The 115,343-nt window shown below is 38.8% G+C and carries 123 protein-coding genes, 3 tRNA genes and 2 pseudogenes (2 of these 128 running past the window's edge); 27 read left to right on the top strand and 101 right to left on the bottom strand.

Features of this window, described 5'->3' with window-relative positions:
* From VEB00_07910 to VEB00_07855, 12 genes are all read left to right on the top strand, one after another.
* Nucleotides 1-800: the 3' portion of a potassium/proton antiporter gene (locus VEB00_07910; protein ID HYF82935.1), read on the top strand. It extends 625 nt beyond the left edge of the window; the window shows 800 of its 1,425 coding nt (coding positions 626-1,425); the start codon falls outside the window, past its left edge; it ends in the stop codon at nucleotides 798-800.
* A 153-nt stretch (nucleotides 801-953) separates the two neighbouring features.
* Nucleotides 954-1,421, top strand: a complete 468-nt coding sequence (locus VEB00_07905; protein ID HYF82934.1) for a hydrogenase maturation protease — start codon at nucleotides 954-956, stop codon at nucleotides 1,419-1,421.
* A gap of 238 nt (nucleotides 1,422-1,659) precedes the next feature.
* On the top strand, nucleotides 1,660-1,983 hold the full coding sequence (locus tag VEB00_07900) for a metalloregulator ArsR/SmtB family transcription factor (GenBank protein ID HYF82933.1): 324 nt from the start codon (nucleotides 1,660-1,662) through the stop codon (nucleotides 1,981-1,983).
* Between the two features lie 13 nt (nucleotides 1,984-1,996).
* Nucleotides 1,997-2,362, top strand: coding sequence for an arsenite efflux transporter metallochaperone ArsD (gene arsD, locus VEB00_07895; protein ID HYF82932.1), 366 nt, complete (start codon nucleotides 1,997-1,999; stop codon nucleotides 2,360-2,362).
* Between the two features lie 24 nt (nucleotides 2,363-2,386).
* Nucleotides 2,387-4,132: an arsenical pump-driving ATPase gene (gene arsA, locus VEB00_07890; GenBank protein ID HYF82931.1), complete on the top strand. Its 1,746-nt coding sequence runs from the start codon at nucleotides 2,387-2,389 to the stop codon at nucleotides 4,130-4,132.
* A gap of 91 nt (nucleotides 4,133-4,223) precedes the next feature.
* Entirely contained in the window at nucleotides 4,224-4,634 is a 411-nt protein-coding gene (locus VEB00_07885; GenBank protein ID HYF82930.1) for a rhodanese-like domain-containing protein, read from the top strand.
* A 68-nt stretch (nucleotides 4,635-4,702) separates the two neighbouring features.
* Nucleotides 4,703-5,770, top strand: a complete 1,068-nt coding sequence (gene arsB, locus VEB00_07880) for an ACR3 family arsenite efflux transporter (GenBank protein HYF82929.1) — start codon at nucleotides 4,703-4,705, stop codon at nucleotides 5,768-5,770.
* A 17-nt stretch (nucleotides 5,771-5,787) separates the two neighbouring features.
* Nucleotides 5,788-6,501, top strand: a complete 714-nt coding sequence (locus tag VEB00_07875) for a metallophosphoesterase family protein (protein HYF82928.1) — start codon at nucleotides 5,788-5,790, stop codon at nucleotides 6,499-6,501.
* Nucleotides 6,502-6,623: 122 nt separating this feature from the next.
* The gene (locus tag VEB00_07870; protein ID HYF82927.1) at nucleotides 6,624-6,809 is read left to right on the top strand and encodes a hypothetical protein; all 186 of its coding nucleotides are present in this window, start codon (nucleotides 6,624-6,626) and stop codon (nucleotides 6,807-6,809) included.
* Between the two features lie 163 nt (nucleotides 6,810-6,972).
* A complete protein-coding gene (locus VEB00_07865; protein ID HYF82926.1) occupies nucleotides 6,973-7,356 on the top strand; it encodes a MarR family transcriptional regulator in 384 nt (127 codons plus the stop codon).
* Nucleotides 7,357-7,370: 14 nt separating this feature from the next.
* Nucleotides 7,371-8,189: an arsenite methyltransferase gene (gene arsM / locus VEB00_07860; GenBank protein ID HYF82925.1), complete on the top strand. Its 819-nt coding sequence runs from the start codon at nucleotides 7,371-7,373 to the stop codon at nucleotides 8,187-8,189.
* A 249-nt stretch (nucleotides 8,190-8,438) separates the two neighbouring features.
* Complete coding sequence (locus VEB00_07855; GenBank protein HYF82924.1) at nucleotides 8,439-10,097, top strand: ribonuclease J; 1,659 nt, start codon at nucleotides 8,439-8,441, stop codon at nucleotides 10,095-10,097.
* A gap of 18 nt (nucleotides 10,098-10,115) precedes the next feature.
* Here the strand turns inward: VEB00_07855 and VEB00_07850 are convergent, their stop codons facing one another.
* The gene (locus VEB00_07850) at nucleotides 10,116-10,376 is read right to left on the bottom strand and encodes a hypothetical protein (protein ID HYF82923.1); all 261 of its coding nucleotides are present in this window, start codon (nucleotides 10,374-10,376) and stop codon (nucleotides 10,116-10,118) included.
* Nucleotides 10,377-10,627: 251 nt separating this feature from the next.
* Here VEB00_07850 and VEB00_07845 point away from each other — a divergent pair, with 251 nt between their 5' ends.
* The 6 genes and pseudogenes from VEB00_07845 (at nucleotide 10,628) to VEB00_07820 (ending at nucleotide 14,852) form a co-directional block, all read left to right on the top strand.
* Nucleotides 10,628-10,957 (top strand): PadR family transcriptional regulator, encoded by a 330-nt coding sequence (locus tag VEB00_07845; protein HYF82922.1) that lies wholly within the window; start codon nucleotides 10,628-10,630, stop codon nucleotides 10,955-10,957.
* 19 nt (nucleotides 10,958-10,976) lie between these two features.
* A pseudogene (locus VEB00_07840) lies at nucleotides 10,977-11,725 on the top strand (pentapeptide repeat-containing protein).
* 303 nt (nucleotides 11,726-12,028) lie between these two features.
* Nucleotides 12,029-12,523: a helix-turn-helix transcriptional regulator gene (locus tag VEB00_07835; GenBank protein HYF82921.1), complete on the top strand. Its 495-nt coding sequence runs from the start codon at nucleotides 12,029-12,031 to the stop codon at nucleotides 12,521-12,523.
* 14 nt (nucleotides 12,524-12,537) lie between these two features.
* Nucleotides 12,538-12,783, top strand: coding sequence for a hypothetical protein (locus VEB00_07830; protein ID HYF82920.1), 246 nt, complete (start codon nucleotides 12,538-12,540; stop codon nucleotides 12,781-12,783).
* Between the two features lie 2 nt (nucleotides 12,784-12,785).
* Nucleotides 12,786-13,415, top strand: a pseudogene (locus VEB00_07825) (ABC transporter permease).
* Between the two features lie 486 nt (nucleotides 13,416-13,901).
* Nucleotides 13,902-14,852, top strand: coding sequence for a tyrosine recombinase XerC (locus tag VEB00_07820; GenBank protein ID HYF82919.1), 951 nt, complete (start codon nucleotides 13,902-13,904; stop codon nucleotides 14,850-14,852).
* A gap of 32 nt (nucleotides 14,853-14,884) precedes the next feature.
* Here VEB00_07820 and VEB00_07815 read toward each other — a convergent pair whose 3' ends face one another.
* Nucleotides 14,885-15,184, bottom strand: coding sequence for a hypothetical protein (locus VEB00_07815; GenBank protein ID HYF82918.1), 300 nt, complete (start codon nucleotides 15,182-15,184; stop codon nucleotides 14,885-14,887).
* Nucleotides 15,185-15,375: 191 nt separating this feature from the next.
* Between VEB00_07815 and VEB00_07810 the strand changes: the two genes are divergently transcribed.
* On the top strand, nucleotides 15,376-16,566 hold the full coding sequence (locus VEB00_07810; GenBank protein ID HYF82917.1) for a hypothetical protein: 1,191 nt from the start codon (nucleotides 15,376-15,378) through the stop codon (nucleotides 16,564-16,566).
* A 51-nt stretch (nucleotides 16,567-16,617) separates the two neighbouring features.
* On the opposite strand, the gene VEB00_07805 is transcribed toward VEB00_07810, so the two are convergent.
* On the bottom strand, nucleotides 16,618-16,908 hold the full coding sequence (locus VEB00_07805) for a LysM peptidoglycan-binding domain-containing protein (protein HYF82916.1): 291 nt from the start codon (nucleotides 16,906-16,908) through the stop codon (nucleotides 16,618-16,620).
* 273 nt (nucleotides 16,909-17,181) lie between these two features.
* Here VEB00_07805 and lexA point away from each other — a divergent pair, with 273 nt between their 5' ends.
* The gene (lexA, locus tag VEB00_07800) at nucleotides 17,182-17,802 is read left to right on the top strand and encodes a transcriptional repressor LexA (protein HYF82915.1); all 621 of its coding nucleotides are present in this window, start codon (nucleotides 17,182-17,184) and stop codon (nucleotides 17,800-17,802) included.
* 43 nt (nucleotides 17,803-17,845) lie between these two features.
* On the opposite strand, the gene VEB00_07795 is transcribed toward lexA, so the two are convergent.
* From VEB00_07795 to VEB00_07710, 18 genes are all read right to left on the bottom strand, one after another.
* Nucleotides 17,846-19,072, bottom strand: coding sequence for an efflux RND transporter periplasmic adaptor subunit (locus tag VEB00_07795; GenBank protein HYF82914.1), 1,227 nt, complete (start codon nucleotides 19,070-19,072; stop codon nucleotides 17,846-17,848).
* Between the two features lie 12 nt (nucleotides 19,073-19,084).
* Complete coding sequence (locus tag VEB00_07790; protein ID HYF82913.1) at nucleotides 19,085-21,436, bottom strand: FtsX-like permease family protein; 2,352 nt, start codon at nucleotides 21,434-21,436, stop codon at nucleotides 19,085-19,087.
* A complete protein-coding gene (locus VEB00_07785; GenBank protein HYF82912.1) occupies nucleotides 21,436-22,146 on the bottom strand; it encodes an ABC transporter ATP-binding protein in 711 nt (236 codons plus the stop codon). The genes VEB00_07790 and VEB00_07785 overlap by 1 nt, the downstream gene beginning before the upstream one ends.
* The gene (locus tag VEB00_07780) at nucleotides 22,118-22,759 is read right to left on the bottom strand and encodes a TetR/AcrR family transcriptional regulator (GenBank protein ID HYF82911.1); all 642 of its coding nucleotides are present in this window, start codon (nucleotides 22,757-22,759) and stop codon (nucleotides 22,118-22,120) included. The genes VEB00_07785 and VEB00_07780 overlap by 29 nt, the downstream gene beginning before the upstream one ends.
* 128 nt (nucleotides 22,760-22,887) lie before the next feature.
* Nucleotides 22,888-24,798, bottom strand: coding sequence for a glutamine synthetase (locus VEB00_07775; protein HYF82910.1), 1,911 nt, complete (start codon nucleotides 24,796-24,798; stop codon nucleotides 22,888-22,890).
* Between the two features lie 161 nt (nucleotides 24,799-24,959).
* Nucleotides 24,960-26,252, bottom strand: coding sequence for a methionine gamma-lyase family protein (locus VEB00_07770; protein HYF82909.1), 1,293 nt, complete (start codon nucleotides 26,250-26,252; stop codon nucleotides 24,960-24,962).
* Between the two features lie 113 nt (nucleotides 26,253-26,365).
* Nucleotides 26,366-26,623, bottom strand: coding sequence for an RNA chaperone Hfq (hfq, locus tag VEB00_07765; protein ID HYF82908.1), 258 nt, complete (start codon nucleotides 26,621-26,623; stop codon nucleotides 26,366-26,368).
* Nucleotides 26,624-26,704: 81 nt separating this feature from the next.
* Complete coding sequence (gene miaA, locus VEB00_07760) at nucleotides 26,705-27,646, bottom strand: tRNA (adenosine(37)-N6)-dimethylallyltransferase MiaA (protein ID HYF82907.1); 942 nt, start codon at nucleotides 27,644-27,646, stop codon at nucleotides 26,705-26,707.
* A 43-nt stretch (nucleotides 27,647-27,689) separates the two neighbouring features.
* Nucleotides 27,690-29,510 (bottom strand): DNA mismatch repair endonuclease MutL, encoded by a 1,821-nt coding sequence (mutL, locus tag VEB00_07755; GenBank protein HYF82906.1) that lies wholly within the window; start codon nucleotides 29,508-29,510, stop codon nucleotides 27,690-27,692.
* Between the two features lie 21 nt (nucleotides 29,511-29,531).
* Nucleotides 29,532-32,129, bottom strand: a complete 2,598-nt coding sequence (gene mutS / locus VEB00_07750) for a DNA mismatch repair protein MutS (GenBank protein ID HYF82905.1) — start codon at nucleotides 32,127-32,129, stop codon at nucleotides 29,532-29,534.
* 2 nt (nucleotides 32,130-32,131) lie between these two features.
* The gene (miaB, locus tag VEB00_07745) at nucleotides 32,132-33,574 is read right to left on the bottom strand and encodes a tRNA (N6-isopentenyl adenosine(37)-C2)-methylthiotransferase MiaB (GenBank protein ID HYF82904.1); all 1,443 of its coding nucleotides are present in this window, start codon (nucleotides 33,572-33,574) and stop codon (nucleotides 32,132-32,134) included.
* Nucleotides 33,575-33,811: 237 nt separating this feature from the next.
* On the bottom strand, nucleotides 33,812-34,519 hold the full coding sequence (locus tag VEB00_07740) for an ABC transporter ATP-binding protein (protein HYF82903.1): 708 nt from the start codon (nucleotides 34,517-34,519) through the stop codon (nucleotides 33,812-33,814).
* 2 nt (nucleotides 34,520-34,521) lie between these two features.
* On the bottom strand, nucleotides 34,522-35,286 hold the full coding sequence (locus VEB00_07735; GenBank protein HYF82902.1) for an ABC transporter ATP-binding protein: 765 nt from the start codon (nucleotides 35,284-35,286) through the stop codon (nucleotides 34,522-34,524).
* A 1-nt stretch (nucleotide 35,287) separates the two neighbouring features.
* The gene (locus VEB00_07730) at nucleotides 35,288-36,184 is read right to left on the bottom strand and encodes a branched-chain amino acid ABC transporter permease (GenBank protein ID HYF82901.1); all 897 of its coding nucleotides are present in this window, start codon (nucleotides 36,182-36,184) and stop codon (nucleotides 35,288-35,290) included.
* Nucleotides 36,185-36,196: 12 nt separating this feature from the next.
* Complete coding sequence (locus VEB00_07725; protein ID HYF82900.1) at nucleotides 36,197-37,081, bottom strand: branched-chain amino acid ABC transporter permease; 885 nt, start codon at nucleotides 37,079-37,081, stop codon at nucleotides 36,197-36,199.
* 92 nt (nucleotides 37,082-37,173) lie between these two features.
* Nucleotides 37,174-38,343, bottom strand: coding sequence for an ABC transporter substrate-binding protein (locus VEB00_07720; GenBank protein HYF82899.1), 1,170 nt, complete (start codon nucleotides 38,341-38,343; stop codon nucleotides 37,174-37,176).
* A 316-nt stretch (nucleotides 38,344-38,659) separates the two neighbouring features.
* Complete coding sequence (locus VEB00_07715; GenBank protein ID HYF82898.1) at nucleotides 38,660-39,250, bottom strand: hypothetical protein; 591 nt, start codon at nucleotides 39,248-39,250, stop codon at nucleotides 38,660-38,662.
* A 56-nt stretch (nucleotides 39,251-39,306) separates the two neighbouring features.
* Nucleotides 39,307-40,920 carry an MBL fold metallo-hydrolase gene (locus tag VEB00_07710; protein HYF82897.1) on the bottom strand — a complete coding sequence of 538 codons (1,614 nt, stop codon included), beginning with the start codon at nucleotides 40,918-40,920 and terminating at the stop codon, nucleotides 39,307-39,309.
* 151 nt (nucleotides 40,921-41,071) lie between these two features.
* Here VEB00_07710 and VEB00_07705 point away from each other — a divergent pair.
* Nucleotides 41,072-41,148 (top strand) — tRNA-Pro (locus tag VEB00_07705).
* 50 nt (nucleotides 41,149-41,198) lie between these two features.
* Here the strand turns inward: VEB00_07705 and VEB00_07700 are convergent.
* Nucleotides 41,199-42,287: a CotS family spore coat protein gene (locus VEB00_07700; protein ID HYF82896.1), complete on the bottom strand. Its 1,089-nt coding sequence runs from the start codon at nucleotides 42,285-42,287 to the stop codon at nucleotides 41,199-41,201.
* A gap of 308 nt (nucleotides 42,288-42,595) precedes the next feature.
* On the opposite strand from VEB00_07700, the gene VEB00_07695 reads away from it, so the two are divergent.
* Both VEB00_07695 and VEB00_07690 read left to right on the top strand, forming a co-directional pair.
* Nucleotides 42,596-42,672, top strand: a tRNA-Ile gene (locus VEB00_07695).
* A gap of 4 nt (nucleotides 42,673-42,676) precedes the next feature.
* Nucleotides 42,677-42,752: transfer RNA gene (locus VEB00_07690), tRNA-Phe, on the top strand.
* A 229-nt stretch (nucleotides 42,753-42,981) separates the two neighbouring features.
* Here VEB00_07690 and VEB00_07685 read toward each other — a convergent pair.
* The 12 genes from VEB00_07685 to VEB00_07630 all read right to left on the bottom strand — a co-directional run bounded on the left by VEB00_07685 (nucleotide 42,982) and on the right by VEB00_07630 (nucleotide 53,637).
* Complete coding sequence (locus tag VEB00_07685) at nucleotides 42,982-43,764, bottom strand: protein-glutamate O-methyltransferase CheR (GenBank protein ID HYF82895.1); 783 nt, start codon at nucleotides 43,762-43,764, stop codon at nucleotides 42,982-42,984.
* Nucleotides 43,765-44,073: 309 nt separating this feature from the next.
* A complete protein-coding gene (locus tag VEB00_07680; GenBank protein ID HYF82894.1) occupies nucleotides 44,074-46,041 on the bottom strand; it encodes a bifunctional 4-hydroxy-3-methylbut-2-enyl diphosphate reductase/30S ribosomal protein S1 in 1,968 nt (655 codons plus the stop codon).
* Entirely contained in the window at nucleotides 46,025-46,624 is a 600-nt protein-coding gene (locus tag VEB00_07675; GenBank protein ID HYF82893.1) for a lysophospholipid acyltransferase family protein, read from the bottom strand. Before VEB00_07675 ends, VEB00_07680 begins: the two co-directional genes overlap by 17 nt.
* Nucleotides 46,614-47,291: a (d)CMP kinase gene (cmk, locus tag VEB00_07670; GenBank protein HYF82892.1), complete on the bottom strand. Its 678-nt coding sequence runs from the start codon at nucleotides 47,289-47,291 to the stop codon at nucleotides 46,614-46,616. Before cmk ends, VEB00_07675 begins: the two co-directional genes overlap by 11 nt.
* A 100-nt stretch (nucleotides 47,292-47,391) precedes the next feature.
* Nucleotides 47,392-47,862: a hypothetical protein gene (locus tag VEB00_07665; GenBank protein HYF82891.1), complete on the bottom strand. Its 471-nt coding sequence runs from the start codon at nucleotides 47,860-47,862 to the stop codon at nucleotides 47,392-47,394.
* 196 nt (nucleotides 47,863-48,058) lie between these two features.
* A complete protein-coding gene (locus VEB00_07660) occupies nucleotides 48,059-49,291 on the bottom strand; it encodes an NAD(P)/FAD-dependent oxidoreductase (protein HYF82890.1) in 1,233 nt (410 codons plus the stop codon).
* Between the two features lie 27 nt (nucleotides 49,292-49,318).
* On the bottom strand, nucleotides 49,319-49,939 hold the full coding sequence (locus tag VEB00_07655; protein ID HYF82889.1) for a histidine phosphatase family protein: 621 nt from the start codon (nucleotides 49,937-49,939) through the stop codon (nucleotides 49,319-49,321).
* A gap of 91 nt (nucleotides 49,940-50,030) precedes the next feature.
* A complete protein-coding gene (locus VEB00_07650) occupies nucleotides 50,031-50,900 on the bottom strand; it encodes a MurR/RpiR family transcriptional regulator (GenBank protein ID HYF82888.1) in 870 nt (289 codons plus the stop codon).
* Nucleotides 50,901-50,915: 15 nt separating this feature from the next.
* Nucleotides 50,916-51,455, bottom strand: a complete 540-nt coding sequence (locus VEB00_07645) for a 2-oxoacid:acceptor oxidoreductase family protein (GenBank protein HYF82887.1) — start codon at nucleotides 51,453-51,455, stop codon at nucleotides 50,916-50,918.
* Nucleotides 51,456-51,457: 2 nt separating this feature from the next.
* The gene (locus VEB00_07640; protein HYF82886.1) at nucleotides 51,458-52,279 is read right to left on the bottom strand and encodes a 2-oxoacid:ferredoxin oxidoreductase subunit beta; all 822 of its coding nucleotides are present in this window, start codon (nucleotides 52,277-52,279) and stop codon (nucleotides 51,458-51,460) included.
* 1 nt (nucleotide 52,280) lies between these two features.
* A complete protein-coding gene (locus VEB00_07635; protein ID HYF82885.1) occupies nucleotides 52,281-53,414 on the bottom strand; it encodes a 2-oxoacid:acceptor oxidoreductase subunit alpha in 1,134 nt (377 codons plus the stop codon).
* Nucleotides 53,398-53,637 (bottom strand): 4Fe-4S binding protein, encoded by a 240-nt coding sequence (locus VEB00_07630; GenBank protein HYF82884.1) that lies wholly within the window; start codon nucleotides 53,635-53,637, stop codon nucleotides 53,398-53,400. The genes VEB00_07635 and VEB00_07630 overlap by 17 nt, the downstream gene beginning before the upstream one ends.
* Nucleotides 53,638-53,915: 278 nt before the next feature.
* Here VEB00_07630 and VEB00_07625 point away from each other — a divergent pair, with 278 nt between their 5' ends.
* Nucleotides 53,916-54,347 carry a hypothetical protein gene (locus VEB00_07625; protein HYF82883.1) on the top strand — a complete coding sequence of 144 codons (432 nt, stop codon included), beginning with the start codon at nucleotides 53,916-53,918 and terminating at the stop codon, nucleotides 54,345-54,347.
* On the opposite strand, the gene surE is transcribed toward VEB00_07625, so the two are convergent.
* Nucleotides 54,340-55,101: a 5'/3'-nucleotidase SurE gene (gene surE / locus VEB00_07620; GenBank protein HYF82882.1), complete on the bottom strand. Its 762-nt coding sequence runs from the start codon at nucleotides 55,099-55,101 to the stop codon at nucleotides 54,340-54,342. The genes VEB00_07625 and surE overlap by 8 nt on opposite strands.
* A 195-nt stretch (nucleotides 55,102-55,296) precedes the next feature.
* Between surE and VEB00_07615 the strand changes: the two genes are divergently transcribed.
* Both VEB00_07615 and VEB00_07610 read left to right on the top strand, forming a co-directional pair.
* Nucleotides 55,297-55,935 carry a hypothetical protein gene (locus VEB00_07615; GenBank protein ID HYF82881.1) on the top strand — a complete coding sequence of 213 codons (639 nt, stop codon included), beginning with the start codon at nucleotides 55,297-55,299 and terminating at the stop codon, nucleotides 55,933-55,935.
* Nucleotides 55,936-56,355: 420 nt separating this feature from the next.
* On the top strand, nucleotides 56,356-56,880 hold the full coding sequence (locus VEB00_07610; protein ID HYF82880.1) for a hypothetical protein: 525 nt from the start codon (nucleotides 56,356-56,358) through the stop codon (nucleotides 56,878-56,880).
* Nucleotides 56,881-57,467: 587 nt separating this feature from the next.
* On the opposite strand, the gene VEB00_07605 is transcribed toward VEB00_07610, so the two are convergent.
* The 20 genes from VEB00_07605 to VEB00_07510 form a co-directional block, all read right to left on the bottom strand.
* On the bottom strand, nucleotides 57,468-58,865 hold the full coding sequence (locus VEB00_07605; protein HYF82879.1) for an oxaloacetate decarboxylase subunit alpha: 1,398 nt from the start codon (nucleotides 58,863-58,865) through the stop codon (nucleotides 57,468-57,470).
* A 123-nt stretch (nucleotides 58,866-58,988) separates the two neighbouring features.
* On the bottom strand, nucleotides 58,989-59,432 hold the full coding sequence (locus VEB00_07600) for a GNAT family N-acetyltransferase (protein HYF82878.1): 444 nt from the start codon (nucleotides 59,430-59,432) through the stop codon (nucleotides 58,989-58,991).
* On the bottom strand, nucleotides 59,419-60,153 hold the full coding sequence (locus VEB00_07595; GenBank protein ID HYF82877.1) for a pseudouridine synthase: 735 nt from the start codon (nucleotides 60,151-60,153) through the stop codon (nucleotides 59,419-59,421). The genes VEB00_07600 and VEB00_07595 overlap by 14 nt, the downstream gene beginning before the upstream one ends.
* A gap of 123 nt (nucleotides 60,154-60,276) precedes the next feature.
* Nucleotides 60,277-61,407, bottom strand: coding sequence for a D-alanyl-D-alanine carboxypeptidase family protein (locus VEB00_07590; protein HYF82876.1), 1,131 nt, complete (start codon nucleotides 61,405-61,407; stop codon nucleotides 60,277-60,279).
* A gap of 114 nt (nucleotides 61,408-61,521) precedes the next feature.
* A complete protein-coding gene (locus VEB00_07585; protein HYF82875.1) occupies nucleotides 61,522-61,920 on the bottom strand; it encodes a hypothetical protein in 399 nt (132 codons plus the stop codon).
* 104 nt (nucleotides 61,921-62,024) lie between these two features.
* The gene (gene ytfJ, locus VEB00_07580; protein HYF82874.1) at nucleotides 62,025-62,435 is read right to left on the bottom strand and encodes a GerW family sporulation protein; all 411 of its coding nucleotides are present in this window, start codon (nucleotides 62,433-62,435) and stop codon (nucleotides 62,025-62,027) included.
* A gap of 36 nt (nucleotides 62,436-62,471) precedes the next feature.
* The gene (locus tag VEB00_07575) at nucleotides 62,472-63,101 is read right to left on the bottom strand and encodes a DUF2953 domain-containing protein (GenBank protein HYF82873.1); all 630 of its coding nucleotides are present in this window, start codon (nucleotides 63,099-63,101) and stop codon (nucleotides 62,472-62,474) included.
* A gap of 119 nt (nucleotides 63,102-63,220) precedes the next feature.
* On the bottom strand, nucleotides 63,221-63,751 hold the full coding sequence (scpB, locus tag VEB00_07570; protein ID HYF82872.1) for an SMC-Scp complex subunit ScpB: 531 nt from the start codon (nucleotides 63,749-63,751) through the stop codon (nucleotides 63,221-63,223).
* 16 nt (nucleotides 63,752-63,767) lie between these two features.
* Entirely contained in the window at nucleotides 63,768-64,499 is a 732-nt protein-coding gene (locus VEB00_07565) for a segregation/condensation protein A (protein HYF82871.1), read from the bottom strand.
* A gap of 4 nt (nucleotides 64,500-64,503) precedes the next feature.
* The gene (trpS, locus tag VEB00_07560; GenBank protein ID HYF82870.1) at nucleotides 64,504-65,496 is read right to left on the bottom strand and encodes a tryptophan--tRNA ligase; all 993 of its coding nucleotides are present in this window, start codon (nucleotides 65,494-65,496) and stop codon (nucleotides 64,504-64,506) included.
* Between the two features lie 25 nt (nucleotides 65,497-65,521).
* Complete coding sequence (locus VEB00_07555; GenBank protein HYF82869.1) at nucleotides 65,522-66,175, bottom strand: site-2 protease family protein; 654 nt, start codon at nucleotides 66,173-66,175, stop codon at nucleotides 65,522-65,524.
* Nucleotides 66,176-66,453: 278 nt separating this feature from the next.
* Nucleotides 66,454-67,653: a D-alanyl-D-alanine carboxypeptidase family protein gene (locus tag VEB00_07550; GenBank protein ID HYF82868.1), complete on the bottom strand. Its 1,200-nt coding sequence runs from the start codon at nucleotides 67,651-67,653 to the stop codon at nucleotides 66,454-66,456.
* 117 nt (nucleotides 67,654-67,770) lie between these two features.
* On the bottom strand, nucleotides 67,771-69,099 hold the full coding sequence (locus VEB00_07545; GenBank protein HYF82867.1) for a pyrimidine-nucleoside phosphorylase: 1,329 nt from the start codon (nucleotides 69,097-69,099) through the stop codon (nucleotides 67,771-67,773).
* Nucleotides 69,100-69,104: 5 nt separating this feature from the next.
* Nucleotides 69,105-69,923: a purine-nucleoside phosphorylase gene (locus VEB00_07540; GenBank protein HYF82866.1), complete on the bottom strand. Its 819-nt coding sequence runs from the start codon at nucleotides 69,921-69,923 to the stop codon at nucleotides 69,105-69,107.
* A gap of 25 nt (nucleotides 69,924-69,948) precedes the next feature.
* Nucleotides 69,949-70,773, bottom strand: coding sequence for a purine-nucleoside phosphorylase (locus tag VEB00_07535; protein ID HYF82865.1), 825 nt, complete (start codon nucleotides 70,771-70,773; stop codon nucleotides 69,949-69,951).
* Between the two features lie 15 nt (nucleotides 70,774-70,788).
* Nucleotides 70,789-71,961: a phosphopentomutase gene (locus VEB00_07530; protein HYF82864.1), complete on the bottom strand. Its 1,173-nt coding sequence runs from the start codon at nucleotides 71,959-71,961 to the stop codon at nucleotides 70,789-70,791.
* Between the two features lie 170 nt (nucleotides 71,962-72,131).
* Nucleotides 72,132-73,013, bottom strand: coding sequence for a site-specific tyrosine recombinase XerD (xerD, locus tag VEB00_07525; protein ID HYF82863.1), 882 nt, complete (start codon nucleotides 73,011-73,013; stop codon nucleotides 72,132-72,134).
* 78 nt (nucleotides 73,014-73,091) lie between these two features.
* On the bottom strand, nucleotides 73,092-73,322 hold the full coding sequence (locus VEB00_07520; GenBank protein HYF82862.1) for a hypothetical protein: 231 nt from the start codon (nucleotides 73,320-73,322) through the stop codon (nucleotides 73,092-73,094).
* Between the two features lie 26 nt (nucleotides 73,323-73,348).
* Entirely contained in the window at nucleotides 73,349-73,981 is a 633-nt protein-coding gene (spoIIM, locus tag VEB00_07515; protein HYF82861.1) for a stage II sporulation protein M, read from the bottom strand.
* 97 nt (nucleotides 73,982-74,078) lie between these two features.
* Nucleotides 74,079-74,636 carry an NUDIX hydrolase gene (locus VEB00_07510; GenBank protein HYF82860.1) on the bottom strand — a complete coding sequence of 186 codons (558 nt, stop codon included), beginning with the start codon at nucleotides 74,634-74,636 and terminating at the stop codon, nucleotides 74,079-74,081.
* A 109-nt stretch (nucleotides 74,637-74,745) separates the two neighbouring features.
* On the opposite strand from VEB00_07510, the gene VEB00_07505 reads away from it, so the two are divergent.
* Nucleotides 74,746-74,883 carry a hypothetical protein gene (locus VEB00_07505; GenBank protein HYF82859.1) on the top strand — a complete coding sequence of 46 codons (138 nt, stop codon included), beginning with the start codon at nucleotides 74,746-74,748 and terminating at the stop codon, nucleotides 74,881-74,883.
* On the opposite strand, the gene VEB00_07500 is transcribed toward VEB00_07505, so the two are convergent.
* From VEB00_07500 to sigK, 46 genes are all read right to left on the bottom strand, one after another.
* Nucleotides 74,880-75,941, bottom strand: coding sequence for a DUF3866 family protein (locus tag VEB00_07500; protein HYF82858.1), 1,062 nt, complete (start codon nucleotides 75,939-75,941; stop codon nucleotides 74,880-74,882). The two genes, VEB00_07505 and VEB00_07500, sit on opposite strands and share 4 nt — an antisense overlap.
* Nucleotides 75,938-76,783, bottom strand: a complete 846-nt coding sequence (locus VEB00_07495) for a UDP-N-acetylmuramyl pentapeptide phosphotransferase (protein ID HYF82857.1) — start codon at nucleotides 76,781-76,783, stop codon at nucleotides 75,938-75,940. Before VEB00_07495 ends, VEB00_07500 begins: the two co-directional genes overlap by 4 nt.
* 22 nt (nucleotides 76,784-76,805) lie before the next feature.
* Nucleotides 76,806-77,477 carry a glycosyltransferase family 2 protein gene (locus tag VEB00_07490; GenBank protein ID HYF82856.1) on the bottom strand — a complete coding sequence of 224 codons (672 nt, stop codon included), beginning with the start codon at nucleotides 77,475-77,477 and terminating at the stop codon, nucleotides 76,806-76,808.
* Nucleotides 77,462-78,481 carry a putative cytokinetic ring protein SteA gene (steA, locus tag VEB00_07485; protein ID HYF82855.1) on the bottom strand — a complete coding sequence of 340 codons (1,020 nt, stop codon included), beginning with the start codon at nucleotides 78,479-78,481 and terminating at the stop codon, nucleotides 77,462-77,464. The genes VEB00_07490 and steA overlap by 16 nt, the downstream gene beginning before the upstream one ends.
* 77 nt (nucleotides 78,482-78,558) lie before the next feature.
* Nucleotides 78,559-80,826, bottom strand: a complete 2,268-nt coding sequence (locus VEB00_07480) for an MASE3 domain-containing protein (protein ID HYF82854.1) — start codon at nucleotides 80,824-80,826, stop codon at nucleotides 78,559-78,561.
* 191 nt (nucleotides 80,827-81,017) lie between these two features.
* The gene (gene spo0A / locus VEB00_07475; GenBank protein ID HYF82853.1) at nucleotides 81,018-81,824 is read right to left on the bottom strand and encodes a sporulation transcription factor Spo0A; all 807 of its coding nucleotides are present in this window, start codon (nucleotides 81,822-81,824) and stop codon (nucleotides 81,018-81,020) included.
* A 174-nt stretch (nucleotides 81,825-81,998) separates the two neighbouring features.
* The gene (gene spoIVB / locus VEB00_07470; protein ID HYF82852.1) at nucleotides 81,999-83,303 is read right to left on the bottom strand and encodes a SpoIVB peptidase; all 1,305 of its coding nucleotides are present in this window, start codon (nucleotides 83,301-83,303) and stop codon (nucleotides 81,999-82,001) included.
* A gap of 162 nt (nucleotides 83,304-83,465) precedes the next feature.
* A complete protein-coding gene (recN, locus tag VEB00_07465) occupies nucleotides 83,466-85,148 on the bottom strand; it encodes a DNA repair protein RecN (GenBank protein ID HYF82851.1) in 1,683 nt (560 codons plus the stop codon).
* An 11-nt stretch (nucleotides 85,149-85,159) separates the two neighbouring features.
* Nucleotides 85,160-85,609, bottom strand: coding sequence for an arginine repressor (locus tag VEB00_07460; protein HYF82850.1), 450 nt, complete (start codon nucleotides 85,607-85,609; stop codon nucleotides 85,160-85,162).
* Between the two features lie 27 nt (nucleotides 85,610-85,636).
* A complete protein-coding gene (locus VEB00_07455; protein HYF82849.1) occupies nucleotides 85,637-86,485 on the bottom strand; it encodes an NAD(+)/NADH kinase in 849 nt (282 codons plus the stop codon).
* Nucleotides 86,486-86,698: 213 nt separating this feature from the next.
* Entirely contained in the window at nucleotides 86,699-87,508 is an 810-nt protein-coding gene (locus VEB00_07450; GenBank protein ID HYF82848.1) for a TlyA family RNA methyltransferase, read from the bottom strand.
* Nucleotides 87,509-87,514: 6 nt separating this feature from the next.
* A complete protein-coding gene (gene dxs, locus VEB00_07445; protein HYF82847.1) occupies nucleotides 87,515-89,365 on the bottom strand; it encodes a 1-deoxy-D-xylulose-5-phosphate synthase in 1,851 nt (616 codons plus the stop codon).
* Between the two features lie 95 nt (nucleotides 89,366-89,460).
* The gene (locus VEB00_07440; GenBank protein HYF82846.1) at nucleotides 89,461-89,904 is read right to left on the bottom strand and encodes a divergent PAP2 family protein; all 444 of its coding nucleotides are present in this window, start codon (nucleotides 89,902-89,904) and stop codon (nucleotides 89,461-89,463) included.
* 54 nt (nucleotides 89,905-89,958) lie between these two features.
* Nucleotides 89,959-90,840, bottom strand: a complete 882-nt coding sequence (locus tag VEB00_07435; protein ID HYF82845.1) for a farnesyl diphosphate synthase — start codon at nucleotides 90,838-90,840, stop codon at nucleotides 89,959-89,961.
* Between the two features lie 2 nt (nucleotides 90,841-90,842).
* Entirely contained in the window at nucleotides 90,843-91,079 is a 237-nt protein-coding gene (gene xseB / locus VEB00_07430) for an exodeoxyribonuclease VII small subunit (protein HYF82844.1), read from the bottom strand.
* A 54-nt stretch (nucleotides 91,080-91,133) separates the two neighbouring features.
* Nucleotides 91,134-92,348, bottom strand: coding sequence for an exodeoxyribonuclease VII large subunit (gene xseA / locus VEB00_07425; protein HYF82843.1), 1,215 nt, complete (start codon nucleotides 92,346-92,348; stop codon nucleotides 91,134-91,136).
* 218 nt (nucleotides 92,349-92,566) lie between these two features.
* On the bottom strand, nucleotides 92,567-93,013 hold the full coding sequence (nusB, locus tag VEB00_07420) for a transcription antitermination factor NusB (GenBank protein ID HYF82842.1): 447 nt from the start codon (nucleotides 93,011-93,013) through the stop codon (nucleotides 92,567-92,569).
* Between the two features lie 170 nt (nucleotides 93,014-93,183).
* On the bottom strand, nucleotides 93,184-93,579 hold the full coding sequence (locus tag VEB00_07415) for an Asp23/Gls24 family envelope stress response protein (protein HYF82841.1): 396 nt from the start codon (nucleotides 93,577-93,579) through the stop codon (nucleotides 93,184-93,186).
* Nucleotides 93,580-93,762: 183 nt separating this feature from the next.
* Complete coding sequence (locus VEB00_07410) at nucleotides 93,763-94,368, bottom strand: SpoIIIAH-like family protein (GenBank protein HYF82840.1); 606 nt, start codon at nucleotides 94,366-94,368, stop codon at nucleotides 93,763-93,765.
* A 30-nt stretch (nucleotides 94,369-94,398) separates the two neighbouring features.
* On the bottom strand, nucleotides 94,399-95,022 hold the full coding sequence (gene spoIIIAG, locus VEB00_07405; protein ID HYF82839.1) for a stage III sporulation protein AG: 624 nt from the start codon (nucleotides 95,020-95,022) through the stop codon (nucleotides 94,399-94,401).
* A gap of 17 nt (nucleotides 95,023-95,039) precedes the next feature.
* Complete coding sequence (spoIIIAF, locus tag VEB00_07400) at nucleotides 95,040-95,678, bottom strand: stage III sporulation protein AF (GenBank protein HYF82838.1); 639 nt, start codon at nucleotides 95,676-95,678, stop codon at nucleotides 95,040-95,042.
* Between the two features lie 8 nt (nucleotides 95,679-95,686).
* Entirely contained in the window at nucleotides 95,687-96,847 is a 1,161-nt protein-coding gene (gene spoIIIAE, locus VEB00_07395; GenBank protein ID HYF82837.1) for a stage III sporulation protein AE, read from the bottom strand.
* A 238-nt stretch (nucleotides 96,848-97,085) separates the two neighbouring features.
* Nucleotides 97,086-97,472 (bottom strand): stage III sporulation protein AD, encoded by a 387-nt coding sequence (spoIIIAD, locus tag VEB00_07390; GenBank protein HYF82836.1) that lies wholly within the window; start codon nucleotides 97,470-97,472, stop codon nucleotides 97,086-97,088.
* A 9-nt stretch (nucleotides 97,473-97,481) separates the two neighbouring features.
* Complete coding sequence (gene spoIIIAC, locus VEB00_07385; protein ID HYF82835.1) at nucleotides 97,482-97,676, bottom strand: stage III sporulation protein AC; 195 nt, start codon at nucleotides 97,674-97,676, stop codon at nucleotides 97,482-97,484.
* Between the two features lie 109 nt (nucleotides 97,677-97,785).
* Complete coding sequence (locus VEB00_07380) at nucleotides 97,786-98,307, bottom strand: hypothetical protein (GenBank protein HYF82834.1); 522 nt, start codon at nucleotides 98,305-98,307, stop codon at nucleotides 97,786-97,788.
* A 1-nt stretch (nucleotide 98,308) separates the two neighbouring features.
* Nucleotides 98,309-99,292 carry a stage III sporulation protein AA gene (gene spoIIIAA, locus VEB00_07375; GenBank protein HYF82833.1) on the bottom strand — a complete coding sequence of 328 codons (984 nt, stop codon included), beginning with the start codon at nucleotides 99,290-99,292 and terminating at the stop codon, nucleotides 98,309-98,311.
* Nucleotides 99,293-99,537: 245 nt separating this feature from the next.
* Entirely contained in the window at nucleotides 99,538-99,960 is a 423-nt protein-coding gene (locus VEB00_07370; GenBank protein ID HYF82832.1) for a hypothetical protein, read from the bottom strand.
* Nucleotides 99,961-100,062: 102 nt separating this feature from the next.
* Entirely contained in the window at nucleotides 100,063-100,620 is a 558-nt protein-coding gene (gene efp, locus VEB00_07365; protein ID HYF82831.1) for an elongation factor P, read from the bottom strand.
* 293 nt (nucleotides 100,621-100,913) lie between these two features.
* Nucleotides 100,914-101,981, bottom strand: coding sequence for a Xaa-Pro peptidase family protein (locus VEB00_07360; GenBank protein ID HYF82830.1), 1,068 nt, complete (start codon nucleotides 101,979-101,981; stop codon nucleotides 100,914-100,916).
* 3 nt (nucleotides 101,982-101,984) lie between these two features.
* Nucleotides 101,985-102,425 (bottom strand): type II 3-dehydroquinate dehydratase, encoded by a 441-nt coding sequence (gene aroQ / locus VEB00_07355; GenBank protein ID HYF82829.1) that lies wholly within the window; start codon nucleotides 102,423-102,425, stop codon nucleotides 101,985-101,987.
* Between the two features lie 62 nt (nucleotides 102,426-102,487).
* A complete protein-coding gene (locus tag VEB00_07350; protein HYF82828.1) occupies nucleotides 102,488-103,366 on the bottom strand; it encodes a TIM barrel protein in 879 nt (292 codons plus the stop codon).
* Nucleotides 103,367-103,390: 24 nt separating this feature from the next.
* The gene (locus VEB00_07345) at nucleotides 103,391-105,181 is read right to left on the bottom strand and encodes a X2-like carbohydrate binding domain-containing protein (GenBank protein HYF82827.1); all 1,791 of its coding nucleotides are present in this window, start codon (nucleotides 105,179-105,181) and stop codon (nucleotides 103,391-103,393) included.
* A gap of 18 nt (nucleotides 105,182-105,199) precedes the next feature.
* On the bottom strand, nucleotides 105,200-105,586 hold the full coding sequence (locus VEB00_07340) for a hypothetical protein (GenBank protein HYF82826.1): 387 nt from the start codon (nucleotides 105,584-105,586) through the stop codon (nucleotides 105,200-105,202).
* Nucleotides 105,587-105,608: 22 nt separating this feature from the next.
* Entirely contained in the window at nucleotides 105,609-106,052 is a 444-nt protein-coding gene (locus VEB00_07335; protein HYF82825.1) for a hypothetical protein, read from the bottom strand.
* A 19-nt stretch (nucleotides 106,053-106,071) separates the two neighbouring features.
* Nucleotides 106,072-106,347, bottom strand: a complete 276-nt coding sequence (locus VEB00_07330) for a late competence development ComFB family protein (GenBank protein ID HYF82824.1) — start codon at nucleotides 106,345-106,347, stop codon at nucleotides 106,072-106,074.
* 22 nt (nucleotides 106,348-106,369) lie between these two features.
* A complete protein-coding gene (locus VEB00_07325; protein HYF82823.1) occupies nucleotides 106,370-107,020 on the bottom strand; it encodes an A24 family peptidase in 651 nt (216 codons plus the stop codon).
* 2 nt (nucleotides 107,021-107,022) lie between these two features.
* Nucleotides 107,023-107,787 (bottom strand): type 4a pilus biogenesis protein PilO, encoded by a 765-nt coding sequence (pilO, locus tag VEB00_07320; protein HYF82822.1) that lies wholly within the window; start codon nucleotides 107,785-107,787, stop codon nucleotides 107,023-107,025.
* Complete coding sequence (locus VEB00_07315; GenBank protein ID HYF82821.1) at nucleotides 107,777-108,322, bottom strand: PilN domain-containing protein; 546 nt, start codon at nucleotides 108,320-108,322, stop codon at nucleotides 107,777-107,779. The genes pilO and VEB00_07315 overlap by 11 nt, the downstream gene beginning before the upstream one ends.
* Nucleotides 108,319-109,353 carry a pilus assembly protein PilM gene (gene pilM / locus VEB00_07310; GenBank protein ID HYF82820.1) on the bottom strand — a complete coding sequence of 345 codons (1,035 nt, stop codon included), beginning with the start codon at nucleotides 109,351-109,353 and terminating at the stop codon, nucleotides 108,319-108,321. Before pilM ends, VEB00_07315 begins: the two co-directional genes overlap by 4 nt.
* Nucleotides 109,346-109,750: a prepilin peptidase gene (locus VEB00_07305; protein ID HYF82819.1), complete on the bottom strand. Its 405-nt coding sequence runs from the start codon at nucleotides 109,748-109,750 to the stop codon at nucleotides 109,346-109,348. Before VEB00_07305 ends, pilM begins: the two co-directional genes overlap by 8 nt.
* A 157-nt stretch (nucleotides 109,751-109,907) precedes the next feature.
* A complete protein-coding gene (locus tag VEB00_07300; protein HYF82818.1) occupies nucleotides 109,908-111,119 on the bottom strand; it encodes a type II secretion system F family protein in 1,212 nt (403 codons plus the stop codon).
* Between the two features lie 17 nt (nucleotides 111,120-111,136).
* Nucleotides 111,137-112,186, bottom strand: coding sequence for a type IV pilus twitching motility protein PilT (locus tag VEB00_07295; protein ID HYF82817.1), 1,050 nt, complete (start codon nucleotides 112,184-112,186; stop codon nucleotides 111,137-111,139).
* A 15-nt stretch (nucleotides 112,187-112,201) separates the two neighbouring features.
* Nucleotides 112,202-113,896, bottom strand: coding sequence for a GspE/PulE family protein (locus tag VEB00_07290; protein HYF82816.1), 1,695 nt, complete (start codon nucleotides 113,894-113,896; stop codon nucleotides 112,202-112,204).
* Between the two features lie 79 nt (nucleotides 113,897-113,975).
* Complete coding sequence (locus VEB00_07285; protein ID HYF82815.1) at nucleotides 113,976-114,476, bottom strand: type II secretion system protein; 501 nt, start codon at nucleotides 114,474-114,476, stop codon at nucleotides 113,976-113,978.
* Nucleotides 114,477-114,560: 84 nt separating this feature from the next.
* On the bottom strand, nucleotides 114,561-115,070 hold the full coding sequence (locus VEB00_07280; protein ID HYF82814.1) for a YqeG family HAD IIIA-type phosphatase: 510 nt from the start codon (nucleotides 115,068-115,070) through the stop codon (nucleotides 114,561-114,563).
* Nucleotides 115,071-115,141: 71 nt separating this feature from the next.
* Nucleotides 115,142-115,343 carry the 3' portion of an RNA polymerase sporulation sigma factor SigK gene (gene sigK, locus VEB00_07275; protein HYF82813.1) on the bottom strand. The gene runs 506 nt beyond the window's last position, so 202 of the gene's 708 nt are visible here — the last part of the coding sequence; its start codon lies off the right edge, out of view; the stop codon is at nucleotides 115,142-115,144.

Here is a 115,343-nt window from a genome sequence, read left to right as displayed (position 1 = left end):
ATATCCGTTTGGAAATAGACGGCTTATACCCTATCTTTGTCACCGGCATAATATTATTGGGATACTCTTTGAACGAATGGCTTGGTGGCAACGGTTTCCTAGCGGTTTACATAATTGGAATTGTGATGGGTAATAGTAAAATCCTTCATAAAAAGAGCTTGGTTCATTTCTTTGATGGAATGTCTTGGCTTATGCAAATTATTTTGTTTTTTACCTTGGGACTGTTGGTTTTTCCCTCACAGCTTCCTGCGGTTTCTTTAAGTGCAATTATAATTGCATTATTCTTAATATTTGTTGCACGTCCGGTTGCAATATTTAGCATATTGAGCTGGTTCAAAACCCCGCTAAAGCAGCAGCTGTTGGTATCCTGGGTCGGCCTTAGGGGTGCAGCTTCTATAGTATTTGCAACCTATGCACTTACAAATCAAATTTCAGTTGCAAACCAAATATTCAACACAGTTTTCTTCATTGCACTGCTTTCAGTTCTTGTACAGGGAACAATGCTTCCGAAGGTAGCAAAGCTTCTGGATGTAGTAGAGAAAGAAGAAACTGTTTATAAAACCTTTAGTGATTATCAGGATGAAACACATACAAAGCTAATTGAGTGCCCTATCAGAAAAAGTAATCCCTGGGCAGGCAAATCAATAATGGAGGCTAATATTCCTGAAGAGATATTAGTAGTTATGATAAAAAGAAAAGGTGAAGTCATTACACCAAAAGGCTCAACTGTTATCAATGCCGGAGATACTTTAGTTCTAATAGGAAATAAGTTCGATGGGATTAGATCTGGTAAAGAGTAAAATATCTATAAACCTAAGGCTCCTGATTTGACAGTTTAACTGTCAAATCAGGAGCCTTTTCAGATATTGGCATATATATTTTCTATACAGCATAATGTGTATTACGTCTACATTATTGCAATATATTACAAATAAAACAATAGAGGTGATACCATGAAAAAGATACTCGTTATAGGAATAGGCAGCCGGATTATGATGGATGATGCAATCGGCATTTATATTGTTGAGGACTTGAGACAGCTTGGTACAAACCCTAATATAACATATATACTCGGAGAGACTGATGTGGATTATTGTATTGAAGATGTTCTTGATTTTGATTTTGTTATTATTATTGATGCATTTTTATCAGGGAAGCAGCCAGGTGAGATTACAATATTGCCATTAAACGAGTTAAATGAGGAAAGCGAAGACAGTCTCTATTCTGCGCATGGAGTACATTTGTTAAACATGCTGCGATGTGCTAAACGCCTTCCAGATGGCATTATTGTTGGGATTGAGCCACATGAGATTATTTATGGTTTTTCACTGAGCGACAGACTTCAAAACTGCTTCGATCGTATTTTAAACGAAGTCCACAGATATATTGGAAGCTATACTGTACAGTATGGTGGAAAGTAAGCAGGATATTGAAAACATTACCGCTGAAAAACCCGGCAAGGGGTGGACTAGCTGTGGATTCACATATATCCCGGGTATTGATATTTAAGTGACGCATTTGAGCAGTAAAAGCATATACTATATAGAGCTTAATATATGTAATCGTTAATTCCATGTTAACTATCAACATGTATATTGACGTTGTTTTAATCTTGTTGTATATTATATATAGATGCATATCTATGTACGAGGTGATTTAATGATTCAGAACTATGATGATAATGCAAAAATTATTAAAGCCTTTTCAGATCCCAACAGGCTTAAAATAATAGACATCTTATCCTGTGGGGAAAGATGTGCCTGTAATATATTAGAGCATTTCGATTTTACGCAGCCAACACTTTCGCATCATATGAAGGTGTTAATGGACTGTGGTATTGTGGAATGCAGAAAAGAAGGCCTCTGGAGTTATTATTCTCTAGATAGTTCCAACTGCAATAAACTTATTCTATTTCTTATGAATCTTATAACAGATACGGATGAATGTATTTGTAAAGATAAATCTAAATGTGAGTGTAAGTAAAGGAGGTGTAAATATGAAAAGAATGGTAATATTCGAACCAGCAATGTGCTGTTCTACTGGTGTATGCGGACCATCCGTGGACCCTGAGTTGTTGAGAATTTCAACAGTGATAAACAACCTTAAGAACAACGGTATACTAGTTGAAAGGTATAACCTATCTAGTAATCCACAAATTTTTATTGATAGCAAAGAAATAAATAGAATGCTAATTAATAATGGAATAGAAGTACTTCCAGTCTCAATGGTTGATGGTACTGTGGTTAAAACCAAAGCTTATCCAACTAATGAAGAGATTTGCAAGTTTTTAGGAGTTACTGAAAAATACTTAAAGGGTACTGTTGCAAGAACAGCTAAGGGATGTGGCAGCAGTTGTGGCTGAAAATAAGAAATGAGGGATCAAGGATTGATCAAAGATTATAATATATCAGAGTTTAACTTAACAAAGTATTTGTTTTTTACAGGGAAGGGAGGAGTCGGCAAGACCTCTGCAGCATGTGCTACGGCAGTAGCCTTAGCTGACAAAGGCAAGAAGATAATGCTGATCAGCACCGATCCCGCGTCCAACCTTCAGGATGTTTTTAACACCTCCCTGGATAACAAGGGAGTTCCCATAAAAGGAGTTCCTAATTTAACAGTTGCAAACTTTGATCCGGTGGAGGCTGCTGCTGAGTATAGGGAAGGTGTAATAGCACCCTATCGCGGCAAACTGCCGGATGCAGTATTGAAAAACATGGAGGAACAGCTCTCTGGTTCATGCACAGTTGAGATAGCTGCATTTAATGAATTCTCAAACTTCATAACGGATGAGAAAGCAGCAACGGAGTATAACCATATTATATTTGATACTGCACCAACAGGGCATACCTTGAGAATGCTGCAGCTTCCTTCAGCCTGGAGCAATTTTATAAGTGAAAACACACACGGCGCGTCATGCCTTGGGCAGCTTTCAGGACTTGAAAGCAAAAGGGAAGTGTATAAAAACGCAGTCGACAATTTAGCTGACGAAGAGAAAACAACCCTTATACTTGTTTCACGTCCTGAGCCATCACCGCTGAAAGAAGCCGAAAGAGCATCTAAAGAGCTTCAGGATATAGGAGTAAATAATCAAGTTTTAATTATTAACGGTGTGCTTGAGATACATGATGACTTTCTTTCAGATGCTATTTACGAAAAACAGCAGAATGCATTGAATGATATGCCTGAAGCACTCAAATTAATTGAAACCTATAAAATACCTCTAAGACCATATAATATAACAGGCTTGGAAAATATAAGAGCCTTTTTAAAGGATAACAACGTAAAATATAACAATGAAACACTAAATACAGAGAATATACCTAAACTAAAAACTGTAATTGACGATTTATATAATAGCGGTAAGAAAGTAATATTCACAATGGGTAAGGGTGGTGTTGGCAAAACTACGATAGCTGCTGCCATTGCTCTAGGTTTAGCTGAGAAGGGAAAAAAAGTGCATTTGACAACGACTGACCCGGCAGCGCATTTAAAGTTTGTACTAGATGAAAGTTATGGTGTAACTTTGAGCAGTATTGATGAAAAAGAAGAGCTTGAGAGGTATAAGGAAGAAGTATTAAGCAAAGCAAGAGAAACAATGAGCGGTGATGATCTGGCTTATGTTGAAGAAGATTTAAGATCTCCTTGCACCCAAGAAATTGCAGTATTTAGAGCTTTTGCGGAAATAGTGGATAGCTCAGATAATGAAGTTGTAGTTATTGATACTGCGCCGACTGGACATACATTGCTGCTCTTGGATTCTACTCAAAGGTATCATAAAGAAATTCAGCGTTCTCAGGGAGATATTCCAGAGTCAGTTAAGAAGCTTTTACCTAAATTAAAGAACGAAGAGGAAGCAGAAGTAATTATTGTAACACTTGCAGAAACTACTCCGGTCTATGAAGCTTTGAGATTGCAAAGTGACCTGAATAGAGCAGGCATCCACAGTAAGTGGTGGGTCATTAATTCAAGCTTCTACGCAGCTAATACAACCAATGCTATTCTAAAAGTAAAGGCAAGTAATGAAGTGCAGTGGATTAACAAAGTGAATGAAATATCAAAGGGTAATTTTGCAGTGATAGAGTGGATGCCCGAAGAGGTAAAGGGCGAGAAGCTCATCGAATTGATAAGATAAAGTCTGATTCCACTACAAAGAACTAGAGACGCTTTGTAGTGGAATTTCCAATATAACAATAATTTAATTAATGAAGGTAGAGGTCATGATTATGAATCCTCAAATAGTTTCATTTACTCCACGAGAAGTATTTGAATACATAAATGCCGGTGCCATTATTGTAGATATTCGTCCTGCGTATGAAACTGATTTACGCGTATTTGATGTTCCCAGAGTAATTTATCTCTCTGGCGACTCTAATAACGAGATAATAGATAATTTACCTAGGAATAATTTATTAATAGTTGCAGATAGTGTTGGTAATCAAAGCAAAGAATTTGCCCTATCCCTTGTGGAACATGGTTATTCAGAGGTTGCATGTCTTGCTGGAGGGGTCGTGGCATGGGACCATGCTGGATTGCCACTTGCCAAGGACTTAGATTATGAGATGATAGGGGGTTGTGCCTGCAGACTTCAGCCTCAAAAAATACGAATGGAGGGCTCATCAGTCTCACCAAAATAGAATAAAAAAATTAATTTAATAAAAAATGAAGCTATACTATATTTTAATAATAATAAGGGGAGTAATTAATGCGCAATACTAAAGATAACAAAAATAGTGATAATAACGCACTAGGTTTCTTTGCAAAGTACCTTACGGTATGGGTGGCAATATGTATAGCAGCCGGGGTTATTCTAGGCCAGATGCTTCCCAAAGTACCGCAAACGCTTAGTAAATTTGAATATGCCAATGTATCAATACCTGTAGCAATACTCATATGGCTGATGATTTATCCTATGATGCTTAAGATAGACTTTTCAAGCATAGTAAATGCAACTAAAAAGCCCAAAGGCTTAATAGTTACTTGTGTTACCAATTGGCTTATTAAACCATTCACAATGTATGCAATTGCCTCTTTTTTCTTCTATGTGGTATTCAAGAATCTGATCCCTGCTGATTTAGCCAAGGAATATCTGGCTGGAGCAGTATTATTGGGCGCAGCTCCTTGTACCGCTATGGTGTTTGTATGGAGTCATCTTACAAATGGAGACCCGGCTTACACCTTGGTGCAAGTAGCAGTCAACGACTTAATAATACTAGTTGCATTTACGCCTATAGTTGCATTCCTTCTGGGAGTGAGCAAGGTAGTAGTACCTTATGATACATTGATTATAGCAACGATTCTGTTCGTTGTTATTCCACTTGCAGGGGGATACTTTACCAGGAAATATGTAATAAAGGGCAAGGGCTTGGATTATTTCAACAATGTGTTTTTAAAGAAGTTTGATAATATCACAGTAATAGGCCTACTGCTCACATTGGTTATAGTTTTTTCTTTTCAAGGGAAAATTATCTTGAACAATCCGCTTCACATAGCTCTCATAGCTGTACCGCTGACAATACAGACATTCTTTATATTCTTCCTGTCCTACGGGTGGGCAAGGGCGTGGAAGCTTAAGCATGATATAGCAGCTCCAGCTGGAATGATAGGTGCCAGCAATTTTTTTGAACTTGCGGTGGCAGTCGCCATTTCGCTTTTCGGGCTTGAATCAGGTGCAGCATTAGCTACCGTTGTGGGTGTTCTTGTTGAAGTTCCAGTTATGTTAGCACTGGTAAGGATAGCAAATAATACTAAACATTGGTTTACTGAGAATTAATAACAAAGGAGAAACCTATGAGAATAGCAGTAATCGCGGACATACACAGCAATATATTTGCCCTTAACGAAGTGCTCTTGGATATAGACAATAAAAATGTGGATTTAATTTTATGTTTGGGTGACCTGGTGGGCTATGCAACATATCCAAATGAGGTTATAGACACTATCCGTGAAAACAGAATATTGACAATTAAGGGAAACTACGATGAAGCAGTTGGAGAAGAGCTTATGGTCTGCGGCTGTGATTATCCTGATCAAAAGGATGCAGAAAACGCAGGGTTATCATTAAATTGGACTATAGACGAAACGAGAGAAGATAACAAAGAGTTTTTGAGAAACTTACCAATGGAAGTGGATATGAGTTTTGAAGTCAAGACAATAAAGTTCGTTCATGGCAGTCCAAGAAAGATAAATGAATATCTCAAAGAGAATTCAACTGAAGCCGAAGAGGTAATGAGTGCTTTTGAAGCCGATATACTGGTCTGCGGACATACACATAAGCCATATTACAAAATGTACGGTGATAAGATGCTTGTGAATGCTGGCAGTGCAGGCAAGCCAAAGACAGGGACTCCAAAGGCCAACTATGTGGTACTTGATTTATTTGGAGAGAACGCAAAGGTTGAAATATATGAAGTGGATTACGAATACGAAAATACTGCAAAAGCGATAGAAGAAATGGGACTGCCGCATGAGTTTGCAAACATTATAAGAACCGGAAAGGCTTAATCCTTATATAAGGGGGCATAAGTATGCGAAAAGCCTCAGTATCTCCTTGGCTTTATGACTATGTGAAGCAAAGGGGAGCCGCTATGAATGTAACCATAAGAATCACTATACATGGCTGATGAGTGGCTTATGAAGCACCATCTGGATTGATGGGCATACCTGAAAGCACCGAGTGCTTTGAAGCATTTTCCATAAACGATATTACTTTTTATATTGCAAAAGACGTTTTGGAAAGTGAATTAAAAGAAAATTTTCTTGATTTTTATGTGGAAGGTTATGGCAAATTCAGACTTGAGGTTTTAGAATAGAATAAATAATAGACTAGTAATATAAATATTAGTCTATTATTAAAAACTATTAGTTGCATATTGCAAGTATTGTATGTTACAATTATAAAAGAGGTGGTTAACATTGGATAAAAAAGATTATATTAGTGAACTACGAGAGCTTGCAAGACAGCTGATCAGAAATATGAGTTTCCTTGATAAAGCTGAAGCTTCCTGCTGTGGGACTACGATAGGACAATGCTATGCAATAACTGAGATTGCTAGAGCACAAGAGATTTCACTTAATGAACTGGCTGAATTATTGAATTTAGATAATAGCACTATGAGCAGAACCATTAATAATTTAGTTGAGCAGCAGCTTGTCCTGAGAGAAATCGATACAGAAGACAGACGTTATGTGAAATTGAAGCTGACTGAAAAGGGGCTGCGTATTTACAAAGCTATTGAAAAGAATATGGATATGTACTATATGTCATTGTTGAAGGATATTCCGGAAGAGAAGCATACTCAGGTAGTTGAGAGTCTTACGTTATTGCTTGATGCAATGAAAAATAATAAGTGTTGTTAGAAAGGAGTAAGACAATGAATTCTGATGTGAAGCAAAAAGTGAAGTCATACTATGGAGGAATTGCAAAAAAGGTTAATAGGGAATCAAAGAGCAGCTGTTGTGGAGGTTCATCCTGCTGCAACAGCATTAGTGACGATTCAATCATTTATAAAGGTGAAAATCTTGAGAATTTACCGATAGAAGCTGTAAATGCATCTTTAGGTTGCGCAAATCCGCTGCTTCTTGCACAGTTAAAAGAGGGAGAGACTGTACTGGACCTTGGAAGCGGCGGGGGGATAGATGTTCTATTGGCAACCAGATATGTAGGCAGCACGGGTAAGATATATGGCCTGGATATGACTGATGAAATGCTGGAATTAGCCAATAAGAATAAAAAGAGAATGGGAGTGGAAAATGTTGAGTTCATCAAGGGCTATATTGAAGATATTCCACTGGATGAATATACAGTAGATGCAGTAATCTCCAATTGTGTAATAAACCTGTCTGATGACAAGGAGAAAGCTTTGTCTGAGGCTTATAGAGTTATAAAGAAAGGCGGAAGACTAGCAATTTCTGATATTATAGTCCTAAAGGATGTTCCGAAGGATATCAAAAATATGGCTGAACTCTGGGTAGGCTGTATAGCGGGTGCTTTAAGTACCGATGAGTACAAAACTATACTTGAAAAGGTTGGCTTTAAACACATTGAGATAAAACCTGTTCATGTATATACAAAGGAAGTTATATTAGAAATTTTGCAGCAGAAAAATTATTTGCTTGAAATTGAGGTTGGAGATGTCTTGGAATTACTAGATGGTGCATATGCGGGAGCATATATTAAAGCTGAAAAATAAGTTTATACAATGCAATGACGAAGGCTGTGGATGTAGAAATTCGAAAAGTACGTTAGTTTTCCTAAATAGAAGACTATCGTACTTATTTCATATAAAATTATATTAAACTTGACTAGGATGGAAATAATAATATAGAATTGTAGTATTGATAATATAAGTTCGAAGATATGTGTGTTCACAACTGGCATGGTGCAATGCCTATGCTGTAGAAGATAAAAAGATTAATTAAGTAAAGAGATGAGGTATTGAATGTCAACTAAAAGAAAGAAACTAAAAATAATCCCGCTCGGTGGATTGGGAGAAGTCGGAAAAAACATCACTGCATTTGAATACGATAATGATATTGTTATTGTAGATTGTGGAATAGCATTTCCGGAAGACGAAATGCTGGGTATCGATTTGGTTATGCCAGATATAACTTATTTGAAAAAGAACAAAGAAAAGATTCGTGGAATTGTAATAACTCATGGTCACGAGGACCATATCGGTGCACTACCTTATGTATTGAAAGAGGTGAATGTTCCGGTTGTCGGGCCAAAGCTGGCATTAGGCATATTGGAAATCAAGCTGGAAGAGCATCGAATGCTTTCAGAAACCACGCTGCAAACGGTTGAGCCGGGGCAAGTCGTTAAGCTTGGGGTATTCAAAATTGAGTTTATAAACTCCTGTCATAGTATTGCGGACGCTTTAGCTTTGGCAATACATACACCAGTTGGTATAGTAGTTCATACATCGGATTTTAAGATTGACTACACTCCTATACAAGGTAGCCTTATCGATTTAGCGCGTTTTGCCGAATTGGGGAAGCAGGGAGTTCTGCTTTTAATGAGTGACAGCACAAATGCTGAGCGTGAGGGATATACCATGTCTGAAAAGACAGTGGGAGAAGCTTTCGAAAAGATATTTACAAATGTGAACAGCAGGATTATAGTAGCTACATTTGCATCAAATACACACCGAGTACAACAGTTAATCAATGCAGCTGTAAGATTGGGGCGGAAAGTAGCACTTAGCGGTAGAAGTATGGTAAACGTAGTGAATGTTGCACTAAAGCTGGGATACTTAACTATGCCTGAAGGTACACTGATTGAAATTGCCGATCTAAATCGATATAGACCCGAGAGCGTAATGATCATTACAACAGGAAGCCAAGGTGAGCCGATGTCTGCATTGACAAGAATGGCGTTATCAACACATAGGCAGGTAGAAATTGCTCCCGGTGATTTGGTAGTGGTATCGGCAACTCCTATACCGGGCAATGAAAAATCGGTTTCGAAAGTTATCAATCAACTGGTCAGAAAAGGTGCCAAAGTCATATATAAGTCAATTGACGATATACATGTCTCTGGGCATGCTTGCCAGGAAGAATTAAAGCTAATGTACAGCCTGGTGAGGCCAAAATATTTCATGCCGGTTCACGGTGAATTCAAGCATTTGAAGCAACATGCTCTTGTAATCTCTACACTAGGTATGCCGAATGAAAATACTTTTATTATGGATATAGGCAATGTATTGGAATTGGATGGCGAAGATGCTAGGATTGTCGGCAGCGTACCCTCTGGAAAAGTATTCATTGATGGTTTAGGCATCGGAGATGTAGGAAATATAGTATTGCGGGATAGGAAGCTTTTGTCACAGGATGGTATGGTTATTGTCATAGTAAGTATCGACAAAGAAACGGGTACGATAATAGCTGAACCTGATATTATCTCAAGAGGTTTTGTATATGTCAGAGAATCAGAAGAAATAATTGAACAAATGCGAAAGATGACATATGATGTTCTTTTACAAAGCGGCAAAAAAGACTGGAGCGTAATGAAAAGCCTTGTTAAGGATACGATAAAGGAACATCTGTATAGTCAATTAAAAAGAAGTCCAATGATTTTACCCATTATTATAGAAGTTTAACATAGTGACTAAAGGCTCCTATATTATAAATGATATAGGAGCCTTTGTTTTTATTTGAACTTGCGTTTTCGGCTTTTCAAATATAAAAAGTATATCATCAGAAAGACTTATCATGAGTTCCTTGCTTGAGCGGTCACTATGCTTGTCGTCTGGTAGATATATGGTATATGGAAATGTATTTGATTCACCTAATGCCAATTGATAAGATTTCAGGAAGTTTTGCGGAATTTCCTCTAAGGAATTTATTAAACGTGGCCAAATATGAACGCTGCTTGCCATAGGAATTCCCCCATTTCAAAATTAAGTAAGCTTCAAAATAAGGCTTCTACCCAAGCAACAGGTAGAAGCCTTATTTTTTCTTCTTCATATATTGTTAATTTAATTATATCAGACTGCCAAGAACTGTCAATAATAAAAGCAATCTATGTACTCCAACGCTTTAGCAAAGATTCAATAACGATACAACGATGATAGATATACCTTGACAGTCGTGGTAGTGTGATGTATATTATTTCTATGGAGGTGATACAATGGTCGACAATAAAATCTCCTCAGATTTACTCAGAGGACATACAGATACGATTATTTTAAGGTTATTGCTGGACGGTGATAAATATGGGTATCAAATAACAAAATTGATATATTCAAACTCCAGTGGTGAGTATGAACTTAAGGAATCTACTATGTTTTCGAGCCTAAAGAGGTTAGAGAGCGAGGGTGGTGTTACCTCATATTGGGGTGATGAAAGCCAGGGCGGAAGAAGGAAGTACTATAGGATTACTGAAAGAGGAAAAAGTATATATTCCGAAAACAAAATGAATTGGGATAACGCTAAGCGTATTCTTGATCAATTATTATAAAAGGAAGGTGTTAATAAAAATGAATGAGAAATTAGTGAGATATTTAGATGGAGTATTTTCACCCTACGAAGGTACACATTCGATAAATGAATTGAAAGAAGAATTATTGAATGATTTACAGGAGAAGTTGAGCGATTATAAGAATCAGGGTTATGATGACGAAACAGCTTTTGAGATGACCATCGACGGCATCGGAGATATTGAGCAAACGGTGCAGGAGGTCGCCAACCTTTCCCGCTCGTTAGAACGACAGGTGCTGACAAACTTTAGCGCGACAACCTGCCAAAGAGCGATTTCGCGGGTGTTACCGCGCATAAAGGAAAATTTAAGTCCGTCATTGACCTTACGGGTGCGAGCTTCAACAAAACCATTCTTGTACGCACCGAATTCAGCAAGTCAGAGCTGACCCGGGCAAAATTCACCGATGTAAAACTGACCGACGTAATGCTGACCATGACCGACCTGAGAAAAACAGTTTTTGAGAATTGCATTTTCAACGGCGTGGACTTTGAGTATTCCGATTTGCGGGGGCTATGCCTTGACGGGCAGACCTTTATTGGCGTCAAGTTTGGCAAGGCGGCGCTAAATGAAGTTACGTTTAAGGGCGCGACACTTAAAAATGTGTCCTTTACACCGCCGTTTTCCCTGACCAAGAAATACTACAATGCCATCAAGAGCATTAGGTTTGACGGCGCGATGATGGATAAGCTGAGCTACAACGCCCTCAAGGGCATTGGGGCCGATTTATCAAAGGTTACTATTATATAAGGAGGAGAAGAATATGCCAAACAATTCAATTCAAGACAACGATTGTCAAAATCCTTACCACGTTTTAGGAGACCTGCATTATGGCTCTGTATGGAAAAGGACAGGGTCATTTATTATTCATTATTGCAATTAATTTTTGATTATGTAGCAATAACAACTAAAAGTAGATTATAAATCAACTCATAGATGATATAATTCAACGATTACTCTATTCAATCTGTACCTATTTGATGCAATAATATGTACAGAGTTAAGTATAGTTAACATTTATTTCAACTTCATAATGAAAGGCAGGTATCAAAAATGGCTAATACATTAGGTTCAAGGATTGGAGAATTCAGAAAGAAAAAGGGTATTACTCAGGACCAACTTGCAGAGTACAGCGGCATCTCGTCTCAAGCAGTAAGTAAGTGGGAGAATGACTTGTCATGCCCAGATATTACTTTACTTCCTCAACTCGCAGATTATTTTAATGTCACAGTAGATGAACTTCTAAGGGGTGAAAAATCTCAAGTTGTTCAAGTCGTTTCAGAAGGAGAACGCAAAGATTTTAACAAGATGCTTTTAAAGGTATTTGTTCACAGTGAACAGGGCGATATTGTAAAAGTGAATTTACCACTTGGATTGGTAAAAGTTGCTTTGGAAATCGGAATGCAATTACCACAGATTTCATGCAATGATGCTTTGAAAAACATTGATTTTCAAGCGATATTACTAATGGCGGAAAGCGGAGTGATAGGTAAGATAGTGGAGGTTAAGAGTGCTAATGGCGATAACGTTGAAATTGTAATTGAGTGATTCGGAGGACTATTATGAAGATTAGAATTGAGGCAAATGGACATCGCTTTATCATTCCCTTACCCATTAAAGGGGCGTTAAATGGTGTTACCATCCGAATAATAGCAAGTTGTATTAAAAAGTATTCTAATGTTCCCTTAAAAGAAGAACATTTAAAAGTCTTGAGAAAAGAGCTGATAGATGCGAAAAGGTCATTCAGAAAACTTGTTCTTATTGATGTATCAAGCAGTGATGGTTTTAAGCTTAAAATTACACTTTAAATGTGTTCGGCGGCGCGATTCAAACCGGCACGGATAACTATGTGAATTACCTGTTGCCCGGCATCCTGCTGATTGCAATTGCAAGCGGCATCGCCTATACGGCTTACCGTCTGTTTATGGATATGCAAAGCGGCATCTTCGAACGGTTCCACTCCATGCCGATTGCGCGTTCGGCCGCGCTGTGGGGGCATGTGCTGACCTCACTGGTATCCAATGCAATTTCGGTTGTCGTAATCATTCTCGTAGCGCTCATAATGGGCTTCCGCTCGTCGGCAGGAGTATTGTCATGGCTTGCCGTGGCCGGTATACTCGCGCTGTTTACGCTGGCCTTGACATGGATCGCGGCGATTGCCGGACTGTCCGCAAAATCGGTGGACGGTGCAGGTGCCTTTTCCTACCCACTTATCTTCCTTCCGTTTATCAGCTCGGCGTTTGTGCCAACCGAATCGATGCCATCGGTTGTTCGCGCCTTTGCCGAAAACCAGCCAGTGACCTCAATAGTGGAAGCCGCCCGTGCGTTATTGTCTAGTCAACCGGTTGGTAATGATATATGGGTTGCTCTTGCATGGTGCGTCGGAATTATGCTTGTAGCATATATCTTCGCGATGAGGGCGTATAAAAAGCGGGTGTAAAAATTTCAACATTTTTTATTGTATCTCCGAGCACAGATGCAAATCTTTAATTTGTTGTTATGAGAAACCCGCAAAGTGTTTGTATCGCTAGGTTGACAAAACCGTCAAAATAAATGACGCGTTTAAATCGCTTTAGAGCGATTTTTTTTGTTGAGGTAATATAAAGTTACTATGGGGATTTGTGCATATGAAGAGGATATAGGAAGTAGGGATAAAAAATACTGATTTGTATGCGATAAATCAAAAGATTAATTCAAGAGAGGTAAATTTGAGAGAGTCAATAAACAAGTATCCAATTATAGACGATAAATGATTAAGAGAAAGAATTTTGTGAGAAGAGTGCGTGAAAATAATAATTTTAGTAACAAACATAGAAATTTTGCCATGTTAGAAGGATTTTACCTCTTCTGTATCGAATATGTAACTGCGCGAAATGTTTATTTCGCGCAATATTGATAAATTTTAACTCAAATGGAGGTCTGTAATATGATTAAACTGCCATCTGTTGCTGTTGAATTCCTTGAGTACATGGAAACCATTCGTGGCAAGTCCAAAAATACAATTACTGCTTATGGTTATGACCTTGCACTTTTCTTTAAATTCATAAAAATCAAACGTGGTTATGTCGCTGTTGATATGAATATCGATGAGATCCCGATTGATGATATTGATTTGTACATAATTAATAATATAAGCCTTGCAGACTTTTACTCCTTCCTCTCCTTCGCGGCCAACCAGAGAGACAATAAGAATTATGCGAGGGCAAGAAAGGTAGCTTGTTTAAGATCCTTCTTTAAGTATTTGCACATGACGAAAATGATTAAGGAGAACCCTTGTGTTGATCTAGAATCACCCAAAATAAATTCCAGGCATCCTGCCTACCTTACCCTGGATGAAAGCAAGCTGCTTTTGTCTTCCATTGACGGTGAGAACAAAGAAAGGGATTATGCAATTATAACTCTATTCTTAAACTGCGGACTTCGTCTATCCGAGCTTATAGGCATAGATATTAACAAAATAAGCGGGGATATTCTCACTGTAATCGGCAAGGGCAATAAAGAACGGACTGTATATCTCAACAATGCATGTATTTTGGCGATAAACAGATATCTCAAGGTTCGCCCTGCCGATGAGGTAAAAGATAAGAATGCATTATTCCTAAGTGAAAGAAAACGCAGGATTAGTAAAAGATCGGTACAATATCTTGTAAAAAAATATATAGGTATTTCCAATCTTGATATTGAGAAATACTCCCCTCATAAACTGAGACACACTGCAGCAACTCTAATGTACAAATATGGAAAAGTTGACATTAGATCGCTTCAGCAGATTCTTGGTCATGAAAACATATCAACTACCCAGATATATACCCACCTTGATGATGAAACACTAAGAAATGCAGTAAAATCCAATCCTCTCTCCAATGAGGAAGAGTAAAATTCAGGATAATTAACATAATTAATATTATGTTAATTATCGCTGGTTTTTATATTTCTATTTGCCGGTCTGGTTTCTTTTGATGAATCTTCATCACTATAATCTACTATGTAATCCTCTTTATACTTCCAGTCCTCCAAATCATCCAATTCCCTTACCATACTATCATCTTCTATTATCTCATCTATTTCAATACTATTGAAATCCGCATCTTTATCTATGCAAACGCAGCAATTATCGCATATTTTATTCGGGTTAAGATCACATATATCACATTCCCCGCAATCATCACATTCCCTGTCATTAAGTACACATTCCTTCTTAAAAACCATTTTATACCTCCGATTATAATTTATATCAATTCTACTTGGGTTGTAAATATATCACTCATTATATTATAATAAAATTATTCCTATATTTACAATGCCTAAACAGCAGAAAGTAAATATTGTTAAGAAAAAAGTCATATATACCGATATAATATAATGTAAACGCAATAATTATCTTAGAAGGTGGTGTTATATTGTTTAGTGTAGCTACAAATCTATTTATATTCGCAGCATATTTCGTAATTCTCATTATTGAGCTCATTTTCATGAAGATATTCGATTTTGATTATAGTACCCCTTGGCTTGTTACTACCCTTTTATACATAATGGTTATTGCCTATCAGGTATTGGCAAGAACTAATGAGTACCTTGAAAAGGGCAAGGTCAGAGAAATACTATATAGAATATTAGATACAGTAAATGGAATACCTCTATTAAATAAGGAAGATAAGATAATCATCCAATGGGATGTAATCTTTAAGAAGCTTATAGATAAGAAGGAATACTTCCTGTATGACAATATAATAAAGACAAAGACAAAAACTATAGACCGATTTGTGAATCAATACCCCTCCCTCCTTTTTGACAGCTCCATGGATATGATTGAAAGAAATAATAGAATAGATACAAACTCTTTTATATCAGGAAGAGGCGACAAATCTAAAGAGGAAATTAAGGATATTGAGATAACTGATGAAATCAAGAATAAACTTTTTATTAAGTATTTAAGTTCTGATAAAGTCACCTTAGCAAATTTTGACTCATCTATTTACATTGATATGTTGATGAGTGATGAATATGAACCGCAAGATTATGAAAAGTTCGGTGTTAAACCAGACAGCCGATATGATGGCTTCTCAATATTAGCATTTCATAAAGATCAAAAGTATGTTGTTGTTCCGAGGACAATGGTGTTTAATAAAAGAATTGATAAGGAAAAATGGCTGTACCGCAATATAGCTAAAATAATGCAGTGTGCTGAAAGTATAGCATCAGGTACGCAAAGTTACGGAATAGTTATTGATGAACTTAGTCTACAAGATGTATTATATGATTATGTTGAAATCGAGAAAGGAAGAATACCGGAATTTCACTTTGAGTGCATAGAGGACAATCTTTTGATATTCAGCGGCATAGAATATGGCAAAGAGCTTGCAAGGGCATCTTGTTCCTTAGTGACAAGCCACAATGGTTTTGAGATAAAGTTAATAAGATATGAGCTTATTATCGATGGTGTGAGTGAACTTGTAGAGGATGAAAAAACTGTTGTTATAGGCAATGCTTATCAACCGCTTGTTACTATAATGGAGAAGATGCCGATTATTACTAATAATATTAGAATGGCGATATCAAAGAAGGATATTGAAGATCTTGTTATAAAATAAAGTCAACCAGCTGCCGGAGGGTGCGTATAATTATATTATTATATGCACCTTTTATTTATAGCTTGGAAAATACAGAAGCTCTCCAGGCATTATGTTTGCGCTGTGCAAGTCATTTATATCCATCACTCTTGAAATATAATTCCTTATATCCATTTTTCCTGCATAATTTTCAGACAGGTTCCATAATGTATCTCCGGCTTCAACATATTCAGGTACTAATGTAACCTCATTATTGCCTTTTGCGCTTACAACCAATGTAAATAGCGACGATACTGCAATAATCATAATCAGACTTACCGAAACCAAAAACCTTGTTTTGCTCTTAATTCTATATCTCTTCATATTATTACCTCCAATACGAACATGTGTTCCATACCTCTATATTATACGAACATATGTACTGTGTCAAGATTTATTTTAAATTTTTCCATTACGTGAATAATGTAGTAATTTCAATCCCTTAAGCTATATTTCTTGTCTTAAACGGGTAAAAACATGCAAAATTACGAACATATGTTTGAAATTATATAATCAATATGTTATAATTACCATGAGCTGTAGTGGCTTTGTAAATATTGCTTAGGCAATCCATATAATAGAAAATGGAGTGTTAATATGAATATTGATGATTTAAGCAAAAAGCAGTTGGAAGTCTTGCGTTTTATTAAAAAAGAAATAAATAAAAAGGGATATCCCCCTTCTGTTAGAGAAATCTGCGATGCAGTAGAGTTGAAATCCACTTCTACTGTGCATGGACATTTGGAAAGGCTTGAGAGAAAAGGTTACATACGAAGAGATCCAACTAAGCCTCGTGCTATAGAAGTTCTTGATGGCAGCGGCTTAATTACATCCAAAAAAGAAATGGTTGATTTGCCGATTGTAGGCAAGGTGACTGCTGGTCTTCCAATACTTGCACAAGAGAATATTGAGGACTCCTTCCCCGTTCCTGTTGATTTCATTGGGAATAGTGACGCTTTTATGCTTGTAGTAAAGGGTGACAGCATGATAAATGCCGGTATATTCGATGGTGACTATGTTATAGTCAGGCAGCAGTCAGTAGCAAGTAATGGTGATATAGTTGTTGCACTGCTTAACGATGAAGCTACTGTAAAGACCTTCTATAAAGAAAAGGATTATTTCAGACTTCAGCCGGAGAATCCATATCTTATGCCTATAATAGTCAAGGATCTTTCAATACTGGGCAAGGTTATAGGAGTATTCAGGAGTATAAGATAGTGTTCTAAACCTATACAAACCAAAAGAGGCTTTTTAAGCCTCTTTATTGTTTTATTCTAGCTCCTTCTTCCAAGCTCTCATCAGGCGACAGAAGGACTTCCTCTCCCTCGTTCAAGCCTTTGAGCACCTCAACCTGCTCGTTGCTCTCAAGTCCCTTTTCAATGGCTCTGAGTTTTGCCAAGCCTTTTTCATTAATAAACACATGATCTTTTCCTTGGTAATTAAAGATTGCCTTCTCCGCTATCAGCAGTGTGTCTTTCTTACTTTGAGTAATGATTTTTACAGTCATGTCATAACCCGGTCTCAGCTCTTCAACTGCGCCATTCAAAGCAATCTCTACCTTGACTCTTTTTTGCTCAATGCCAAGCTCTGACATCTTATTAAAGGCTTTTGGATATATTTTTCTAATAGTCCCCTTCATTTCCTCTATTCCTAAATCTTCATTTTCTATTATTACAGGTGAACCCAGCTTAACCCTTGCTATGTCTTCAATCAAAATTTCACTTTCCAGGAACAATCCTTCTGAACCGCCAATTTCGTATAATTTCGAACCCATCTGAACTATATTGCCTTCCTCTACTTCGCAAGCCATAACCAAACCGTCTATAGGTGATCTGACAACCATATCCTCAGATTTTTTCTCCAGCTGCTCTATTTTCGCTTGTATTTCAGAAAGCTGGGCTTCATATTGCTTTCTAACATTCTCCGATGCACCTTTTTGAGCTGCTGCAAGGTTGCTTTTAGCTGTCTCCAAGTTTGCTTCTGCTGCTGCCAGCTTTGTAATAAAACTCTTCAGGGTGTCCAGACTTATAGCTCCTGCCTCAAATAATACCTTATTGTTTTCAGCTGCACTTTTTGATTCCTCGTATGTAGCTTCTGCAGCACGTACCTGTGCACTTAGTCTTCTTATCTCCTCGTCCTCCGCCGAGCTTTTGATTTCGTCATACTTAGCTGAAATTGACAGCTTCTGAGCATTCAGTGCTTTTATCTGAAGCAGCAAATCATTATCTATCTCCACAAGTGTTTCTCCTGCTTTTACTGCTTCACCCACATTTTTCGCCACTTTGGTTACTCTTCCTGCTGCTGTAGAATATACTTCAGTTTCAGTCTCAAGCATAAGATCCCCTGTTTCTTCAACATATTCAACAATGTCGCCCTTGGAGACCTTCGCCAATTCAACTGACACTGCCTGACCCCCTGATTTGATTTTATAAACAACTATACTTGCCAATACTAGGATTACAACTATCCAGATAATTTTTTTCTTCATTTTCAATCCCCCTTAAGATATGCGGCTCTTTAATGCTTCTATAAAGTTTAGATTATATATCTTCCTCAGCGTAGCCAGCTGTGCGATTATCGTAAATATGACCGAGGCCGCGGCTGCCTGCGCAAAAATTGTTGGCGTTAATATGACAGGAAGCGTTATCATTTCTGAACTAAAGGATTCGGCCATGCCAGTAATCATCCCCGAGCCCAAAGGAATTCCGACCAATATTGCAACTCCAGCCATTATAGCGTTTTCCTTGCCAATCATCCCGTAGATATCCTTTTTGTCGAAACCCATAATACGCAGAGCTGCAAATTCATTAGTACGCTCAGATATCCCTATGATGGTTGCATTATATACCAGTGCAAATCCCAGGATTCCGCCGAACAGCATGTAAGCGCTTATTGCAGCAATCATGGTATCAAGGTACTCCTCGAAGGATTCCTGAATATCACCACTGGAGCGGACTGCAGAGATATTTTTAACATCCTTTAGCTTCTCTTTCAGATTGTCATCGGTTGCAAGGTTGACCCCCGTTACCATATCCTTTTCCAAAAGCAGCTCTTCCATTACATCGATATTCATATAGGCATTTGACCCGAGATACTGTTTGACTATGTTGGCAACGACGAGCACTACATCGTCTTTACCAGGCAGAAAGCTTCGTATTACTATTGTTTCGCCTTTTTTTACATTGAGTGTTTTTGCCAGTGCCTCAGTAATAAAAATCCCATTATCCGGCAAGCTTACAACATTGTTATCTCTATCCACGAACTTATAAAAAGCTGTTTGCTGCGGCGCGCCAATGATCCCGACTGCTTTCTTTCTCCAACCATTCGTAAGCTCAAAGGGATACTCCAGCTTCGGTTCAATTAACCTTGCCTCAATTATATGGCTTATATCCTTTATCGCTCTTTCATTTAACGGCTTTGAAAACTCTACTGTATAATCCATTTTCTGATACTCTTCGTATTGAACCTTAAACATAGTTACCATGGCATTTGACATGTACAATGGAACGGTATTTATTGCATAGGCCAATGCCAAACCCAATACCAGGAATGCAAACCTTCTCTTATTTCTCATGATATTTCTGATGACCATTTTCCAGCTGAAGGGAAGCCTCCTCCAGAAGAAGGTTACCCTTTCAATCAGGATTCGCTTGCCTGCTTTCGGTGCTTCCGGCCGCATAGAGTCAGCGGGCATTATTTTGAGTATCCCTCTGGCACCAAATAGTCCTGAGACTATGCAAAATATACTGGTAAGAAAGATACCGCTTATAATATAGCTGTACTGAATTTGCAATCCAGCAAGAGGCATATTGAAAAATGATACGAATACCTGACTTAAAGGATTTGATAAAAACAATCCACCTGCAATTCCTGTAACCGAACCCACCAGGCCAATCGCCAAGGCATATTTGGTGTAGTGGGAAAGAATTCTATTATTGCTGTATCCCAAAGCTTTCAATACTCCTATTGCCATTCTGTCATTATTGACAATCCTTGAAAGCATAATAGATATTATGATTGCTGCAACCACCAGAAATAATACCGGCAGCAAAGCAGACATCTGTTTAATTCCGTCTATTTTTTGCATAAGAATATTGTTGCTTGGCTGATCTTCCAGCTTGGTTATTCTCTTTACTCCATACTTATCCAGCTTTTTTTCCACTTGGTCGGCTATATCATCGATATTATCCTGGTCCTGCAAGGTTATCAGCACTTCGTTATAGTATCCTCTATATCCAAATACCGATTGAGCAAAGGTTTCACTGACGTAAGCAACCCCGAACTTTTTAGGATCAGTCAGAAGGGCCTGCTCGTTCTCCATGAGATATATGAATTCCGAGCTGGAAGCAATGCCTGAAACCTTTAGATTATGCTTTCGCCCGTTGATATATGGTGTTATAATATCTTCTGTTTTCGTTCCCCTTGCCTTCGCAAATTGTTCCAGTAATATCACATTGTCATCACCCAATTCCGGCAGCTCACCCTTTGGAGCATACAGCTTGTTTATCTTTCCACCGCCTTCAGGAACTGACATTATTCTGATTCTTACCTTTTCATCCTTATCAGCTACCTGAAGCGGCACATCAACGCTGACACGCCCTTGCACATCACTAATTCCCTGTATTGATTTTAAATCGGAAAGAGCAGTCTGGGGGATTCTTATAAGCTCAACCTCCAAATCGCTTATATTGGTAGTACCGTAATAATGCTCCACAGCATTTCCGATATTTATGGTTGTCATATTGAACATTATATATATTAATAAGGCAACAGCTACAATCACAGTGACTGAAATAAACTGTCCCTTTGAATGCTTTACCATTCGCAGCAGTCTGACATCCAGCTTTTTCATCACCATTCAATCCTTTCAGGAGGAATAGGATTCTCATTTTCTTTTATTTCTACTATCCGTCCGCTTCGCATTTTTATCACACGGTCGGCCATATCTCCAATTGCCATATTATGCGTTATTATTATAACGGTCTTCTTAAACTGACGGTTGATTTTATGCAGTAATGATAAAATCAGCAAGCCAGTCTTATAGTCAAGGGCTCCTGTCGGTTCATCACAAAGCAGCAGAAGCGGATTCTTTGCTACCGCTCTGGCAATTGCGACACGCTGCTGTTCGCCGCCGCTCATTTGTGAAGGAAAGTGATCTTTTCTATCCTCAAGTCCTACTTCTTCCATAACCTTATCGATATCCAACGCCTCTTTGCACATCTCAGTGGCAAGCTCCACGTTTTCTTTTGCAGTAAGATTGGCCATCAGGTTATAGAACTGAAAAACAAAGCCTACCTTATCTCTCCTGTATGCGGTCAGCTTTCTGTCATTGTATTTGTTTATTTCTTCGTCTTTGACAAGCACCCTTCCCTCAGAAGGCAAATCCATACCTCCGAGAATGTTTAGGAGAGTACTTTTCCCGGATCCGCTGGGTCCAAGTATAACAATGAATTCTCCGTCATATACATTAAAGCTTGCTTCCTGAAGGGCATCAACACTTATCTCACCCATCTTATAATTCTTGCTGATGTTTTCAACTTTCATCAGTATGCTTTTCTGCATCATCTACCCCCTCCTCTCTAGCCACGCACTGCTGATTCTCCATTCCGCCCAATAAACCGTATTTTATAAAATCCATAAAGTTTTCATAGAACTTCATCATTTTACTTTTATCTCTCAAAAAATCCAGATTTTTAATCGCACTTGGCAAGTTCATGAGGAGCTCCGATACAAAAACCAAATCCAACTCTCGGATTTCTTTTTTACTCATACCATCCTCTAAAATATACTGCCATATGGGCAAAGCTTTCTCTAACTTCATTGCAGTAACCTTTTCTAGGATACTCTTTTTTTCAATTATATCCCTCAATAATATATTGGGGTATTCCTTTGCTAGACCTATGGAATAATTATAAATCTGCTCTATTTTTTCAATTGTATGATATTTCTCTTTAATGATTTCCTTTATCTTATCCATGTGATAATCTATACTGTTTTTCATAATTTCAATAAACAAGTCCTCTTTTGAGTGAAAATGTTTGTATATCGTCATCTTGCTTATTCCAGCTTCAGCCGCTATCTGATCTACAGAGACAGCATTATAGCCATAATTCCAGAATAACTCTTCTGATTTTTCCAAAAGTCTCTTTAGCTTCTTTTCGCTTTGTCTCGCCATTTATAACATCACTCCTTAATCGTCGGACAACTATACTTTTATACGCATATAGTACATTATTATAATTATATTCCTTATGGAAACTTTTGCAACAAGAAAGCCACCCGAAATCGGGTGGCTTTAGACCATTATACTTCAATATCAATCAAATTTTTCATATAATCGCTGTATATCTCTTTTAGTTCGCTCATTTTAAAGGTCATTTCCTGCTGAAGCTGTGATAACATCTCGTAATCCTTTTCTTTTGCCGCTTCTCTAATCTTGGTAAACAAGGATTTGGAGTTGTAGGTATCCTTCATAAGATAGTGACGCAGCTGGTCAACCTGAGCCCAATAAGTTATATCAAGGTCGTGAGCATTCTGAACATTGTGAACAGCTTTACACTTTCTTACTGTATCCATATTCTCAGGCAGCTGCCTGTTAAGTATTTCTGCTACCCATCTATTGGTTACAGCTGTACTGAAGCTTTTTACAAGCTTATCATCCAATACGTCGCCATTCATCAGTACCTCCAGCTTCTCAGGGTATTTTTCAAGATTGGAGATGTTTTCATACACTGTTGCAGGATGCACTCCGAATATGCGGTTTCTTTCCTCAGGGGAATAATGCTCGAATACATTCTCTTCGCTTCTGTATGCTCTGCCTTTTTCAAGATAGAAGCCTTCTGCCTCCGGATCCTTTGATATTTCTGCTTCCAGCTCAGCTATTGTCTTTCCTGATTCGCAAACAGCTTGTATTCCATCCAGCATTGCCTGGTAAAATGCAGCCAGTGCAAGATAAGTATTTGTAAGTGGGTTAGGCGACCTGACCTCAAATCTTGTGGCAAGTGGATTGCCCATATCCCTGACCAAACCTGCAAGAATGGTTCTGTTTCTTGAGGGTGTTTCAACATTATGTCCTAGGGAGCTGACTATGCATATTGGAGCTTCAAAGCCCGGCTTTAGCCTGTTCAGTGAATCTATTGTAAAGGATATGAAAGGATTTATTACTTCATAATTCTTCAATAGACCCATTAGAGCTCCATAACCCAGTGAGCTTAAAAAGTCTTTCTTCATATCGGCTGGAGTGAAAATATTCAGCATTTTACCATTCTTCAGCTTTGCAGCTACTCCCACATGTGTATGTTCTCCATTGCCTGCAACCCCTTCAATAGGTTTTGCGTGAAATGTCACCTCAAGTCCGTTTTTCCTGAATACTTCCTTTACAATGTATCTGACCCATTTTTCATTATCTGCAGCCTGCAAAGCGTTGTCATATTTCCAGTCTATCTCCAGCTGCTCCATAATATGTGTAAGGTTGCCTGTTTCGTCAAGCTTGGCTTTAATGCCGCCAACTTCCTTATGTCCCATTTCGGGGTTCAGATTATATTTTCCCATTAATAGCAGTGATTGCTCCAGAGAAGTCCTTACTACGCCCTTGGTTCTCTTCCAATATGATTCCTGCAGCTCCTGTGATGCTGACAATGCTTCTACATCCGCCTTGTCATTAGGTGTCTTTACCCAGAACTCCAGCTCTGTAGCTGAGGTGAGCACAATCTCATGTATATCGCTGCAGCTGATACCGTACTCACCGCAAATCCCGGGGTATTTTTTCAAAAGTTCCATCACAGAAGTCTTGAAGCGTTCAACTCCACGAACTAAAATAGACCTGGAGTCCACATACTTCCCATTATGCATCAGAAAGGATGGTATTCTTAATGTACCTACTGGATTGCTTGTTTCATAGTCAATGTTTTCATAGTTATAATCAATAAACCATAAACAATTACTGTCCGCAACAATATCAAGCTTGCCATTGTTCAAGCTAGCTATGCCAGGGAGCACAACACTGGAGCCGTCTGTCTGGACTGCACCGTTAAGGAATTCCTCAATATCATCAAAAAATACCTTTATGGGAATTCTTTCATCTGTACTGTTGCCGGTAAGGTCCGCAGCAGCTAAAGAGACAAAGCGTATTTCGGGATGATTTTTTAAGAGGCTTACAAGCTCTTCTTTTTGATAATCCCTGGGATCGATAACATATATCAAGTCATTCTTAATAAGGTCAGAAAGATTTGTCATTCCATTCACCTCTTAATATTTTTTTACTGTATTATAATATTTTTAGATTATACCACTATGACAGTTTAATGTAAATAAATTGGGAACGCTGTACTAATTATACTTTCTAATGATGTTATTAATACCACTTAATTCACTTACTATAGGTTTATGCATCCCTTATTTGTCAAGTTCTGCAGAGCGTAAATCAATCCGATTTTTACATGGTCGAAGGTTACCCCTCCCTGCAGATATGCAATATAGGGTGGTCTTAATGGTGCATCAGCACTAAGCTCAATAGAAGCTCCCTGTACAAAGCCTCCGGCAGCCATTATTACCTGGTCATTGTAGCCCGGCATATCCCATGGCTCAGGGCTAACAAAGGAATCAACCGGCGACCCCTTCTGTATACCCTGGCAGAAAGCGATAAGAGCTTCCCTGTTGCCAAATTTAATTGCCTGGATTATATCGCTCCTGCGGGAATTATACTCGGGGTTAACTTCAAAACCCAGCTTATTGAAAAGCTTCGAGCAGAATACAGCTCCCTTCACTGCCTCAGCCACAATATGAGGAGCAAGGAACAATCCCTGGAAGAACAATCTGTTTATCCCCAAGGTTGCACCGCATTCCTTACCTATACCAGGTGCAATGAGCCTGCCGGCAGCCATCTCCACCAAGTGAGCCTTACCACATACATAGCCTCCAGTGGGAGCAATGCTTCCCCCTGGGTTTTTAATCAGTGAGCCTGCTATTATGTCTGCACCTACCTCAGTAGGCTCCTTGAAGTCCAGAAACTCCCCATAGCAGTTGTCTACCATACAGACTATATTGGGATTTATTATTTTGATGAATTTTATTGTATATTCTATATCCTCCAGAGTCAGCGAAGGTCTCCATGAATAGCCCAGTGACCGCTGTATCAGTATCATCTTTGTCTTATCATTTATCTTCTTTGTTATTTCACTATAGTTAATTTTGCCAGCCTCGGTTAGATCTATCTGGTTGTAGCTCACGCCCAAATCCCTAAGGCAGCCGGGAGGGCAATTTTTAATTCCAATTATATTTTCAAGGGTATCATAGGGCTTCCCAGTAACAGAAAGCAGCTCATCACCTGGTCTCAGAACACCAAATAGGCATAGCGCTAATGCGTGGGTTCCTGAGGCGATTTGAGGCCTCACAAGAGCATCCTCACAGCCAAAAATATCTGCATATACCTTGTCAATGGTTTCTCTTCCGGCATCACCGTAACCGTAACCAGTAGAATAATTGAAATGCATGTCGCTTAACCTGTTCTTCTGCATAGCGCTTAGCACTTTGTACTGGTTGAATTCCCTGATTTCGTCGATTTTTTCAAACTGACCGGAAACCTCATCCTCAGTAGATACACATATGTCAATTATCTTCTTGCTGATGTTCAGCTTATTAATCAAGTAATCTGTTGTTTTGTAATGCATTGCGGCACCTCATTTTTCTTTTATATTAACAATATATTTTATCATATTTTGCAATTCAAGGCAAATAAACAAGCCCTTGTAAATCTACAAGGGCTTGCATCTATAATATGTATTTATTTAATAGTGTTCTCTTGAGGTCTGTTGTCAGTAAATGCGAAGTTAATAGGTTTTACCGGGATTATTGTTGAGACTGCATGCTTATATACCAGCTGCTGCTTGCCTTCGTTATCCAGTACAATAGTATAATTATCGAAGCCTCTTACATTTCCCTTGAGCTGAAATCCATTAACCAGGTATATAGTTATAGTGATATGTTCTTTGCGGACCTGGTTCAGAAATACATCCTGCAGATTTATATTTACTTTATTCATTCAATTCCCCTCCAAAATAAAATAATCCAATTTCCAGATTTTATTATATTTATATTATTATATAATCACTTGATATTTATTCTATACTAAAGAAATTTTTCCTGCAATATACCTAATAATATTTTCCAGCAAAATTTCCCTTTTATGGAAGCTGTCAGAATCAACCCAAAATATGCGGGGATCTCTCCTGAACCATGTAAGCTGCCTTTTTGCATAGTGCCTTGTGTCTCTTTTAAGGACTCTCACTGCCTCCTCCTTTGATATCGTACCTTGAAGGTAATCAGCAATCTCCTTGTAGCCAAGTGCCTGCATAGAGGTCAAGTCCCTGCCGTAGCCCATCCCCAGAAGTCCTTCCACTTCTTCCACAAGCCCTTCTGTCATCATTTTATCCACTCGTTGTTCTATTCTGCTATAGAGCTTTTCCCTGTCCATAGCAAGTGTTATATAAACAAAGTCATATCTTGGCGGCTGTTTTTTGGATTCCTCCTGGAAATACGATATTGGCTTGCCAGTGAACTTGTAAACCTCTAACGCTCTGATAGCCCGTCTGAGATCATTTGGGTGCAGCTTATTATAGCTTGCAGGATCAACACTTTCCAGCATGGAATGAACATAATCAGAGCCCTTGCTGTCAGCTATCTCCTGCATTTCGTTCCTGAATTCCTCGTCAGATATGGATTTCGTAAAATCCAGATTGTCCAAGAGGGAGTTAATATAAAGTCCAGTCCCTCCCGTGATAATTGGCAGCTTTCCTCTTTCATTGATGTCCCTGATATATTCTTCAGCCCTGTTCCTGAAATGCGCTACATTGAAATCTTCATCGGGATTTACTTCATCTATCATGTAGTGCTTTATACCTTGCATCTCGTCTTCCTTAAGCTTTGCGGTGCCTATATCCATATGTCTGTAAACCTGAGCAGAGTCTGCCGATATTATCTCTCCGCATAAGTTCCTTGCCAAAGCCAGGGATACGTCAGTCTTTCCTACGGCAGTAGGTCCTGCAAGTATGCATATTTTAGGCAGTTCTTTAGTAGCTAATGTCAAATTTTCCACACCTCTGCAAAATCTATATTATCCTCTTGAACTTTTTTTCAAGCTCATACTTGCTCATTGTTATTATTGTAGGCCTTCCATGAGGACATGTATATGGCTGGTTTGTTTTCATAAGTCTGTCAATCAGCTCTCTGGTTTCTTCGGTCGTAATGCTGTCACCAGCTTTTATTGCATTCTTGCAGGCCATACTTATAATAATCTTTTCCAAAGGAGAGGTCGCAATGCCTCCTGCCTCCTTCAGAGAATCAAGTATGTTGCTGAAGAACTCTCCGGTACAAGGCTCTCCCATTATTATTGGTATAGCTCTTATTGCAAGAGTATTCTCTCCGAACCATTCAATTTCAAAACCGAGATTCTGGAATATCAGGCTGTTCTCAGAATATAAAAGCTTCTCTGCGGGACTCAGCTCTATTATTATAGGCATCATAAGCTCCTGCATGGAAATGCTCTTTGTATTATACTTCTCCCTGATATTTTCAAACATTATCCTCTCATGAGCGGCGTGCTGATCAATCAGATAGAAGGTATCCTCCTGCTGCCCTAGAACATATGTTCCGAACAATTGTCCAATTACATTTAGCTCCAAGGTATGGAGCTTTTGTTGAGTTTTCTCAATTACTTCCTGTTCTGGCTTCCTAACATAGTTGAACTGCTTTTGGAAGCTGTCAACTCTGGGAGTAGAAGCTTCTTCATTTTTGAAGGATAGCTGATCAAAATTGATTTTAGCAGGCTCATATTCAGTCCTTCTTTCGAATATCGTCGATGCCTCAGAACGGGTGTTCTGGTATGGAGCACTGGCCGCTGCCTGAGGTTCAGTACTATCTTCAAAGCTTTCAAATATGAGTTTGCTGCTGTTTAGGCAGTTCTTAACTGCCACATATAGAGTATTGAAAATTGCCCTGTCATCGGAAAACTTTATCTCCTGTTTTGTTGGGTGAACATTAACATCTATCATATCTGATTTTATATCAATGTTTATAACGCTAAAGGGATAACGGTTATTCATTAGCAGCGTCTTATAAGCCTGCTTCATTGCTTCTGCCATCATTCTATTCTTTATATACCTTTTATTTATGGAAAAGGTCATATAGGTTGAGTTTCCCTTTGCTATCTCAGGCTTACCTATATATCCGTCTATGCTTATGATATCATTTGAATAATCAAGGGGCAGCATTGCTTTTGCAATATTTTTGCCATATATGCAGAGAATTACCGAAAGCAGGTCGCCGTTCCCGGGAGTGTGCAGAACAACCTTATTGTTTACTGTAAGCTTCATAGATATTCCAGTATTGGTAAGTGCCAGTTTTTCTACAATATCAACTATAGCACCCTGCTCTGAAGTGTCACTTTTCAGAAACTTCAACCTTGCAGGGGTATTAAAGAAAAGATTCCTTACTGTAACGCTGGTACCTGTAGGATAGCCAATGTCTGTACCATCTATCTGCTTGCCGCCCTTTACGATTACATGGCTGCCTGAGGTATCCTCTTCTGCCTTTGTCATAAGCTCTACCTCAGATACTGCAGCTATACTTGCCATTGCCTCTCCCCGGAAGCCCAAGGTGAGTATTCCCAGAAGATCGTTGGAGGACTTTATTTTGCTGGTTGCATGCCTGAAGAACACATGTTCTATGTCCTCCTTCATTATGCCGCATCCGTTGTCTGATACATTTATATAGGCTTTACCGCCCTCTTGTATCTCAATGCTGATAGCAGTAGCTCCTGCGTCGATAGAGTTCTCTGCCAGCTCCTTTACTATGGAGGCAGGTCTTTCTATTACTTCTCCTGCTGCTATTTTATTAATGGTAGCTTCATCAAGCACATATATTTTACCCATCTTTACACCTCTTAGGTTTCGTTATAGATCCTTAACTTTATCCTGCAGCTCCATGAGCTTGTTAAGAGCTTGTATGGGCGTCATATTGGCCACATCAAGCAGTTTAAGCTCATCAGCTATTGAGAATCCTGCAAAATTGAAAAGGTTAGGCTCATTATCATTTATATAAGGCTTCTTTCTCTTGTGTCTCACATATATATCAGTCTGATTGTTCTTCTCTGACTTTTCGAGTATGGACAATATCTCTGAAGATCTTTCCAGAATAGGCTCCGGTATACCTGCAAGTCTTGCCACATGTATGCCGTAGCTGCCACTGGCTCCGCCCCGTGCTATTTTTCTTAGAAATACTATATCCCTGCCTTTTTCCTCTACCATAACGCAGTAGTTCTTCACTCCGTCAATTTTGTCCTCCAGCTCTGTGAGCTCATGATAATGAGTGGCAAAAAGGGTCTTTGCTCCAAGTTTTCCCTTGTCAGTTATAAACTCCACCACCGACCAGGCTATGCTCAACCCATCGAAGGTACTGGTTCCTCTTCCTATTTCGTCAAGTATTACAAGGCTCTTGCTGGTTGCATTATTTATTATATTGGCCAGCTCACTCATCTCTACCATGAAGGTACTCTGTCCTGATGCAAGGTCATCTGAAGCACCTACCCTGGTGAATATCCGGTCTACTACTCCGATTTCGGCCTTAGCTGCGGGTACAAAGCAGCCTATCTGAGCCATCAGGGTTATAAGAGCCACCTGCCTCATGTAAGTGGATTTACCTGCCATATTGGGTCCTGTAATTATAAGCATCCTATTTTCTTCATTGTCAAGAAGCGTATCATTGGGTACGAACTTAAGTTCGCTATTCTGAGCTTCCACCACGGGGTGTCTGCCCTTTTCAATTATTAATACATCTTCATTATTTACTATTGGCCTAACATAATTATATTTCTGCGACACTTCAGCCAAGGAGCAGATGCAGTCAAGGTCGGAAAGGAATGAGGCTGTCTGCTGTATTCTCTTTATATGCCCTGCTATATCACTTCTTATTTCAATAAATGTCTGGTATTCCAGCTCTATAAGCTTTTCTTCCGCACCAAGCACCATATCCTCAAGTTTCTTAAGCTCTGGTGTTATGTATCTTTCAGAGTTTGAAAGCGTCTGTTTCCTTATAAAATACTCCGGCACAGAGGATAAGTTGGATTTTGTAATATCTATATAGTAGCCGAATACCCTATTAAAGCCTATTTTCAAGGATTTAATACCCGACTGTTCCTTTTCCTTCTGTTCCAGCTCAGCAATCCACTGCTTGCCGTTTACCGAACCAACGCGTATTTCGTCCAATTGCGGAAGATAACCATCCTTAATGAGATTGCCTTCCTTAAGCGTAAATGGCGGTTCTTCAGTAATTGATTTGTCCACTATCTGGTACAAATCCTCCAATATATCAAGATTATCATAAGTATTCTTTAATAGACTGCTTGTACAACCAGAAAGCATGCTCTTAATATGCGGCAGATTGCGCACCGAATTCCTGAAGGCTATTAGGTCCTTCGCATTGGCACTTCCCAACGCAATCCTGGATGCCAGCCTTTCAATATCATACATGCTTTTCAAGTATTCCTTTATCTCTTCCCTTTTGAGGAAATCATTAAAGAGCTCATCTACTGCATCCAACCTGCCATTTATCTCAGTAGTGCTTAGAAGCGGCTTTTCAAGCCAGCCTTTTAACTTTCTTCCTCCCATGGCTGTGGAGGTTCTGTCAATTACCGAAAGCAGCGCACCCTTTTTGGATTTGCCTCTTATCGTTTCAGAAAGCTCCAGGTTTCTTCTGGTGCTCTGGTCCAGCACCATGAAGTTACTTATGCTGTAGCTCTTTATATAGTTTATATTATCCAAGCGGACCTTTTGTATATCATCAAGGTATAAAAGCACTGCTCCGGTGCTTCTTAAGAGACATTCACTGTCTATACCCAGCCCTTCAAGGCTGGAAACTCCGAACTGTCTCTTGAGCCTCCTTGAGCAGTCCTCATGATCGTAATACTTCTTGTCCAATAAGTTGTAAGCAGAATATGCTGCTTTGATGTCCGACAGCTCTAGGTTTGAAATTATCTCAGATGGATTAATCCTCGTTATTTCATTCCTTATATTAGCTGCATCCCCATTATCAGCATAGGTGCAGTAGAACTCTCCTGTCGAAAGATCTACATAGGATAATGCAAGATGCTTGCTGTCCGAATACAAGCTTAGCAGATAGTTGTTGTTTCGCTCATCCAGCATTGAGCTTTCTATGACAGTACCGGGAGTTATTATCTTTATTACCTCCCTGCGTACAATCCCTTTTGCAAGGGCAGGGTCTTCCACCTGCTCGCATATAGCCACCTTGTAGTTCTTCTCAATAAGTCTTGCTATATAGTTCTCTGCGGCATGATAGGGTATACCGCACATTGGAGCCTTTTCCTCCTGACCGCAGTCTCTTCCGGTAAGAGTAATTTCAAGCTCCTTGGAAGCGGTTAGTGCGTCCTCGAAGAACATCTCATAAAAGTCCCCAAGCCTGAAGAATAATATTTTATCCTTATGCTGGTTTTTAATTTCAAAGTATTGCTGCATCATAGGCGTCAACTGTGCCATAATTATTTCACCTCATTAACCATTTCCCCATTAAGGAACCATGAATATATTTCTTTAATACTAACATTCACAAGTTTACCAACAATCCCGTCTATACCGCTGAAATTCACTACTTTTCCCGTCCTTGTCCTGCCTGTATATTTAGATGGATCATTTTTACTGGTACCATCCACCAATACTTCAACAGTTCTGCCAAGATACGCTTCGTTCATCTTTCTCGATATATCATTCTGAAGCTTTTCAAGCTTCTCAAAATTCCTGTGCTTATCCTCATAGCTGGCCGGGTCCTCTATTTCAGCAGCGGGAGTGCCCTTTCGACTTGAATATATAAACATGAACACCTGGTCAAATTCAACCTGTCGTAAAACATCAAGGGTCTCTTCAAAGTCCTCGTCCGTCTCCCCCGGAAATCCCACAATTATATCTGTGCTCAAAGCAACTCCAGGTATTTCCTGTTTTACCTTAATTACCTTATTAAGGTATTCCTCTTTTGTGTACTTTCTATTCATCCTGCGTAAAATTTCGTTGCTCCCTGCCTGAAATGGAAGGTGAAGATGCTCGCATACCTTGCTGCAGTCTCTAATGGCGTGAATAAGCTTTTCTGAAATATCCTTAGGATGGGAGGTCATGAACCTTATTCTTTCGATTCCTTCTATATCGTTAACAAGCCTGATTAGGTCAGCAAAATCCAATTCAATATCAAGGTCCTTGCCGTAGGAATTGACATTCTGCCCAAGAAGAGTCACTTCCTTGCAGCTATCCTTAGCAAGATTCTCAATTTCCTTGACAATATCTTCTGGCTTTCTGCTTCTCTCCCTGCCCCTTACATGAGGTACTATGCAGTATGAGCAAAAGTTGTTGCACCCATACATAACGGTAACCCAAGCCTTAAACTTTTCTTCTCTAAGTACAGGTATATCTTCTATTATTGTACCTTCGGAGTTCAGGATGTCTATGAGTGTATACTTCTCATCCATGGAACGTTCCAGCAGCTCCGGAAGCTTATATGTGTTGTGTGTCCCGAATACAAGATCCACATGACGGTATTTCTTCCTTATCATCTCTACAGCATGTTCCTGCTGCATCATGCAGCCGCACACACCTATAATGAGTGCCGGGTTGTCTACCTTAAGCTTTTTAAGGGCTCCGATATTGCCATATAGCTTTAGCTCGGCATTCTCCCTTACACAGCAGGTATTTATTATAATTACATCTGCTTGTTCCTTCTTCTCCGTATGGGTATATCCCATTTCTGCAAGCATGCCCATTATTTTTTCCGAATCGGAGTTGTTCTGCTGGCACCCAAAGGTAATTACATGCATAAACTTCTGCTTACCTGTCTTCAGTTGTTCCAACTCATTGTTCTCTCTGATTCTTTGTGTAATCTGCTTTTGCCTTAAAAGCTCATTGTTATCTATCTTCTCTGCTGTTTTTCTTTCTGACATATAATCATCCAACCTCTAGTTTTATTATTTTGCTCATGTGATGAGCTTCTAAAAACCCCAAAGCCCTGCATTCAGACCATTGTCTATTACCTATTGCCCATCATCCATATTCATATTTAGTATACCATAATTAACTATTTTATAACAATAAAAGACAAGGCGACACTTCTTTTATTGCCACCTTGTCTTTTTATTATTTTAAGGTATAATCTGCCTGCTTAGCTTCTCAACAACAATTTATTTCTTTGTCCCCAAATAGGCTTCCTGTATTTTGGGATTACCTGCTATTTCATTCGCCCATCCCGAGACTGTAATATTACCCTGCTCCAGAACATATGCTCTATCCGCTATGGACAATGCCTTATATGCATTCTGCTCAACCAGGAGAATGGTTTTGCCCATCTTTCTTATATCCACGATGATATCAAAGACAGTATTTACAAGTATAGGTGCAAGTCCAAGGGATGGCTCATCAAGCAGCATTATTTCAGGATTGCTCATAAGTCCTCTGCCCATAGCAAGCATTTGCTGCTCACCGCCGCTCAATGTCCCAGCTGCCTGATTCTCTCTTTCCTCAAGTCTCGGAAATAGAATAAATACTTTTTCCAAGTCTTCTTTTATACCATTCTTGTCACTCCTTAAGAATGCCCCCATCATAAGGTTGTCTTTGACAGTAAGATTTGCAAATATGAGTCTGCCCTCAGGCACATGACAGATTCCCATCCTCACTATATTGCTGGGATTGTTCCCCAGCTTGCTGCCCTTGTAGCTTATCTCACCTTCTTTGTACTTCAAAAACCCTGATACGGAATTGAGCAATGTGGATTTTCCTGCACCGTTGGAACCTATTATGGTGACTATCTCACCTTTATTGACTTCCAGTGATACTCCCTTTAATGCATGTATGCCGCCATAGTAAACTTGCAAATTATTAACTTTTAACATAGTTACCCCTCCACTCCCAAATATGCTTCAATAACCTTGTGGTTGTTCTGTATATCACTGGGGGTACCCTCTGCAAGCTTGCAGCCGAAATTAAGAACCATTATTTCCTCACACACACCCATTATAAGATCCATATGATGCTCTATTATAAGTATGGTCAAGTTGAATTTCTCTCTTATTTCTATAATGAGCTTCATTAACTGTTCAGTTTCATCAGGATTCATACCTGCAGCAGGCTCATCCAAAAGAAGCAGCTTCGGCATCAGTGCCAGCGCCCTCGCTATTTCCAGTCTTCTCTGAAGCCCGTAGGGCAGATTGTTGGCAACGAGGTCCTTTCTGCTTCCAAGACCCATTATATCAATAAGCTCTGAAGCTTGTTCCTTTAATTGCTTTTCCTGTTTTCTGAATTTAGGCAGCCTTAGCACAGAGTCCAATATCGAATAATTGGCGTTGTAATGGCATGCTGTAAATACGTTATCATAAACAGACAGCTTTTTGAAAAGCCTGATGTTCTGGAAGGTTCTTGTTATGCCTGATTCGGCTATCAAATAAGGCTCCTTGCGTGTGATATCCTTACCTTCAAATATTACATTTCCGCTCGTAACCTTATATACGCCGGTTATCAGGTTGAAAATTGTAGTCTTGCCGGCACCATTAGGTCCTATGAGTCCTGTGATGCTGTCTTTATTTACACTAAAGTTCACATCTCCAACAGCGGTAAGGCCTCCAAAGGTTTTGGTCAGTCCTTTAAGTTCAAGTATGCTCATATCACTTACCTCCTCCCGCGTCCAAAAGCTTATCCTTGCGCCTGGATATAAGGCTGTTGTATAGTTTTTTCATACTGGACGGAGTTAGCTCATAACCGCCCATCAATCCTTCAGGTCTGGAAATCATAATGAAAATTACTGCCAAACCGTAAAATACAAGCCTCCACTGGGAAAAAGCCCTGAGTATTTCAGGCAGTGATGTAAGCACCAGTGCGCCCAGCACGCTTCCCGATATGCTTCCAAGTCCTCCGAATATAACTATAATAGTCAGCTCTGTGGATTTTGCAAGACTGAACATCTTAGGCTGAAGGAAGGTCATGTAATGCCCCAGCAATCCTCCTGCAATACCAGCATAGCCTGCACTAATCATAAGCGCGATCATTTTATATTTAAACACATTGATGCCTACTATCTGTGAAGCGAGTTCTTCTTCCCTAATAGCAATCATATTTCTGCCGTGCCTCGAATGTATTAGATTAGCGAGTACTATTATTGCTACTATATTGATTCCAAGCACATTCCAAATATTCGTATAATAAGGTATTCCAGGCCAGCCTCTTGCGCCGCCGAAATACTGCACATTGTCCAGCACAAGTCTTATTGCCTCGCCGAATCCCAAGGTTGCTATACAAAAGTAGTCACCCTTGAGGTTCAAGGTTGCTCTGCCTATTAATGCACTCGCTAATGCAGCAGCAAGTCCCCCAACCATAAGCGCAGGTATGAAGGGCCAATGAAAATTGACTGTCATCATTGCTGTAGTATAGCCGCCAATTGCCATGAACCCCGCATGTCCAAAGGAGAACAGTCCCGTAAACCCTGTGAGCAGTGATAATCCGAGTACAGTCATAAGGTTTATTCCTGCCAATGTAAGTATGCCTATTACATATTCGTTATTCATATCCTTACCCCCTTATGCCTTATCCTCGGTAACCTTGCCCATGAGTCCCATAGGCCTGACTACCAAAACTGTGATCAAAAGAGCAAATGCAATAAGATCCCTATACTGGGATGAAAGATACCCTGATGTGAAGGTTTCTATGATACCAAGAAGTACAGAGCCTATTACTGCTCCTTGCAGGCTTCCCAGTCCGCCAAAAACAGCAGCTATAAAGGATTTTAATGTTATAAAACCTATTTGCGGATATACTGTGTATTTCATTCCAAAAAGCACCCCTGCAATACCCGCAAGGAATCCACCCATAACGAATACCGTAACTATTATTAGGTCAGTATTGACACCCATTAAGGCACTTGCTTTGACATTGTAGGAAGTAGCCTGTATTGCCTTGCCTATTTTTGTATGCTCTATAATATAAATCAATAATATCAGACATATTGCAGATACCATGAACATCATAGTATCAAGCTTTCCAATTGCCAGCTCACCTATTTTAAAGGGCTGCTTGCTGAATATCTCCGGGTAGGTCCTAAAGGTCGGGCCAATGGCCGGAATGGCTATTACCAAGTTCTCCAGAAATATTGATGCACCCATGGCAGAAATGATGAAATATAAAAATGGTGCCCGTCTTTCTCTCAGAGGTTTATAGGCTACTCTCTCAATAACCAGTGCCAAGATTGCAGTGCATACGGCAGATGCAATAAAAGCCAAAGGGAAAGGGAAATGATAAAGGGTAAGAAAAAAGAAACCAAAGTACGCACCAAACATTATTACCCCGCCGTGAGCAAAATTACTGAAGTTCATAATACTGTAAACCAGAGAGTAGCCCACGGCCATCAATGCATAGACACTGCCTATGGAAAGACCGTTTATTAATTGTTGCAAGAACTGAGTCATTTTTCTTCCTCTCCTCGATATATATAGAGCAGAAGGGTTTGACCTTCTGCTCTATATTCACTTAGTTTGTGTTGCCTTCCTTACAGTTGTATTTATTGTGCAGCAAACTTCTGCTGGAATACGTACTTGCCATCAACTATCTTTATGATAGCTGCGTCTTTGCCTTCAGGGTTGTGTGTATCCTTGCCTATCTTTATCTTACCTGTGATACCCTTTATATCTGAAGTCTCAAGCGCCTTAGCTATCTTTTCTGAGTTCGCTTCCCCTGCGCTCTTTATAGCATCTTCAAGCATGAGAACTGCATCATGCACTAGGTAACCGTTAAGCTCAACATCCTTGCTGTACTTAGTCTTGTATCTGGTCTTGAAGTCCTGAACATCAGGGTCGTCATAATCCAAGTGGTTTACGAAGTAAGAACCGTTTACAGCATCCTTAGCCATACTTAGAAGCTGTTCTGAAGGCCATCCATCGCCGCCCATAAGAGTTGCAGTTATTCCAAGCTCTCTTGCCTGGTTGGAGCTCAATGCTACTTCCTTAAAGAAATATGGCATGAATATAACATCAGGATTTGCAGCCTTTATTTTTGAAAGCTGCGGTCTGAAGTCAATGTCTCCGGACTTGAAGCCTTCTTTTACTACAACTTTTCCGCCATTCTTTACGAAATACTCTTCAAAGAACTGTGTAAGACCCTGGGAATAATCGTCTCCAACGTCATATAGAATTGCAGCATTCTTAGCTTTAAGAACATCAATAGCGTAACCTGCAGCTACTGCACCTTGATATGGGTCTATGAAACATACTCTGTAGTTATAAGGTTTTACTTTTCCATCAATAACCGTAACCTTAGGGTTAGTTGCAACTGTGGCTATATCTGCAACCTTTGCCTGTTCAAGTACAGGTGCTATCGGTATAGCATTACCACTTGCGTTTGGTCCTAATATTGCTACAACTTTGTCCTGCCCGGTAAGTCTTTTTGCAACATTAACTGCTTCCAGTGGGTCACCTTTGGTGTCATATCCGATTACTTCCAGATTTTTGCCAAGAACTCCGCCTTTTGCATTGATTTCTTCAAAAAGCATTTTCACTGTATTTAACTCGCACTGTCCCCATACGGCCTGGTCACCTGTCAGTGATCCCATCCAGCCTACTTTGATAGTGTCTCCTGCAGCAGCTGCAGCTGGAGCACTGTTTCCACACCCTGTTAACCCAATTGAAACAACAAACAAACAAATTAGTAATAATGCTATTGCTTTCTTTTTCATAATTATCCTCCTCGAATTTTTTAATTATTGATTAATAACGTCCTCCCTTCTTCTGTATTAATTGCATAAGCTCCTACTGTATAAATATATATAAAATATTTAGAAAAATGACTAGTTAGATATGTATATGATTTAATGGTTGAAATACTTGTAACCCTTCGAAACATTATGATTAAGATTCTACATAAATTGAAAAATTCCTTTCTGTTATTATATTGTATAATTATTTATTTGTAAACATAAATATGCACTATTTGATAAAATCTTCATATATTCTATCATATAGTGCATATTTATACATATATATTCATATTTACTACATAAGCTTGCTGCCTTGGCTTTCTATTATTGCTTTTTCCTTGAGTATATTGATAATCTGGTTTGCATCTCTCTTTGAGAGGTCCTTGCTGAAGCTTTTTCCGGTCTTATCCTGTATAAGATCTCTTAGATCGTCATTGGACATATTAAGATCCTTTGCTATCGCAAAAATAGTATTGATTTGAGCTTTTGTTGCACCTTCTGTTTTTTTCTGTTCCTCACCTTGCTCATGCTGTTCCTCATCTGATTGATTCTTGCTTGCTCTTACTTCCTCAAAGCCTGTAAACTCAACCCCATAGCCTGCAAAGCGAAGTGCCCTTGCAATAGCTCTGGTTTCAGCCAATTCAAGAATAGCATTGGAAAGAACTTTGTCTCTTTTAACCGAAGCGTTGCCCAAGCCGGTAAAAGTTCCTTTTTCAGTCTTGACTGCAGCCTGAATCACAGTTGTTTCTTCTGTATATTGCACAACGCTGGTTTCTATAGACAAACTTTTGTTTTCGTCGTGAGCAAGCCTCAATCTACCACCAACAACAGGGTAAATCTTTCCTTGGACTTTGACAAGTTCTTCATTTCTAAATGTACTCAGCATATTATTCCCTCCTGAGAATATTGTGTGAGTGCAATAAAAATATATGCAAAGGGCTGCTAACTAATTTCCTTTTTGACATCAGCTAATGCAGCTTGAAGTTTTTCTATTGTATAAAGCAAAGTGTCCATCTTGATATCTTCTTTATCAGAAAGCGATAGCAGTAAATCATCCAATGTATCATTGAACTCTCTTCTTATACCAGATACTGAATTTTTCAAGCCTTCCTTTTGATTGGCAGATCTATCCACGACAACTTGCCTATGTGTTGTAGCAGTCAACTCTATTGTTTGTCCCAGCTGTGCGATTTCATTCGATATCCCAAAGTCAGTCTCAATTCTCCTTGAAAGCTCTTTTAATGCTTCTTCTTCTCCGTGTACCAAAAATACCTTTGCAGGTTTTTTCTTAAATGCACCAATCCATTCTAAAAGGCCCTTCTGATCTGCATGACCTGAAAATCCTTCGATAGAATATATCTTACACTTGACTCCAATTTCCTCGCCGAAAATCTTTACAGTCTTTTCTCCATCCCTAATTCTTCTGCCTAAGGTGTTCTTCGCCTGATAGCCGACAAACACAACACTTGAGTCTTCACGCCAAAGATTATGCTTTAGGTGATGCTTTATTCTCCCTGCTTCACACATGCCACTGGCAGATATTATGATGCTGCTGCTCTTGTTAAAGTTTATCGCTTTAGACTCATCAGCAGTCTGTGTGAAGATCAAGTTGGAGAATTCGAAGGGATTATCTCCAGCTTTGATGAGTTTTTGAGCTTCCTCATCCATATATGGCAAGGAGGTTTGGAATATTTTAGTCGCATTAATTGCTAAAGGACTGTCGACATATACTGGAACATTCCTTATGTTGGAATCCTTTGCTTCCTTGAGCATATTAAGAACATACAATATTTCCTGAGTTCTTTCTATAGCAAAAGATGGAATAACCACATTGCCTTTCCTCTTCAGCGTTTCCGTAATAATATCCTGTAAAAGCAAATTCTTGTTTTGAGCATCCTTATGAAGTCTGTCCCCATAAGTAGATTCCATTATTACATAGTCAGCATCCTCTATTATAGTAGGGTCTTTAATTATAGGTGCATTTTTATTCCCAAGATCTCCAGAAAATACTATCTTGAACTCCTCGCCGTTTTCTCTTACCCACATCTCAATTATAGAAGACCCTAGAATATGTCCTGCATCCATGAACCGTACTGTGATATTCGGACCAAGCTCAGTAAGTTTTTTATATTCTACTGGCTGAAACAGCTTCAATGATTCCTCTGCATCCTTCACAGTGTATATAGGTTCTACTATTCCTTTACCTGCTCTTTGTCTCTTTCTATTTTGCCATTCTGCTTCGGACTCCTGTATGAATGCACTATCCGGAAGCATTATTTTGCAGAGCTCAAAAGTCGGGAAGGAAGTTATTATTTTGCCCTTGAAACCTCGTTTCACCAGCTGTGGTACCCTTCCACTGTGGTCAATATGTGCATGAGAAAGTATCAAAATATCAATTTCTGATGGGTTGAATCTGAATTGTTCATAATTCATTTCATCAGCTTCACTTCCACCTTGGAACATGCCGTTATCTAAAAGTATTTTATTATTCTCCATCTCCAGAAGATGGCACGATCCAGTGACAGTACCTGCTGCACCACAAAAAGTAAGCTTCATATAGCACCTCCGAAATTATTATAAATGCATACATAATAGTAAATAATATATTCTACAAAAACTATCTTTTCCCCTTTATTCGCGGACTTTTTTGTAAGCAAATCCTATTGACAATAAAGGCTTTTCGTTATATCATTTATATTGTTATCCTCGGGGCGTAGCGCAGTTTGGTAGCGTGCTTGGTTCGGGACCAAGAGGTCGCAGGTTCAAATCCTGTCGCCCCGACCACTTAAACGAAAAATTAAAGGCTTCGATGAAGCCTTTTTGTTTTATATTTATCACAATTCAATTATTTCCGGGTCATAATCGATTTCCAAATTATAAAAATTGATATAGCAATATATAAACTCCCTCTTGTATTCTCTCTCTCGAAGCAGCCTGCGAAGCTTTTTCCTGTACTTATCCTCGTTCCATTTCTTGCTCTTTACATATCTTTTTTTACCCAATTTCCAGAACTTATGAGGAAAAATAAGCAGTGCTAAAAGTATTTCATATTCCGCCTTCGTCATTGGACGCACTTTGCTATAGCTTTCAATTATTTTTCTGCATAAATCAAAATCCCATCTGAACTTTTTCTTTGATAGTATCCTTCGAATAAACTTTCCCAGGTCACTCACCGGGATATCATATTGGCTGGATTCCAAGTCAACGATAAATAATCTGTCGTCATTGTCAATCAATATGTTTTGATAATAATAACTGTCATGGCATACATATCGCTCATTTATGTAGTAATCGCAAAGCTCATTGTATCTGCTGTGGTCTAGAATTCTTATGGCTAGCTCTGCTTCTTTCCGGAAAAAGTCAATACTGCTTCTATATGTATAATCTAACTCTGCTTTTAGTTTAAGCTTGTCGATAAATTCCTTGAATTTACCCAATTCATTCCTGCATTTCGTAAAGGTCTTTTTCCACTTGCTCGTATGAGACTTGATTTTTACATGCCTTGGCGCTTCAAAGCCTTTTGCTTGATTATGAAAATTGGACAATAATTCAGAACATCTCAATATCTCATCTATAGACGAAAAGCTTGTTTCCCTGCCGTCAATCCAGTAAGTAAGATAGAAGGCTGCATCCTTGCGCTTTATAAAAGCCTTTCCATCTTTAGTGTAATAATAATCTACGATGTTTTCGCTTCCTCTTTCCTTAAGGTGCATCATTATATAAAAACTTTTTTTAGCTTTTACATAGCCGTGACTAACACGTTTCAGGCAAAATATCCCTTTGTCAGAGAAAACCTTGAATGCACTTCTTACTTTGTCCACTTGTTCAATATTCAGGTCATAATGCTTCAACACTTCAGCAAGCATTAAACTTTCATCATGGGTGATATTCGAGGTGAATTTGCTTTCTAACCTTGTCTGCATTATATCCACTCCAATCAACAATAGGTACTCACAAAACGTAAAAATTGAACGCACTAAAGAATATAAATTGGGCAAAGTGCGAATTCAATAATGCTAAGGAAACTTTTTGCGAAATTCGATGGGACAAAGCAAAGGGTATTTCGCAAAACGTATAGTATATTATATTTTGAAGCTTCATAATATATAATTTGATTTTGAATTTATTATTGATTAAAGCTTGCTGCTGCGAATAATTTTTTTATTAATTATATCTTTTTATGTTGACTAAAAGCAAGTTTTAATATATAATAATATTCGTTGCCGCATTTGGGCCTTTAGCTCAGTTGGTTAGAGCAACCGGCTCATAACCGGTTGGTCCGGGGTTCGAGTCCCTGAAGGCCCACCATAATGCCTTGGTAGCTCAGTCGGTAGAGCAGAGGACTGAAAATCCTCGTGTCGGTGGTTCGATTCCGCCCCAAGGCACCATTTAGAGAACTTAACGTAGTGAGAACTGCGTTTTTTTATTTTTGAAAAGGGTACGAAAACCACGGAACACACTGAAATTCACTGAATACACGGCGGGATTATTAATATAGAAATAAAAAGGCCATCGATAAAACCGCGTATATCGATAACCTCGTTATTATCTAAAACAATTATAAACTTTCCGTGTAAATCCGTGCAACATCCGTGTCTTCAGTGGTTTCCGTCCCTTTTATGCTTGTACACTTCTTTTATAGAAGAATGTCTTTACAGGTTCCAGCTTATATCTCTGGGGAAGTATTATCTGCTCTGTACTGCCTACAAACAGTACTCCATTGCTGTTCAATGAGTCCCTGAACTTATTGTACATCAGTGCTTTTGCTTCTTCTGTAAAGTAAATCATCACATTTCTGCATACTATAAGGTCGCAGTTATCCGGATAACTATCCAGAAGCAGGTTATGATGCTTAAACTCAATACAGTTCTTAACCTTGTCGCTTATCTTATAATTCTCCCCAACCTTCGTGAAGTAGTTGCTTACGAAATCCTTAGGAAGATTCACAAGGCTTTTGGGCACATACATGCCATTCTTTGCCTTGGTAACAGCACCATCATCAATGTCTGTGGCTATTATTTTCAAATTGCTCAAGTCCACGAACCTGCTCATCATCATGGCGAGGGAATAAGGCTCTTCTCCCGTGGAGCATGCAGCGCTCCAGATTTTGGGCTTTTTATTAAGCTTCATTATGCTGGGCATTATTTCTTTTTCCAGCATCTCCCACTGTGCAGGATTTCTGTAAAATTCAGATACATTTATAGTTAGGTAATTAATAAACTCATTATAAAGCTTTGTATTCTGCGTCAGCGCTTTGTAGTACTCATCATAATCGTCATAATTGTTCCTCCTGATAAGCGAATCTATCCTTCTTCTCATCTGACGTTCCTTATAGCTGGAAAGGTCAATCTTTGTAAGCTTTAGAATTTTTTCTTTGAATCCTTCATAGTTTGTAAGCATTACATTTCTCCTTAAGCAATATTTTAATGTGATGCATTCTTACGACAATTAATTCTGCTTATTTACATTTAATTCTATCATAATGCAAAAAGAAAAAAAAGTCGTGATATTTTTACATATCACGAAAATATAATGTAAAGGGGGTCTCAATGTATTTTGTGAGGTCAATATTATTGTTGACAATATTAATAGAATTATACATGGAAATTAAAAAAATACATAACTTCACTGACACCTTGGGGACTGAACTTATTGACATCAAATTTAAACATAGAAAAATCCTCCTTTATATAAAGAAGGATTCTGCTTTTACTCTTCTGTTGTTTCTATAAGCTCTTTGATGCTTAAGCTTATTTTCTTTTCTTCAGGTTTTAGGTCTATTATCTTTGCTTTAACAGTTTCGCCGATATTCAGTACATCTGCTGGCTTAGAAATTCTCTTATCAGATATCTGTGAAATGTGAACGAGACCATCTATGCCCGGTTCGAGCTCTACAAAGGCTCCGAAGTTCGAGAACCTTAATACTTTCACTTCTACAATGTCACCGACTTTATACTTGTCTCCGGCAGCAGTCCAAGGCTCAGGCAATGTCTGTTTAAGCCCAAGGGAAATTTTCCTCTTATCCTTGTCAACTGACAATACAACCACCTCTACCTTGTTTCCTGGTTTAACAACCTCAGAAGGATGCTTAACCCTGGACCATGACAATTCAGATATGTGTATGAGGCCATCTACTCCACCGATATCTACAAACGCTCCAAAGTCAGTGAGTCTCTTAACCTCTCCGGTTAATCTCTGTCCTGCTTCAATAGTCTCCCATACTGCCTTTTCCTTTATCTCTTGCTCTTTCTTTAAGAGGAGCTTTCTTGAAACAACAACCTTCCTCTTTTCAGGGTCATATTCTATAACATTTACAGTTACCCTGGTATTTACATAGCCGCTAAGATCTTCTGAGTATCTTATGTCAAAATGAGATGCGGGCATGAACCCTCTTATTCCCATAAGTTCAACTATCGCGCCGCCTCTTACTATTTCCCTAACTATACCTTCAATAGGTGTCTTTTCGTTAAATGCAGCTTCAATCTTATGCCAATTCTTCTCTGCATCAAAAAGTTTCTTTGAGAGCACTACATTTCCTTCACCATCATTAATGTTAACAACGACTACTTCTATTTCATCCCCTGCTTTTACAAGGTCTTTCAAGTTAACGTCAGGCTCCCAGGTGTAGTCTTCCTTCTTTATTATACCGTCGGATTTATATCCAATATTGACCATGACCTCATTATCCGTAACCATGATTACGGTTCCCTTTACAGTGTCACCTGCGTAAACACTCTTCATGGTCTTCTCATACTCTTCCATCATAGTTTCCTGATTCTCGATCATACCTTCGTGATTCTCGATGGTACTTTCCTGATTCTCAATCATGTTGTCGTTAATCTCTTGCATCTTTCCGATAACCTCCTTAATTACCCAATCAGGTGTGGATGCACCCGCTGTTATTCCAACCTTCATGAATTTCTTCAACGCATCTAACGGCAAATCCTCTGCATTCTCAATATGATAAGCATTTTCACAGTTTTCTTTGCATGTATGGTAAAGCTTATTCGTATTCGAACTTTCTTTGCTTCCGATTACTAGCATGCAATCTACTTCCTTCGAAAGCTGTTCTGCTGATTCCTGCCTTTTCTCAGTTGCGCTGCAAATTGTATTAAATATTATTGCGTCTTTATACTTTTTCTGAATTGCATCCACTACGCTGTCCCAAATTCTTTTTGTAATTGTAGTTTGTGCAACTACACATATTTTATCATATATAGGGAGTTTGTCTACTACTTTTTCATCATCCAGGATGTGTGCTGAATAACCGCACCATCCGTTGGTTCCAATGACTTCAGGATGGTCTTTATCTCCAATAATGAATATTTTATATCCTTTTTGATAATAATCTTTTACTTTTTTATGTATAGCCGAGACATAGGGACAAGTGCAATCAATATACTTAAAACCCTTTTCCTCGAACATCCTATATTTTTCTTCAGCTATTCCATGAGAACGGATTATCAGCTCTGCTTCCTCGTTTGTTATCTCATCAATCTCATTTATTGATTGGACTCCACATTCTTTAAGCTTGTTTATAACCTGATTGTTATGAATAAGCGGTCCGTACGTGAAAATCTTTCTATCTCTCTTATTATCTACTTCCTTGAAGGCTTTATCCACGGCATTCTTTACTCCAAAGCAGAAGCCGGCGTTTTCATCAAGAATCAATTTCATTTTGCTTTTCCCTCTTAAGATCATTAATAATATTCATTATATCAAGACTTATTTTAAGATAATCTTCATTTAAAAGCTTTTTTCCATGGTATTCAGTAAGCTCTATGGGTTTCCCTATTATAACCTTTGTTCTCTTAAAAAATTTATAACTGCTTATAATTGCAACTGGTAAAACGGGAACCTGTGACTTTACTGCAAGCATTGCGATACCTGGCTCAGCCACTACCCCACCAGTCTTATTCCTTGTACCCTCCGGAAAAAGTCCAAGTATCTTTCCACTTTTCAAAAGCTTAAGTGATGTTTTTATGCTTCCGATATCGGCTTCCCCTCTTTTAACTGGAAATACACTAATCCAATTCAATAGAGTTCCCAAAAATACATTTTTGAATAATTCAGACTTGGCCATGAAATACATTCTTCTTCGAAGTGAAACACCTACGAGTATTGGATCAATAGCACTTACATGATTTGCACAGACGATATAGCCCCCATCCTTTGGGACATTATCTCTTCCTATTACTCTATAATTATAAAAGAATAAGAATATCGGTACTAATAATACCCTGGCAAAGCTATACAGCATTTATACCTCCCCCTCTTGACTCAATAATTGAAATAATATCACCAAGGATTTCTTCTACACTTTCTCCTGTAGTATCTATTATTACTGCATCATCTGCCACAGCCAGAGGCGAATCCTCTCTGGTAGAGTCGATAAAGTCTCTTTTTTCTATCTGCATTTTTATATCTTGGATTTCAGCAGTAAAACCCTTCTGCTTCAACTCATTATATCTTCTTGCGGCTCTTTCATCTACAGAAGCAGTTACGTATAATTTGATATAGGCAGAAGGAAATATAACTGTTCCCACATCACGACCATCCATTACAACATTCTTATTTTTTGAAATTCTCCTCTGAAGCTTTACCATCAGCTTTCTAACCTCAGGTATAGCTGCTATATAGGATACATTCCTACTTACGTTCTCTTCCCTTATCTCTGCATCTGCAAGTATTCCATCAAGATAGATGCTGTTATTCCTAAAGTCTATATCTGTTTTAACCGCCAAGCTTATAATGCTGTCCAGTTCCTTCAGCGGAATATCTTCCCTCAGCACCTTCAATGTAAGTGCCCTGTACATTGCGCCTGAGTCAATGTAGGTGTATCCAATCCTGTCGGCAAGCTTTTTTGCTATGGTACTCTTACCTGCTCCTGCAGGCCCGTCTATAGCTATGACTTTAAAATCCATCATGGGTATCCCCCTAAACATCTTTTGTTGCGTTTATTTGTGCGCTGACATATTATATTTTACCAGAATACTCCTCAAAATAAAAGCTTTTGACTTGGACGGGTTACTTCAGCCTTACACGGTCAATCATCACAAGATTATTATTCACATAAATGAGTTTCCCGAGCTCTGGCACTATGATATCTTCCGATACTGACGTAACTCTTAGTATTACTATTTCGTTGTATTCCTCACCACTAACCTCTATTACATCACTGTCCTTTACCTGAAGCTTAATGGATTTGCCTGCAGTAGATGCAGCTTCGACTCCATTAACATAAAATACCAGAGGCCTTGAATATGGAATTAGAGATAAATCACTCTCAATTGAAATCTCTATTTCTCCCCTTTTTATGAATAACTGGCTGTCGGCTATGGATTTCCCCTCCAGCTTATCCGTCCTGCTTATAAAAGTTTTTACTGTATGGTTCATAAGCAGGAACTGGGATAAAATAAGCGCGGTAAAAAGTAAAACAAGCCCCTTGCTTATTATTGTATTAATCCTGCTCCACCAGCTATTAAAGCCATCGTTCAATTGTATTCCTCCTTCAAATCTCTATGGATATAACGCGTATATTCTATTGCGCTATATCTAGATAATTCCTATTTAGGGAGGTGTTTATACAAATGGTGCCTCATAAAGTTTATCACTTCTAGGGCAGGCGAGGCACCAGACAGATGAAGTGCCTTTTTAACACTTGAATTCATGAGATCGGTTGTGTTAAAAAGCACTATGCGTTTAAACCTGCGGCATAACCTGTGGAAAATGCGATTTGCAGGTTAAAGCCTCCTGTAAAAGCGTCAAGGTCGATTATCTCGCCTGCAAAATACAATCCTTTAACAAGCTTTGATTCCATTGTCTTTGGACTAATTTCCTTCAAATTGATGCCACCGGTGGTAACTATGGCCTCTTCAATAGGCCTTGTGCCGGATATAGTGACAGTAAAGCCCTTTATCAGCTTAACAAAGGCTTTTCTCTCCAGTTTTGTAATCTGATGCACTTCTTTCGATTCATCAATTCCCGAAAGTGTAATAATAACGGGTATCAGCTTTTGGGGAAACAACTCATCAAGAGAGTTCTTGAACTGCTTGTTGGTGTTCTTTTCAAAATCCCGGATTATCCTCTTATCAAGTTCTTCTTCAGAAAGAGCCGGTTTAAGATCTATTGATATCTTGATTTCCTTTTTCTTGCGAAGATAATCCGAAACATAAAAGCTTGCAGATAGTATGATAGGACCGGATAACCCATAATGTGTGAAAATCATTTCTCCGAAGTCCTCATATAGAATCTTTCCATCAGCAATAGCCTTAATTGCCACATTCTTTAGGGAAAGCCCCTGCAAATCCTTGATAAATGCTTCTCCTGCAACAAGCGGCACCAGCGAAGGCATAAGCTCGGTTATACTATGCCCTGCCCTTCTGGCTATTTCATACCCGTCACCAGTTGATCCTGTTTGAGGGTAAGATACCCCGCCTGTACATATAATGACAGAGCTGCATTCTAAGAGCTCTCCATTGCTAAGCTGGACTCCGCTTATTATGCCGTCCTCCTGCCTGATGCTCGATACCTTGCTGTTAAGCTTTACCTCAACCTTGTATTTGCTCATATATCGTTCAAAAGCTTTTATTACATCGCTTGATTTATCCGATTCCGGAAAGACCCTGCCGCCTCTCTCCACCTTGACCTTAAGTCCAAGAGCCTCCAATAATCCAATTAAGTCATTATTTGAAAAACCATTAAATGAGCTGTAAAAAAATTTAGAATTCTTAGGTATGTTCTTCATGAATTCATCAAAATCAGCTGAGTTAGTTACATTACATCTTCCTTTTCCGGTAATAAACAGCTTTTTCCCAAGCTTCTCATTCTTTTCTATGAGTATGGTCTTTCTGCCCATTGAAGCAGCTGTACCTGCAGCTATCATTCCCGCAGGGCCTCCCCCAATGACTACCACATCGTATTTCAAACAAATCATCCTTTCCTGCTGTTCCACTTAAGCTTCCTTCAAGTGGCTGGTATCATTCAAACATAATACTACAGGCTTTTCCGGCATATCCTCCGGAAAGTCTATTATAGATATAGAAACGTTATCAATTCTGAATTTTGTATAGTTTACAATGTCTATTCCCAATATCCTGATTATGGCAGCCTTAATAGCCGTACCATGAGATACCAGAAGTATATTGCTCCCCTTGTGTTTCCTTACTATTTCAATAATAGCGTTATATGTGCGTTCAGTAAGATTCATGAAGGTTTCTGCACCCGGCAGCTTGAAATTAGCAGGATCTTCTTTGTAAACCCTGAAATGCTCGCTGTATTTTTCCCGTATTTCGTTTATTGTCATGCCTTCCCATGGACCTAGGCAAATCTCATGATATTCTTCTGATTTAACAATGCCGCAGCTTTTGTAGTCAGCTATTATCTCAGCTGTTTTTAAGGCCCTTTTTAAGCTGCTGGAGTATATGTAATCTATATTCTCCCTTGCAAGTCTTTCTGCAAGAAGCTGCGCCTGCTTTATACCTTCACAACTGAGCTCTATGTCAGTTCTGCCCTGTACCTTGCTTGCTTTATTCCACTCAGTTTCACCGTGTCTTACGAGATAAAGCCTTGTCATTGAATCCCCCCTCAATTTTCCATATTATTATAACACATATTAACGAAAAAAATCCTGCTTTATACAAAGCAGGATTTCGATAATGTATTACTTATTCATCCTTGTCCACTGAAAATATATTGTATTTATTCCATATCTCCTCAAGGCTTGCAAAGGAGGTTGATATATTCTGCTTCTCCTTTATGCCAACAGCTACTATAAGTGCGTTCAGTACACTCATAGGTGCTACAATTGAGTCTACAAAGGACTCCATGTTACTCTTTGCAATAAGAGTATAATCAGCGTATGAGCACAGTGGAGAAAGCATGCTGTCCGTTACTGCAATAGTCTTGGCCTTCCTTAATTTCACATACTCCAAGGCCTTTACCGTTCTGGCGGAGTATCTCGGAAAACCTATTGCAATGACAAGATCATTTTCATTTATTCTAAATAGCTGCTCAAATATATCTCCTATTGTATATGTTACAACATGAACATTATCTCTAATGAGGTTAAGGTAAAAGCCTAAGAATTCAGAAAGTGCAGTAGAACTTCTCAAGCCAATGATATAAATGCTCTTTGCTTCTGATATGCTTTCCACAGCTCGCTCAAAGCTTACATTGTCGATTTCTTCCATGGTAGCCCGTATATTTTCCATATCTGACTTCAGTATATTCTTTAGAACGCTGTCTTTATTTGTATAGTCAGAACTCATTTCAATTCTTTGCACAGTAGTAAGCTTGGTCTTTACCATTTCCTGCAGCTGCTTCTGCAGTTGGGGATAGCCTATATATCCTATTGCATTTGCAAACCTCACCACAGTGGACTCACTTACTCCAACTTTTTCGCCAAGCTTTGCAGCAGTCATAAATGCTGCTTTGTCATAATTATTCATTATGTATTGGGCAATTATCTTTTGCCCTTTGCTCAGCCTATGGAAGTTCGTTTGAATAACCCTCATTAAATCTAAAACTTCACTCATAACATCTCTCTCCAATTACAGCATTGAATTTTTGGCAATGTCGTATCCCAGGGAAAGTGCTTTCCTATTAAGCTCTTCTGTACCCTTTGGAACTCTGTCGAGTACAGCTTTCTCCAATGAATCTTTTGTAACCACCTTTGTTATCTCAACTATTGCACCAAGTGCAACAATGTTGGTAACCATAGGCTTACCCAGTTCCTTTACAGCTGTATCCAAAATAGGCACACTGTATATTTTTTTGTTTCCCTTTGCCTCTACAGTTACTGAGCTATCTATAATAAGTATTCCGTCATCTCTAAGACCTTCGCTGTACTGTTCGTAAGACTTTTGCGTCAAAGCCAAAAGTATGTCGCAGTTTCTTACCTTCGGAAAGTCAATAGAGTCACTGGATATTATAACTTCTGATTTACTTGCGCCGCCTCTTGCTTCAGGACCATAAGACTGTGTCTGTATTGAGTTCTTTCCGTCGTTTATAGCACCTTCTGCAAGTATTATTCCTGCCAGCAGCAACCCCTGTCCGCCGGATCCGCTAAGTCTGACCTCATATCTATCCATTACTATCTCTCCTTCACCAATTTATCGACAATCTTCTGATACTCACTGGTATACTCTGGTTCTGGACTGTTCTTAAACTCACCAATGAGGAATTTGCCTTCAAGTGCCTGAGGAGATAACTTTGAAGCCGCAGAGACATTAACTGCATTGTTCTTCTGCCATTCCATCATATCTACTGCACTGCCCTTCTTGTTCTTTCTTCCGTAATAAGTTGGGCACATGCTCATTGCTTCTATAAGAGAGAAGCCTTCATTATTTAAAGCGTTTTGAACAAGTGATGTCAAAAGGTTAGCATGGTATGCAGTAGCTCTTCCTACATAAGTAGCGCCTGCTGATGCTGCCAGGTTGCATATGTCAAAAGCCTTGTCTATGTTTCCGTATGGAGCTGTGGTTCCCTTGTCAAACTTAGGAGTTGTGGGAGAGTACTGGCCACCTGTCATTCCATATATATTATTATTGTAAATAATCGCTGTAATGCCGATATTCCTCCTGCAAGCATGTATAAAGTGGTTTCCGCCTATAGCAGTTGCATCGCCGTCACCCATTATTACTATTACCTTAGTGTCCGGCTTTGCCATTTTTATTCCTGTAGCAAATGCCAAGGCACGTCCATGAGTGGTATGAAGTGTATTGAAATCAAGATATCCCGGTGCTCTTGATGAACAGCCAATGCCTGAAACGATGCATACTTTATCTTTATCAAGACCAGCTTTTTCTATAGCCAATGCTATCGATCTTGTAATGGTTCCATGACCGCAGCCTGGGCACCATATCTGTGGAAGCTTATCGGTTCTAAAATAATTCTCAATTAAAGTGCTGGGCATTTTAGAGTACCTCCTCTATCTTCCTGATTATCTCTTCAGGATATATGATTTCACAACTAACCTTGTTTAATCTTTCGATTTTAGCTATATTATTGCATATTCTTTCAACTTCAAGTACCAGTTGTCCCAAATTCATTTCAGGTACTACGATTGTCTTAACCTTTTCAGCCAACTCTCTAAGCCTTTTTTCGGGGAAAGGCCAAATTGTAATTGGTCTAAATATACCCACCTTAATACCCTTACTGCGGAGTGTCTTCATTGCTGCTTTAGCTGACCTGGCTACACAACCGTAGGATAGTATAAGTATTTCAGCATCTTCCGTATTTTCTTCTTCCCATGACTCTATATCATCTCTATGCATTTCTACTTTGTCAGAAAGCCTTCTTATGAGTTTATCAGCAACTGCTGTGCTATTGCTCGGAAAACCTGTTTCGTCATGTACAAGTCCTGTGACATGATATCTATAACCAGTACCGAAGTCAGCCATAGGGGGCACCAAGTCTTCTTCTGCCTTGTATGGCAAATACTCCTCGCTGCTGCAGTTCGGTCTCTTTCTATCTATAATTTCAATTTCTGAAAGATCAGGTAATTGTACTTTCTCTCTCATGTGACCAATAACTTCATCCATAAGAAGTATTACTGGAGTTCTATATTTTTCTGCCATATTAAAAGCCTTTACTGTCAGATCAAAGGTTTCTCTAACTGACGACGGCGTAAGCGCTATAACAGGATGGTCTCCATGAGTACCCCAACGCGCCTGCATCACGTCTCCCTGAGCTGGTGACGTAGGCATGCCTGTGCTTGGGCCTCCTCTTTGTACGTTTACTATTACACAAGGCACCTCTGCGATTGCAGCATAGCCTATATTCTCCTGCTTGAGTGAAAATCCAGGACCGCTTGTTGCAGTCATGCTCTTTACACCTGTAAGTGAAGCTCCTATAACTGCTGCCATTCCTGCTATTTCATCTTCCATCTGTAGAAATTTTCCGCCTATTCGAGGAAGCTTTTCTGCAGATAGTTCCGCCATTTCTGTTGATGGTGTTATTGGATATCCTGCATAGAATTTCATTCCAGCAGCTATTGCACCTTCAACACAAGCTTCATTTCCTTGCATTAACCTAAACTTGCTTTTCATTCTTCTTCCTCCCCAAGTATATTGCATAATCGGGACACCTGAGCTCACACATTCCGCATTGTATACACTTATCAGGATCCTTCATAACCACCTTGTCATTTTCCAGTGCCAGAGCTTTTGTGGGACAAAAAGCGACGCAGATACCGCAGCCCTTGCACCACGAAGGTATGATTACTACTTTGTCGTTAGCTATTTCCCCTGCCTTGACATCTTTCTTTTCCATTTTCCCCGACCTCCAAAAACAATCTTTTGAGACTAATGCAACTTTTATTTCATTTTTGCTGTTAAAATAAATAATCTGCAATTTTCCCTTCATTTTTTAGTATATATTATAATAAAGTCTAATGCAATATTGAAAACCAAATATATTTGTAATTATTACTAAATTAAATGGTCTTCTTTTTGCATTCTGCTGCTAGCTCCCTTCATTATTGTTTATCTTTAATATGAAATATAAATCACTAGCCTCGAAATTTTCATATTATAAAAAGGGGGGATAGTATGCCTGATATAAAAACCATCAGTCAGGATGATTTATTTAATCTGGAATTAATCCAAAAAGATAAAGTAAGCGATGTACTTTTTCTTATCGGAACTCTGATAGCTATGTATGTAAACTCTAAAGCAGAACAAAAAATACTCTGTCCCGAAGTAACACAAGCTTCCGGTGATAGTGCAGTTGCTCAGGCAACTACAATCAATGAACTGGTAATTGTAGTTGTTCTGCTTTTCCTTGCGGCGACAATCATCCTCGCATATACCTCATCAACAAGATTAAGCAAGTTGAAAGCTGAAAAAGGTAAAACTGCTGATCAGACAGTTATTAATAATATTTCTGGCAATGAGTTAGTAGTCCTTGGATTCCTTATAAGAATAGTTGGGTACATAACTTCTTATGTGGGAAACCGAATCAGGGCTGATAATCCTATTTGAACTTCCACTCCTTAAGCCTGTTTATATCCTCATACCCTGTGAGATCAACATGCAAAGGAGTTATTGATGCAAATCCATTCCTTACAGCATAAATGTCCGTATCCTCCCCATTCTCATCTTCAATAAGCTCCCCGGCAAGCCAGTAGTAACTGTTCCCCCGGGGGTCTTTCCGTTCCTCGAAATTATTCCTATACTTTTTCACTCCCAGCTTTGTTATCTTTATACCCTTCAATTCATTAATATTCTCAATCTCGGGAATATTTATATTCAACAATATTTTGTCTTCTGATGCAAGCTTCAATACTTCCTCTATCATATTTACAGCTGCCTCAGCTGCAAGTGAGAAGTCAGTTTCTCCATGCTTTTCATAAGATACAGCTATCGACGGTATATTAAAAATAGAGCCTTCAATAGCTGCTGACACGGTACCTGAATATATTACATCCGTTCCCAGGTTCTCACCATCATTTATTCCAGATATAATAAGATCAGGTCTTGCCTCCAATAGTGTTTCCACACCCAGCTTTATACAGTCTGCGGGTGTCCCGTTCACCCACCATGCATCAATATCAAGTTCATGAAGCTTTATTTTCCTGCACCTTAATGGCTGGTGCATGGTTATAGCATGACCTATTGCACTTTGTTCCCTATCCGGGGCAACTACAGTAACTTTGCCTAACCTGGCCATTCTCTTTGCCAGCTCATATATTCCGTTGGAATAAACGCCATCATCATTAGAAATAAGTATGTTCATTTATGCCCTCCTTACTGTTTTGAAACATCATATTAATTATGCTTCAATCTTCGTATCCATAATATTTTTTTTGCCACGAGCCTCGTGCCTCGTGCCTCGAGCTAAAATGTTTAATTAATATTTCTTATGCATATACTACATAAGTCGCATTACTGCGATTCAAATTGAGCTAGTTCATGTTGTGCAGGTGATAAAATGATACAGATAGATGATGCAGGAAGCGGAAGTCTTGTTGGCGGCACCTGCATTGGCGCATTGAGGAAGGAAACTGGAGAATTCTACTACGAAATAATCCCGATTCACTTGTTCAACGAAGCCAATTTTAAAAATAAAATTTATATATATTATACAACAGAAGTTGTAAAAAATGCTCTCAAAAAGCTCTCTGTGAAAAAGAGTGAAGAAATACAGATTTGCCAGGGCTATATGTTTGAAGATACAAGAAAGTTTCTAACCCAGGCTGACTTTAACTTCTCCAATTCCAAAATTGAAGAGCCCCTTCAATCGCTAATCGAGAAAACCTTCGAAAACTATGCAATATCTCTTGGTCTTCCAAGAGATTTCATCACATACACCAAATACCCCTTTCATTTTCACAGATTGTTGAAATGGGTATATGCCGATTATGACAATCGCATTAAGCTTTGTAAGACTGGCTGGAAAAGCTGGCATAAATATAGCAATATCGATGTGGAGACATATTACGATAAGGTTTTAAAAAGTAATTTCGTCTGTCTGCGATGTGGGAAGAAAATACCTGACAACTCAGGTGTAAAGGTAATAAAATTCTTCTCTAACAGGACTAATTATGTATATGTACATAAGCATTGTTGACCCGAGTTGGGTTTCATCTTATATGCGTCAGACTTGATTTGTATAGAAATATTAATACCATATCTTAATCTTTTCCTCTTTGTATATCTACCTTTTCCATTATCCATTCTGGTAATTATATCTATCCGTGCCACAAAGGCAAAGTAATTATCAAGTTCTATTAGAATAATCTAATTTTTCAAAAACGCACTAATACATATTCATTGTCTCTCATGACTAATTGAATATTTATCACTCTTCAACAGTCTGTAAAATGATACCATATGAATTATCCACATTTTGCATTCCTCTAATTGATTTTTATCTGCCAATTGACATTTATTGGTAATATTGCATAATTATAGTAGCTGTACAGCATAAATAAAATTACACCAGAGGCATGTCAATGATTAACACCAAAAAACAAAGGAGGTTTCATTTATGAAACGAGGTAAGTACTATGCGTTCATATCAATGGTACTAGTATTCTCATTGTTAACTTCGATATTTGCGTATGCAGCTGATAGTTCTGGGTTAACAAAGGAACTTAATCCTCCGGTAATGACAGCAAAAGAAGCAGAGGAGAGGGGTATTAAAGTTATTCACAAAGAAGCCCCGGCACCGAGTTTATCCTTAGCAGCATCATGGACAGAGAATACAGAAATGTATAACCAATCTAGTTTTCATGTACAAGTGTGGACAAAGACGGCAATAGGTGTGGCAATAGCATCACTACTTGGGCAGGCGGCTGCTACAGTTGCGGCCTTAGCAGGTACTATCTACGCTACATCAGTCTGTGCTGAAACTCATAATGTTTATTACAAAATTCGATACTATTGGCAGCCAAGTGACGATCCAGAACTTCCATATTATGTCAAACAGGTTTTTGAATGTTACTCAAATCTAGAAAGAACTGACTACATAGGTCAAAAAATTAATTACTACTACAGTACTCTACCATTTTAATATAAGTTTAACTTGAATAAAGGATTACGTTATGAGTACTATATAATTAGGTAAATTTGTGAATCTCAAGGAGGTTAATTATGCCTAGCGATGTAGAATTCTTATCTAAATGGAAGCCTAACCACAAAAGGGGCCTTCTTTCCTATACTCTTCGTTATGCTCTACCTGCGATTATACCCTGTATTCTATATATCCTATATTTGTTTATAAGTCGTCCTTTAAGTGCAGAGAATATGAGTGTAATTATTTGGGGAAGTTTTTTTACTTTATCAATTCTTGTTATTTCACTAATAACAAGGTGGTATAGCGGAGAAAAAAAGTATAAGGAAATTATTGATATTCGTGGTGATACAATGGAAGGAAACCTCCGGTAATCACAAAATAATTCTTAGTTATATGAATAAAAAAGTAGAAAAGAGTACTAAATTTTAGTATTCTTTTTTACTTCCAACCATATGTACCGAATGATTTTTGTACTTCTCAACTAAATTCGGAGATTTCATATCTCAGTATTAAACACCGCTTTATGCATTATAATAACAGCCATGTTATAGAATGTATTCTATAACATGGCTGCTTTGTTTTATCTATACTGGATATGTCTTATCGACTTTGTCAACCAAATTGCTGTCTATAGCGTATTTCTTTGCCTGTCGGTCCTTGAAAAACTTAAGTGCTACCGGTGGGAACAGTGCATAGCTCAATACATCCTCTTCCTGTTCGTAGTACTCCTTCATTTCCTGCTTAACCGCTTCAAGCTGTGGCTCTATCAAGTCTGCCGGCCTGCAGGTTATAACCTCTTCGTCCCCTATGATGGTCTTCTTTATTTCCTCGGAAATGGGAACACTTGGTTTTCCATATTTACCTTTTACATATTCCTTTATCTCATTAGGTATCATCTTATATCTGCTGCCCGATATTACATTGAAAACTGCCTGGGTCCCTACAAACTGGCTGGAGGGTGTCACCAGAGGAGGGAAGCCTAAGTCTTCTCTGACTCTAGGTACTTCCTTCAGCACCTCATTATATTTATCCATAGCATTTGCCTGTTTCAGCTGTGACATAAGGTTGGACAGCATTCCACCCGGCACTTGGTAAGAGAGTACGTTAGTGTCTACATTAAATACATTGGGATTCAAAATTCCATTAGCTATATATTTCTCTTTGATGACTTTGAAATGGTCTGCTATTTCACAAAGCAATTCCAGATCAAGACCTGTATCATATTCTGTACCCTTTAGTGTAGCAACCATAGGCTCTGTTGGTGGCTGTGAAGTCCCAAGGCCGAATGGAGACATGGCTGTGTCAATGATATCAACGCCTGCTTCTATAGCCTTTAAATATGTCATATCGGTCATACCGCTTGTAAAGTGGGTGTGAAGCTGTATCGGTATGTTAATATGCTTCTTTAACGCTTTTATAAGCTCATATCCGTAATATGGAGTGAGTATCCCTGACATATCTTTTATGCATAGTGAGTCGCAGCCCATCTCTTGTACCTTCTTTGCCTGCTCTACATAAAGCTCTATATTATGTATTGGGCTTATAGTATAAACTACTGTACCTTGAGCATGTCCACCATACTTCTTAGTGGCCTTTACCGCTGTCTCAATATTTCTCAAATCATTCAGGGCGTCAAATATCCTGATTATATCTATTCCGTTTTTTATAGATAGTCTGACGAATTCTTCTACAACATCATCGGCGTAATTTTTGTAGCCAAGAATGTTCTGCCCTCTGAGGAGCATCTGCAGCTTTGTGTTTTTAAGCTTTGACTTTATCACGCGAAGTCTTTCCCAGGGGTCTTCATCAAGGAACCTAAGACATGAGTCAAAGGTAGCTCCCCCCCACATTTCTAATGAATGATAGCCCACTTTATCCATAAGCTCAAGAACAGGAAGCATTTCATCTGTCTTCATTCTTGTAGCGATAAGGGACTGATGACCATCTCTCAATACAGTTTCAGTAATTCTTATCTTAGCCATACATATTCATCCTCCCATAATAACTCAGCAAAGTATTAATATTCTAATTCGATGCATTTATTCTATATATATCATATTTTAATATAAAAACATAGCCATTATTTAGAAATTATAGTACTGCAGCTATTTGTGTGAACAAGGCTTAAAATACCCTTCCAGTGTCACCTTATAGCAGTCTCCATCTATATCTCCGAGTATTTCTCTCATATCCTCACTTGCCGCCTTGCTTTCATACTTTACAAAACCCATTGCAGTCAGAAAATCTCCGCATATTCCTGCTGCATATACCTCTTTTATACCCTTCAGCTCAGCAATATTAAGGAGAGCCTTAGTTATTGCACTGCCCAGCTTCTCCCGTCTATAACTTTCTTTTACCGTTACCCAGCTAATTAAGCCTGTGCTGTCTAATGGAATCAAGCAGCCACAGCCGCATTTGATATTATCATTTTCGCATACCAGAAAGTTTTCGATATTGGGCAGGAGCTTAACTCTTGAGCATTCAAAGTCTTTCGTTAGCTCCAAAATGAAGTCTATGTCCTCTGGCCTTATTTTCCTAATCTGCAGCATTTTGTACACCTAGTGCTTTCAGGTATTTTATTTCTTCATCATTCAGGCAGCGCCATTCTCCTGTTTTTAGTTCACCTAACTCTATTTTCCCTATTCTAATGCGTTTTAACCATATAACCTCATGTCCGATAGCAGAACACATTTTTCTTACTTGCCTGTTCTTTCCTTCATGAATAGTAATATCCACAACACTGTTTCCTTTTACATATCTTATTATTTCCATTGTTGCAGGTGAAGTTACATAATCTTCTATGGCTATTCCATGCTTAAAGCTCTCAATATCATTTATGCCTGCCTCTCCATTGATTAAAGCCCTGTAGGTCTTGTCTATATTATGTTTTGGATGGGTTATCCTGTATGTAAGTTCCCCATCATTTGTGAGAAGGATAAGTCCCTCAGTATCGTAGTCCAGACGACCAATAGGAAAGACCCTAACGCTTATGCCTTTCAAAAGGTCTAAGACAGTGGGCCTCCCAAATTGATCCTTCGCACTGGTAATGTATCCTACCGGCTTGTTCAGTAAAATATATACCCTGCTTTCAGAGCACTTAATTATTTTTCCTTCTACCTCGATGATATCATTTTCTTTATCTACCTTAGTTCCCAGTTCGGTAATAAGGCTTCCATTAACCTTCACTTTTCCAGCAGTAATCATGTCTTCACATTTTCGTCTGGATGCTACTCCAAACTCAGCCATTACTTTTTGCAGCCTTTCAGTCATTTTCCCCTTACCCCTTACACTATTGATAAAATCCTTGGGATATATTCAGCTTGATGCATCCCGATATGATATAAATGCTCCTCATTAAAAGTGAACTTATTTTGCCATAAAAGACTCTTTTTTCTAGTGTTCTTCCAGAAAGTAATCCCTTAAGATTCGTTTCATGTAGAAAAAAGGGCTGCTGGATTCCACGCTTTCTGTATATTCAAGCTTAATTGTTTTTAGTAGTATGTCATGTAAATAAACATCAAGCCTTCCTGCATCATCGCCTTTATTGAAAGGTGCCTGCGCTGTTTTCTGACTCTTGGCTAATAATTTCACTTTCTCCTTCTCTCCTGCCCCCAGAGGGATAGAAAAGTCCTCAGTTGGCTTAACTGCAACGAATTTTTCCTTGCCGGCCTTCACTTCCACTACCTTTATAAAATTGTTTTTATCAACTACCTTTTCAATTGAATAGTTCTTAAAACCATATTCCAGAAGAGCAGAAGATTCATTCCACATTGGTCCGCAGTTCAACACAACACAAACTAGCTGCATTCCATCCCTAGTTGCTGATGACACCAAACATCTGCCTGCTTTTTGGGTATAGCCGGTTTTTACTCCGTTCCCACCCTCGAACTGCCACAACATTTTGTTTTTATTTATCATTACCCTATCCCAGCTTTCGTTGGGGGGGCCTTCTATAGTCTTTTTCTTGCTGCTTACGATATTTGCAAAAACTGGATTTCGAAGTGCATAAGCTGTTATCAATGCAAGATCATGAGCCGTGGTATAATGACCTGCTGCATCCAGTCCATGAGGATTGGCGAACTGGGTGTTTTCCGCTCCTATTTCCTGTGCTTTACGGTTCATCAGATCTGCAAAGCCTTCAACTGAACCTCCAATATGCTCTGCTACAGCCACTGCTGCATCATTTCCGGATCGCAGCATTATTGCATACACCAAATCATGAACAGTGTGTCTTTCGCCTTCACGCAAGTATATGGAAGAACCTTCAGTATGCGAGGCTTTCTTGCTGACTGTTACCATTTCTTCAAGTTTACCGCTCTCAATAGCAACAAGAGAAGTCATAATCTTTGTAGTGCTGGCCATCGCCAGCTTTTCATTCATGTTTTTGGAATATAGTATCCTGCCTGAATTCACATCCATTATTACTGCGGCACGGGCACTAGTATCCTGCGTTGCTGTTACTACAAGCATATTTGATGCTACAGCAATTACTAACGCCATAATTAAAGCAACATTTCTTTTCATCCAATCACTCCGTCAATATTTAGTGCGTTTCTAAATGTATTATTGACAGAATGAGGTTTTTATATAATATATCACGTAAAAGACTTTACAAGGATTCTTTTCGCATTTTGTTAATTATTCGTTTACAATTTTGCAACCGAATTCTTTAGCGATTTTCAGAGCTTCTTTCAGGTCGTCTTCTCCCCAGATTGTCCAACCACCCTTTAGTATTCCATCTACATATATCTCTACTTTATCCTTCTTAAATATCATCAGCTTGTCATTTCTTTTCTTCATCTGAATGATCTGTCGTCCTATTGCTTCTTCTATATCAACATCCATTACCTTCAATGCTATGAATAAGCATGAAAGTGCATCCTCCAACTCTCTTTTCGCCCTGTCGCCCTCACCCTTTAAAAGGGCTTTCAAAGACTCTGCCACCTCTTCGTTCAGATGGCTTAGAACCTCCTTAGGGTCATCAGTAATATATTTTCTGTTTTCCCATATCAAGTCAACTGCATTCTTTAGCTCCATTAAATCACCCCCCCGAAGCAATGTATATATATAGTATTTCGACATTATCTATAAGAATATTATAGCAAATTTTTATACTAAAAAGGAAGGAGTTTAACTCCTTCCTACATTTCTATTTTTTCTTCTTCAGTATTTTTCCTCTTACTCATATAATTTTCCACATTACTGATTAGGTTTGGCACCATATCAACTACTCTATCCATTGCACTACTGTACTTCACCGGTATCACCTTAAGCTGTCCGTTTGTTGTGGCTAAAAAGCCTATCGGCTGTACTGTAACTCCAGCACCGCTGCCTCCTGCAAATGGATATTTGCTTCCTTCCACTTCTTCCTTGTCGGAAGAACCCGAATACTGTCCACCACCTGCTATAAAGGCGAAGGACACCTTGGATACAGGCACAATCACAGTGCCGTCCTTTGTTACTACTGCATCACCTACTACGGTATTGACATCTATCATATTTTTGATGTTTTCCATAGTTGTTCTCATTAAGCTTTCTACAGGCTGTTCCAAGCTAAACACATCCTTTGATTTATATTAATTTATTATTTATTCTCTCAAACTGGATATCAATGCAGGCAATGCCCTAATTCCAGCATTTATAATATGACCTAATTTTAGACTAATTATACAGCTAAAATCGATGGATAGCTGAACCTGACTAAATATTGGAATGACCGCTATCTTTGGCTCGTAAACGTTCAAATAGCATCTGGTAAGAGTCATAATATTGCCAAGGACTATCCAGGCAACTCCGTATAAAATCCCTGTTGCAGCTGCATCGCCGGCGCCGAAACTTAGTTTCAGGTTGAAATTGCTTACTTTCGTCTTGCCTGTGATGTATTTTAATACAGGAAAAATCGTGGATTTATTCCTCTTGTATGCTTTGTATACGCCCTCTCCTTCCCTCATGTTCATGATCTTGGTGAACCTTGCCAGCAGCTTGCTTCTTTTCTTGTTAGCAACTTCAATTTTGTACTTCAAGCCTGGTCTTCCATCTTTAAATATTATCTCGAGGAAGGGTATATCTGTATTTAGCTTTAGCAAACCATAAAATGTCCTCAAACCAATGGTTATTTTATCGTTTTCATTATCCTTTCTCGCATCTATCCTTACAACTATCGGCATTAAATATAGAAGAGTCAGTATTATAAGTATTACAAATATTATTTTCAGCATTATATTCCCTCCCCCTAAAGTCATCGGGGCTGCCAACACAAAATCCTTTTACTATTTTTTCTCAAAAATAAAAAAATAATACATCCTTAGATGTATTATTAGATCTATTATTTAAACTTCTATGCTCCTGCTTCCTCTGTCAGCTCCTTTAGAACAGGCAGTTCCTTTAAAGACTTCAATCCAAAAAGCTTGAGGAAGCTGTCAGTAGTCCTGTACAATATAGGTCTTCCGGGGCCATCCATTCTATCTGCTTCAAATATCAGCTCTTTCTCTACTAGCCTTGATATACAGCCTTCGGATTTTACACCTCTGACATAATCAACCTGTGCTTTTGTAACTGGCTGTTTATATGCAATTATAGCGAGAGTCTCAAGAGATGCCTGGGAAAGACCTTGCCTTGTCTGAGGCTTCACCAGTCTTTCAATGTATTCGTAGTGCTCAGGCCTTGTGCAAAGCTGATAGCAGTTGTTGACCTCGATAATCTGAATTCCTCTGTTTTCTTCAACAAAGCTGTCCATCATCTGATTGACAATTCTCCGGAGAGTTTGCTCATCAATATTGATGACGCTGCAAATATCCTTTATGGGTACAGCTTCTCCGGCTACAAACAAAAGACCTTCTACAATCGACTTTATTTCCTTTATATCCATAATAAAATCCATCCCTTCATATGTCTTTTGCCCTTCTCTTTATTAGTATTCTTGCAAAGTTCTTTTCTTGCTCTATAATCAGGCTTCTTCTCTTTATCAGCTCGAGAATAGCCAAAAAAGTGACTATTATTTCATATCTGTTGCCGCAGCTCAGGAACAAGTCATCAAAATAAAATGACGGCTTGCTCGCCAGCAGCTTGTTTATGAGCCTAATCTTATCATCAACAGTAACAACCTCTCTGTAGATTTCCCTGAAGCTGCTGCTCTTTTTCGAAACATTTTTAAGTAATATGTTCTTAAAGCTTATATACAGCATGTCCAGCGAAACATTTGTAATAGAGGTCACATCATTAATGTAGTCTTCTATAGGCTCCGGAGCCTTATAAAAAACTTTTTCATACAAGCCCAGCTTGTCCTTCAGTTCCAATGATATTTCTTTGTATTTCTTATATTCAATAAGTTTTCGAATAAGCTCTTCTCTTGGATCGACAGACTCTTCGCCATCAACTTCCTTCTTAGGCTTTGGAAGCAGCATTTTTGACTTAATCTCAAGCAGTGTTGCCGCCATTACGATAAATTCGCTGGAGACCTCCAAATCATGTATCTCTATCATACTTATATATTCAAGATATTGGTCTGTAATTTCAGCTATCGGTATATCATAAATATCTACTTCAGCTTTTTCAATTAAATGCAGCAAAAGGTCCAGAGGCCCTTCAAAGGCTTGCAGCTTGACACTTATAGCCATGCCATTACTCCAATTCCATCAATTTCATCTTTTCTCTAACTTCTGCAAGAGTGACCTTAGCCACTTCCCTTGCATGTCGTGTTCCTGCCCTTAATATCTCCACTATGCTTTCTTTGTCATTTAATAGTTTCTGTCTTCTTTCATACATTGGAGCCATATATTCCACTATATTTTCTGCCAAACCCCTCTTGCACTGCACGCAGCCTAAGCCGCCAGTCTTGCATATACCATAGGTTTCCTCATGAGTTTTCTCCGAAAACACTTTATGAAAAGCATATACTGAACATATATCAGGATGTCCCGGATCGTTCTTCTTGATTTTTTCCGGATCGGTTATCATCTGCATTACTTTCTCTCTAATAATATCAGGAGAATCTGACAATGCTATGGTATTGTTATAGCTTTTGCTCATTTTCCTTCCATCCAGACCGGGCAGCTGTTTAATCTGGTTCATTTTTGCCTGAGGCTCTGGGAAGGTATCTCCATATATATAATTAAATCTTCTTGCAATTTCACGGCTCAGCTCCAGATGAGGAAGCTGGTCTTCTCCAACCGGTACAACACTGGCTTTATGCACAAGTATGTCCGCAGCTTGGAGATTAGGATACCCCAAAAAGCCGTAGGTTGTAATATTCTTTTCCTTAAGCTGCACCAGCTGATCCTTGTAGGTAGGACATCTTTCAAGCCACGAAAGAGGAACAGTCATTGAAAGAAGTAAATGGAGCTCAGCAATTTCCTTTACATTTGACTGTAGAAAAATCGTACACTTTTCAGGGTCCAAACCCGCGCTCAACCAATCTATAGCCATTTCCATCACATTACCTTTGATTTCACTGGTATCCTCATAGCCTGTAGTTAAGGCGTGCCAGTCAACAATGGAAAAAAAGCATTCGTAATCGTTCTGCAACCTTATCCAATTCTCAAGAGCCCCGAAATAATTGCCCAGATGAAGATTGCCCGTAGGTCTCATACCACTCATAATTCTTTGTCTAGTCATATTTTTTACCTCCTAAAGGTGAATTTTAAATAAATAGTCCTACAATAATATTTATAAACCAATCCAAAGCTCCAATTACCGGTCCAAGTATTTTACCGATGATGCCTGAAAAAACAAGCATAATTATAATTATATTGGAGTATATTGCATACCTTCTCATAAAGAACTTCTGCTTATTCGTCAGAAACACATCAAGTATTTTTGAACCATCAAGGGGTGGTATCGGAATCAAATTGAATACTCCAATACTACGGTTTATAATGTATGCAAACTGAAGAATACTCACCATTGCTTTCCCGAAGCTGTCATAAAACATAGCATATACTATTGCAATGAATAATGCAGCAAAAAAATTGGATGCCGGACCTGCCAAGGATACTAGAAGCATCCCCTTTTTTCTATCCCTGAAGTTCAAGTCATTAACAGGCACCGGCTTAGCCCACCCGAACTGCCTGGTTACAATAAGACATAAAAAGCCCAGCGGGTCTATATGTGCTATAGGGTTAAGCGTCAGCCTGCCATATTGCTTGGCTGTCTTGTCACCCATCATATAGGCTGCTAGAGCATGGGAATATTCATGTATTGTAAATGCAAGTATTATACCTGGTAAACTATATAGTAGTAATGATATGCCAAAATTCAAATTTAGATAGTATAGAAATTTATTAAGTAAATCCATTAAGCTTCTCCCCTATAAAGTGACATAATATATTCTATGTATACTAGCTTCTTAAATAAAGATTTATAGTCGTATTATATTTTGTGCATAAATATATTTTCTACTATATTCTAATATATTTATAGCAATTACACAAGACAAAGGGGTTTAAGTTATCTTAAACCCCTTAAGCTGGTTTCATTCATACCAAACTCTTTGAAAATTCAAATTTATTATGTCTTATAAATTAAAAACTCTCCAGTACATAATTGCAAAGAGAGTTTTTGACTTTATACGGTTTATTTCTTCGAGCTTCCGAACCAATAAATAAATGAATTCCTAAGGTTGTTAATAAAGGAGGATTTTCTTACTTCTGCATCACATACCAGATTATAGCGTCCAACCTCGGCATCATTTATACTAATAACAAGCTCTCCTATCTTATCGCCCTTCCTAATCGGAGCATTCAGCACTTCGGGCAGCTCTATAAGTTTCTTGATGTTCTTCTCTTCACCTTTATTCAACAATACAGATACATCACAGTCTGTTACTGCATTCACTCTCAGGCTGTTGCCCTTTGATACTTTAACTTCCTGCATTTTGTCGCCCTTCTTAGCAACCATGAAGCTATTGAAGTTTGCAAAGCCATAGTCTATAAGCTTTCTGGCTTCCTTGTTCCTTATCTCCACCTTTGGAGCACCCATTACTACACTGATAAGTCTTAGATTGTTCCTTTTCGCCGTAACTGATATGCAATAGCCTGCATCTTCTGTCCAGCCTGTCTTTATGCCGTCTACATCCTGATAAAATCTAATCATTTTATTCTTATTTACCAATTCTCTTTTAACATCATTGTTCTTTCCTACATAAACGGTAATCATATACTTGGATATAAACTCGAAAATATTGTCATGCTTGATTAGCTCTTTTGATATTAAAGCCAAGTCATGTGCTGAAGTAACATGGCCCTCTGCCGGCAGTCCATTGGGATTTACAAAGTTCGTATCGGTTCCACCCAACTCTTTAGCTCTTTTATTCATAAGCTTTACAAATTCCTCTTCGCTGCCTGATATATACTCAGCCATTGCTATGCAGGCATCATTGGCAGATTCAACGGCTATTCCGTACAGAAGCTCTTTTACTGTTCTGACTTCACCGGTTTCCAAGAGAAGCATTGTACCTTTATTGTTTTTGCTTGAGGCCTGGTCGCTAATAGTTACTTTGTCTTCATAGGTTATCTTTCCAGTGTCCAATGCTTCAATAGTTAAGAGCATTGTCATCACTTTAGTGACACTTGCAGGGGCAAGCTTTTCATGGGGGTTCTGTTCATATATTATTTTACCCGTGCCATAGTCCATAAGTACCGCTGATTTACAGTTCAGATTCATATCGTCCTCAGCGTATACTGGAATTATTATTCCAAAAGAGGCAACTGTAAAAATAGTTAAGAAACATATCAACTTCTTGGATAATTTATTTAATTTCGCTAAATTATACATAACAATCCTCCTGCTAGTTTAATTGATATTATATTTCCCTGCAGGAGGTTGTGTTATGCAATTCCAAAAAAGTTCAAAACCGCATCGGTTATTATAGTTAACCGATGCGGCTATTAATTAAACATACTTTTTGATTCCGTTTTTATCCACCATTCCGAAAATCAATGGCCGCGGCTCAGGCTTTTTCTCTGTGAAGCTGTATGCCTCCAGCAGCTTTATAGTACATTCCTTCACCTTTGATAGATCATTGACGTGGATATTGGCTATGGTTTCGCCCACAGCAACATGCTCTCCTACTTTCTTACCAAGTACTATACCTACTGCATGGTCAATTTCTGACTCCTTGGTCTCTCTTCCTGCACCTAATATAAGTGCAGCAATTCCAATACCTTCAGCATCAATACTCTGCACATACCCATCAGTAGTGGATTTGACTTCTATGATATGCACAGCTTTCGGCAGAAGCTCTGGCTTTCTTATTTGCTCGGGGTTGCCATGCTGTGCAGCTACCATTTCTTCAAGCTTTTTCAAAGCAGCTCCTGACTTTATATTTTCTAAAAGTATTTTTTTCGCTACTTCCAAGCTTTCTGCTTTCTTTCCAAGCAGCAGCATTACTGCTCCAAGCTCTATGCAAAGCTCTAAGAGGTCTTCGGGACCATTTCCCTTAAGTGTAGCAATTGCTTCCTTAACTTCTAAGGCATTTCCTACAGCGTAACCCAAGGGTTCATTCATTTCCGTCACTAAAGCTATTACATTTTTATTGAGGTTCACACCTATATCTACCATTTCCTTAGCCAAATCAAAAGAATCCTCAATGCTTTTCATAAAAGCGCCGCTGCCTGTTTTTACGTCAAGAACAATAGAATCTGCTCCCGCAGCAATTTTTTTGCTCATGATGCTCCCTGCAATAAGGGAGATATTGTCTACGGTACCTGTCACATCCCTCAATGCATAAAGCTTTTTATCAGCCGGCACTACATCCCCGGTTTGACCGCAGACTGCAAGCTTTATTCTGTTTACAGTATCTACGAATTCTTCCATAGACAGCTGTACCTTAAAGCCTTCAATAGACTCCAGCTTATCCAGCGTGCCTCCTGTATGCCCCAAGCCTCTTCCCGACATTTTTGCAACTGTAACTCCAGCCGAAGCAACCATTGGTCCGAGGACCAGTGTTGTCTTGTCACCTACTCCTCCGGTACTATGTTTATCAACCTTAATTCCTGAAATTGCTGAAAGATCCATGGTAGCTCCCGAATTTACCATTGCCATAGTAAGATCGGCAGTTTCCCTTTTATTCATTCCTCGAAAATAAATGGCCATGAGAAGTGCTGATGCCTGATAATCAGGTATCGATCCGTCTGTATACCCTTTAATGAAGAATTGTATTTCTTCCTTCTCCAGCTCCTCGCCATTTCTTTTCTTGTTTATGATATCATACATTCTCATTGCAGCTACACCTCTTTAACAAATTGCTTCACAAGGGATACAAATCTTGGTTTGACTGATTCTGCTACCTTCACAATTTCTTCATGGGTAGGAGCCGTCATTGTATCTGGAATTGCCATATCAGTAACACAGGATATTCCTACTACTTTGAGTCCGCAATGTCTTGCGACGATTGCTTCAGGTACTGTAGACATTCCTACCGTGTCGGATCCAAGCTTTATCATCATGCCTAACTCCGCTTTTGTGCTGTAGTTGGGACCACTTACAGCCCCGTAAACCCCTTTGTGTATTTTGATGCCTTGTGAAGCTGCAACCCTTTCAAGACCTTCAACCATGCTCCTGTCATATACCTCAGACATATCAGGAAAACGTGTTCCGAATTCTTCGAGATTAGGGCCTATCAGAGGATTTGTTCCCATAAAATTCAAATGATCTGTTATTATCATTATATCTCCGGCTTTGAAGCTTGGATTCAAGCCTCCACATGCATTACTTGCCACTAATAGCTTAATTCCCAACTGTTTCATAACCCTGACAGGTATTGTTATTTCTTGCATGGTATAGCCCTCGTAATAATGGAACCTTCCCTGCATTGCCACTACTTTCTTTCCTTCCAAGTAACCGAGTATCAGCTTTCCCGCATGTCCAAACACTGTAGATACAGGGAATTCAGGTATTTCTGCATAGTCAATTACTGATACCTTTTCTATATAATCTCCCAAGGATCCCAGGCCTGTGCCGAGTATTATACCTATTTCCGGCTTGAAGCCAGACTTTTCTTTTATATATTCTGCTGCTGCTTCTATTCTTGCCCTTAAGTCCATTTGCGTTACCCCCGAATATTTAATTTCATATTTTCTCTATTATACTTTTTATTAACTTTGAGAAGTTTTCCTTAACTCTATCTGCTGTTTCCATAACTTCTTTATGATTCAATGGTTGATCCAATATTCCTGCCGCCATATTGGTAATGCAGGATATTCCGGCAACCTTCATTCCACTGTGATTTGCAGCAACTACTTCAGGAACTGTTGACATTCCCACAGCGTCCGCCCCAAGTATCCTGCAGGCTCTTATTTCAGCCGGAGTCTCGTAGCTTGGTCCTGTAAGAAACACGTAAGTACCTTCCTGCAGCTTAATCTTATTTTCTGCAGCACTTGCTCTTACCACGTCTGCCAATTCCTTTGAATAAGCCTCCGACATGTCTGGGAACCTGGGCCCGAAGGCTTCAATGTTCGGCCCTATTAAAGGATTATTATTGGTATAATTTATATGGTCTCTTATAATCATAAGATCACCTGGTTTAAAGCTTGTATTCACGCCTCCTGCTGCATTGGTGACAATAAGTTTTTCTACACCCAAGGCCTTGAAAACCCAAACAGGAAAAACCACATCCTCCATCTTATAGCCTTCATAATAGTGAAAGCGCCCTTGCATAAAGGCTACCTTTCGGCCTCTCATAGTGCCGAATACCAGCCTTCCTTTGTGTCCTTGCACTGTAGAAACAGGAAAGTTTGGTATATCCTTGTAGTCAATTGTTATCTTGTCCTCGACCTCTTCAGCCATGTCCCCTAGTCCCGAGCCGAGTATAAGTGCGATTTCCGGTGCAAATCCCACCTTATGGATTATATAATCCCTTGCTTCATTAATTCTCGCTATCAAATCTTTTTTCATATTGCGCTCTCCTATCTACTCAAAATAGATTTCTTTTTTAAAGGATTTGCCTTCAATTTCTATAGGAAGTCCCAACAAATCAAGAACTGTAGCTCCTATATCACAAAAACCCTTCCTTGTGCCTAAATTGACGCCACTTTTAACGTGTTTCCCATATACCAGCATCGGGATATGCTCCCTTGAATGGTCTGTGCTGACCGTTGTTGGGTCGCAGCCATGATCTGCCGTTATAATCAACACGTCCGAGTCCTTCATAGTATCGATGATTTCTGCCAATCTGCCATCAAACTCCCTCAGAGCCTCTGCATATCCTTCTACGTCATTTCTATGGCCGTAAAGCATATCAAAATCTACAAGGTTAGTGAATATCAAGCCCTTTTTATCTGCAGCCATATACTCCAGAGTCTTATCCATACCTTCCATGTTGTTCCTGGTATGTTCTGCTTCGGTAACACCGACTCCTGCAAATATATCCTCTATTTTGCCAACAGCCATAACATTCAGACCCTTTTCCTTAATAACATCAAGCATAGTCTTTTTTATTGGCTTTAAGGAAAAGTCTCTTCTGTTGGAGGTTCGCTTATAGCTTCCGCTGATTCCAAGAAAAGGCCTTGCAATGACTCTTCCTACAGAATACTCACCCTTAAGCAATATTCTGGCTTTCTCGCACATTTCATACAGCTTTGGAAGGGGTATTACCTCCTCGTGGGCAGCAATCTGGAACACACTGTCCGCAGAAGTGTATATTATAGGACAGCCTGTTTCCACATGCTTATCACCAAGTCTTGCAATGATTTCTGTCCCTGAAGCTACTTCATTTCCAATAGACTTTATACCAATTTCCTTTTCAAAGGCTTCAACCAGGTCTTGAGGAAAGCCCTTTGGAAAGGTTGGAAAAGCAATATCCAAGGTAACTCCCGCAATTTCCCAATGGCCTGTAGTAGTGTCTTTACCAGGTGATATCTCCGCAGCTTTGCCATAGCAACCCTTTGGCTGCTCTGAGCTTTTCAAGCCCATGCCAGGATCTATATTTCCTAAACCCAATGCCTCAAGGTTTTTCAGTCTAAAGCCTTTTATTTTCCCAGCTATATTACCCAGGGTGTTGCTGCCGGTATCTCCATAGAGATTGGCATCTGGAAGCTCTCCGACCCCGACGCTGTCCATTACTAAAAGTATGACTCTGTCTATCATCTTACCCTCCTGAATCTTCACTTTTACTCACAGTTAAAACCTATATATTATTAATATATCTCTAATTGAGTATTATACCCATTTTCATATTTAAGAAATGTACGGGCGAACAGTGTTCGCCCCTATTTTATACTTTAATTAACCCCATAAATTTTAAAAAGGGCTTATTAAGCCCTTGGATGAGTCTTGCTATAAACTTCTTTTATCTTATTTTTATTTATCTTGCTATATATTTGAGTTGTAGATATGTCTGAATGTCCAAGCATCTCTTGTATTGCCTGAAGGTCTGCACCATTTTCAATGAGATGCACAGCGAATGAGTGCCTTAGTGTGTGGGGAGTTATTACCTTATTTATCTTAGCCTTAGCTGTATAGAATTTAATTATCTTCCAGAAGCCCTGACGTGTCATTTTCTGACCATGGAAATTGACAAACAGAAAAGTGCATTCCTCATTTGTACAAAGCTTCCTTCTGAAGTCATTCAGATATATTTTAATAAACTTCATCGCTATATTACCAAGGGGTATGGACCTGGACTTCACTTCACTGCTCTTGCAAACTATCAAGCCTGCACCAAGGTCTATGTCGTTTATATCCAAGGATATAAGCTCCGTAACCCTTATCCCTGTTGCATAAAGCAGCTCAAGCATAGCTTTGTCTCTTGCTCCTTTAGCATCTGTGGGCATTGGCTGCTCTAGTAGAATCTCTACTTCTTTCTTTGTAAGCACTGAGGGAAGCTTTTTTTCTACCTTCGGAGATTCAAGATTTGCTGACGGATCTGTTTCTATATGTCTTGCATTCACCATAAACTGATAAAAGCATCTTATTGAAGCAAGATTTCTGGAAATAGTTGATGTCGCCTTTCCTGTCTTCTGCAATGCTATTAAATATGTAATGATTATTGTCTTTGTAACCTTCTCCAGAGAAAGTGAGTGTCCTCTAAGGTAAGTTTCGAATTGCCTGATATCTCTTTTATAGGATTCCAGCGTATTTGCCGTCAATTCCTTATTCTCAATGAGATAACTCAAAAACAATTCTATATAATTCATAAGAACATATCCCCTTTATTACTATAATCACTAACATATTCAACATTCTTATTGAAAATCCTCCAATTTTTGAAAATTTTACATAAAGATTATTATTTTTTTTAATATACTGAAGAATCTGCCAATTACGGCTTGATTTTCAACCAATTCCTTATACACTATAATGGAATTATTTCCGGGCGCCATACCACCACTAAACAAATCCATAACTAGGTCCACAATGTAAGGTAGTATTACAAGTATTGTCAATAGTACAATAAAGATCTTTATAAAAGTGAGAAAGAATCTTCTGTTATCGTTTATATGCATAGCCTGCCCCCCGCACAACTAAAATTCTAAACTATATATGAAGTAATTGCTCTAATTATAAGGGACGTTATGTACGATTCTACAATACAGCCTGCTATCAGCACTATGAAAAGCACTAGTGTAGAAAATGCATAAGTAGCGAAAAGATTGTTCATCGCCCCAAACTTTTTGAAATACTTATTCCGCAAAGCCCAAAGAGAGTAATTCATACCTATAACCCCCATGACAATTATCACAGGCACATATATGAGGTTTTGAGGCAGCACCGAGCCTAATGACAGAAGGAATCCATTTCGTCCAAGATTTTCCGTGAGAAAAGCTACGGAAAACCCAATGCAAAATCCTCTGAATGCAACAAGTATTGGAATGAAAAGTATACCAAGATATACCATGCCTGAAAAAAACAATATTGAAGTGAAATAAAGGTTGAACTTTATAGACTGCTTTAGTATATATGCAGATTGAAGTTCATTTTGGGAAGTCAAATCTAAGAAGCCCTCAATATATATCTTTGCATCGCTCTTGGATACCTCGTCAATATTATTAACGGCCAATGCACCCAGACTGATTCCAAGTATAAATACAAATATGACTATCAAGTATATCCAAATATTATCAGCAAGGTGTCTTTTTATCGAAGCATTTAGGCTATCCAGCAAAAAAATACCCCCTCTCAGCTTTTGTCAATAGATTGCACGCAGCTTGCGCACTATTTCTCTATCTTGATAATATGCTTCAAAGGAGTATATTATGATATTATTTCCTTATTTGTCCATGATTCTGGATGAGCATTTCATTTGCAACCATCATAATAGCAATTATTGTCTTTGCGTCTTTTATTTGCCCACTTTTTACCATTAACACAGCTTCTTCTATTGGATACTTGAACACCTGGATGAACTCGTCTTCATCAGTGGACATATCACCATAGGTCAAGCCTTCAGCTTTATATATATAAACAATTTCATCCGTATAACCCGGTGATGGATATATATCAGTAAGAAAGGTTATATGTCTTGCAGTTATGCCTGTCTCTTCCTTAAGCTCCCTTTCTGCGCAGGATTGAGGTTCTTCATTCTTCTCCTTCTTTCCGGCAGGTATTTCCAAGGTTTCGCATTCAAAAGGCTTCCTGAATTGCTTCACAAACACTATTTCATCAGCATCGGTTATTGGTATTACTCCTACACCCCCTTGGTGCGTAATCACTTCCCTCTCGGCGGTCCTTTGATTCTCTAGCATAACCTCATGAACATCAAGCTTTATAATTCTGCCATTAAAAATATTCTTTCTTGTTAATGTCTTTTCTTTGCTCAATTGACTCGTCTCCTTTCAATGTCGCTCGCTATAATATTGGAATATAATGCAGACTTGTACATATAATATTTTAGCATTGTAATTCAAATTATTAAAGGAAGGTATTTAAATGATTAAATATGTATATGGGAATGGCTTTCACTTTGCAGGGAAATTCAATGAGTTGATTGCGCAGCTGTCTGCTATAGAAAACAAGCAAATTACTTTGAGGGAATATATCCAATTATACAGGCAAAAGTTAAATTAGAGTACTAACATTGCAGAAAGACCACAGGTAATAAAATACTCCTTATCCTCGCTGAAACCTTTACCCATCTTATTAAGTAAGGATTCATCCTTCTCCAAAAGCTTTTCCACCTCTTCCCACGGCCAATAGCTTATTTCATGCCTGGATAGAATTCCGCTGTCCGCTAATTGATCTTTTATCAAGCCAGCCTTTGTTTCTGAAAGCTCAGGCAGTGCTATAAAAGCACGAGTGCAGCACAGCCTGCCTAAAGTCATTATAGTATGATGACTTAATCCATAGTGCCTGCTTCTGCTGTCTGCGAAGGAAACCCTTGGCACTGCTATTGCTTTGCCTTTTAAATTGTTTACTGCATCTATTATTTGACTTTGTTCTATCCCACTGAAGCCATATCTGGTGTCTGTGCCGGCAATCCCCGGTCCCATACATACAATAACAGCATCAGCCTTAAGTATTTCTTTTGCTGCAATCAAAGCTGAATATACATTTATACATTCTATATCCCCACCAAAGGCATTTCCATATGTGACTGTCCCCTTCAATACTGAATTTTTACTAAGGCTCTTCACCGTCTCACTCATCCAGATAGGCAAAGCCCCTCCGTCAGTCATTATATAAACTATCCTTTCCTTCTTCGCAAAGCCTTTCAGCGCTATTGCTATGGGAGCCACCATACTGTGAAGTGTGCCTACTATTACAGGTGTGTCTTCCAGAGATTCAAAGCTGTTGAAAACCTCATGATATGGACTTTCCTGAGCTTCTGCAGCTAGACAGTTTATTTGCATCGGAGTGTATCTGAGCTTCATAATATGCCCTTCTCCAATATTTTTCAGTTTCTCCCTGCTCAGATTTGCCAGGACAAAATGATAACCCCCTGAGCCAAGTTCAAGCTCTTCTGAAGTTGTGTTCAGTAGAACATCATCATTTATCTCAATTTCACCTGTCAGCTGATTATAATTTATGCAGTCAAATAACCCTCCCTCGGCTTGTATCCTAATTTTGGCAACACTGCTGTCCCTATATACAACTTCCTTTACCTTCGCTTTTATTATGCTTATCATCTGCTCCCAGTTTGCCCCCTTCCAATATTGTCCAGATAAGAAAGCAATCTGCTTCTGCTAATAATCTCAGTAATTGAAAGCTTCTCCGACATAACATTCAAAATCACAAGCAATGTTAGAATCACTATCTTGGCATTGAGGCCCAGCATCAATGTGCTGTAATAGCCTAAGGTTATCCCAAGAATATTTGCACCAGTATCTCCAAGCATGCATACTTCCTTCAAATCATAACGAATATAGAGCCACGCTGATAGGTTGAGTACTATTATCGGCATCGCCTCAATCAGTCTCCCTATGGAGGCTGTCAAAAGTACAAAGGATGCAGCAAGAAAAACCTTCACCGCTCTTCCCGGTCTCAAATCAAAAAGATTCAAAGTATTTGCAAATAATGAAATGATTAATACATTTACAATGAATTCAATATATGAATCAGTCATTCCGAGGCTTACAATACAAGAAATAAGAACGGCGGTAAGTGCTTTAAGAAATCCGGTTGTCATTTTTCCACGCAACGTGATTTTAATATGATTAATGAGACCTTTTGTCTTTGTATCTCCAACGAGATCGTCAACAACGCCGGCGAAACCCATGCTTAATACAAGCGCCAAATAACTCAAGTAACTTTCAGAAGCTTCCGAGCTCTGCAGCAGCAAAATTAAAATTGTCACCAGAAGAATAGGTACAAAAGCAATACCCCCTATAGCAGGTATTGCCTTTCCCCTGTAGTTTACAGAACTGCATATTTTCTTGTCAGTATTGCCAAGCATTTTTATAATATTATGCAGTAGAAATTGTGATAATATCACAGCGACTGCTACAACAACTAAAATGTAAATGTACATCATTCTTCTCCTACAAGCAAAACTATCTCTTCATCTCACTTTTTATCAGATTCAGTATATCAAGACACTGTTTTCCCCTATGCAGAAAACCTTTTATATCCCTGCCAGTCTCCCTATGTCTCATATCAACAGGAACTTCAATAAGTTCAAAACCTTTTCTCACTCCTTCAAGAGTTATTTTGAACTCAAGCCCAAAGCCATCAGGAAGATCAATGCTCCTTAAAAAATCCAGCGGGAGTATTCGTTGTCCGCTTAGAAGCGAATCCACCCTTCTGGAAGTTAAAGCGCAAAAACCACTGTCAGATACTTTTCTGACTATTCCAAAGCCCCCTGCCCTTTTGTTCGATGGCAGCCTTCCAATAATTATTGACTTTTCTCCCGGCTTTATACGTGCAATTAATTTCTTAACCTCTGACGCGCTCTCGCCCAGGTCTGCATCCAACAGTGCCACAAAGCTGCCGGTTGCATAGTCCAAAGCATATTTTACCGCGTTTCCCTTACCTTTATTGTACTTAATATGTAAAAGTGTGATGCCTTCCAACGACTGTAAGAGCTGATATGTAGAATCAGTGGAACCATCATCAACCACAATAATTTCTTTTATACTATCTATTCCATTCAAACTTGCCAAGGTCTTCAATATACGGGACTGCTCATTATATGCAGGCATAATCACACTTACATTTTCGCCCACCGGGGATCCTTCCTTTCACTTTCTGAGTCTGCTATTATTGCAAGTCCTTTGCAGTCTACGAGCTTGCTGCCTATAAGAGTCCTTACTATGAATGTACTTGCCATTCCAGACCTTCCCTTACATACGAAGTCATGCATGCAGCTGTGTCCGCCTGTCATTACTATCAGCTCAGCGTTCTTATTATATGCCAGCATTAAGGCTGCATCTTCACTGGTTCCTCTCATCGCAAGTATTTTATAAGGCAGATTCATTGCTGCGATTCTGCTCAGGCACGGGCAATACCCATCTTCATATGCATGGAGTATGATTTCTTTGCTTTTATAAATTCCAATATCAGATACGCTGTCCATATCGCCTATCAATATGTCCGGCATATATCCGCAGTTTATAATCAAGTCTGCTCCGCCATCCACTCCGATAAAAATGGGGTTGTACTTTTCTATATAGCTTTTCAAGGCATTTATTTCATCAGTAGTGCTGCTATTTCTGACAGCCACTACTACATGTCGATCTTTAAGCCTTGTATTTAACTCAGGATACTCAGTAAAACGCACCAGCTTATCCATTTCAGATGCTGCATGGTTTATTGTATTATCAATGAACTTCAATATTTCATTACTCTCATTATCCTTTGATGCAAACTGCCTCTTGCTGATATAATCCCAGTTGACTACTGTGCAGACGTTCTTAAAAATATAGTTCCTGACAATTATATCCTCATCCAAGACTGTAATCATGTCATTGTCCTTGAACCGTTCCAGTGGCATCCTTACATCAATTACTCTCATATTGTTCTGCAATAGTATCCTTGCACCTATTGACGGAAATCTGCCAGTCATGCTCTCTCCTGTATTTATTACTCCTTTTGCACCGGTATACGCGAGGGCCAGAGCAGCCAACTCATCAATATCATCATGTCGGATAACAGCAATATCCCCTGGATGCAAGAAATTCACAAGTTCCTTTGTTTTTGCACCTGCTTTAATTCTGCCTTGCAGCCTCATTCCCACACCTCCACTGTTTTTATTATCCTAAAAAAAGAATAAAAAAATACAAAAATCGCATTTCAGCGATTTTTGTTTTATATCAGGTTTTCTATTTGTGAGAATAATATCTTAAAGGTAGTACCTTTTCCCTCTTCACTTTCCACTTCTATCCTTCCATTATGATCGTTCATTATCTGATAGCTTATTCCCAAACCAAGCCCGGTGCCTTTTTCCTTTGTTGTAAAAAATGGAGTCCCAATCTTATTAAGCACATCAGGGCTCATGCCTATACCGTTATCGACTATTTTTATCACGCCTTCCCCTGACTCTGGCATATAATAAGTAGAAACAATGAGCTCAGGTAATTCGACATTCTCCATCGCTGCAATGGCATTTTCCGTTATGTTCAGAATAACCTGTTTTATCTTAATTTCATCAGCAGTTATTTCAATAGGGCAGGACGAAAAATGAAACTGGCTCTTGATATTCTTTGTGTAACATTGTGTCTCAGTTATGAGTTTCATGGACTCAACTATCCTATTCAAGCTTGTCCTTATCTTAAAAGTGGGATTTGGCTTGGCAAAACTCAGGAATTCATTGACAACCTTTGTTACATCATCAATTGCAGAATTAATTACATTCGAATATTCCTTGACCTTATCTGAAGTAGCCTTTAATTTAATGAGCTGGCTTAAGCCCTTGATAGTAGCCAAAGGATTCTTGATCTCATGTACTATACCTGCGGTCATTTGCCCTATAAGTGCCAGCTTCTCCTGCTGCTGCATATTATGCTGTTGCTTCTTAATCTCAGTAATGTCTGTAAATACGCTTATCATGCCTATCAGCTCGCTTTCTACATCTCTAATTGGAGTTGCGTACACGAGCAGTTCCCTTCTGTTACCCTTTAATGAAGTAATAGTCATCTCACGTGGATGGTCAAATTCCTCTCCATTTATTAAAACCTCCGACAGTTCAAATGCTTTTAGGTCAATGATTTCATTAAACTCATCCAGAGACATTCCAATGATATCAATATCGTTTATCTCGAATACTTTATTAAAGGCTTCATTTGATAGAATAATTTTCTTATCTTGATCAGTCATAAGTACACAATTGCTTACAGCATTCAAAATGGTCTGGGTCTGTAGGTGAAAGTTCCTCATATCCTGCTCTTTCTTAACTTCGTTTAAATATAATAGCATTCCATTTCTAATTTTCTGAGATATAATAGAAAGCTTCACATATTCACCAGTCCTGGTTTTATAGATACTCATTGTTTTTAAAGGTTCATTGCCATTTTTACTGGTCATTTGAAATAGGTTCATTTTTTCTTTTTCAGCTTTTGAAAATACTTGAAAAATATCTTCAGCCATTATCCCATATAGATTATTCTTATCACAGTCCAGTATCTCCTCCAGCCTCTTGTTCACATATTTAACAGTATTGTCGGGATTGAAATTAATAATCCCAATTGGTAATGCATCCAGTGTATCATTTAGTGTCTCATCTATTTCATTAATTTTTTTGTTTGTCTTTTCCAGCTTATCATAAGCCTCTTCAAGCTTTTTGTTCGGGTACTCGACGCAGCTGACATAGACTGCCTTATACATAAAATAGTAACAAAGGATCTTCAATATGTGCCCATACATGTTGTAGAAGCTGGTTATCCCATTGTACATTGTAAACGAGAGCTCAGCTGGGATTATGAAGAGAAGTGCAATAAACACATACTTGTACGATATAGAATTTTCATCCTTCAACTTATCTTTGAGATTATAAAGGCTAAATAAAGCAAGTGCTATAACTACGTACTCCAGAGCAATTTTTACAGGAGCAGGTCTATTCTCTATCAACATGGCAGGCATAAGGCTAGGAAAAAACAGCACCGCTAATGATAGTCCGAAGGAGGAAATCAGTACAAAGGATAACCCTATCCATTTATTAATGCGAAATTCTCTATGTTTTAAAGAAACTGCAACCAGAACAAGTGCTTCAACAAGCCTTCCAATTATCCAATATCTTGTGGTTAAATCGAGATATCCTTGAGCTAACTCCCTTGCAGCAAACCAATAGTAAGTGTGGAAAGAATCAAATACAGCAACTGCAAGGAACCCAAAGCCTAATATATGATTTACGGAGAAGGACCTCTTATACGTGTTCCATATTATTAAAAAAGTTGCAAGAGCATTGAATATGCACATCAGTTCCATGAGAGTATGTAATACATGCACATTCTTTACCCATAATACTGGTGTAGCGAAAAAAGCTATTATGTAGCTGACAAGTATAATAAGCATGTATCTTAAGAAAAATGCTCTATTTGTATTAACGCAATAATCAGTATTTAATTTTATCTCTATCATTGTTATATATCTCCCGTCATATAAAAGTAAAAGAAAAGACGATACTAAACTATCAAATCTCAACAAAAAAAACCTGCCGCTGTTAGTTTAACGTTAACAAGCGAGCAGGTTTTTAATTTGCTATATTAATGTAATATATTGATATATAACTGCAGCTTAAAAACCCCACCTACAATCTGGTATTATCTATATTAGCTTATCTTCATCTCAATTCTTAGCTTATCCGCTATCATAGCTATAAACTCACTATTTGTTGGTTTACCTTTCACATTATGTATTGTATATCCGAACAGATTGTTAATAACGTCAACTCTTCCTCTGCCCCAAGCAACCTCAATAGCATGTCTTATTGCTCTTTCTACCCTGCTCGGTGTCGTATTGAATTTTCTAGAAATTGAAGGGTATAATTCCTTTGTAATTGCACTCAGAAGCTCCATATTGTTAACAACCATGGTAATAGCTTCTCTTAAATATACATATCCTTTAATATGAGCTGGTACACCGATCTCATGTATTATATTGGTTATAGCTGATTCCAGCTCCCTTGGCGAGGTTGTTGCCGGGGAGGTGATGTTTGCAGATTGTATATAGGTTTTTCTGTCAACTTCAGTACTTATCATACCGAAGCATTCCCTTATCCTCTTTGCGAAAACTTCCATATCAAAAGGCTTAACTACATAGTATTCCGCTCCGAGCGTTAGCGCCTTTTGGGTTATCTTATCCTGACCTACTGCTGAAAGTACAATTACCTTGGGCATTTTCTCCAGCTGCATAATATTTAACCTTTCCAGAACTCCAAGGCCATCAAGATGAGGCATTATAATATCTAATATTACAACATCCGGGAATTTGCTTTCTATCAAATCCACAACCTCAAGACCGTCCTTTGCTACTCCAACCACTTCAAAGTCCGGCTGTGTAGATAGGTATTCACTTAGGATAATACAGAAATCTTTGTTGTCATCCGCTATTAGAATTCTAATTTTTTGTAAGTTCATCGGTATTCCTCCCATATATTGTTATTCTCTTTATTTGAATTCGACAAAGTAGTTACATTTCCTTCTATTATCTACCATATAATCGTTAAACATTTTCGAACAAATTAATACAGCAACATTCTACAAATTTCAACAAAAAAGGCTGTGTTTGCACAGCCTTTAGTTATTGTATAATTACTCTCCGGAAGCTCTTTTAAGACGGTTCTTTAAATCTATATCCGCTTCTTTGAGCATCCATTCTATCGAAATACCAAAGCCTCTTGTCGGGTCATTTACAAGCACATGGGTCACACATCCAACTAACTTTCCATCCTGAATTATAGGACTTCCTGACATGCCCTGCACAATACCCCCGGTTTTTTCAATAAGCCTTTTATCTGTTACTTTTATTATCATGCTCTTGGATTCTGAGCTTCTCTGTCTCATAACCTTCTGTATCTCAATATCAAACCCTTCTACTTTATTTCCTTCTATTGTAGTCATGATTTTTGCTGAGCCTTCCTTAATCTGACTATTCAAACCTATCGATACTGGTTTGGTTCTATTTGCTTTATACTTATTATTGAGCTTTCCATAAATCCCAAAGCTAGTGTTCTTTTCAATTATGCCATATGCATCATCATTATCATAAAATATACCGACAAGCTCACCTGGCACTGTTTTTCTCGCTTTTTGAATTGATGCAATTTTAGATTTCATAATACTTCCACTATTTATATCCACCAGCACACCCGAATCAATATCAGTTATACCGTGGCCAAGAGCTCCAAATACTCTGCTGTCAGGGTCATAAAAGGTCATTGTACCAACACCTGCTATATTGTCTCTTACCCATAAACCTATCCTGAATATATTATCCTCTTCACATTTTACAGGTTTGACGCTGAAATCATGTTTATCACCATTTCTGTCAACAATTACTTTAATCTTTTCATCTTTGTTCTGCCTGTTATTAAGATAGTCAACAATATCCCTTTCCTTTTCCACTTGGTTTCCATCAATATTCATTATTTTGTCTCCTACCTCGAAACCCGCATCTGCAGCAGGACTGCATTTTCTCCCCTTTGCATCTGTAATGCTCGACAAGCCAACAATTAAGACTCCTTTTGACTCAATTTTGACACCTATAGCTTCTCCTGATGGAACAACCTTAATGTCCGGAATTACATTCACCGTAACTTCTTTTACTGGCAGTACGCCTAGAAGCATTAGGCTGGCTTTTGCCTTTCCTTGATCAACTCCATTCAGCAGCTTAAAAGAAGACACTATATTATTTTTATTGAGGTTAATACAGTCTTTATAGTCTTCATTCAGCTGCAGGCTGAAAATCTTGCTGTCAGGAAGCTTCCGGCTTTGTCCTTGTATAACATTGATTTCATCAGGAAAACTATACATAGTGAATAACACATTTGTCAGGCAGAGTACTGTTATTATAAGAGTGGTGTATAATAATATTCTTTTGTGATTTTTTCTATGCAATAGCATCACTCTCCTGCTTCCCCAGAAGAGTCCACCTTCAATCAAAAATCTCTCTTATTTAAGTTATCCTTTTTAAAGTCCTATTATTCTTTTAATACTTTACTGAAAATGAGGGTGATTCATTGATAGGGATTAAAAAACAAATCGGGAAAAAGTAATTTCTCACACTTTCCCGACCAATTTTTTTGCATGCTCTATGGATGCTTCAATATTCTCATTTCCACCTAACATTCTTGCAATTTCTTTAATTTTTTCCGAGTAATCCAAAATTTTAATTTTTGTATACGTTTTATTATCTCTGACTATTTTATCCACTAATATGTGATTGTCTGAGAGACTTGCAATCTGTGGCAAATGAGTAATGCAGAGTATTTGCGTATTTTTAGATATCGCTTTTATTTTCTGCCCCACCATATTTGCTGTCTGACCGCCCACTCCTGTGTCTACTTCATCAAATACAACACAAGGTGCTTTCTCTATCTCAGAAAATGCATTCTTTATTGCCAACATCACTCTCGACATTTCGCCACCCGAAGCTATTTTGCTGAGAGACTTTTCCGGCTCTCCGGGATTTGGCGAAAGAAGAAATTCAATTTTATCAAAGCCGTTTATACTAATTAAGCTTTCATCCTTTGCAATTCTTATATAAAACCTTGAACCAAACATATTAAGCTCTTGAAGTTCTTTCTCTATAAGCTTCTCAAGTTTGTGCGCCAAGTCCTTTCTTTTATCAGAAAGCAACCCTGCCTTTTGAACATATTCCTCAGTCACTGCCGCTATCTCTTTCTCAATGCCCGATGCGATCTTCTCGCTATTCACAAGGTTCTCGAACTCTTGAGAGGATCTATCCCTATACGCCAATACTTCATCTATACTGCTTCCATATTTTCTTTTCAACTTGTTTATCTGATCGAGGCGTTCCTCCAAAAGGTCTATCTCACTATCGCTGAACTCTATACTGTCTCTGTATGATCTCAATGACCCTTTGATGTCCTCAAGCTGGTATATCATTCCTTCTAGTGATGTCTTAAAGACCTCTATCTTTTCGTCTATGCCTGTCAACTCTTCCAAGCTGCTGATGCTATCATTCAGAAGATCCGCAGCTCCTCTTGCACCGCCCTCACCCTTGAAAAGGCTATGATAGACATGTGCAATGCCCTTCAAAAGTTTTTCTGCATTAATTAGTAGATTCCTTCTGATTTTCAATTCCTCATCTTCATTAGGCTTCAAATCTGCATTACTTATTTCATCAATCTGGAACTTCAGTAGATCCAGCTTTCTTTCCCGTTCTGCAGCATTTCCACTAATACTGTCAAGCCTGAGCTTCAAGCTGCCTAACTTGTCTATCAGTTTTTTTATTTCTTCTTTTATTAATAAAACACCATTACTGCCAAAATCATCAACAAACTCGCCATGTTTTACAGTATTGAAAAGTATTTGATGTTCATTTTGTCCAACTATGTCCACCAGGAACTGTGCAATTTTTTTAAGCATGGAAAGTGTGACAATTTGTCCATTTATTCTGCATACTGATTTACCTTGTAAATTCACTTCACGCGTGATAACAAGGCTCTTATCTTCTTCAATATCTATTCCGTACTCTTCCAGTATGCCAGCAAGATACTCTATCCCTTCAAGAGAGAAAAGAGCTTCTATTGATGCCTTTGCTTCACCGGTCCTTATATCTTCCTTGCTGAACCGGCCTCCAGTAATGGCAGATAGCGCGTCAATCACAAGAGATTTACCCGTTCCCGTTTCCCCTGTGATTATATTAAGTCCAGGCTCCAGAGTGATAACTTGCTGCTCAATTATTACATAGTTTTTTATACTTAATTCCAGAAGCATTATTGCATCCCCTACTTCATCATCTTCTTAAGCCTGTCAATCACTATTTCAACGTTATCAGCAGTCCTTACAAGAATAAAAATAGTATCATCACCTGCTATGGTTCCTACCATTTCTTTGAAATCCAATACGTCAATTGCTTCAGCTGCTGCATTTGCAGCTCCGGAAAAAGTTTTCACAACCACTATATTACCAGCATAATCTACACTTAGAACTGATTCTGCGAATACCTTAACAAGCCTTTCACTCAGCATGCTGTCATGTTCCTTCAAAGAAGCATATCTGTATATGCTGTTCTCATCAAGTACCTTAACAAGCTTCAATTCCTTAATATCTCTTGATACTGTTGCCTGAGTTATGTTATAACCACTTTTTTTGAGTTCTTCCGCCAGCTCTTCCTGTGTCTCTGTAGGGTGTTTTTCAATAATTTCTAAAATCTTTGCATGTCTGGATATTTTCATAAACTAACCTCCCGCTCTGAATTCACACTAACGCTCAGAAATTTTTCTTCTGAGAACATCAAAGAAGCTACTCTGCTTTAGTTTGACTAGGTTGGTGACGCAGTTTGAGCTTCTAATCTTGACAACCCTTCCGGGGTTTAATCTATATGAATCCTGTCCATCAACAGAAAGCATAGTCTCTTTGTTTTCCTCGCAGATCTCGATTCTAACTTCATCTTTCTCTGACACTACTATTGACCTGTTGTGCAGTGTATGAGGGCAAATTGGGGTAATTACCAGTACATTCAGGTCAGGACTTACTATAGGACCACCGGCAGACAGTGAATAAGCGGTAGAGCCTGTGGGACTTGATATTACTATACCATCAGCTGAATATAGTTCAAAAAAGCTGTCATTAATAAATACAGAAAAGGAAATCATCCTGGACAGCATGCCTTTTGTTATGCTGATATCATTGAGAGCCGGCAATTTTTTCAGCTCATCCCCGCTGTCTTCAAAAGAAGCCTCCAGCATCATCCTTTTTTCAATAAAATAGTCTCTGTTCAAGATCTTCTCAAGAGACAGATACATATCACTGATCTCAGCCTCAGCCAAAAACCCAAGATGTCCCAAATTAATGCCAAATAGCGGAACTCCGTATTTTGATGACTGCCTCGCTATATTAAGTATTGTCCCGTCCCCTCCAAGCACAATAACTACATCACAGTTTGAGTATAATTCATCCCTGCTGAAGCCATTATTCTTATAATCCAGGCTTTTTGCAATATCAGACTCCAACAGTATCTCTATATCCTTATTTGTGAACCAATGCAATATGCTCTTGGTTACATTTAAGTCTTTGTCCTTAGTCAGGTTTGGAATAATTCCTAGCTTCATTGACTTATAACTCCATCTAATGATAATTTATTATAACTATATGTTTCGCGAAAAACATTTTTCATTGTTGATTCAGATTTCGCGTAAACGTTACCTTGATGTTATTGAATTCGCACTCTACCCTATAAAATTTCTTTTGTGCGTTCAATATCATTTTATAGTATGTATCTAAAATTATCTACTAATTTTTACAAAATGCCCTAATCTTAAGTTTTATAGGAGACTATGCGCACCTGAAACAATTTTGTTGATATCAATCTCATTGTCTCCAGCTTCCGCATCCTTAAGCAGTGACAGATAGAGCAGGTATTCAATATTTCCCTCCGGGCCTTTTATCGGAGAGTAGCTCAATCCGAGTACTGCCAGCTCCATCTCATTCCTGCAAAATTCAACTATACTTTCGATTACATCCATATGAACTTGTTTATCTCTTACTACACCTTTTTTCCCAACCTTTTCCCTGCCTGCTTCAAACTGAGGCTTTATCAGGCATACTATCTCCCCATTTTCCTTTAGGAGCAGCTTCACGGCAGGCAGTACTTTCTTCAGAGATATAAAGGAAACATCTATTGATGCAAAATCTGCATATTCGCCGATAGCCTCATGAGTAACATACCTGATGTTGGTTCTTTCCATGCATACTACCCTGCTGTCAGTTCTCATTGACCATGCCAGTTGTCCATAGCCGACATCTATTGCGTAAACCTTTATCGCACCGTTTTGCAGCATGCAGTCTGTAAAGCCTCCGGTAGAAGCGCCAATATCCATGGCAACCTTGCCCAGAAGCTTCAGCTCGAATTCCCTGAGTGCCTTTTCCAGCTTCAGTCCGCCTCTGCTAACGTAAGGCAATGCAGTCCCTCTTATTTCAATTGTTGAATCTATCGGGAGCTTGGTGCCTGGTTTGTCAATCTTAATTCCATTTACATATACAATCCCGGCCATGATTTGACTGCTTGCCTTTTCACGGCTTGCCGACAACCCCTGCCTGTGAATCAGAACATCTAATCTTTCTTTTTCTTCCAATGTTCCCTACCCCTTCATGATTGTGTTGAAAATGCTTTCACAGTCTATGTTCTTCAAGGAATAAAGCTCTTCCTTTTCTCCGTGCGGTATGAAGCTGTCATCAAAGCCTAATACAGTGACATTCACTTCAACCTTATTCTGGCTGTAAAGCTCAAGTATGCTGCTCCCAAAACCGCCGCTAATAACATTATCCTCAAGGGTGTATATTGCTTTGTACTTCTTGGCAAGTTCCAAAAGAAGCTTCTCATCCAGAGGCTTTAAAAACCTTGCATTGACTACAGTGAAGCTCTTGCCTTCCTGCTTCAGTCGCTCACAGACCTCCAAAGCTCTATAAACCAAATTGCCTTCTGCTATAATAACCCCATCTGTTCCATCAATCAATACTTCACTTTTTCCAAGCTCCAAGGTTGTATGAGCATATTTGAACTCCCTTGCATTGCCCCTTGGATATCTTATGGCAACAGGTCCATCTTTGGACACTGCCAGCCTCAGCATCTCGCTTAGTTCCCAACCGTCTTTCGGGCTCATTATTGTTATATTGGGAATATGTCTTAAGTAGGTAATGTCAAATACTCCCTGATGGGTTTCACCATCAGAGCCTACTATGCCAGCCCTGTCAATAGCAAATACTACATTTAGGTTCTGCATGCAGACATCATGCACCACCTGATCGTATGCTCTCTGCAAAAACGTAGAGTATACTGCAAATACAGGTCTGAAACCTCCTGCAGCCAAACCGGCACAAAAAGTCACAGCATGCTGCTCTGCTATACCCACATCAAAAAACCTGTTTTTATATTTCGTTAAAAAACCTGCCAACCCGGTTCCCTCACCCATGGCAGCTGAAACAGCCACAATTTTGTCATTATGCTCGGCAAGCTCCACAAGAGTTTCTCCGAACACATCGGAATAAGTTTTCTTGTCGCTTTTTACCTTAAGCTCGCCAGTCTCAATGAAAAAGGGACTTAATGCGTGATACTTGTTAGGTTTATTCTCAGCTATGGAATAGCCTTTGCCTTTAACTGTGACAACATGTATCAAGACGGGATAGCCATTATATGATTTTGCTCTATTTATTACATCCTCCAGCTTCCGGATATCGTGTCCATCTATTGGGCCAAAATACTTGAAGCCCAACTCCTCAAACAACACTCCGGGAACGACAAGATACTTGAACCAATCCCTAAGTTTTTCTGCAAGTTTGAACATTGATTTTCCTACTAACGGAACTTTATTTAGAATTGTCTCTATTTCTCCCTTTAGTTTGAAGTATGCCGGCTCGGTTCTAATTTTGCTAAGGTGATTTGATAATGCGCCAGTATTATGTGATATGGACATCTCATTATCATTAAGTATTACAATTAGATTTGTAGGGAAGTCTCCAGCATGGTTAAGTGCTTCGAAGGACATACCGCCAGTAAGTGCACCATCGCCAATAACTGCAACTACAGAATAGTTGCCCCCTGCCAGATCTCTCGCTTTTGCCATTCCCAGTGCTGCGGATATTGATGTACTGCTGTGTCCTGTTTCAAAAGCATCATGTTCACTTTCTTCCCTTTTGGGAAAGCCGCTGATGCCATCTTTTTTTCTTAAGGTCGCAAAACTATCCCTTCTGCCCGTCACTATTTTATGAATGTAAGACTGGTGTCCAACATCCCAAACTATCTTATCCTTTGGTGTATCAAAAACCCTGTGAAGCGCAAGAGTGAGCTCTACCACCCCAAGGTTTGAAGCTAAGTGTCCCCCGTTTTCAGAAACTACCTTTATCACATAGTCTCTAAGCTCCTTGGAGAGAATTTCCAACTCTTCATAACTCAGTTTTTTCAAATCAGAAGGAGAATTTATATCATCAAGTATCTTATACATTTATAACCCAACCTCATTTACAAAATATGAAATAGTATTTCGCACTTTTGTTTCATTCTAAACCTTTTCCGTGTTTTAAGTTAATATCAAACAATAATGTTTCCTATAAATATTCCCAGCACAGCTCCGGCCATTACCTCTTTCGGGGTATGCCCAATAAGCTCCTTGAGTCTTTCATTTGCAATAGGCTTGTTGTGTGCCAGATCTTCTATTATTATATTCAATATCCTCGCTTGGTTGCCAGCTGCTCTCCTTACCCCTGCTGCATCGTACATGACAACAAAAGCAAAGCATAGGGCGACAGCAAAAATAGCCGAGTCCCAGCCATACATCCTTCCTATTGACGTAGATAACGCCATTACAAAGGAGGTGTGGGAGCTTGGCATTCCACCTGAGCCAACAAACCTTCTAAAGTCTATTTTCTTACTGCTGTAGAATGTAAGTATAATTTTCAGTATCTGTGCAATAAACCAAGCAATAAAGCAGGCTAATAGCACCTTGTTATCCATAATTTCTACAAAAAAGTTCAATAGTAATCCTCTCCTCAAGCATTATGCAAAAGTTATAATGCAATATCCCGAAAGTTAGTTATCTCTGCTAATAATATAATTTGCCAATTCGCTGAGATAATACCCTCTGCTTCCATAGTTTATAAGCTTCAGTTTAGCTTCTTCAATTAGTTCGTTAGCTATCTGCGCTGATTTTTCCAAACCATAAAAGCTAATAAAATTTGATTTGTGAAATTTTGCATCCTTATTAATAGTTTTACCCAGCTTCGCTGTTGAGCCAGACACATCCAGTATATCGTCTGTAACCTGGAAAGCAAGACCTATAAGATTGCCGAATTCCATAATATTTTTTATGTCAACTTCTTCTGCTTTAGAAAGAATTGCTCCAATAACAATAGAAGCCGTAATAAGTGCACCTGTCTTTTTTGAATGCATCCTTTTCAAGGTATCAAGATCAATGCTCTTATTTTCTGAGTACAGGTCAATGCACTGGCCTCCGATCATTCCAGAGACCCCTGAAGACCTGCTTATAAGCTCCATTGCCTTAATATACTCAAGCTTCGGATTCTTAACAATAATGCCTGCCATTGTCTCAAAAGCACAATTCAACAGAGCATCACCGGCAAGGACTGCATAGCCCTCTCCGTAAACCTTATGGTTTGTGGGTTTTCCCCTTCTCAAATCGTCATTGTCCATAGCAGGCAAATCATCATGTATAAGTGAGTATGTATGAATCATTTCAATACAGCAAGCAAAGGGAAGTACTTCCTCTTCACTGCCCTTAAAAACCTCACAGGCCATAAGCGCCAGTATCGGACGCAGTCTTTTACCGCCCGCAAAAAGGCTGTATCTCATAGCATCTGAAATAACGGGTATTTCACTGTCCTTAGCTACTAATAAATCGAGCTTCTGCTCAATTAACTGCTTCTTTTCCGTCAAATACAGATTAAAGTCCAATTTTATGCCTCCTTGATTTGACTGATGCTGAATTCTTCCATCTGTTCATCATTGCGGTTCATTATAGCCATAACCTTACCCTCGGCTTCTTCCAGCATACCAGAGCAAAGCTTCGAAAGTGAAACGCCTTCCTGGTAGATTTTAATGGATTCCTCCAGGGAAATATTCCCTGACTCCAAGACCTCAACTATTTCTTCCAACCGCTTCAATGCTTGTTCAAACGAAAAATCCTCTTTCATATCATTTTTCTCCATTTCATGATATTATTGTGAAATTATCTCATATATATACTCTTAGAGCTGCTTCTCCAGCCCTTTAACTTCCACTAAGGCCTTTCCATCTTTCAGCTTTATCTCCAGCTCCTCTGCAAGATGCATTTCCTTTATAGAGGTTAGAAGCTTTCCATCTGACTTCCTCAATATAAGTCCATAACCTCTACCCAAGGCTGATTCAGGATTTAGTATTGAAAGCTTTCCAACAGCCTTTTCCAGTTCATTCCTACTGCCTTTTAATATATTCTGCATATTGTAATCCAAGTACTTTTCCAGTGAATCAAGGGTTTGATTCATGTTAAGTATTTTCCGCTCCAGCTGTCTGAATACATTGTCCTTGGAAATCTTCTCAACTCTCACTCTCTTGCTGTTTATATAGTTTGCAATAGATGAGTTCAATACATATTGATACTGGCCCACCTTGCTCATAAGACTTTGTTTGTCCGGAACTGCCAGCTCAGCTGCTGCCGAAGGTGTCGCAGCTCTCAGGTCTGCTGTAAAGTCCGATATGGTAAAGTCTGTCTCGTGCCCTACCGCTGATATTACCGGTATACCGGACTCATAGATGGCCTTAGCTACTATTTCCTCATTAAAGGCCCACAGCTCTTCAATAGAGCCACCGCCTCGTCCTATTATCATAACGTCTACATTGCCTTTGGAATTGAAATACCTTATTCCTTCTGCAATCTCATTCTCAGCTCCCGCTCCCTGCACTTGCACGGGATATAAATATATATCTATGCATGGACATCTTCTTTTTATTATAGAAATTATATCCCTTACTGCTGCTCCTGTCGGTGATGTAACTATACCAACTGCCTTCGGCATAAATGGGAGCTTCTTCTTTTTGGCTTCATCGAAATAGCCCAGCTCTGAAAGCTTTTTCTTAAGCTGTTCATATGCCTTATAAAGAGAGCCTGTCCCTTCAGGAATCATATCTTCTACATAAAGTTGATACTGCCCATCTCTTTCATATATTGAAAAATACCCTCTGAGTATTACCGCACAGCCATCTTCAGGTACAAACTTCAGCTTTGAGGCATTACCCTTGAACATCACGCATTTTATCCTTGAGTCTGCATCCTTTAATGTAAAATACGCATGCCCAGAGGTGTGGTGCTTGAAATTTGAAATTTCTCCCTTTACATAAAGATGTGAGAGCAACATATCGTTCTGCATCAGGTATTTTATATAATTATTTATCTCAGTTACGGTAAAAACTCTCTCACTGCCCATTTAATCCTCCAAGTGCTTTAACATATCCTATTCTATTTCAATCAAAATTTTAATAACGCACTTCCATCTATCCTTATGGGAATTTCTATTCCCTTTGTTTCAAATTCACTGCATAACATGTCCATCTCTTGTACACAAGAAAATTTCATACCCATAATGACTCCTGCACGGTCAATGATGTGGTATAGCAACTCGTGTCTATACCCAGGCAATACATGTTATATACCCTTGATGCCGGTTTCTCTGATGATTTTGCCCAAAACCCCATTGATAAAACCGCCGGATTCATCAGTGCTATATTTTTTAGCCAACTCAATGGCTTCATTTATAGCGACACTGCCTGGTATGTCTCCGCGAAAAAGTATCTCAAACAAAGCCAGTCTTAATATTGCCAGATCAACTTTAGCAATCCTTTCCTTGGTCCAACCTGTGGTATTGCTTTGGATCAACTGGTCAATCCGCTCTAAGTTCTCTATAGTTCCTCTTATAATTTCCTCTGTAAATCCAATGTCATTTTTGTTTAGCGCTTCCTGAGGCTTATCATCGGTGCTTTCTTTTTCAGCCTCGAAAAACTCCTTCAGCATCTCATCAAGGTTTTCATTCCTGTTAAAATCCGTGCTGAACAAAAATTGAATTGCAGATTCTCTGGCAAGTCTTCTACTCATATACCCTCCTAGTTTTACTTAAGTAAAACATCCCTTATTTAGTTCAGTCGATGAAGAGCAGCCTCATCGCTGACAGGCTATGCCTGGAAGGGACATCTCTTCTTTTGCATATATTTAAACTAACCCTCTGTCAACATATTATCATTAAAAGAGGGTTAGTTCATTAAAGTCTATTTGGATTTTACTTCTTCGCTCTCTTCTTCCTTAATCTCTTTTTCCATATTCACTCCCTGGATATGGATGTTCACTTCAACTACGATGAGTCCAGTCATTGTCTCAACAGCTTTTTTGACATTCTCCTGTATCTGCCATGACACGTCTGGTATTCTCACTCCGTAATCAACAACTATATAAAGGTCAATAGCTGCTTCTTTTTCCCCTACCTCAACCTTTACACCTTTGGAGGGGTTCTTTTTACCAAGTATCTCAGTTATGCTGTCTGCTATTCCGCCGCTCATGGCATAAACACCCTTTACTTCTTTAGCAGCTATTTCAGCAATGATTGCAACTACATCATCAGCAATCTTTACATTACCGTACTTATCTAATTTTATCTCTTTTTCCAAGTACTGCACCCCCTTGTATGTAGTATATCTTCTATGAACTAATTATAACAAAACCCGAATATATTTACAAATATATGTAATGGTGTTTTATCTGCCATTATTATATTATACAGTAATACCGTATTTATTCAAGCTTGCATACTAACACGTTTTTGCGAAAAACATTTTTAGAATTAATTCATATTAGTTTTTCTTCATTATCTTGATATCCTTTGGATCCAGCTTGGTCTTTCTTACTACTATGTCTTGTATCTGGGCAATATTTGCGGGAGTAAGCTCTTTAGCATCAACTATTATTGTTGCAGAATCATCCGTAAGGAATACAAGCGCATCATTGAAGCCTCTGGCGACTATGAGATTTTCAATAATCATTTCCTTCTCTGTAAGAGCGACAATCTTTACTAGCTCTTGCTGCGCCATATTCTTGAAATTCTCTTCCGCTTTATCACTGTTGATTATATCCTGCCACATATCTACTTCCTTACTTCTGTTCTTATCTCTCTCAAGCCTGTATTCAGAGAAGAAGGACGCACTAGCTGTCTCTATGGCTTCGTTGCTATTATCCTCTACGACAGCTGCCTCTCCATCCTGTTCAGTACCTGTCTTTTCAGCAGACACACTATTACCCTGGTCCTTAGCTTGCGCTTCATTAGTGATTGCTACTTGCGCATCCAAGTCAAGATTTGCATCCGCCAGCCTTTCGGAAGTAAAGCTGTTGTATGCATACCCAACAACAAACAGCAGTATTATCATTGAACATATTACGATGTTTTTTCTCCTCACTTGCATGACTATACCTCCCTGAATTTATATTTCATATTAATTTCTCTCATATACCGTTACTCTGTATGCAGGAATGTCCAATACCGTTTGTACTGCCCGAGAAATTTCAAGCTTGATTTTTGAATCCTTCGCACCTTCGGCTACCACGATTACTCCTTTTATTTCCGGATTTATCTCCTTAATTATCAAAGGTTTAGAATTGCCTCCCTGAGAAGCTGTAAATACGACTTTGTCATCTGTTGCTTTTTCATTTATTACTCGTGTTCCACCGCTTGTATCCTTTTCGTTGGTTACTTTGTCGGAGATTGATTCATCCTTTGCAGGGATTATCTCTGTTCCACTATTTAGAGTAATCATAACCGACACTTTTCCAGCACCCTGTATTTTACTGAGTATTGATGAGAGATCATTCTCCAGATTTCTTACATAATTGGGTGCTGTATTGTCAGCAATTCCTGCTTCTATTTGCGTATCTTGATTATTAATGCCTTCTTCAGCTGTCCTACCCGCCCTCATATCATTGTAAAAATCGGCAATTAGAATTAGAGCCAAGCCCAGGCAGAATACTATTATTAGATTTGCCGTGGTTTTTTTCGATAAGTTAAGCATTAGGAAATTCTCTTTCTTAAGTTTATCCCTTAACCACTCAAGTAATTTCATATACTTTCCTCCTTGCATTATTTCTGCTGTACTTCTACACTGATAATCGACTCGCTGATTCCCAGGGCTTTGCTTATTCCATATTTTATCTCTCTGCTTATCTTGCTATCATTCAAATTATATTCAGCTTTGTCTTTATTAATTACATTTTTATTTTCCTCTATGCCCTCATTATCACCGATATTTATCCTATCTACTTGTATTACCTTATTTCTGTCACCGCTTAATCCGACAGTTATATGCTTAATATTGCCAAAGTCCTCACTTTCAATATTCCTCTCCAATTCCAGATCTACAGTTACATCCTTGTAATCAGATTTTGTACTGTTCTTAACAAGTTTTACTATCTGACCCTTCATATTGTCCTCAAAGATTTCCACTGCCTGCTGCTGTTGGAATTTGCTGATTTCGGCATTTTCTCCTTGATTGCCGCTCTGCTCCACAAAGCTGGCGGCTTCTAAAAACTGATTGTCAAAGCTTTCTGCATAATCCTTTACCAAAACAAAAGGCTTTATAACTACAATTATTATCAAAAGCCCCACTATTACATTGATGTAGCGCTTCATCGAATCATTTGGCATTATCATGTCCAGGAACATAACGAAAATAATAATCACAGTTATATTTGTTATCCATGATCTTAAAAAGTCAGCCATCAAATCACCTACCTGACCATCACTGCCATATTGCCGACGCCCATAATAACTGTCAGTGCCATGAAAAACATTACAGCAACTGCTATCACGCAAGTAAGCAGTACAAGCATTGCATTGCTCATATCATTTAGGCATTGTACAATCTGGTTGTCGAGAATTGGCTGAATAAGTGCACTTGTAACTTTATATATCAACACAATTGAAAACATCTTTATAAGCGGAAAGCTGCAAATCAGCAGCAATATCAGAAAACCGGCAATGCCGATTCCATTTTTCAATATCATTGAACAGCTGACTACTGCATCAAAAGCATCTGAAAGGAAACTGCCCACTATAGGTATAAAGTTGTCCACTGCGAATTTTGCAGTCCTTATTGTTGCTCCATCTACTGAAGCCGAGGCAATTCCCTGTACTGTTATCACCCCTGTGAAGGCTGTAAGTACTAAACCAAGAGCTCCAACTGCCACTTGCTTCAATAGAGATGCCAGTCTGGAAATGTTGATTGAATCCGAAAGGTTGTTCAATATACTGAGAACTGCCGAAAAAAGTATAAGCGGCATTACGAATACCTTTATAATCGTTGTTATTAGTGTTATGGAACTGAATAGCAACGGTTGGAATACTGCTGATGAGGTTATCCCTCCCACTGCAGCAAGCAAAGCCAGCAAAGTCGGTAATAGTGCCTGCATGAAGCCTACCATTGTATCTATTGCATGTACCCCTATCGTCATTGCTTCATTGAAGCTTTTCACAGCCATAATAATTATCAGTATGTAGCATATGCTGTAGGCCAGCTTCCCTATAGTATCCTCCTCAAAGCCATTATGAAGGTTCTGCAGTATTGCACAGAATATGGACAATATAAGGAGTTTGCCCAAGATACTTAAATTGCTAATTACTTCTTTAAAAAAGAAGCTCACTATACCCCGTCCTAATTCTTTGAGGTTTTCGAAGGTATTGCCTTTAAATAAGCCTAACACAAGCTCTTTAATATTTACTTCCGGCACCAAGCCGTCAGACTCCCTGTTAATATCCTCAACAAATTTCTCTATATCACCAATGTCCAAATTGTCTATCTGACTTTTCAATATATCTTCAGTGTCATCGCAATAAACTACAAATATGGAAAGCAGAATGATTATCATAAAAAAAACTATGCTTTTGTGCATGCAAATCCTCCTTTTAAAAATGCAATAAAGGAAACGGGTAACACAGAAGACACTGAAATCCACTGAATTCACGGTAGGAAAAATAAAAACCAGCCGTGTGGTTCCGTGAAACATCCGTGTGTTCCGTGGTTATCGTACCTTAACCCATAAGGAATACCTGAGCTTTCCTCGAATCTCGTATCTTGCATCTGACATATTCTTCTATTAATATGTAATATGTTTAGTGCTAAACTCATAGTTAAGGTATGATTTTTATCATTATATCCATCAATGCTGCAAGTATCGGAATAGCTATTATCATTATAAGCACCTTTCCCGCAAGCTCAACCTTGGAGGCGATGGAGCCCTCGCCTGCATCCCTGCATATCTGAGCCCCAAACTCAGTTATATATGCTATGGCGATAACCTTTAGGATAGTTGAGAAGTACAATACATCAATATTGGCTTTTCCTGCAAAATATTTTAGTACTGACATGACAGAGTTAAGTTTAGTAATCAGAAATATAAAAATAACAAGTCCTGTGACTATGCTTACCACCATGGCTATCTCGGGTCTTTCCTCTTTCAGGAGTACTGCCAAAACTGACGCTATTATGCCTACCATAACAATTTTCATGATATCCATAATATCACCCTATAAATGAAACATGGTTCTGACGCTGTCGAAAAGATTGCTTATCAGGCTTATTACCATCATAAGAACAACCACAACACCTGCCAACGTAGTCATCATGGCCATTTCCTCTCTGCCGGACTGATTTAGAACTCTGTTGAGGACTGCTACAACAATACCTATCGCTGCTATTTTAAAAATCAGATTAACATCCATTTTAGTGCCTCCTAGTTTTGATTTATTAAAACATACATTAATTTTGTCCATTCGATGAAGCATAGCTTCATCGCTGACAGGCTATGCCTGGAAGGGACATAATGTTTAGTCAGACTAGAACTATAAAAACTGCAATTCCCAATAAAAAGCCCAAGTCTCGGTACATTTTTGCGCTTTTTCTTATTTCCTCCAGTGCTGCATCCTCTTGGTGCCGCAGCTGCAGGTAAAAGAGCTCGAAATGCTTTTTTTGATCCTCCCTGTCAGAACAGCCAAGAATACTTCCAAAGCTCTTTATAAGCTCAATATCAGCTCTTTGCAAGGATGACTGCATAAGCACCTTTTCTGTGCCATAAGTCCAAGCATCTCTCACTGTATAAAAGCTTCTGTCTGTCAGGCTGTCTGAAATGAATCCAAAAAAGCTGCTCAGCATACCCTCTGCTTTGTTTGAAACATTTCTGAGTGCAATGGGTAGAGGCGTAGCGCCATAAGTTACTTCAGTTTCAAGCATCTGCATGTACCTTCTTAGATTATTCAGCTCTTTATGCCGTATGGATAGCCTGTTTGAGTAAACTATTCCCAAAAGCCCGCTAGCCGAAATAATAAGCAGACCTCCAATGATTTTTACCAGCAATTCAATCCCCTCTTTTAATATTCCTCTCATACAATATGTTATATTTTCCGTCCAGCACATTTTCAAGGGTTCCTACTCCGTTATTCCTGCTCAGTACTATATATCTTTCAAATATGCCTTTTTGAATTTTGCAGAGATCCTGCTTATTAAGGAAGTCCGCTATGCTGCTTCCATGTATTGTGGTAATAACCTTCACCCCTGCATTCACAGCGTCCGTTATAGCATCAGCATCTTCTCTCCTTCCGATTTCGTCTGTAGCTACGATCTCCGGAGACATTGACCTTATCATCATAATAATTCCTTCTGCCTTTGGGCATCCGTCCAGGACATCAGTCCTGATTCCTACATCATTTCTCGGTATTCCTAAGCTGCAAGCAGCTATTTCCGAGCGTTCATCTATTAAAGAGACCTTCATTCCCTTGAATTGAAGTTCCTCACTCCCGCAGCTGAGCCTTCTTATAAGGTCTCTCAGCAAGGTGGTCTTTCCACATTGAGGCGGTGATATTATCAATGTGTTGTATATATTATCAGGAGAACGAATCAAATATCCTATTGTTTTGTCTGAAGCGCCAATAATTTGTTTGGCCACTCTAAAATTCATATAACTAATGTCTTTGAGAGTCTTGACCACGCCCTTCTCAATCACTGACCGTCCGCATACCCCTACTCTGTGTCCGCCGCTAACTGTAACAAAACCGTTTCTTAATTCCTCCTCAACAGAGTACATGGAGAAGTTACATACAAGCTGCAGCGAGCATTTTAAATCATCCTCGGTTACAAGATAAGCTTTTCCCGCTGATTCAACCTTTCCCTTCGCACCGAGAAATATCTCTATACTACAGCCAGCTAGGCTCAGTGGCTTTCCCAGCCTAAGTCTTATTTCCTCAACATCCCAAAGGGTAGTATCAGGAAGCATTCTTACCATCTGCCTAATGTGCTTTGGCAAGTAGTCCAATACCTCAAATATTTTAATTTCATTGTTCATACGTACATCCTGTCCTTTGTACAAATTTTGATTTGTACTATAGATATGACAGCTTATCTAAAATAATTACTATGGCATAAAAAAAGCTTCTATTGAACATATTTAAATCAATGAAGCTTTTTATGAAACTCGCTTACGGGGCGTGACAAATCAAGGTGGAATTAACGCCCCTACTCGTTATAAAAAAAGACTCAATCGAATCATAGGATTCAATTGAGTCTTTTTTTATACTATTTAGCTATTGCTTATTCGTGGTCATGACCGCAGTCACAGCCGCATTCTATTTCTAATTCAATTGGTTCATGACAGTTAGGGCAGACAATCTGCTCACCGCTTTCTACTAGTTCTTCGTCAAGGTAAACAAATTCTTTGCAGTGTGGGCATTCAACCTCAATGTAGTCATAGTCCTCATCATCTTCAAACTCATCATCTTCGTCATCTTCATCATAGTCCAAGTCATCCTCTAAAGTTGAGAGGTCCTCATCTATTGCTTCTACATACTCATCAAGCTCATTCTGTGATTCATTCAGCTCATTGATAGCATCAGCATAATCACTTAGTACATCTATAATTTTAGAGATTAACTTGCCCTGATCTGTTGATTCATCCACCTTCATCCCTTCTGCCAGTCCCTTCAGGTAGGCTACTCTTTCATACAAGTATTCCATATTTACTCCTCCTTTATTTTTTATACTCTAAGTATTCTCTCCAGTATTGACTTCTATATGCATTACATGGACTGCATATCATCCAGAAATTACCTGAGCAGGTTACACTCTTTCCATGTATTCTCCGGTTCTTGTATCTATCCTAATTTTATCACCTATGTTGATAAACAAAGGAACATTGACAGTTGCGCCGGTTTCAACAGTGGCGGGTTTGGTAGCACCAGTGCTGGTATCGCCTTTGAAACCCGGCTCAGTATGAGTTATTTCCATTTCTACAAAGTTTTCAGGCTCTACGGAAAAAGCTTCACCCTTATAGAATTTGATATTAGCTATGTCATTAGGCTTCAGATACATAATAGCATCCTCAACCTGCTCGTGATTGAGAGGTATTTGCTCATAACTTTCATTGTCCATAAAGTAATACAAGCCGCCGTCTTCATATAAAAACTGCATGGCTTTCCTTTCAATGTGAGCTTTTGGATATTTATCTGACGGATTGAAGGTTCTTTCAACAACTGACCCTGAAATTATGTTTTTTATCTTTGTTCTTACAAAAGCGGCACCCTTGCCTGGCTTAACATGCTGAAAATCTATAATTGTATAAATATTTCCATCCATTTCAAATGTTAATCCTTTTCTAAATTCACCAGCTGATAACATTAATCATATCCCTCCATGTGTTTTATTATTAATATATTAATCGCAAAAAACCTTCTATAGTAATTGTTATAAATTTTGCGAAATGATATACGCATAATGCGCTTTTATGTTTTCCTCTGAGGTCCTGCTTCGTGCCACGTGGCTCGTGCAATGCTTGGGTATTCCTTACTTGTAAAGTTACGTGTACCACTGAAAACACTGAAATCCACTGAATTCACGGAATCTAAATATATTACATGCCGTGTAAATCCGTGAAACATCCGTGTGTTCCGTGGTTCCCGTCCCTTAGTCACCTAAAGCTCTATTAGCTCTTTTGGCGACTTGCTGAGAGATTCTGCTCCTGTCTCTGTTACGAGCACAAGATCCTCAATCCTTACACCACCAAAGTCAGGAATGTATATACCCGGCTCATCAGTTACAATCATACCTGCCTCAAGAATATTTTCTCCCAATATGCTGAGTCTTGGGTCCTCATGCACCGCAAGTCCTACTCCATGACCCAAACCGTGTCCGAAATTCTCTCCATAGCCTTCTTTGGAAATTATATCTCTTGCAATCTTATCTACAGATTTGCCTGAAACCCCTGGTTTTATGCCCTTCAATGCCTCTATCTGAGCTTTAAGTACAATGTCATATATCCTTCTGTGCTTTTCTGTTGCTTTACCAATAAATACTGTTCTTGTCATATCTGAACAATATCCATTATAAACGCAACCGAAATCAAGTGTCAAGAACTCTCCATTTTCGATTATTTTTTCTGTAGCAACTCCATGAGGAAGTGACGACCTTACACCTGAAGCTACAATGGAATCGAAGGAAGTAGCTGAAGCACCTTTTTTCTTCATAGAATATTCAAGTTCTAAACCTACTTCTGCTTCACTCAAGCCCGGCTTAATATAGCTTAGCATATGTTTAAAAGCTTCATCTGCAATGCTTGCAGCTTTTCTTATGTTTTCAATCTCTGAAGCATCCTTTATCACTCTGAGCTTAGCAAATATGTTTCTTGCCGGTATAAGCTCAACTCCTGGCAAAGCCCTCTTCAAATCCTCGCAAAAACTAACTGTCATAAAATCTTCTTCAATACCCAGTCTTCTGATTCCGTCTTTTCTCAAAACTTCTGCAATCTTTTCCATAAGGTTATTGCTCTGTATTGCAACTTGAAATCCTTCGCACTGTTTGGATGCCTGCTCCATATATCTGAAATCAGTTATAAACTCAGTAATGTTCTTTCCTATTACAACATAGCCGGTAGAGCCTGTAAATCCGCTTAAATATCTTCTGTTCTCATTTGAGTATGCAAATACTCCATCAAGTCTATTTGCTGACATAAGCTGTCTTAAACTGTTAACTCTTTCCTTCATAACCTAAACCCCTCTCAAATAATCTACAGCCCCTCTAAGAGCCAAAATATAGCCTATATGTCCAAGCCCGCTAATCTGTCCTGTACAAACAGGTGCAATAACAGAATTATGCCGGAACCCCTCCCTGGCATAAATGTTCGACATATGTACCTCTATGCATGGAAGTTGAACAGCTTCCAGAGCGTCTCTTATAGCAATGCTATAATGGCTGTATGCACCCGGATTGATTATTATACCGGAATACACATGCAGTGCTTGCTGTATTTTTGTGACAAGCTCCCCCTCTATATTTGATTGGTAGAAATCTACTTCTACAGAAAGGTTAACAGCTTCCCTGCTTATTTCCGCATTTATCTGCTCTAGAGACATCGTTCCGTATATTTCTTTTTTCCTGACACCCAGCATATTTAAGTTGGGGCCGTTTATCACTAATAATTTAAGCATATTCACCAACCCCGCAACAAATTATTACATTATTACTTTATAATACGACCAATATAATATTATCATAAATTTTCCAAATCGGACAAGTGTTCCTCAGCTATTCTGTTATATATTTTTTTTGCCTTAAGTGCATCCTCCGCCATAGTACCTCTTGATTCGCTGATTATCGTAGCAGAAACCCCATATTCAATAAGACATTCTGCCAGAGGCTCGAATTCCGGTCCGAACTCAATATCATCATATGTCCAATGCTTCTTCTCTCCACCCTTTACTGTAAATTCAACCCTGCTGTAATGTATATGTATGATCTTTCCTCTTTCTTCTCCAAGAACAGTAAAGAGTCTGTCAAATACCTTTTCATAGTCGCTTTTCTTTTTCAAGGCACCTGCATTCAGTGCATGGAGATGTGCAAAATCAAGGGTCGGTATCAAGGACTCATCAAGAAGGCAAAGCTCTAATACTTCATCCAACGTACCCATCTGATTCCTCTTGCCCAGAGTCTCGGGACACAGAGATACATTAAAACCCTTCTTATTAATTATTTCCAATACTTTATTGAGATTGCTTTTGATATTTTCAAAGGCTGTTTCTCTTGACAGTTTTCCCAGGGAGCCCGGATGCAGAACAACCCGCTTTGCTCCCATAATCTCAGCAACTCTTGCGGTCTTGGTAATATAATCAAAGGATTTTTCTATTGTATGCGGTTCTTCTGACGCTAGATTGATATAGTATGGAGCATGCACGCTCAAAGAAATGTTATTTTCCTTTGCAATTTTCCCCAGCTCTTCAGCCATATCGTGCTTTATATTTACTCCTCTGGCACAGGAGTATTCATATGCATCAAGCTCCATATTTCTTAGCCATTCCGGCATTTCCAGAGAGCTATTATAGCCCTCTTCATAAAAAATAGCCGAATTTCCTGATGGTCCAAAAATTACCATATTGCGCTCCTTCTTAGATGAATTTTAATTATCTTGATCAAATGGCAGCTCAGTATATCGCTTGAATTTGAGTTCAGTGTTACTTTCTATATCAATAACCTGGCTGACACACATGCCTTCAAAGTCAGTGCTGCTATTAATTACTATTTTTCCGTAAGGCGTAAATAATATGCCGCTTCCGAAGAAATTTGAGTTGATAGTAATATTACTCATTCCTACAATAGTGACATTGTCAAATCCTGTGTTAGGACTATTGAACCAATAATTGTCTTTAAAGTAGTACTTTCCATTGTCAACGAGATTAACCGTAGTCCCTGAGTTATTTATAATCGTATACCCATTATCTTTATACCATTGTTCTGGTCTAGGCTTAGGAATGCTTACCTCTGGTATTTCCACAGCCCTTTGTTCAGCGACCCCTTTGACAGTTAATTTACTATTAGTTATCAGTGTATCTCTGTAGAATAGATCTCCGTTTATTGTTGTATCGCTTTCAATGTCTACAGTGCCCTTAACAAAAAGCTTCTTCTTCTTTAAGCGTTTTCCAACCGTAAAACTAGAATTTACGGTAAGACTGGAATCCACATATAAATATCCGTAAATATCACATTTACTATTAATAGCAGTCAAAGTCTTCCCACGGCCAATTACAACATCACCTTCTATTGTGGATTTGCTATTAATAATAAAATCGTTTGTAAACATAAGGTTATGCTCTGGCGGAGCATAAGAGGCACCTGGCAGCAAGAACACCTTAATCGGATCTGAGTTCGATGCTGATGTCCCAACCGCGGAACCTAATATTATAATTTCTACTGATTTAGTAGTTGTAACTGGTGCCGAAGCCGAATCTGACAGAGTAATTAGAATCTTATTCTCATTTTTTACCTTTGCAGCTGTTACTTTGATTCCGTATGGCAACTCCGTAATTTTCAGGTCATCTTTATCTATAACACTAGCTAATGTACCGTTTGTAACAGTCAACACCCAGGTATTATCAAACGGATCTATCTGCAGATTACCTGGATAATTCATCCTTGCCAGGTCGTCCTCGTAGGAGTTGCCTTCAATCTTAATATACGCACTTGTATCCTTTATTTCTACTGACAATTCTGGATCTACACCATTGCTTACATCAAATCTTATATTAATAATTCCGATGGATTGCGCTTTGAGATAACCCTCTTTTAAGGTCACAACACTCTCGCTTATTGAATAATCCGTATTAAGTGTCAATTTGTTCAAGCCATTCCAAAGGTTATTTAATTCATTGCCATTTAAATTCAAAGTAATGCTTATAACTTGAGGATTTTTTTTATCAAATACTGCAGTTGCAGGTGAAATCGTGCTTATTTCAGCATCAGACTTAGTGCTTCCGTCTCTTCGCCTCTCCACTTTGAAATCATAATCTTTTCCCTCTTTTGAGGTCTTTATATGTATATTGAACAAGTGATCCTCTTCAGCTGTAATTTCGAATTCATCCACTGATTCCATAAGCTTGTATGGTGTGCCATTGACTATCTTATTGACATTTTTACCATTATATTCATAAGAAATCTCTTCTCCGCTTGGCATAGTGAACTCTATAGACGGAAAGGTGATAGTGCTTGCATTTTGTATAGTGCCTGTGATTTCTGTCAATGCCCTTCTTACATCTGTTCTTTCGCTGTATTGGCTTGATTCAGTTTTTGCAAGCTTTGGCACATAGTTGATAATGCTGAAGGTCATTACCAAAATGATTCCGAAAATCGAAACAGCGATTAAGAGCTCCAGTAAAGTGAAGCCCTTTTTGTTGTAAATACTGCTCTCTCTCACGCATATCACCAAGCCTTATCATTGCAATGGAGTTTCATTCCACACAGTTATCGAGTCATTCTTTACACTGCAGTCAATTTTCATCTTTATTTTATTATCCAGATATCCATAGGAGGTAATATTTATTGATTCCCCAGATACTGAGTAGGTATATTCATAAAGAGTGTTACCGTCTTTATCTTTGATTATTGCTGAACCGGCAGTCCCTGATCCAAGCATCGCATGCTCAACTCCAGCCTCTGCCAAATACTTTGCCTCTATCCGTTTTTCTGTAATCTTGTTTACACGAATTTCAGATGTAAGCAGGCTGACAATCATCCCACCCATCAATAATACAATGAAAACAACCATAGTCACGTATAAAAAGGCAGAGCCTTTTTTATTATTCATAAGCTTTAAAGTCATACCACTACCTCTATAAATGCTGCTAAAATTCTCTAAGCCTTGTCATAAGCTTCACTGACCGTTGTTTTCCTTTGTCCATCTGATCCTCGTAGCTCACTTCAACGTAAATGGGTATCAGCTTATCCGGAATCCCCGTATCAGGACTTGTGAGGGATATAACAATATTATCTTTTTTATATGCTCCAGCGCTGTTTTCTGTATATTCCTTTTCGTCCTCAAGCCAGGCTTCAAGCTCACTAATATCAGACCATTCATAGCTTTCCTCTCCACGGGAGCCTCTTATCTCCTCAAGGCATGCCTGAGCTTTAAGAAGTGCTTGAAGCCTGTTCTGACTGTTAACCTTGAGATTCGCACTATAATAGAAAGCATTGACGAAACCTGTGAAAACAAGGATTAAAAGTGCAGCTGCCACTAATACCTCTACCAGACTGAGACCTTTTTTATTTCGGATGTATCTATCAAACATTCAAACCACATCCAATTTTTTATTCTGCGACATTATGCTTGGGGTTCTTGCCGACAAATATTGCAGCTTTTATTATCGATGTCTCAACATCAACTTCGGACTGCTGTTCCAGTTCCCTGAGCTTTGTGAAAAGCTCTCCCATATCAGTAACCACATACTTTGATGGAAGATCATTTAATGCCAGTGCCATGATATCCAACTTGCATTTCTCGCACTTGCATATGCTCATGAGCCTTAATATGTCTTCTGTTTTTTTAGCAACCAGTTCTTCCATGTAATTTTTCAGTCTGTACATTTTCAGTCCCCCTTAAGTGATATTAACCATTAAGTAAGCTAAGGTACATATTTATTATTATCCCGCCAAAAGCGAAAGAAGTCAAAGCCCCTATTGATAAAAATGGAGAAAATGGGATGATATCCTTCCTGCCTTTTATTCTGAATACTATCAGCAGTACGCTAATTAAAGCCCCGGCTATAAAAGCTATAAACAAGGAAAGTACCGAAAGCTTAAATCCTAATATTGCCCCATATACCGCATTTAGCTTTATATCTGCTCCCCCCATGCCCCCTCTTGTCAAAACCGCAATTGCAAGCAAAGTTCCTCCGCCTACCAGCAATCCAAGAAAGGAATCCATTGGATTAAAGCCTTTAATTATAAGGCCTACTATCCCTGCACCTAAAGCTATAATGTGAACTTCATCTTCTATCTCTCGGTATTTCAAATCCTGAAACGAAGAAACAACTGAAGTCAACAGCAAGATGTCCAAAAGCAAAGCATTTCCAAGCATTGCTTTTTTGTATGCCAAATACATATTAGCAGCAATAAATAGTATGAATACCGGTGTGGCAAAGTTGAATTTTATTCTTTTTTCCGCACCGCTGCTGCCTATTTTTTTCTCCAAAAGTCTGACAGACCAAAAAGCGAGTGTTGTCCATACTAAGCTTGCTGCTATAGCTAAAAAATACATAACTAATTTCCCTCTCCGATTTCATTATTATTAGGGATTATTCCTTTTAACCCATCTATAATATCGTCCAATTTATCATATTTCTTTTCCATCTCTTCAATATCGTTTTCAATGCCCTTTTCCGGTACACTGACCTTTTGAACGTTATTTAGGAATGGATAGCTTTTCCCGTTATTGTGCTTGAAGAAGTAATAGTCATCAGGCTCTGGAATTACATCCTCCTTCGAATCCTTCAGTACAAAAGTCCTCATGGAGATATCAAAGGGCATAGCCTCAGCTCTTGTTATCGGTGCTAATATAAAGTTGTCTATAATGAACTTTCTGTCATTATCCTCAATATAATTAATAAATTTTATTATATTGTCATACTTGCCTTCCATCGAAACATTGATAGGTATTATGTCATACTCCTTATTAGCAGTATCAGGTTTTCCAATGGATATTGTCTGTATGTCCATATCAAGGCTGGCTATCTTGCTGTCGATATTCACAACTAATTCCGGCAATCTTACATTGTATGGTATCTTCTTCTCCATATTTTCCAGCCGTATTTTGCTCTTTGCCAACAAGCTGTCCAAATTTTCGAGTCTCTTCTTGGCATTATCACTATCTATCGCTATCTGCTTCTTCAGAATCAGTTCTGTATTGAGCTTTGCGAGACGTGTGTAGCTGGGGAATAGGAGATAACTCATATATATATATATCAGCACTGCAACAGCAAGTAGCGATACAAGCAGCACTTCCCTCACACTTAACTTAATTTTCATTCTTATCACTTCCTGTATTTAATGAAAATTGGATCGTGAAATTGTAGCCATTTTCATCTACTGTTATCGGGCTAAGCTCCACATCTTTAAATTCACCCATTTTGTTCAGCTCTACGTAAAACTCGGTAGCTCCAATAGCACTCGCTGCCACTGCAGTCACACTAACGTTCACAAATGTATAATTCACATTAGTAAGCCAAACGTCACTTGGCAAAGAACTGTTCACCAGTTCAAACACTCTTGATGGCTTTACCTCGCTTGAGCTTATTTGATCCAGTACCTCTATCTTCTTTTTTATAATTTCTTCATTCTCTTGCATTTTGTCTATCTTACTCTGCAAAACATTATAATCAATTACTACCTCATCATATTTCTTGATTTCCTGCTCCAATGCTCTGATATTATTTAATGGTACAATATAAAGATATACCATCAGTGATAATATCAATGCCGCAGAAACAGCACATAATACAATAATGCCCGGCCTGCTTTTCTTTCGTAAATATCCCTTCGGAATAAGATTTATATCTCTCATATACTATTACCCCGCAGTATCATTCCAAGTAAGCTGTGGTAGCCCATCTGCGCTTCCAGGAATGAGTTTCCTCTGATTGAATCAAGTAGGGGAAAGGGTTTCATGCCTATAGTGACGTTTGTATTGAAGCTGTCGCTCATGCTTTTTCGCAAGCCTTTCAGCATTCCATTTTCTCCGATTACATATACATTGTCAACTGTTTTACCGAAATGCCTGGAATTGAAATAATCCAAGTATCGTGAGACTTGCCCTACAACGCCCGAAAGAGTATCCCTCATGCTGTCATTAATTAGAATATCATCTTTATTGATTTGCAAAGCATCAAAGCCTGCATAAAAATATTCACGTCGGAAATCATTCATTTCAATAGAGTTGTCCTTTATATAATCTTCAAAAAGCGATTCCATATTTACTGGTATATTTGTGTGCATATAGAATTTTTTACTTTCTATAATAGTTATATTAATGCTCCGTCTTCCCATATCTATAACTGCAAAATCTTCTTCATCCAAATTCTTTAAAAGCCTGCATATATTATTAGGGTACACGTCAATAACCTTCGCATCTAGCCTGCATCTATCAAAGCATTTTAATATATTCTCTATGTTCTCCTTGGGACCGGCAGAGACCATGACGCTGCTTCCTGCTTCATCAGATTCTTTCCTTCTTTCTATAACTCGGAAATCAACCTGGAAGTTTTTCTTATTAATTGGAAGATATTGCTCTGCTTCCAATGAAAGATGCTTCTCTATATCCTTTTCTTTCAAAATAGGAAGCTCAATAGGCCGTGTAATAAAGCTTCCATCATTCACTGTCAAATGAACAGTACAACGGAATATCTTCAAATCTTTCCTAAGCGCTGAAAGACTCTTGATAAATTCAACCTCATCCATTACCCTGCCATTGGCAAAGCATCCTTCGGTCAAGTTCTTTATGCCCCATTTCCTTATATTCACTTTTTTCCTTGACATGGAACCATAGATATATCTCATTGCATCATTCTCAAGTTCAATGTACAATCTATCAAACATTATTATTCCTCCTACCGGACCTGCCTTGCATATCGAAGGCTATAAAGCCCGCAATCAGTCCGATACTCAATATTGTAACTAATAACAGCGATTTCAGAGATATAAAGTAAAAGTGAAAAACTCCTACAAACATTATACCGCAAATAATCTCAACCAGCATGTATCGCGGCGATACAACAGATTTACAGTACCTGCACCTTCCCTTTAATGTCAAATAGCTCAGTACAGGGATCAAATCCAAAAATCCAAGAGCATGACCGCAGCTTGTACAATGTGACCTTGGCCTCACAAGGGACTCCCCCCTTGGAAGACGGTATATGCATACATTATAAAAGCTTCCCGCGCAGCACCCAACAAAGAATATATAAGAATATACAATTATTGCATCAATACTCATATAGCTCTAATACCTCTCACTTACTACTAATATCGAAAATGGCTAGAAGCAAGCAAGACAAGGCGTGCAAGGTGAAATGCCCGGAGCGTACATATTGTACGTGAGGACTTTTCGACCGCAGCACAACGCAGTATTGCACCGCTTATCGCCGTTTTTGCTAAACTCCTATATTATTCAGCATACTATACATTGGCAGTAACATGGCAATTACTATAGTTCCTACTATAACTCCCATAAGTACAAGCATTATCGGCTCTATTAGCAGCATAAGCTGAGTGAGCCCTGCCTCCACTTCTGAATCGAAGAAATCTGCCGTTTTTATCAGCATTTCATCCAGAGATCCTGTTTCCTCACCGATTTGTATCATCTTTACTACCATTGTATCAAATATCGGTGTTGCTTCAAGAGGAGCTGCCAATCCCTCACCGTTCTTCACTGCAGTTAATGCATTGCATATTGCTTCTTCTGCAATTGCATTACCCACGACATTTCTTACCGACTCCAGAGAGGACAGCAGTGAAATCCCGCTTGCCAGTAAAATTCCCAGAGTCCTTGTGAATTTTGAGGCTACTATCCTTCTTATTACCTTGCCTAAGACAGGAACACGGAGCAGCATTCTATGATATGCTCTACGTCCATTCCCTCTTGCTGTGATGTACTTGAAAGCTGCAACAACTGCAATCAATACTCCTAAAATTATATACCATTTGGTACGGGCAAACTCTGTTGCATTCATAACCGCCTTTGTCAGTGCAGGAATATCACCATTTGAAGTATCTATTAGTGTAATGAAATTAGGCAGTATGAAATATACCATAAAAATAACCATAAGCACAGATACTGATAGAAGAACCATAGGATATGTCATAGCTGCCTTTACCTTTTGGGTTATCCAGCTTTCCTTCTCGTAATGGACAGCCATCCTGCCCATCGTACTGTCCAATGTACCGCTAAGCTCACCTGCTTCTATCATGCTTACAAGAAGCTCAGGGAAAACGCCTTCTCTGGCTCTTAGACTCTGAGACAGAGTTCTTCCCTTCTGAAGATCCTCAAAAGCAGCATCAATTGCATTGCGGAGCTGCTTATTGGAGGTCTGCTTCCTAAGCATGTCCATCGCAGAAAGCACTGTTACTCCAGCTGTCAGGATAGTCGCAAACTGTCTGCACAGTATTGCGATATCCTTTACAGGCACTTTGCTGTAATTCAATTTTCTCAACCAATGAGTAAAGTCATTATCGACATTTATCTCCAATGGGATAAAGCCTTTTTGCTTTATGATATATAAAGCAGCAGCTTTATCAATAGCCTCAAGACTGCCTTTTATAACTTTTCCTTTTTGGTCAACCGACCTGTATATAAAGTAGGCCATTACCATCACTTCCTAACCTATCCCAACTTTAGCACCAATTCAGAATCCAGAGCATATATTAATGCATCTGCTTCTGTAATTATACCCCTTCTATAAAGATTGTTTATTGCTGCGTCCATGGACTGCATCCCATATTTGCTTCCAGTCTGAATGGAAGAAGCTATCTGGTGGCTCTTACCCTCGCGAATAAGATTTCTGATAGCAGGGTTTGCTATCATTACTTCAGCCGCAGCAACCCGCCCCTTTCCGTCTGTCCTGGGTATAAGCTGCTGTGATACAACCGCCTGCAGCACCGTCGAAAGCTGAACTCTGATTTGCGACTGCTGGTGTGGAGGAAACACATCTATTATCCTGTCAATTGTCTTGGCCGCACCTATGGTGTGCAGGGTGGACAAGACCAAATGGCCTGTCTCTGCCGCTGTGAGCGCAGTAGCTATTGTATCCAGATCCCGCATTTCACCTACCAGTATTATATCAGGGTCCTGCCTCAGGGAGGATCTCAATGCAGCTGCGAAGCTCTTGGTGTCGCAGCCTATTTCCCTTTGATTTATAATGCACTTATTGTGCCTGTGAAGAAATTCTATAGGATCTTCTAAAGTAATGATGTGTACATCTCTCTCATTGTTAATCTTATCAAGCATTGCCGCCAGAGTTGTTGACTTGCCGCTGCCCGTTGGCCCGGTGACAAGTACCAGCCCTTTTGTAATATTTGCAAGCTCCCCTACTATCGGTGGAAGCCCTAACTCTTTAATATCAGGTACTGTAAAGGGTATTGCTCGTGCGACAAAGGCGAAGGTGCCTCTCTGCTTGAAAATATTAAATCTGAATCTTCCCAGCCCGTCCACAGAATAAGATGTATCCAAGTCGCCGTTAATATCCAGCAGCTTCAGCTGTTTTTCCTCCAGAACCTCTTCAACCAGAGTAACTACATCCTGAGGGAACAGTTTCAAGTCTCCATAAGGGCATAATGAACCATTTATTCTTAACATTGGAGGAACCCCCACAGTAACATGGAGATCTGAGGCCTTTTTTTCTATTGCGGCACTTAGAAGCTCTTTTAATCCCATATATAATGCACCCCTTTATGTCTGCTCGTATGTCACTCTCAGCAATTCCTCCACACTGGTAACTCCGTCCAATACAAGCTTCATAGCGTTTTGCCTGAGGGTAGTCATACCCTCTTCTCTCACTGAAAACTCTCTAAGCTCATCTGTTGTGGCTCTTTTATCTATAAGTGCTCTATGCTTCTTTGTGACAGGCATTATTTCGAAAATAGCTATTCTCCCTTTATAACCGCTGCCTCCACAGTATTGACAGCCTTTGCCTCTATGAAGCGCAAGACTTTCATCCATATTATAATTGTACATTAGGAGTCTCTTTTCCCATTCGTCAGCTGTATATTCCTCCTTGCAGCTGGTGCAAATCTTTCTTACAAGTCTTTGAGCTATTACACCAACCAATGAGGAAGATACAAGAAAAGGCTCAACACCCATATCTACAAGCCTTGTAACTGCACCCGGAGCATCATTGGTGTGAAGGGTGGACAGTACAAGATGCCCTGTAAGTGAAGATCTTACAGCCATTTCTGCTGTCTCTGCATCTCTTATCTCACCGACCATTATGATATTCGGATCCTGCCTTAAGATGGATCTCAAACCATTAGCAAAGGTAAGGCCTGCTTTTACATTTACCTGTACCTGGTTTATTCCCGTTATTGTATATTCAACCGGATCTTCAACCGTTATTATATTCTTCTTCGTATCGTTAAGCTCAGTCAATATGCTGTACAAAGTAGTAGATTTACCGCTTCCCGTAGGACCTGTAACTAGTATTATCCCATAAGGGTTAGATACTATTCTGTTGAATTTGTTTATATCTTCACCGCTAAGCCCCAACTCCTCCTTTGAATAAAGGAATGCTGATTTGTTCAATAACCTTATTACCACTTTCTCCCCATAAATAGTCGGGAGAGTTGATACTCTCAGGTCAATATCCTTGCTGTCTACCTGAGTCTCAATCCTGCCATCCTGCGGCAGCCTTTTCTCTGCTATGTTCATCTCGGAAAGTATCTTAATTCTTGTGACGATTGCAGGCAAAGTCTGCTTACTCATTCTCATCATTTCCTGCAGTACACCGTCGACCCTGAACCTTACTCTGACTTCCTTTTCGAAAGCCTCAATGTGTATGTCGCTGGCACCAATTCTTGCAGCCTGCTCAATAATTGAGTTGACAAGCCTTACAGTAGGTGCGCTGCTTATATCACTCTCGCTTATTATCTCAGCTTCCTTTTCAAGAACCCTATATTCCTTTTTGAAGTCCTCTACAGCTCGTTCGGCAGCTCTTCCGCCGTAATATCGCTCTATTGAGGCCAATATATCGTCACGAGTCGCTATTACGGTTTTTACATCCATTCCTGATGCCATCTTGACATCATCAATAGCAAAATAGTTCAGGGGATCACTCATTGCAACAGTTATGAACACACCATCATTCTGGACCGCTATAAGCTCGTGCTTCCTTGCAATATTTTCAGGTACAAGCTTTACAGATTTTTGATCTACCACGAACTTCTTCATATCTATTCTGGGGATACCAAGCTGGGTCTCCAACAATTTTATAATATCTTCCTGAGCAATGAACCCTTCTGTTACCAATACTTCCCCAAGTCTTTTGCCTGAACTTTTCTGCACATCAAGGGCAACAGAAAGCTGCTCAGAATTAATCTTCTGCGCATCAATCAACATATCCCCAAGTCTTTTTTTTCTGTTCCTGTCCATATATATCCCCCCAAAGAAACGAACATTATAATTTGAAAAAAGGCTTCATTTTATTGAAGCCTTTTGCTTTGCTATGAAATTATCTTACTATTTTTCTTTGTGAATTTGTAATCTCGTTTCCTTTTACGTCAAAGCCGTTTATATATGCTGTCAAAGGATTATCAGCATCATTATCTATTACTACATATATAATCCCACCATCAGCTACAGCAGCAGTACCATCTCTATAATCGTCTCCTGCTGTTTCAACTACAACAACATTATCTCCATCTGTAATACCTGAATATGGATTCTTTAATGGACTACCTGCATCACCAAAGTATGTATTTATTTTAGCAATCATATCACCAGTGCCTGGATCTGTTCCATCTATTGCAGTTGTTTTTGTAAAATCATCAATTATTGATGCTACATAGACTTCTACCATCTTTGCATTTGTAAGGACACCAGCGTCCCTTGCTTTGTCTTTGACTCCACCGAATTGTGGTACCAGCACTGCTGCCAGTATTCCGATCAAGGCGATAACTACCATTATCTCGATGATAGTAAAACCTTTTTTATTTTTTATTCTCTCAACCATTTTTATAATCCCCCTTACCTATATTTCTGTGAATAATATTAATTCTACATATTATATAAAAATTCCTGCCGTTACGGCAGGAATTTAGCAATTTTTATTCTTTATTACGTTATTTCTTTTAAGTACAGATTTCTCAAGCATTCTGACGATTCTGGTCCATATGAACTCCTTATCGCTGATTGGTGACACAAGGACTGTAAATAGCCCTAAGCGGTTGCCTCCCAGCACATCGGTGAAAAGCTGGTCGCCTATTACCGCTGTCGTCTCCACATCAGAATCCATAAGCTTCAATGCTCTTCTAAAAGCCATTTTACTAGGTTTTACCGCTTTATGTATCGCAGGCAGTTTTAAGGATTTATTGAACTCTTCCACTCGTTTTTTTGTGTTGTTCGATAATATGCATATCTTAAAATCTTCTGCTACCAGCTTGCATACAAGCTCTACAACCTTTTCATCAGGCACCTTTGTATCCCATGAAACAAGAGTATTATCAATATCTACTATGATTGCCTTTATCCCTTTTCCCTTTAATACCCTTGTATCCAATTCATATACTGTGTTCAAATACAAATCCGGTTTTAATTTGTTTTTCATATTTGCCCTCAATTTTTTACTAATATATTATTATTATATCAGCTTTTTCTTTTGTATTCATGTAAATATAGTTACATATTCTCGCTGTAAAGCTCTTTATACAATTTCTTTATCGCCCTATTTTCAATTCTTGATACATAGGATCTTGAAATTCCAAGCATTTCGGCTATCTCTCTCTGAGTCTTGCTTATACCGTTTTGCAGTCCATACCGAAGTTCAATAACTAACTTTTCTCTTTTTTTCAAAGCTGTTTCCATTCTTTGATAAAGCTTC

The organism is Clostridia bacterium (assembly GCA_035628995.1).
Lineage (GTDB): Bacteria > Bacillota > Clostridia > Lutisporales > Lutisporaceae > BRH-c25.
This window is presented reverse-complemented; position numbering and strand designations above follow the sequence as displayed.

Coding starts and splice junctions, on each gene's coding strand:
- VEB00_07905 (HYF82934.1), top strand. CDS start 954: ATGAAAAAGATACTCGTTATAGGAATAGGCAGCCGGATTATGATGGAT.
- VEB00_07900 (HYF82933.1), top strand. CDS start 1,660: ATGATTCAGAACTATGATGATAATGCAAAAATTATTAAAGCCTTTTCA.
- arsD (HYF82932.1), top strand. CDS start 1,997: ATGAAAAGAATGGTAATATTCGAACCAGCAATGTGCTGTTCTACTGGT.
- VEB00_07885 (HYF82930.1), top strand. CDS start 4,224: ATGAATCCTCAAATAGTTTCATTTACTCCACGAGAAGTATTTGAATAC.
- arsB (HYF82929.1), top strand. CDS start 4,703: ATGCGCAATACTAAAGATAACAAAAATAGTGATAATAACGCACTAGGT.
- VEB00_07875 (HYF82928.1), top strand. CDS start 5,788: ATGAGAATAGCAGTAATCGCGGACATACACAGCAATATATTTGCCCTT.
- VEB00_07865 (HYF82926.1), top strand. CDS start 6,973: ATGAGTTTCCTTGATAAAGCTGAAGCTTCCTGCTGTGGGACTACGATA.
- arsM (HYF82925.1), top strand. CDS start 7,371: ATGAATTCTGATGTGAAGCAAAAAGTGAAGTCATACTATGGAGGAATT.
- VEB00_07855 (HYF82924.1), top strand. CDS start 8,439: ATGTCAACTAAAAGAAAGAAACTAAAAATAATCCCGCTCGGTGGATTG.
- VEB00_07850 (HYF82923.1), bottom strand. CDS start 10,376: ATGGCAAGCAGCGTTCATATTTGGCCACGTTTAATAAATTCCTTAGAG.
- VEB00_07845 (HYF82922.1), top strand. CDS start 10,628: ATGGTCGACAATAAAATCTCCTCAGATTTACTCAGAGGACATACAGAT.
- VEB00_07835 (HYF82921.1), top strand. CDS start 12,029: ATGGCTAATACATTAGGTTCAAGGATTGGAGAATTCAGAAAGAAAAAG.
- VEB00_07830 (HYF82920.1), top strand. CDS start 12,538: ATGAAGATTAGAATTGAGGCAAATGGACATCGCTTTATCATTCCCTTA.
- VEB00_07820 (HYF82919.1), top strand. CDS start 13,902: ATGATTAAACTGCCATCTGTTGCTGTTGAATTCCTTGAGTACATGGAA.
- VEB00_07815 (HYF82918.1), bottom strand. CDS start 15,184: ATGGTTTTTAAGAAGGAATGTGTACTTAATGACAGGGAATGTGATGAT.
- VEB00_07805 (HYF82916.1), bottom strand. CDS start 16,908: ATGAAGAGATATAGAATTAAGAGCAAAACAAGGTTTTTGGTTTCGGTA.
- lexA (HYF82915.1), top strand. CDS start 17,182: ATGAATATTGATGATTTAAGCAAAAAGCAGTTGGAAGTCTTGCGTTTT.
- VEB00_07795 (HYF82914.1), bottom strand. CDS start 19,072: ATGAAGAAAAAAATTATCTGGATAGTTGTAATCCTAGTATTGGCAAGT.
- VEB00_07790 (HYF82913.1), bottom strand. CDS start 21,436: ATGAAAAAGCTGGATGTCAGACTGCTGCGAATGGTAAAGCATTCAAAG.
- VEB00_07785 (HYF82912.1), bottom strand. CDS start 22,146: ATGCAGAAAAGCATACTGATGAAAGTTGAAAACATCAGCAAGAATTAT.
- VEB00_07780 (HYF82911.1), bottom strand. CDS start 22,759: ATGGCGAGACAAAGCGAAAAGAAGCTAAAGAGACTTTTGGAAAAATCA.
- VEB00_07770 (HYF82909.1), bottom strand. CDS start 26,252: ATGCATTACAAAACAACAGATTACTTGATTAATAAGCTGAACATCAGC.
- hfq (HYF82908.1), bottom strand. CDS start 26,623: ATGAATAAAGTAAATATAAATCTGCAGGATGTATTTCTGAACCAGGTC.
- mutL (HYF82906.1), bottom strand. CDS start 29,510: ATGGGTAAAATATATGTGCTTGATGAAGCTACCATTAATAAAATAGCA.
- mutS (HYF82905.1), bottom strand. CDS start 32,129: ATGGCACAGTTGACGCCTATGATGCAGCAATACTTTGAAATTAAAAAC.
- miaB (HYF82904.1), bottom strand. CDS start 33,574: ATGTCAGAAAGAAAAACAGCAGAGAAGATAGATAACAATGAGCTTTTA.
- VEB00_07740 (HYF82903.1), bottom strand. CDS start 34,519: ATGTTAAAAGTTAATAATTTGCAAGTTTACTATGGCGGCATACATGCA.
- VEB00_07735 (HYF82902.1), bottom strand. CDS start 35,286: ATGAGCATACTTGAACTTAAAGGACTGACCAAAACCTTTGGAGGCCTT.
- VEB00_07730 (HYF82901.1), bottom strand. CDS start 36,184: ATGAATAACGAATATGTAATAGGCATACTTACATTGGCAGGAATAAAC.
- VEB00_07725 (HYF82900.1), bottom strand. CDS start 37,081: ATGACTCAGTTCTTGCAACAATTAATAAACGGTCTTTCCATAGGCAGT.
- VEB00_07720 (HYF82899.1), bottom strand. CDS start 38,343: ATGAAAAAGAAAGCAATAGCATTATTACTAATTTGTTTGTTTGTTGTT.
- VEB00_07715 (HYF82898.1), bottom strand. CDS start 39,250: ATGCTGAGTACATTTAGAAATGAAGAACTTGTCAAAGTCCAAGGAAAG.
- VEB00_07710 (HYF82897.1), bottom strand. CDS start 40,920: ATGAAGCTTACTTTTTGTGGTGCAGCAGGTACTGTCACTGGATCGTGC.
- VEB00_07700 (HYF82896.1), bottom strand. CDS start 42,287: ATGCAGACAAGGTTAGAAAGCAAATTCACCTCGAATATCACCCATGAT.
- VEB00_07685 (HYF82895.1), bottom strand. CDS start 43,764: ATGCTTACAAACTATGAAGGATTCAAAGAAAAAATTCTAAAGCTTACA.
- VEB00_07680 (HYF82894.1), bottom strand. CDS start 46,041: ATGAAATTGATTCTTGATGAAAACGCCGGCTTCTGCTTTGGAGTAAAG.
- VEB00_07675 (HYF82893.1), bottom strand. CDS start 46,624: ATGCTGTATAGCTTTGCCAGGGTATTATTAGTACCGATATTCTTATTC.
- cmk (HYF82892.1), bottom strand. CDS start 47,291: ATGATGGATTTTAAAGTCATAGCTATAGACGGGCCTGCAGGAGCAGGT.
- VEB00_07655 (HYF82889.1), bottom strand. CDS start 49,939: ATGACAAGGCTTTATCTCGTAAGACACGGTGAAACTGAGTGGAATAAA.
- VEB00_07650 (HYF82888.1), bottom strand. CDS start 50,900: ATGAGTGAAGTTTTAGATTTAATGAGGGTTATTCAAACGAACTTCCAT.
- VEB00_07645 (HYF82887.1), bottom strand. CDS start 51,455: ATGGATAGATATGAGGTCAGACTTAGCGGATCCGGCGGACAGGGGTTG.
- VEB00_07640 (HYF82886.1), bottom strand. CDS start 52,279: ATGCCCAGCACTTTAATTGAGAATTATTTTAGAACCGATAAGCTTCCA.
- VEB00_07635 (HYF82885.1), bottom strand. CDS start 53,414: ATGAAAAGCAAGTTTAGGTTAATGCAAGGAAATGAAGCTTGTGTTGAA.
- VEB00_07630 (HYF82884.1), bottom strand. CDS start 53,637: ATGGAAAAGAAAGATGTCAAGGCAGGGGAAATAGCTAACGACAAAGTA.
- VEB00_07625 (HYF82883.1), top strand. CDS start 53,916: ATGCCTGATATAAAAACCATCAGTCAGGATGATTTATTTAATCTGGAA.
- surE (HYF82882.1), bottom strand. CDS start 55,101: ATGAACATACTTATTTCTAATGATGATGGCGTTTATTCCAACGGAATA.
- VEB00_07615 (HYF82881.1), top strand. CDS start 55,297: ATGATACAGATAGATGATGCAGGAAGCGGAAGTCTTGTTGGCGGCACC.
- VEB00_07610 (HYF82880.1), top strand. CDS start 56,356: ATGAAACGAGGTAAGTACTATGCGTTCATATCAATGGTACTAGTATTC.
- VEB00_07605 (HYF82879.1), bottom strand. CDS start 58,865: ATGGCTAAGATAAGAATTACTGAAACTGTATTGAGAGATGGTCATCAG.
- VEB00_07600 (HYF82878.1), bottom strand. CDS start 59,432: ATGCTGCAGATTAGGAAAATAAGGCCAGAGGACATAGACTTCATTTTG.
- VEB00_07595 (HYF82877.1), bottom strand. CDS start 60,153: ATGACTGAAAGGCTGCAAAAAGTAATGGCTGAGTTTGGAGTAGCATCC.
- VEB00_07590 (HYF82876.1), bottom strand. CDS start 61,407: ATGAAAAGAAATGTTGCTTTAATTATGGCGTTAGTAATTGCTGTAGCA.
- VEB00_07585 (HYF82875.1), bottom strand. CDS start 61,920: ATGGAGCTAAAGAATGCAGTTGACTTGATATGGGAAAACAGAAAATAT.
- VEB00_07575 (HYF82873.1), bottom strand. CDS start 63,101: ATGCTGAAAATAATATTTGTAATACTTATAATACTGACTCTTCTATAT.
- scpB (HYF82872.1), bottom strand. CDS start 63,751: ATGGATATAAAGGAAATAAAGTCGATTGTAGAAGGTCTTTTGTTTGTA.
- VEB00_07565 (HYF82871.1), bottom strand. CDS start 64,499: ATGGCTATAAGTGTCAAGCTGCAAGCCTTTGAAGGGCCTCTGGACCTT.
- trpS (HYF82870.1), bottom strand. CDS start 65,496: ATGACTAGACAAAGAATTATGAGTGGTATGAGACCTACGGGCAATCTT.
- VEB00_07555 (HYF82869.1), bottom strand. CDS start 66,175: ATGGATTTACTTAATAAATTTCTATACTATCTAAATTTGAATTTTGGC.
- VEB00_07550 (HYF82868.1), bottom strand. CDS start 67,653: ATGTATAATTTAGCGAAATTAAATAAATTATCCAAGAAGTTGATATGT.
- VEB00_07545 (HYF82867.1), bottom strand. CDS start 69,099: ATGAGAATGTATGATATCATAAACAAGAAAAGAAATGGCGAGGAGCTG.
- VEB00_07540 (HYF82866.1), bottom strand. CDS start 69,923: ATGGACTTAAGGGCAAGAATAGAAGCAGCAGCAGAATATATAAAAGAA.
- VEB00_07535 (HYF82865.1), bottom strand. CDS start 70,773: ATGAAAAAAGATTTGATAGCGAGAATTAATGAAGCAAGGGATTATATA.
- xerD (HYF82863.1), bottom strand. CDS start 73,013: ATGAATTATATAGAATTGTTTTTGAGTTATCTCATTGAGAATAAGGAA.
- VEB00_07520 (HYF82862.1), bottom strand. CDS start 73,322: ATGCATATAAACGATAACAGAAGATTCTTTCTCACTTTTATAAAGATC.
- VEB00_07505 (HYF82859.1), top strand. CDS start 74,746: ATGATTAAATATGTATATGGGAATGGCTTTCACTTTGCAGGGAAATTC.
- VEB00_07500 (HYF82858.1), bottom strand. CDS start 75,941: ATGATAAGCATAATAAAAGCGAAGGTAAAGGAAGTTGTATATAGGGAC.
- VEB00_07495 (HYF82857.1), bottom strand. CDS start 76,783: ATGTACATTTACATTTTAGTTGTTGTAGCAGTCGCTGTGATATTATCA.
- steA (HYF82855.1), bottom strand. CDS start 78,481: ATGAGGCTGCAAGGCAGAATTAAAGCAGGTGCAAAAACAAAGGAACTT.
- VEB00_07480 (HYF82854.1), bottom strand. CDS start 80,826: ATGATAGAGATAAAATTAAATACTGATTATTGCGTTAATACAAATAGA.
- spo0A (HYF82853.1), bottom strand. CDS start 81,824: ATGAACTTACAAAAAATTAGAATTCTAATAGCGGATGACAACAAAGAT.
- recN (HYF82851.1), bottom strand. CDS start 85,148: ATGCTTCTGGAATTAAGTATAAAAAACTATGTAATAATTGAGCAGCAA.
- VEB00_07460 (HYF82850.1), bottom strand. CDS start 85,609: ATGAAAATATCCAGACATGCAAAGATTTTAGAAATTATTGAAAAACAC.
- VEB00_07455 (HYF82849.1), bottom strand. CDS start 86,485: ATGAAGCTAGGAATTATTCCAAACCTGACTAAGGACAAAGACTTAAAT.
- xseB (HYF82844.1), bottom strand. CDS start 91,079: ATGAAAGAGGATTTTTCGTTTGAACAAGCATTGAAGCGGTTGGAAGAA.
- xseA (HYF82843.1), bottom strand. CDS start 92,348: ATGGGCAGTGAGAGAGTTTTTACCGTAACTGAGATAAATAATTATATA.
- nusB (HYF82842.1), bottom strand. CDS start 93,013: ATGAGTAGAAGACTTGCCAGAGAATCTGCAATTCAATTTTTGTTCAGC.
- VEB00_07410 (HYF82840.1), bottom strand. CDS start 94,368: ATGCAAGTGAGGAGAAAAAACATCGTAATATGTTCAATGATAATACTG.
- spoIIIAG (HYF82839.1), bottom strand. CDS start 95,022: ATGAAATTACTTGAGTGGTTAAGGGATAAACTTAAGAAAGAGAATTTC.
- spoIIIAF (HYF82838.1), bottom strand. CDS start 95,678: ATGGCTGACTTTTTAAGATCATGGATAACAAATATAACTGTGATTATT.
- spoIIIAE (HYF82837.1), bottom strand. CDS start 96,847: ATGCACAAAAGCATAGTTTTTTTTATGATAATCATTCTGCTTTCCATA.
- spoIIIAD (HYF82836.1), bottom strand. CDS start 97,472: ATGGATATCATGAAAATTGTTATGGTAGGCATAATAGCGTCAGTTTTG.
- spoIIIAC (HYF82835.1), bottom strand. CDS start 97,676: ATGGATGTTAATCTGATTTTTAAAATAGCAGCGATAGGTATTGTTGTA.
- spoIIIAA (HYF82833.1), bottom strand. CDS start 99,292: ATGAACAATGAAATTAAAATATTTGAGGTATTGGACTACTTGCCAAAG.
- VEB00_07370 (HYF82832.1), bottom strand. CDS start 99,960: ATGGAATACTTGTATGAAAGAGTAGCCTACCTGAAGGGACTGGCAGAA.
- efp (HYF82831.1), bottom strand. CDS start 100,620: ATGTTATCAGCTGGTGAATTTAGAAAAGGATTAACATTTGAAATGGAT.
- VEB00_07360 (HYF82830.1), bottom strand. CDS start 101,981: ATGAAGGAAAGAGTTAACAGTTTAAGACAGCTTATGTCAGCAAATAGA.
- aroQ (HYF82829.1), bottom strand. CDS start 102,425: ATGCTTAAATTATTAGTGATAAACGGCCCCAACTTAAATATGCTGGGT.
- VEB00_07350 (HYF82828.1), bottom strand. CDS start 103,366: ATGGTAATTTTTGGACCATCAGGAAATTCGGCTATTTTTTATGAAGAG.
- VEB00_07340 (HYF82826.1), bottom strand. CDS start 105,586: ATGACTTTAAAGCTTATGAATAATAAAAAAGGCTCTGCCTTTTTATAC.
- VEB00_07335 (HYF82825.1), bottom strand. CDS start 106,052: ATGTTTGATAGATACATCCGAAATAAAAAAGGTCTCAGTCTGGTAGAG.
- VEB00_07330 (HYF82824.1), bottom strand. CDS start 106,347: ATGTACAGACTGAAAAATTACATGGAAGAACTGGTTGCTAAAAAAACA.
- VEB00_07325 (HYF82823.1), bottom strand. CDS start 107,020: ATGTATTTTTTAGCTATAGCAGCAAGCTTAGTATGGACAACACTCGCT.
- pilO (HYF82822.1), bottom strand. CDS start 107,787: ATGAAAATTAAGTTAAGTGTGAGGGAAGTGCTGCTTGTATCGCTACTT.
- VEB00_07315 (HYF82821.1), bottom strand. CDS start 108,322: ATGAGAGATATAAATCTTATTCCGAAGGGATATTTACGAAAGAAAAGC.
- pilM (HYF82820.1), bottom strand. CDS start 109,353: ATGTTTGATAGATTGTACATTGAACTTGAGAATGATGCAATGAGATAT.
- VEB00_07305 (HYF82819.1), bottom strand. CDS start 109,750: ATGAGTATTGATGCAATAATTGTATATTCTTATATATTCTTTGTTGGG.
- VEB00_07300 (HYF82818.1), bottom strand. CDS start 111,119: ATGGCCTACTTTATATACAGGTCGGTTGACCAAAAAGGAAAAGTTATA.
- VEB00_07295 (HYF82817.1), bottom strand. CDS start 112,186: ATGGGATTAAAAGAGCTTCTAAGTGCCGCAATAGAAAAAAAGGCCTCA.
- VEB00_07290 (HYF82816.1), bottom strand. CDS start 113,896: ATGGACAGGAACAGAAAAAAAAGACTTGGGGATATGTTGATTGATGCG.
- VEB00_07285 (HYF82815.1), bottom strand. CDS start 114,476: ATGGTTGAGAGAATAAAAAATAAAAAAGGTTTTACTATCATCGAGATA.
- VEB00_07280 (HYF82814.1), bottom strand. CDS start 115,070: ATGAAAAACAAATTAAAACCGGATTTGTATTTGAACACAGTATATGAA.